The following is a 90561-nucleotide window of genomic DNA, read 5'->3' as shown; positions in this document are numbered from 1 at the left end:
GAATACATCGAGTACTACAATACCAAACGTATAAAAGTGAAACTAAAAGGCCTGACTCCGATAGAATATCGAACTCAGGCCTTGAAAGCCGCTTAACAGAAATGTCCAACTTTACGGGGTCACTTCAATCGGGGGCTTTTCTTTATCTAAAGAGTTTTAAGTTAGGCTTCTAACTTGTGGCTTACAGTTAGATTAACCCTACTGAATCTTCAAACGTTGAATCAGAGTCTCTTCGTCTAACTGATATAGCTCATCAAGCAAGTTCATTTGTAAGCTACCCGGGCCGCGTGAGTTTTCAGCCGCGATTTCACCAACCACGCCCAATATCGCCGCAGCCGCTAAACCACTGTCATCACCAACAGCAGCAAATGCGCCCGTCAAGGCCGTTAAGGTACAGCCCATGCCCGTTACAAACGGCATCATTGGATGACCATTGTTTAACATCACAACACTGTCTTTGGTGACAACGTAATCTGTCTCACCAGAAATTACCACATTTGCACCGTATTCAGCCACTAAGCACTGTGCAGCGCCTAATGCGGCATCACTGCTATCCAGCGCATCAACGCCTTTGCTCTGTGCTTGCTCACCCGCTAGCGCAATGATCTCAGACGCGTTACCACGAATGATTAGCTTATTGGCTAAACGTGCAATTTCACGAGAAGTCTCGGTACGCAGCGTACTTGCGCCACAACCTACAGGGTCAAGGACCACAACCTTGTTGTTCGCATTCGCTTGTTCAACCGCGAAGCGCATTCTTGGCGTCCAAACACTATCAAGCGTGCCGATGTTAATCACCAAAGCGCCAGAGAATGACATCATCTCAGCCAGTTCTTGCTGTGAGTGCGCCATGATAGGTGAAGCACCAATCGCCAATAAAGCATTCGCCGTATTGTTCATCACGACGTAGTTGGTGATGTTCACAACCAATGGTTTTTGCTCTCGTACTGCGCGCAGTGATTGGATGATTTGTTCAGTTAGCATGGATTAATCCTTATTCGTGAAAGCCGCTGTTGAGTCATTAAGTGCATTCAGACCTTGCTGCCAGAAAGCCACTTCCATACGCGTTGCCGTTTTAAAGATATGAACGATACTTTGACCACGCTCGCTGTTGATATCAATTTCAGCAAGCAGCTGATTAAAGTACTCCGCGCCTGTAGCCACACCTGATTGGAACTCTTCGCCGCCATACAGTTGCAGCCAGCTTGCGTATGGGTTACCTTCCCAAACGGTATCGCTGCTTTCTAACAGCGCTTTACCGATCACAGCGTAACCAATTGAACACGGAGCCAGTGCCGCATAAAGATCGACAAGATCACCCGTCATACCCGCGTCTAGAACGTAGCGTGTGTAAGCGACTGTGCCGAAATCTTCAGGTTCGTTTTCTAGGTCAGATTCCGTTAAGCCCCACTGACCACAGTAAGTCACGTGGTGAGATATTTCAGAATCTAGCAGAGCATGAACACTTGGCAATGCACGGCGCATATCAGCCAAGGTTTTCGCCTTGTAAATCGCCAACGCATAAGCGCGAGCATATTGCTTCAAGAACAGAAAATCTTGTTTCAAATAATGCAGGAAACACGGCTGAGCGAGTGTGCCGTTCGCCAGCGTTTTAACAAAATCATGCTCTGTGTAGTCTTGCCAATCTTGATGACAGGCTTGGATTAAGTCTTGGTATTTCATAAGATTCCTTAGTCAAAAGTCGGTACGTAGTCAGCGGCTTTTGGTAGTGATTTGATAATGCCTTTGTCGAACATGAACTGTGCGTAATCGTCGTAACGTTTCAGGTCAACCGCTGAAGGGCGAAGTGCAAAACGAGTCAGCGTGTCGTTCCATGCGCGTTGGTTAAGCTCGTTGTTCAGCGTATCAGGTGAATACGCAACAAACTCGCTCCATGACTCTTGTGGGTGGTTCACAATGTAAGTGGTTGCTTGTTCCAATGCTTTGTTGAACGCTTTGATCGCTTCATCATCATGTTGCTTTGCGTTCGCAACAAAGATAAGCTCATCGTAAGCAGGAACACCGTGCTCTTCTGGGAAGAATGCTTTTGCTTTAAAGCCTTCAAGAGCTAACTGGTTGGTCTCGAAGTTACGTAAGCCACCCCAGATTGCATCTACCTTCCCTGATGCCAATGAAGACGACAGTGCCCAACCAACATTGATGGTTTGCACGTCTGTAAACTCAACGCTTTCTTGAGCCAGCATGGTGCCAATAGTCGCTTCTTCGTTACCAGCAATCGCAATACCAATCTTCTTGCCTTTCAGATCCGCTAGCGTATCGTTCTTGCCGTTATCCAATACCATTAGTGTATTTAGTGGCGTCGCGATAAGGGTTGATGCACGAACTAAAGGAAGACCCGCTGCCACATCCATGGTTAAACTTGGTTGGTAAGTTACCGCTAAATCGACCTTACCTGCCGCGACCAATTTTGCTGGTGTGCTTGGGTCTGCTGGCTCTTGAATTTCAACATCTAGACCTTGGTCAGCAAAGTAGCCACGCTCTTGAGCGATCACAATCGGGCCATGGTTCGGGTTCACAAACCAGTCCAACATCAGTGTCAGTTTCTTTTGTTCAGAGTCCGCTAGAGCATGACCTGACACTAGCGAAGCAAGCAGTGCCACTGCACCTACCAATTTGGTGTTTTTCATAGTTAACCTTTCCTTTTGAATATTATTATTGTGTTTATAGAGCTAGTTTTTAACGACGTTTTGTTTAGATAAATAGCGTTGAGCGAAGCCTTATTAAACAAAGTGTTATTGATCAAGCCATCACTGGTTCTCCCAAGGGATGGCTTTTTTGAGTAACTTATCTGTGATGAAATAGAGCGAGATAGACAGCACCGCCAAGATAAATAAGGCCGCAAACATCTCATCAATGATCATGCGCGCATTGGCTTGTAGCATTAAGTAACCTAAACCTTCACTGGAGCCTACCCACTCACCGACGACTGCGCCTATTGGGGCTATCACCACCGCTACACGAATGCCAGACGCCAATGTTGGCAATGCAGCAGGAAGTTGGATATAGCGGAGCAATTGCCATTTCGATGCACCCATCGTCTTAGCAAGATCAAGATAACCTGTCGGTGTATTACGCAGACCGTCGTAACAGCAAGTGGTCACAGGGAAGAAGATAATGATCGCCGCCATCACCACTTTTGAAGCGATGCCATAGCCAAGCCAAAGCATAAGTACTGGCGCAATCGCAAATACAGGAATCGCTTGGCTAGCAATCAAGATAGGCAATAGCCAACGCTTCAACGGGTCAAACATCAACATCTGCAAGGCGAAAAACAGCCCCATGGATAAACCGAGCAATAGACCAAGTAAGATCTCTTGCGCAGTCACCCAAGTGTGTTTGAGTAACACATCGTAGCGTTCAATCAGCTTGAGGGAGACTTCTGCGGGAGCTGGCAGAATGAAGCTTGGCATCTCGAATATAATTACCACCATTTGCCACAAACCAAGAATCACAGCACTGCTAATAAGCAAACGCATAACAGGATTCATCTGGCGAGGACGCGCTGTGCTAGCCTGCGCGTTAGTTGAACTTTCTTCCATTGAGTTTTCTATCTTGGAGCTATCAGTAGCTTCACTTCGAGTTAGTTCATTCATAATCACGCTCCAACTGTTCTAAGATCGCTTGTTGTAGCTCGGCACACTCACCATCTAACACTCGTGGCGTTGACGTGTGAGGCACAGATAAAGAGTGAGCACTCGCAGGCGTGCCTTGCAACACATACAAGTTATCCGCCAGACGCACCGCTTCTTGTGGATCATGAGTGATCAACACAACGGTTTTACCCCTTAACAGTTCACACGCTAAACTTTGCAGCTTGTGTCTCGTTACCGCATCCAGCGCAGAGAAAGGCTCATCCATCAGCACGACTGGCTTGTCTTGCATTAAGGTTCGAGCCAAAGCAACACGCTGACGCATACCACCAGACAATTGATCCGGCATAGCATCCGCGTAATCAGCCAGACCAACAGAAATCAGTAGCTCTAACGCCTGATTTTTATGCTCGATATTTTTATGCTTATCTGCGGAATTTTGAAAGCGATGGCTCAAACACACGTTGTCGATAACCGATAGCCATGGCAGTAACAAATCTTGCTGCGCCATGTAAGCGATGCGCTCCGTTAAAGGCAATTCATCAGACGTTGCCAATGTGCCCTGCCATTCCACCTTGTCGTCCAACAAGCCTGCCAGATAACGCAATACCGTGGTTTTTCCGCAGCCACTGCGACCAAGTAACACTGTCCACTTGCCTGCTTTTAAGCTCAATGACAGTCCAGATAAGGTCGCGTGCTCGCTATCTCGGTAACGCAGAGTCGCATTACTGAGTTGAACGCCAATCGTATTAACGGACATTACCGTGCCCAACGAAGAAGTGATTTACAGGGCCGTGACCTTGACCAACTTGAAGTTCGTCGGCGTGAGCAATTGCTCGTGAAATGTATTGTTTACCTAGGTCGACAGCCTCTGGAAGTTTGTTGCCTTGAGCCAAGAAAGAAGCAATAGCAGAAGAGAGCGTGCAGCCCGTTCCATGAGTGTTTTTGGTAGGAAAACGCTTCGCGCTAATCAGAGCAGATGTGGTTGGCAGAATCAGTAAGTCGTTACTGTTTTCATCTTTCTCCAGGTGGCCGCCTTTCAAGAGAACCGCTTTAGCACCTAGTGCGCGTAAATCTTCAATCATGCCCTGCATTTCAGCTTCGCTTTCAGGTACCGGCTTGCCTGTTAACGCCGCGCCTTCAGGCAAATTAGGCGTAATGATGTCTGCCAGCGGAATCAGCTCTTGTTTCAGTGTAGTAATGGCTGAGTTTTCTAAAAGAAGATCACCACTGGTTGCGACCATTACAGGGTCAATCACTAAGTGTTTAGGTTGGTACTGCTTAATTTTATCAGCGACGACTTTGATGATTTGCGAATCGGCCAACATGCCGACTTTTACTGCCACGATATTGAGATCAGTAAAAACCGCATCTAACTGGCTAGCAACATGGTCGAGTGGAATAGGCAAAATGGCGGAAACGCCTTGGGTATTCTGAGAGGTAATTGCGGTAATTACCGAACAAGCGAAGCTACCCGTTGCAGACATGGCTTTAATATCAGCTTGGATCCCTGCACCGCCGCCGCTGTCTGAGCCTGCGATCGTCAATACAATCGGAGTGTTTGTTCGAATCGAACCATCAGCAGAGTGCTGTGAAACTGAGGCTTTTAGCGTTAAATCTTTTGAATTAGAACTGTGTGTCATTGTCGCTCCTACTATCTTACAAGACGTAGGAGAACGAACACCGATCGAAGGAGAAGTCGCAATAAACACATGAAAGTTTTCATGGGTGCAGACGCAGATCAAGTGCTTATAGTTCCCTACGCCAGTGTTAACTGAATCAGGTTCAACGGGTCTCGATTAACGATCTCAGCAAACACCAAATAAGGTATATGCCCCCCGACTATTGATAGCGATAGTAACAGCACTCTCACAACTGAGATACTGATTTTATTCAATTATAAGAATTACACATGAAAAAATTTCAATTAGGCAAAACAAAACAAATACTTATAACGTTCCTTTAGATGGCTTCGACTGTATAAACAAGCACAACACAATCAGAGACATACCTAACCAGCCTATAAAAGGAATCAGCTCACCGACAACACAGACGGCAAGCACCGCTGCAACTACTGGTTCAAACAGAGTCAGCAGATTGGCGCTACTCGCGGTCACGTGGCGTAAACCAAAACTGAACGCGATATAGCCCAAGCATTGTGGGATTAACGTCAGATAACTGATGACTAATACGTTAATCTGCGAGGAAAACAGGTTCTCCCCCGTAAACCAGAGCGTTGGCAGCAACAGCATCGCACCCAGGCCAAAAATACTGCCCATCGCCGCTTGTGACTTAATCCCTTTGTCGATAAGTGCTTTGGTCGCCCAAGAATAAATGGCGTAACACAACCCAGCGAGCAAACCTAAAGCAATACCGAACAGCTTGAGATCATCACCGGATTCATTCGTCGATGAAGATTCTGAAAACACCAACAACCCAATACCCACCACACCAATCGCAAAGCTAGTGAGCCAACGTTTGTTGATATTATTCTTTTTGCTAATAAGACACTCTAACAGAGCAGAAAAGAAAGGTGCGGTAGCAATCGAAACCACTGTACCAATCGCCACGCCAGATAATTTCATTGAAGAATAGAAAGCTAAAGGATAGATCGCTAAAGCCAAAGCGCTCACTGCCAACAACTTCTTGTTCTGCAAAAGCTTGTCGAAAGCGAATAGGATTTTTCGATACGCTAAGCCCGCTTGCATTAGGCCGCCGACACCCATAGAGAAAGCACCAATCGCTAATGGGCTTAGATCAGGCGCAAAACTTGCGGCGGTGCCTGTCGTGCCCCATAAAATGGAAGCAAACAAGATGGCTAAAGTGCCCATTTGGAATTCGTTAACGCGATTGATGGCAAGATTCATTTCTATTACCCAATTTTCAGTTCTGAAATAGATAATAGTGAAGATTGATAAAAGTTAGTTTGCCGAAAGGACGCTATTGTTGTTTCTAAAGACTGTCTTTCATTGAGCCTAGAAACGCCCTTGGAGACATTCCAAAGTGCTGAGAGAAGCGACGACTAAAAGCAGAAACATCACTATAACCCACATTTTCGGCTATCAATTGAACAGGTAAATCGGTGTGGGTTAACAAGGCTTGAGCTTTCTCCATACGATATCGAGTAATGTATTTAAGCGCACTGATACCCAAGCACTCTTTGAAGCGTTTTTTGAATTGAGTAGGGCTCAAACAGGCCGTTTCTGCAAGTTGTGATATGGATAACGGTTGCGTGTAGTTATCCGCTATCAGCCTTTGTACCGCACGGATTCTTGGGTCGATGCTCTTGCTCACTTGTTGTTGCTCTAACAGCAGTGAAAACACATCCAAGATGGATGACTCAATACCGCTATCGACCTGATATTCCAGCTGCTTCTCAACAAACAACAAGAAGCTCATCAAAGGTGGCGTTATCGTGAAAACCGAGAGCTCGTGCTCTAACAAATGCTGAGGCAACACAGCCATATCCGCGACAATAAACCGCGCTGCTTCGTCCGCTTTAAACGCATGTGCTGTGGTTACCGGAATCACCACACATTCGCCCACCGCCACTTTACCGACATACCTCACCATTTCGATATTAATACTGCCTTGGATCGGTAATACCAGTTGATGATGGTCATCATGAGCATGGGTATTAAATTGCTTGGTGTAAGATCGAATGCTTAAGCTAGATTTCATGAGCAACGCCGGAGTACATTTCGCTAGGTTAAAGTAAGAGATACAAAGTTACATTATCACTTCCCTAGAGTCACACTCAATGATCATCAAATTCATGCTAACTAGGTGACATGATCAAAAACGGCCTCTAAATGAGAGGCCGTTTTTATTCGAATGCTTAATCACGTCAAAGATTTAAAACGATACTTGGTTATCCTGACCAACCACTACCTGAACACTATTTTGAACTTCATAAATGTCAAAACCATCAGCAACCGGACCAGCATTGTCTTCATCACTGTCGTGTTGCGCGGTACAGGTATAACCCAATGAGTAAGTACCTGGATCAATAAATCCCAGAGAGAACTCATAGTTAGTCTGTGCTTCATTCATTGCCACTGATGCTGAAGTAATCGGCTTCACCTCATCGGAACCGCCAATAGGCGCCATGTCAGCTTTGTCGACATTACCTTCATACAAGTACACCGACTGAACATAAGTATTATCATTTGTAGGGTTACAAGCTGCAAAAGTGGTACTCGAAACAGTACCTTCAATGTTTCCTGTCTCAACCGTATTGATAAGGCTTACAGACGTTCTTTGAATAGTGTAATCAGGGAAAGTCGAACTGTTCTTTAGGCCACGTCGAAGATCGAACTCGACAACAAAATCGTTACTCTGTTGGTTCACATTAAATGAATCATTAAAGTAAAGCACGCCAGCGTTATCTTCTTTACCAACACCTTGCGGGCACGTGCCATTACCTTTCACCGTTAACTCACGAATCGAGTCATCGTTTTCTACAACATAAGATGGATGTGTCGGGTGATCGCCATCATTCGCAAACACACATAGTTTATAGCTACCTACTGGAACTACCTCGTTTTCAATCAAAGGAAGTGCATCGCTTCCTTGGTAATCCAATAAATTGACACTTAATGGAATAGGATCTTCACCGTCTGGCAACGGGTCGCCATTTTCATCAACGTAATCACCGTTTTCGCCCGTCTTATACACGTCATACACTAGCGTTGTACCTCCCTGAATCGGAAGTAAAGCTACCTTGCTGAATGTCACCGTCACATCTTTAACATCATCGACGGGCGCATCACTCACACTCAAGGTCATGGGTGTCGTACTGCTTGATGATCCTGAGTCTCCGCCACAACCAACAAGCCCGGCCAACACAAGGCTAGCTAAAGCCGTTTCCTTTAAATATTTCATAACTCATTTCCTATAAAATCACTGCTCAATAAAGGGCTTATTTGAGTGCCCTCTTGTTCTTTATCTTGTTGTGACCCATAAATAAACAGCGCTATTGTTTGATGTTTATGTCCCTACTATTCAGGGCATTCCTCATCCAAAAAACACTGTTCATCAAGGTGCACATATCAAGTCGCACATAGGTTAATTAAGTCTAGTAAGTAAATTGTCAGTAGCAACGCATGTTTGGCAAAGGTGCTGTCAATTGTGTTGAAATAGTCGTTAAGTAGAAAATGGGAGGCAGGGATTGAAAGCAACTTGATCAAAGTGAATAATCGCCACCAAGATCAAAAAAGGCCGTTAAGATAGCCTGTTGCTGAACTTAAACGACCTTTTCATTGAATTTTGATTAAGCTAATTCGATCTTAGCTCATTCAAATTGACTTATTTTTGAAGTTGTTCTTTAGCCGCTTCAACCTTAGAGAAATCTAGGCCAAGCTCTTCAACGGCTTCTTTGATTAGCGCAGGGTTTTGCATTACCTGACCCATCAGCATTTGAAGTTTATCTTGTGGTAAGCCAAGTTGGCTGATTGTCGCCATTGCTGCAAGAGGGTTCTCTGTCAGCGTCTTGAATATCTCGCTGATTTGCTCATCGCTAATATTGTTCTCTTTCAACATTGCTAAAATCGGGTTCATCACTTTACCTTTGAAACACTAAAATTAATAGAGCGCCAGTTTACCACCTAGCGCCTCTCGATAGTACCAGCAAGTTGTGCTTTGCTTAACCCAAGTTATTGCTTAGATTTTAGGCTTAACGCGACTCTAGCGGATAAGAGCGGTAACTCCACATGCCATAGGTTCTTAGAGCATCACGATAAATACCTAACAGTTCGCCACTGCTTGCATTTTTAAGACTTTCTAATGGCTTGTCTGGGTAAGCAACCGTATCAAATGTAATTCCTTGAGGGCCAGTTTGCCAGCTCGCAATTTCAAACAAAGTTTGACCACGACGAACATGGCTTGCCGAGCTAATAATGGTCGCATGATTAATATTATGACGAGCAAGCGCATAGCTACTGAACAAAGCATTCCCTACCGTGCTAGTCGCATAGTTCTCTTCAATGATACGATCTTTACTCACCCCTTTTGAAATAAGCCAATTCGCCATCAACTTGCCTTCTGTCTTGTGGTTCTTAGGCACGCCACCCGTTAGCACAATCATCGCATCCGGGTTGGCTTTAGACATTGCCAATGTGGTTTCAAGACGTTCAATCAAGATCTCATGCATTGAACCATCTGGGTTCAGCGCGTAACCCAAAGTAACTATCGCGCCGTGATCGCTCAGTAGCCCTTTATCTGCTGATTCTTTCAACGGTGTATCTAAAACGCGATCGACCGTAGCAAAGATACGTTTGATGTCTTCGGCTTTGCCTTTGTTCAGGCTCTCAAGCTTCTGCATATGCTTGTTGGATTCACTATCATTACCATCGAATCTTTGCCAAACCGCAAGGTAAGCATGAAGATCGACATCGTCTGGCGCAACCGTCAACGCTTGCTCAAACAACTCAATAGCGCGCTCTGCATTCTTGTTGTAGATCTGAGCGTTCGCTGCCGAAATCAGCAAGTCAGTGCGGTAAGGTTCTAACTGGTAAGCTTCTAACAACCGGTTAGTCACAATTTCCATGTTGCTTGGCATTTTAGCCGTGAAGCCAGCGTGAGAAATTCTTGCTGGAGACTTAAACGCTTGCAACGCATCAAGAAGTAGTTGGTCGACAACTTGTCGCTTAGTCACCAACTGCGCGTAATCCGCAGAAGCTTGTACTGCGCCATCGTTAGCAGCAAAAGAATAAGGAGTTGCGCCAAAAGCCAGCATGCCACCAAGAGCGAGGGCGATAATGTTCTTTTTCATGGAAAGATCCTGTGTCGTTAAGTGTTCACATCAGATTTGCTCCCCAATGTAAGCCCCTAGTATTAAAAAACCGTGAAGCACACCAGAATCTACAGCGTTAATATTCCTTGGTTGCATAAGATGTGGCTGCAGATCACGATTTTATGTGCCTAAACACGCTCGCCAATCTAACAAGTTGTTGTATAACAATGATGTTACTGACTATTTTCGAATATCTAGCTTCAAACTCACACGCCTCCCCCACCATAATCGACAATTACATTTAGACTGACGACCAACATGAAAGCTCACATTTAAACACATACTTTCAGATATTTAAGATTCTCAACCGCCAATAGGTTCACGCTAGCTTCTGCCCACTAACTGAAATTCAAACACCGCTCGTTTAAAAAAACAGGCCCTTTTTCACACAATTTAAAATCAATTATTGAACGATCGTTCAAGTGATGTTTTAATGGACGTCCAATACAAGGAGTTACCCCATGCTTAAGTTCTATTTTCACCAAACACCCAATCCAATGAAGATCGCTCTGTTTCTAGAAGAGACAGGCCTAGATTTTGAACTCGTTCCAGTTGATACCTTAAAAGGCGAGCAACACACACCGGAATATCGCTTAATAAATCCAAATGGCAAAACGCCAGCGATTGAAGATGACGGACAACGTGTATTCGACTCTAACGCTATCCTTCTTTACCTATCAGAGAAAACTGGCAAGCTAGCGGGGCAACCAGAAGACAGAGCAGAACTTCTATCTTGGATGATGTTCATCGCGAGCGGTCTTGGTCCATACTCTGGCCAATCGGTACACTTCCGTCATGCTGCCCCTGCAGGCCTAGACTACGCCGTGAACCGTTATCTACGTGAAGCACAACGTCACTACGAAGTGTTAGAAAAGCATATGGAAGGTCGTGAGTTTTTCGTCGGAAATGAGTACACCATTGTCGATGTCGCGGCATGGGGTTGGATTGATAAAGCACCGTTCGTGCTTGGTGAAGAAGGCCTAGAACCTTACCCGAACTTAAAGCGCTGGTTTGATGCAATCAACAGTCGCCCTGCCGCACTGCGCGCTCGCGAGATTGGTAAAGGCATTGAGTTTAAAACCGAACGTGATGAAGAAGCGAAACGAGCACTGTTTCCTTCGAATTATGCGAAGTAGAAAAATTGATAGTTAACACTCTTCTAAGTGATAGCTAAAACTCAAACATAAAGAGCCGCTAAAAAGCGGCTCTTTATGTTGAAAAGTCACAAGTTGATATTTTGTGTGGATTGATACCAAGGTTCAACATTCGTAACTATCCACTTCTCTCAAACACATTTCTGGACAAAAATCATTTTCGGGAAATTGAACATTAGCGTATCATGAATAACTAAAGGTATGGCAAATAGCAAAACTGACGTGACGGTCGTACCAGATTACATGTAGAAACCTCTGCCTTTCGAAGTCCGCCCTCGCTTTGAGAAAATCATCAAGGCTGCGACCGTTCTAGAGCAGATCGCACAATTTACTTAAATAGAGGCTCGGGCTTGTTCAACACTTGGGATTTAACGTTAGCTACGCAACGCTTAACCCTTATTCGTTGGTCCCCCCAGACAAACGCAGTCCCTAACCCTAATTGAATAGAGGACATAGTCCGATTTTTGAGAGATTACTTTATAATCTCAATCAGCTAACATATTGTGAACTTACCATTTTTTAGAAGCACTCTAGATTGATAGACGAGGAATATTGCGATATTAGTTAGCTATGACTTAAAATTTTGGTAACACTCATGGCAGATAACTCTATCGATAAATCCGTTTCATTCGCCTCTGTCATTGAATTAGTCAATGCCTATTCACTGTTGCCTGCCGCTTTGCGTGAACAGGTAGAAGCATCTAATCACTTTGATGGTATAATGCTGGAGGCTATTCAAAACAGCGCTAAGCTAACGTTGTCGGCTCGACTTCCAGAAAGCCAAATGGTTGCCTTATGGTCACTACTCGAACAGCACCATCCATCGCCCGAAATTGGACTCATCATTGGGCAAACTATATCTCCTAAATCAAAAGGTGTACTCGCAAGTTGGGTAAGCCAATGCGCGACGTTAAGAGATGCATTTAACACCTTCCAAAGTAATATTTTTCTGATGAATGCTTCGGAGTGTTGGCAAGTGGATGACGATGGACAGCAGTGCCGCTTAACCCTCTCCATTGAATCACGCCATGATTACCCTAGAGCCGCCATTGAACGCAGCATGAGTGCGATGGTGGCATGGGCAAGAATGCTGAGTGCCCAGCCCTTCCCACTAACCAAAGCTAAGTTTGGGTATTTAACTCCGCACTATGTGGATAAATATCAACCCGCCTTTGGAGAAATCATTGAATTTAACAGTGCTTATCACCAGTTGATATTTGAGTCGAAATGGCTCAACCTTCCCATTGCGACAAGTAGTGAGTATCTGAAAACGATGATGGCAAAAACCGCACAAAGTCATCTTGAGACACTAACGAAAACCCAACCTCTCCAGCAGCAAGTCAGGACCATAGTAGCAAACGCACTAGAAAATGGAGAACTGCTCAGCGTAGACAAAGTTGCGCAGCAATTACACTTCAGCCGACAAACGCTCTACCGCAAACTGGTAAAAGAGCATACCTCCTTCCAGAGTCTTCTTGATGATACTAGAAAACAGCTAGCAGTCCGTTGGCTAACTCAAACCCCGCCTCCAAGCCTTACCGAGTTGAGCTATCGTCTTGGTTTTAAAGATACCAGCAGCTTCTACAAAGCGTTCAAGCGCTGGCACCAGGTTACTCCTAAGGCTTACCTCTCGAGATAAACTGTTTAAATGCCTCTGCTGATCGCTCTGGGACCTCTTCCATCGGTAAGTGTCCAACATCGTCATACACAACAGCATAAGAGCCCCGAATATCACGCTCAAATCTTCTCGCATTTTCAGCTGGAAAATAACGGTCTTCCTTCCCCCAAAGAATAAGCGTCGGCTTAGCAATTTGTGTTATCTTTTCCGAGTCCTCATCCAGCGATGCCTTGACGCGACGTGTGAATCCCTGTCGGTTTTGTTGGTAGGTAGTCAGTTCGTAGTAACGATCAATCAACACCGCACCCACAAGTTGCGGGTCGAAGTAAACTTCTTTAAGCCCATCTTCGAATATAAACCTTGGAGTGACATGTTCCATTATTTTATCGATGACGGGCCACTGGGCCATCTCAATGCCTGGCGGCCACGATTCTTGCGGATAACCTAACGCATTTATCAACGTAAGGGTTATAACCTGCTCTGGATGTTGCAAACCGTACTCCCACACTATGCGTCCTCCTAAAGAGCTACCTACAAAATGTGCCTGTTCGATGTCGAGCTCTCTCGTAAATGCGTTCAAAAAGGCAATATCGTCAGCGATTTCGTACTGGTTTTGAGGCTGATGCCCAGTCAAGCCAAAACCCGGCAAGTCCATACGTACGACGCGGTAGTCTTGTTTGAGGATTTGCGTCCATTGCTCCCACGCGTGAAGTGACGACGAAGTGCCATGCAATAAAATCACCACCTCACCCTGTCCTTCATCTCGGTAATGCACACGTTTACCTTCAATAGTGGCAAATTTAGAAGCGTGATTTGTGTATTTCTGTTCAATAGCTTGTGAGCTATTTTGTGCGCCACACCCTTGTAGCAAAATGACCAAAGCCATCATTGGTGCCACATTCCAATTCATACTTTCCTCTCCCTATTTACTGCGTTTTCCATTCTAGAAACTTGAGTGTAGAGGCTATGGTGGTGAGAAATAGGTCTTAAGGTTGCAATATAGTGTTTTTAGGGCTTATTTGACTTTAGTGAGGGAACAAGAACGAAGGAGGTGAAAGGAAAGAGTGATTTAGCACACAGACCAAGCCATGCCGGCTTGGTCTGTTCTCGTCTAGTTAGCTGACCTTTGAAGCATCTGATAATGTTTTGCCTGTTCACACTTAAAATTGAGCATGATCCTACCCTATTTCATCGTATTAGATTTAGTATGGAAAAAGTCTGTGAGCAGGATATGAATGAGTGAAAGGCCTACCAAATAATGGGGCACTTTTGAGTTAGTAAATGCCACGTGTAAAAATTCTGGTCTATGAAGCCTCTGGTCAAAACTGAGTCAGTGATTTTGCTAAATTAACTGTGCCACCACAATCCAACAAATAGGCTGAAAATAGTTCGATTGGCGCTGATACATAATAGGACAAGGACTATCATTTACCGGCCCTAAATTTACAGACGAGAAATGGTTTGGTAAAGGTATTGGCGTCGCTGTTAGAAAGCAAGATAACGAATTGAAAGATCTTATCGATAGCGGGCTACAAAGGCTAATTGACAATGGTCAACACCTAAAATAGCGAGCAAATACTTTTTGTGCAGCATATTACGAATGCTGTTCACTTTATAAGGCTATTTACCCATAAAATAGATTCTTTGCAAAGCCACTAAATAAGTTACCTGTTATTTTTCTCATACTGAAATAAAAACAGATTCACTCCGTTCTATTTACCTATAAGTTAGTGTGCAATTTTAAGTGAACAAACAGAATGAGTCATAGGGATCAGTTCTTAAATTAAACAAACGGTGGTGCAAAGATGAAAAATAGTAATTGGACAAAACCCAAGAAGTTTGACCGCAACATGATTGTTATTGGTGCAGGAGCGGGCGGCCTTGTGACTAGTTATATCGCAGCAGCGGTTAAGGCAAAAGTAACCTTGATTGAAGCTGGAGAGATGGGGGGTGATTGTCTGAATTACGGTTGTGTACCCAGCAAAGCCATAATTAAGAGTGCCAAGATGGCAAACTCTATAGAAAATTCACACCACTATGGTTTAGACAACTTCACTCCTCAATTTTCTTTTAAAAAAGTCATGCAAAGAGTACACGATATTATAGCTGAAGTTGCACCTCATGACAGCGTTGAACGTTATACGAATTTGGGTGTAGAGGTACAGAAAGGATATGGGAAGTTACTTGACCCCTGGACTGTGGAAATAGCCTATGACGATGGTACGACAACTACACTAACGGCTCGCAGTATCGTAATTGCCACTGGTGCACGTCCGTTTGTGCCGCCATTACCCGGCATTGAAGATACGGGGTATGTAACCAGTGATACACTTTGGTCCGAGTTCGCTAAGCTTGATGAAGCACCAAAAAAGCTGGTTGTTTTAGGAGGAGGTCCAATTGGCTGTGAGTTAGCTCAGTCCTTTTCTCGTCTAGGATCCAATGTGACGCAAATAGAAATGGCAGAAAGAATCATGATACGTGAAGATGTTGAAGTTTCTGAGTTTGCCACACAAGCGCTGAAAAAGAGCGGGGTCAATATCTTATCTTCTCATCAAGCACTTCGATGCGAGCAACGAGCCGACAAAAAATTTATAATTGTGAAGCATGATGATCAAGAAATAGAGGTCGAATACGATCAGTTGTTATGTGCTGTCGGACGTAGTGCTCGTCTTGAAGGATACGGTTTAGAGGAACTAGGTATTGAAACTAATCGCACAATTGTGACTAACGAATACTTAGAAACGATTTACCCAAATATCTATGCGGCGGGTGATATAGTTGGCCCATACCAGTTTACACATGTTGCAGCCCATCAAGGTTGGTATGCTGCCGTCAACGCACTATTTGGTCATTTTAAAAAATTCAAGGTGGACTATCGAGTGATCCCGTGGACAACATTTATTGATCCTGAGATTGCACGAGTTGGCATCAATGAATATGAAGCAAAAGAAAAGGGCATCGATTATGAAGTGACTCGATTTGAATTTAAGGAACTTGATAGAGCAATAACAGAAAGCTCAACAGACGGGTTTATTAAAGTCATTACGCCAAGAGGTAAAGATAAGATCTTGGGTGTTACTATTATATCTGAGCACGCGGGTGATCTAATAGCAGAATTTGTGCTAGCCATGAAACATGGCCTAGGCCTAAATAAAATATTAGGAACGATACACAGCTATCCTACGTGGGCTGAAGGCAATAAGTACGCAGCAGGAGAGTGGAAACGCAATCACGCACCGCAGACAGTATTGAAACTATTAGAAAAATATCACACATGGAAACGTGGTTAACGGCAATGGTACGGGAAAAGTGATGTGTTTTTAAAGTTTGTATAAGTGCCAATAATCTTCAGGCCGCATTGTGCGGGCTGAAGCTGTTGCCGCCCTACTTGGGCTGTGGCATCAGCACTATTATTTGCTTAGCACGTTCCACACTTCAATAAATAGCCTTCTTAGCATTGAATGATGAGAAAATGGGTAATGCCTGTTTAAGTCATGAGCAACACACAAACTAAGTCGCTGCGTAGCACCTTAAACACTCAAAAAAACACTGCTAACCCAGAGCGCCAAGTGTTGCGAATCTGCTCAAATTATTTGTATGTTCATTTGCCTCAACGGTCTAATAGCTGCACAAATTTTTCTAAACTAGGCATTTCTTCGTGATGTGTCGCTGAGCCACCAATGATATCCCAATGTGCTTTAGACCCAACGAAGATATCTTGGGTTACTTTAAGCCCATGTTCTTCAAGTAGTCCAGCTGGAAGCCATACTAACTTCGACCTCTTAGCTTATTAGGTACTGGACTCCCACAACGACCGGAAAAATTAACACTGTATCCACTATCAAGATTAAACTCTTGAATATCCGACGCCTTTTTTATCCAATTAAATTCTATCTCATTTACTATCGCAGCTGTATTTGAGGACGAACCCGTTGATTTACGACACACTGAGCAGTGACACTGATACAAGCTAGGCTTAACACCTTTAACTTCAAACTGAATATCACCGCATAAACAAGAACCCTTCATTAATACTCCTGATTGACGTAGCGCTTTCTGTACGGAGAGTGTCTGTATTTTATAAAGACATGATTCAGGCTTACAATAATAAATCAATAGGTTAGTTACAAAGAAAACGGGTTAGACTGCTCTGTGTGACAAAACAAAGGGATTAGCAGCGTTCAGATCATTTCTAGTAGGAGAAAACGCACGCCTCTAGACTTTGTAAAGTACTTGGTCTAAATGATTTTGGGGCAGTTCTGAGTTACGACATGCCAACTGTGAAGATTCTGGACAGAAACATTTAGACACTTCGAACGGGGTTTATCCTTCAGATAATCTTTGGTATCTAAAACACGATGGCCACCGCTTACTTACAGTGGTCATTTTTGCGTAGTTTCTATACTAAATCTCCCCAAAAAATGGCCAAAATTGTCTTTGGCCATTCAAATTGAACTATTATTTGCTCGGTTGGATGCAGGTAGCTTTAACTCGATTCATGGGTTTTCGCAAAAACGTGGAGCCAAAAATCATCAAACCGCCAAATACGTAGAATATGGTAATTGTTTTCCATTCACTATCCCAGAAATTGATCACTAACCATGAGAATAGAGACGCTACAATCAACTGAGCAGATCCATTCAGAGATGAAGCTCTACCAGATTGTTGAGAAAACTCACTTAAAGCTAATGTTGTTCCCGCTGACATCAATAACGCAAACCCAAAACTACCTAAACAGCTTGGAGCCATGAAATGCCAAACATTGACATCCGTCATAAAGTGATAGGCACTAAAACCGAAACCAGATACCAACAGAATAACAGAGCCAGCTTTGATGATTGATTCTTCGCTACATCTACCAATCAGTTTTACAGCTAAAAGACTTCCTGCAGTGATTGAGAAAGCATTAATAGCGAAAAGCAAACCGAAGTACTCTGTACCTATACCAAACTGTTCGATGATTACTAGTGGTGAACTTGAGAAGAATACCAACTGTGTGGAGAAACCCAATGAACAAGCCATGCAGCCAATAATAAAACTCCGGGTAGTAAGTAATTTTGCATACAAGTTCCTTCCGGCATCAGAAGTATCTTGGTTAACGTCGACCTTTGAAGGAAGAGGTTTATACCTATTAACTAAGATGCAAAATATCATGTAGATTGCTAAGAACGAAAAGCAAGCTTCCCAGTTGAACACCGCCGTTAAGAGGCCTCCTAATAGTGGAGCCAAAACCGGCACGACACTGAGCACACTGCTAAAGAGGCCAAATACTTTACCGCTTATTTCCTTTTTAAAAATCTTTGGCACACTAGAGAAAACTGATACAGCGACCGTACCAGCACCCAAGCCCTGAACAAAGCGCATCAGTACCAATAAACTTAGAGACTCGCTAAAAACAATAGCAACAGAAGCGGCTGCACAAAGCGTAATACCTATGTTAAATGCTTTTTGACACCCATGTTTATCGATGTAAGGCCCGAATATTAGCTGTCCAATACTCAAGGCAAACACATAAACACTTATGAGTAATTGCGTTGATTGCTGGCTTGCACCAAAAGCATCGTTTATTGCCGGTAGTGCAGGGATAAAAATATCCAACCCTAATGACGAAACAGCTACGATTGGAAAAAGCCAAAAAGAATATGATAGTTTTTCTTTCATTAGCAAACCCTAACCTTTTGAGCATTAAAAGTAGATGTATTGTCACCAGTCATTTCTAGAGGCATTTTGATTAGCGGAGAACTCCCTGTCAGTTGATTACACATAGATTGATAAACTGCTGAGACCAGGACGGCTCCGTGCTCATGTTGACTAAAGTCAGACTTCATCTCTTCTCTAGTGATTTCTCCACGTAAAGCTTCAACAAACTCAAAGAAGCACTTGCTCTTTGGCTTACCAAGAAGCCCGATAGACTCACCCTCTAACTTTTCAATGTCATCAAGTCTGATAACTTCTGTAGGTTTACCGCCGATCAGCTTATTGTTTCTAAAGATAAAAATTGCAATGTGCCTTTTTGTTCCAACTACTTCTGCGTTGCTATCAGCATTTTCATTAGAGTCATCTGACTTGTATGAGTGCAAATGAATGGTTTGGAACGGCCCTTGTTGGATAATATGCGATTCGTGAGAAACCCGGCCATTACCTTTGTATAGCTCTATTCCTTCGATAGAAGGCCAGCTCCTGCGAGAAAACCCATTATGAGTTAGATTAAGCAAAGCTGTTGTAACCACATTATTGCCATTTTTGAATGCAATACTGCTCTGACAGTCTACCTCACCTAAATCCTGCATAAGTTCATGAAGTTCTGCTTCACTGTGCGGATTGTTTTTGGAAAACTCTTCCGCACCGAACAACCTTTCATAGTCCTCAAGATTGAACTGAGATAGGACATCTAACGGTCTAACAGCATGTGAAAATACTTCGATATGCTCATAAAATTTTGACTCACTGAGTCCAGCAGAAAGTATGTAAGGAACGATATCAAAGAAGTGATACCCAGTATGGGAGCACTTACCGTAACCCTGGTTGTACCCATGATAGATTTCCTCTACACATTCAGTAGGGGTTCTCCATTGACCATCAGAGTGAAAGGTTTGGATGTTCGTTACAGGGCAATTCGTTTTTGCAAAGCAGTTACTTATCTCATTACGGATAAGCTCTATGGTTGTTTGGTATCTTCTCTGAGCAAGCAAAGAGAAAATTATGTTTGGATCTTTTTCCTTTGCCTTCTCGTATTCATCGTTCAAGAAATAGTAATCTTCTGCAATCTTTTCAGCGCTGCTAAGTTCAGAAGATACATTCATATTTGCGGAAATGGGTTTATCCATTAGGACAGGAAGACCCGCTCTTAACGCCCAGGTTCCATAGGCTCGGTGTACTAGCGGTTCAGTGGCGATGATAATCGCATTGATAGAGTGTTTATCTACGATTGAGTCTAGCAGTTCTATAGTAGAGGTATTTAGCTGATCTTGGACCGGTTCATCGTTGTTTAGATAGTACATTTCGGGCTGCACTACCTTACCATCAAGGTACTTCTCAACTCGACCTTGCTTGGATTTCAGGTCTATTGCAGCTTTCAAAACTAAAGTTGAATCGTTAGTAATATTCTCGAAGATAGGATGAAAGATTCGTTTGGAATGTGGACCGAATCCAATCAATAGGAAGTTAATTTTCTTGTTGTTTTCGTTCATTTTTATTTTTAGCCAATTTGTTGTGAATATCAAATTAAATGTCCAACTAAAGCTGTGTAGCTAACGAGCCTCGCATTGTGATAACGTTTCCACAAAATAACTCTAATTGCATCATTTATAAATATGGTTTCACATAAAAACTAGCTTGTAAACATGTAAACGCTTACACTTCCTATTGACAATTTTGTGATTTTTAATGTTAAAACGACTTCCTATACGAATAAAATTGATTCATCAACCCAAAGAGTTCACCTTCTTCAGATAGCTTTCCTCTTGTCTGAATCTCTCCTAAACAGCCTGTTGGACACTTTGCAAAACAAGCTGTTTCATAATTTAACGGTAAACTGTTACCCATTTGATTTTGACCAAGAGCATTACTCAATTTTTTCTAAATTTAGGAAGGTAGGTTCTAAAAAGGTTTGGGGCATTTTTGATTCAGAATAATTTGTGCAGCAGCCTGTTGCACAAATTGGGAAACAGGCTGTTTCACAAATAAATCTCATGGTGGTTTCATGCGTTCTAAACACGTCTTGGGGCAATAATGTGTTTGCAAGTCCCAAAAAAAGAGCCGCAAAAGCGGCTCTTGATTTTCAAACTATTCGAATTTGTTCAGATTACTCTTTACCGAATACGTTGTTCTCTTGCTCTTGTACACGGATGAAAGTTGTACGCTTAGTTAGCTCTTTTAGCTTCGCTGCGCCGACGTATGTACAAGTTGAACGTACACCACCAAGGATGTCAGAAATTGTGTTGTGAACAGAACCACGGTATGGAAGTAAAACAGTTTTACCTTCTGCCGCGCGGTACTTAGCAACACCACCTGAGTGCTTGTCCATAGCCGACTGTGAAGACATGCCGTAGAACTTAATAAAAAATACAACAATCACTATAAAATCAATAATCTACATTAAATTACATGTATGTAAAAACAGTAAAAAACGACGATTTACACCCATGAATAACGCTGTTTTACAATGAATGCCGCCATTTTTGCCGCCACTTTTTGCGAGGAAGTTAATAGCCTCAGCTTCATTGAGTATTTACACATCAAGTACATAATGTGTAAATTATTTATCGACACCAAATCCAAACGCCTTTGCTTGCTGCGTCTGGATAGGTCAAGTTCGGGGGGAACTTGGCCGCCCACCACCATAGAACAAATTGATATACTAACCTCTATACCCGAGGTTCAATGCTAATAGAAAAGCCATGATTTAACCCACAGATAACAGTAGCCAGAATAAAATACGTTATTCTATTTAATACACCAAGTCTTTATGACGCTAAGTACCTAACACAAGGGTTTTATACATTGAGATGGTTTCCTCTAACATTTTTACTTCTATTTTCCAGCTCACTCTATGCACTACCGGAAGAAAGTAAGTCAACCGACACCTCAAGTTTAGGGTTCTTCCTAACTGTTCCAGAAGACTGCCCTCTTGAGTATTCAGCTTTAAAACACAGCTTGGATGGTGAGTTTTTAAGAGCTAGGATTTCACCTAATAAAGACTTAGATCATAACTTATCTGTTTATGTGAAATGCATGCCAATCCGTAACGGGAACTCTATTCATACGGGCTATGCTATTAATGTAGATATTCGTTTTGGTACAAGGCTAACAAATGGAGAGTACGTGCTCCTTGAAACGCCAAACTATGGTGCACTATTAATTGGAGGGACTACAGATAGCGCTAGACTTTACTTCACCAACTACATTAAAGAAGGTGTCTCAACAGCTCTAACTGATTACCTCGCTGAGAATATTAATGAACAAAAGAAATATTCCAGTAATTCTAATCCTTTTCTTTTACAGCTAATGGTACTAAGGGATGAAGACAATGCGATTAATGTGCAAAAAGACCTTACCGAACGAGGCTACAACACCTCAATCATTAGTGGTCCCGATTTTTTTCGAATCGTAATTTCTGGCAATGCAAAAAAACCAAATGATGTCGTAAAGATTATTAATGAACTCGAAGAAATTACTGGTTCCAAAGCTAAACAAATAGAATAGGTGTTAGCTAATTTTGTAAGAGCCTGATGAACTGCCCCCCGTCACTTTCACTTGCGCATTCTGCGTGATCTCATCGACTACAGCATTCGCAATGGCTTCAGCCATCATGCCCGCCATTGCGAATTCGCCATCGAGCACAAAGCCCTGGGCTTTCAGTTCGGTTTCTAGCTTCTGTTTCAGTGATGTTTTACTTAATGCCATTAGTCTTTTCCTGCATAAACGGTGGATGATACATCGACATGCGGTTTCCCCATAAACGGGCAAATGCTTGCGCCGGTACAAACACCCTTTCCGCCATTGAACTTGATGGTGTCTGCGTCTTCGGTGATGTTCTTAGCTTTGATGGTTCTATTGCCTTTGACGGTTTCGGTGTGGTTCCCATCAATTTCAGCGATTCGATTTTCTAGCACTTTGATTTGTTGAGTAAGGCATTCAAGCTTATCAGCTTGGTCTGTCTTACGTTCGAAGTTGCCTTTCTGGTCGACTAATTGATAAACGCCTTTGCGCTGTTGGTATCGGCTTTCACCTTCTTTGATGCCTGGTAACTTGAAACCAAGTGGCAACACGCAACGAATAAAGGGCTTGTCTGGTTGACCGAACATGAAGCCTAGTTCAACAATACTGCCGAGTGCTGGCGGCTCTAAACGACCAGCATGATCACCCAGACCAGGAACGGGAAGCGATACCGCCTGCAGTGGTGATTTATCTTCATACTCCATGCCTTTTTCATCGAGTAGCTGAACATCTACCGCGTAATGTGGGTAAAAGCGATCGGATAAATCGCCCTCTTCAGGCAGCTCTGGTAGTGCTACGACCTTTCCCCAACGGGGTAAGTGCCATCGCCCTGTGAGCTCAGGGAACAACCTAAAGATGATGCGCTTGATGGTATTCACATCCATGTTAGCTTTGCCTCCGTTCCTTCAAACTCAACACCTACTAATCGAAGACCATTCACCACAACGCCTGGCTTGAGCTTTGGGATAGCCGGTATCTTTACCGATTTGTTGGCCGTGTGGTTGGTCATGAGTGCATTGGGTAACGTGATGGGCTTATCGGCCCAGAATGAATCAGCCCAACTGCCGACATAAACTTGGCCATTGCCTTGCTGCTGCCAGAACAGATCATCAATGCTAAATGCCTGGGCTAGCTCATCGATGACTCGATACCCATTACCATCACTGTAGAAACAAGGAATGGCCGTTTTGCTGTACGCCTTTTCTGGTACCACAAATTGAAGCCCCGTTTTATTGGTGACCTCGCTCAGCAACTGCATAAGTGTGGGATGGCGCAATATGATATTGAGCGGTTTATAGAGAATGGCCGCGAGCTCGCGACAAAACACTTTTGACCACCCTTTTTCAGACGGTTGAACACGTTCGATGTAACCCAAGAAAGCCCGAGTAATGTCATCCCCCCAACCTAAGTCGATCGCGATAAGCGTGTTGGGCTCTGGGTTTCCTTCAACCGAAAGCTCACAACGACCAGGCGTGTTTTCACTGAAGACAATGCGATGGCTTTTCACTTTGGTTTTGTGCTTGCCCAGGTAAGCGCGACAAAGAAACTTATTGTTGGTTGTCATTGGTCACACCCTCGTTTAAGCCAGCGCATTATCCACGCTTTTCAGTACCTTCATGACGCCCGTTAATTCCACTTCCGTGCCTGGCGGTATATCGTCGGTTTGTCCTTTTTCAACCGGTGTATTCACACCCTGCACTTTTTGCTGTGCTGCAGGTTTATCCGGTAGACGCTGTTCCACTCGCTCAGGTACGGATAGGTGTTCGACCAGCTCAAACGAGACACTCCACTGGCGATGGGAATCTTGTTCATCAGCACGCACTACCCCTTGGAATTTCACCTGACGAATTTTCAACGCCTCGGCTGTTTTGTTACTGATACGATAGATTTGGCGCGCGTCGCTTTCTTGCGCTTCGGCCATACTGAACAAGTTAGTCAGCAACTGATTTTTGGTAAAAGGGATCACCCCTTTCACCGTCAGTATTTTACCCTTGCTGCCGGTTTCAGCTTGGTCAGTCGCCGAGGTTTGGCCGGACATATCTTGTCCAGCCAATTGCTGGCGAACGCTAATACGTAGGTTCTTTAGTGGGAGCTGAGCACCGTTAAGAATAAGCACGTTATCGACCTGGCATGGTTGGCCAAATGACCTCTTCCGCCTGACTAAACGCCTGGGGGATGTCTCGCAGTGCTTGTCTGTAAGCAAGATAACTTTCTTTGACTTCATCACTTAGCGGCGCATCAGGCATCATCACCCAATCCGTTTTGGCAATAAGTACATCACGGCGCTCTCGAACCTCTAGCCATTCTTCTTCAACTAAACCGTGTTCAGTCACAATCAGTATTGTCATGCTAACCCCTTATTAAGCGTGTTTTTTCGCAATGGTTTTCGTGAAATGGTCTTTTAGGTTATACAACCTGGTGTGTTTACGACCTTCCGGCCAAATTCCTGGAACGACGGTCGGCAGCGCGATCATGACCACATCACCGACTTCGGTCTTATCGCTGAAAACAAGATCAACATGCGTGTACCTTGCGGAACCAGGGGCGCTTTTTACGACAGTTCGTTGCTGAACCCACTCACCATTCGTATCTCCCCCAATCCAACCCACCGAGGTTTTGCCAATCACTTTGGCATAACGCAGAAAGGAAGTTGCGGGGTCACGTCTTAAGTGCTGGTCAGCAATATGAGCGTCATAACCCGTACGCTCGATAAAAGACGTATCAAGTACTCTGATTTTTAATATGTTGAAGGAACCAGACCAGTATTTGGTGTCTGCGCCTATCCCCATAAAATCGAGTAAGGCTCTCACTTCTTCATGTCGGTCCACCGGAACTGAACCCGAGGTCGCTGGAATCATTTCCAAATGGCAACAGTCTAGAAGGTCCGGCTTCACTCCCCAACCAAGAGGAATTTGGTTGATGACCCCTTGTTTGTTCGGCTGCTCTTGAACAAGGACATCTTTCATATCAGAATTGTAATTCACTGCCATAAAACCCAATTGGTCGGCAGTACTCTCAATAGCACTTTGCGCCTTTGTTTGGGCGTCCGAAACGGATTTATCAATGCCCGCCATTTTTTGATTCACTTCTGAAGCCAAAGTCTGACTGGCTTGCGTTTGTTGCAGTGACGCACTAATGGCCTGTTTTAATAAAGCATCGGTATTGCTCATGTTATTTCTCCATTACTCTGATTTTTTCGTTCAGCTTCATCAGCATTTGCATTTGTTCAACCGTATTCTGTTGCGACTTCAACAACGCCGTGGTCAAAGACACATCCATATCAAGCCGCCTGTGCTCTGATAATTTATGACTCCGATTCATTTCAAGTCTCAGCTCGCCATACCGACGCTCACGAATCATCGCTACTGTATTCATTTCATCCAAGCGCATTCCTAATTCACGGTAGGCTTCTGACAACATCAAGTTTTCATAGCTTTGCTCAACAACATCCTTTTGGGTCTCAATGAGCCCGACAGTCAACTGGGCGAGTAAAGTGTCCATGTCATCGAGTTTGGCTTCGTAGTTAAACTGCCACGTCTCTGGCGTCACTGTAATATTGGTGATGGCCTGAGCGCCGGAGAACTTCAGCAAGAAGTTGCGCGTTAAGTTGTTGCCTTCTTCACTGGTTCGTTCGTTGTTCTTACGCTTCGATTGCACCACCATGTGATTGGCTGAGATCAACACCCCTTCTTCGCTGACCAGTCCGAGCCAATTAAATTGAAAGTTGCCCACCGCGTTATCTAAAATCAGTGAATAGACGACCTCATTGCCATTTACACAAGCGCTGCGAGTCGGTGCACTGCGAAACACAATCTGACGACTCGTCGGAAGCGATTGGTCTCTTCGTGGCGGTATCAGTGGATCTAAGTTAGGCACATGCGCCAGCACAAACTCACGGATCACCAAGGGTTGTTTTGCTTGTTGTTTTCGAGCAATAAGTTGCTCGCCTGCAATGGTAATGACTGCCATAACCTATCCTATTGATGCGCTATACGTTTCATGGGTGTGACTGAACTCGGTGACCGAAATATGAGGATACGCCGCCGTTGTCACATCAAAGCTGTATCGACGGCAGGTTCTGCCATATTGGCGAACCAAGGCGTCCATCAAGCCAGGGACTTCATTCAAATCGCTGTCTCGTACTTTCACGCTCACCACGTCCCAAGGGTAATAGTTCAAACGCTCATCGATTTCGACATGGGGGTAACCCAGCTGATCGAACATGGTTTCCCAGCCCACCTCTGAGCCGCCACCGGTTGCAAAGGCGTAAGCAAAATTCACTCGAATACGGTAGATATGCTCGGGCTCTTTAGGCAGACGTTCGATGTCACGTTGCCAAGCCATCAAATCAACAAATTCGATAGGGGCGACCATCGGGTCTAGCTGTCTAAGCGGCCACTCCAATACGTCTTGAACTCGCGACCAATACCCAAGCAAAGCTTGTCCTAGTTTGTAGATTTCGCCCTTACCCATCCAATGCTTGAGCGTAAAGTTAGGCCGTTTCAATACTGACCTCCAAATGGCCCATTCTTGGTACTTCCATGCCATTGGTTAGATCTGCATTTTCAAATTCAATCGATTCCAATACGGAGAATTCGCCGTGCAGCTCTTGGGCTAATCTCGAAAAACTAAACCGCGAAGAAGGCTTGGTTTTCGTGACGTTATAATCGGTGTTCTGCCTAAAGGCCGAGCCAATAAAAAGCGCAATATTAGTTTCAAGCTGCGCGCTCTCTTCTATCGACAGTATTCGCCCTATCCACACTCGACACTTCACGGTGATGGTATTGCCAGGCATGGCATACACTCTTAAATCATCGCCATGGCCGTGATTCCCTTCGTGGTTAATGTGCGTGTTTAAATCCGCCAGCATTTGAGGTGATGGCTCCCCAGAATCCAATAGAATAAACGCATTCGCCGAACCAGGACCTCGGGGCGCGTTGTGCTTGAAGTAGACATTTTCACTGTTGATGCCGGCGCGCAACATCAGCAATGAACGGTAAGCCGCATCAATGTGCCATTTCGCCACCCCACTAAATTGATTACGAATGCGCACCCTCAATTGGTCGTCACTCTCTTCATCGGCGCCCGCTTTGATTAGCCAATCGGCGGTATTGACCGCGCGGCTAATACCTGGAACCGCCGTGGTTAGGACATGAAAATACCCTTCGCCTAGATTAAAGGCCGCGCCTTCATGCTCGGCCTCCACCTTGCCAATCGTTGACGCTTCATGCTCTTGCAGTGTCGTGTCCTGGCTTAATATCACTCGGTAAACTGTGCCGTTAATGGGGTCGGTTTGTATCACTGTTCCTTTGGGTACAACAATGGCCGGCCCTTGCTTCGCGGCACGGTGTATCACCACTTGCCCCGCCGCTTTGGTCGAGGGCTTTCGCTTCACGTTGAATTGCCACGCCCATAAATCGAGCCATTTGTCTTTTGCCGTCGCAACGAACATATTGGGCAACACGTACCCAACCAGAAATCGGTTAACCAGCCACACTGTTGGACCAATCACCATGGTTTCAATTAAGCGCCAAAATGGGGAATACTGAGAGTCGTTGGCGATGGTGCTGCCTTGTTTTCGAGCTTCCTCTTTGAGTGTCGCTTTCCACTCTGAGGCTTCGAGCGGTAACCCCGCCTTTTCAGCGAGCTCGGTAAAGTTCGGTTTCGGGATATCAGTCAAAGTTCACCTCTGTGCTTACGCTGCCAAAGCGCACCGTTTCTGCAAAAATATAAATTTGCCCATCGTTCACTTCTTCGATGCGAACCGTACCAGGCACCAGACGAACGTCTTCTTCGACCAGAAGTTCGAGTTGCGTGCGCGCGTCGGCTTTTTTCGCGGGGCTACGTTCTGCTATCAAATGGATCGCGACATTACTTTCAATAATCGCGTGTTTAATGTCTTGAGCAATCACCGCACGATCATGAATCAACACCGGGTTACGGCCTGCATCGAGGACCACATCACCGCTTTCAATGAGGATGTCTTGATAAAAGAACTCCGCCATTAGCCTGCCGCCATTTCGAGTTCGCTCGCCATGTCTTGTGGGCTACTCATGTAAGTGGGATAAATCGCAACACCACCGTAATTGGTCGAACTGGTTTGGTAGCTAGCAATACTCTTGGCCGCACCACCTGGCTGGACTTGAGCTTGAGGCGCTGCGCTTTGCACTGACTTTGATTTCACTTCTAAATCATCACTTTCATTGCCAAAGCCTGGTAACCAATCAACAAGCCCTTTCAGGTTTTCCCAAATCCCCGCCAACTTATCCGTAAACCAACTAAAGACACTGCCAAAGACATTTCGCATCGAATCGGCCATTTGTCCAATGAAGGCAAAGCCACTGGTATCAGTAAAACCACTCATTACCCATTGCCAACCTGCAGACAGGAATTGAAACAGCGTTTGAAATGGTAGCGTCAGCAGCTCTAACGCTCCTAAAATCACGGAAAACCACCCAGTATCTGCCATTTCTACTTTCAGCATTTGCCAACCAAGGACCAAGCTTTTAAATCCGTTACTTAACGAATCCACCACCTGACCAATCAACATAAAACCACTGGTATCAGTAAAACCACTCATCACCCATTGCCAACCTGCAGACAGGAATTGAAACAGCGTTTGAAATGGCAACGTCAGCAGCTCTAACGCCCCTGAAATCACGGAAAACCACCCAGTATCTGCCATTTCTACTTTCAGCATCTGCCAACCGAACACCAAGCTTTTAAATCCGTTGCTTAACGAATCCACCATCTGACCAATAAACGTAAAACCACTGGTATCGGTAAAGCCGCTCATCACCCATTGCCAACCTGCTTTGATAAACTCAAACAGGGTTCTAAATGGCAACGTAATTAGCGCGATTGCGCCCTCTAACACTTGAAACCAAGTCGTATCACCAAATGACGCTTTCAGGTCGGCCCAGTAATAAATCAGAGCCCCAACCGCTGCAATGGCGGCCACAACACCGGCAGCAATTAAGAAAATAGGGTTAGCCAGTAACGCCACCGACAGTTTCAAGAACGCCCACGTAGCGCCCATCACCCCTTTTGATAATCCCCACATCGCCACCGTGACGGTTTTGGTCACGCCTACACCTAAAGTCATCGTTGCCCAAGCCACTTTCAAAGCGCCAGATATCATGTTCAACAGGCCACCTGCAGCCACCAAGCCCAAAAGAGCTACGCCAGCAAAGCCAATGTATTTGGTGAGATTTGGGAACATCTGTGTCCATTCGATGATTTCCATCGCGCCATCGGACAAACTGGAAACCACAGGTAAAAGCGCAGGCAACAACGCGGCGCCAAAGGCCGTTCGCACTGCAAACACGCCCTGCTCTAGCCGTTCCCATTGGTCGGTCATGGCGCCAGCCATTTGTTCGGCGACATCTAAACCCTTAACTTGGCCAAGTTCAGAAATAGAGTTAGCAAGACCATCCGTGTTTTGCATCAGCAGCTGGATCATGGCCGACGCTTCTTTGGTACCAAATGCTTTGCTCAGTTCAGCCGCTTCTGCCACCGAAATCGTTTCGCCGTAACGGCCTTTAATTTGGTTAAGAATGTCGACAATAGGTAGCATCTGCCCTTGAGCATTCGTGAACTGCATGTTCAATGCTTCTTGGGCTTTTGCGGTACCAGCTAGGAACGAACGGTATTTTGTGCCCGCTTCGCTGCCACTCATCGTGGCTTGCAACGTACCGAGAATTGCCATTTGCTCGGTCATGCCGACACCAACAGAGGTCGCCGCGGCTCCAACCGAAGTAAACGCAGAAGACATACCAGCGCCTGTTGTTTTGAACATCTGCACAGCTCTGGCCGTTTGACCACCTAGCGTGTTCACCCAATCCGCTTTGCCCATTTCATTGGCCGAGTTTTGAAAAATGCCATACATGGTCCCAACGTAATTGGTGATGGTTCCAGTATCCGCTTTCGTTGCAGCTGCTAGGACACCCGACGCTCTCGTAAACTCAGACAGCTCATTACCTCCTAATCCAGCAATCGCGGATTGGATATCATAAGAAGCGGCCACAAACTCCGTGGCTGACTTGCCATAATCCACAGAGAATTTCATTGCCGTTTGAGCAAGGGTTTTGAGTTGGTCATCAGCAACGCCGAGTGATTTGACTTCACCGAGCTTTCTATCCATTTCAATGGCTGGCATTAACGCTTGTTGCAGGGCAAAACCTGCGCCTACCATGCCAGCTGCGCCAGAAACCATCGTTTGAGTACCTTGCTTGTAGGTATTCGTTACATCGGATATTTGGCGCTGAATGTTGCCCAGAGGTTTTGATATCTGGTCAATCAATCCAACTTGAAATCTGAGCGCTTCAGGTAACATCAACCACTCTCTTTATGCTGATTAGAGTTAGGCGCCAAAGGCTTTGGCCACCCCACTTGCGGTAACGGCTTGCATGTTTTCCCAATGGTTCTTCTCTAACCAAATCGCATAGGCAAGATTTTGGTCAGTATCAGGGGCATCGGGTAGCCACTTACGCCGCCACGCATACATCTTTTGCCTGTCACTGCCATCAATGGCCGCGACAAGCGCATCTATTTTTTTACGGAGATAACAAGCTTCGGCGTGTACTCTTTAAGAACCGCACCATAAATCTGCATTGCCGCACCTGCGTTCTCATTAGTCATCTCACGCAGTGCGTCTTTTGAACCTTCACTCACACAGCTCATCAAAAAGTTGTGTGCTGCCGCGCTTGCATCACCCGAAAGGATGGTATTTTGCGCTTCGTCGTATTCTGCCGGTGTTGGGTTGAATTCAAGGTCGGTTGTGCCAACGGTTAAAACAATGGATTTTGTCATGCTGCTTCTCGCTTCAATGATTCATAAATTCGGGTGAGTCCGGTTTCAAGTTGACGCTCAAGTCGCTCAAAACCATCCTTCACTTCTTCTTTGGTGGCGTAGCTCTCCGCCACATGAGTTTTATAATCAGCAAGCTCTTTCGAAAGAGAGAACAGCTTGCTAATCAACGCGCCGATCAACATCACCAATAAGGTAGCAAGGGCGACCAGCGCAGATAACCAAGTCGGGTCCATCTAGCCCCCTTTTACCGCCTGCTTTAGTCCACCAATTAGGCTAAGCGGCTTTTGCCCCGCAGTGATTTGCTTATCTACGGAACGTTTGTGGATATTCACACCAAGTACAGCCAGAGCAACAGAAATCAATGGTGTCAGCGCGACAATGGCATTGACGACATTGGCCGCTTCTTTTGGCTCAATAATCATCACAACAAACAGTCCAAAGAACATCAGCGCCCAACTCAAACACAAGGTGTAACCCCAAGTAGGACGCCAACGCCTTACAAATGGATCATGACTCGCCATTTCGACTTTCATTGTTGAGGCTTGTTGGGCTATGGCAAGCTTACGTTCTTGACTTTCCAGTTCAGCATGTTGAAAGGCAAATTCACGAAGCTTTACCCGTTCATCAGACTCAAGCTGTTTAATTTTCAACAACGCTTCTGGGTTATTGATAAGTGCCTGTTCAATGGCTTGGGGGCTGCTGTCCACTCCAAGCGCACTGGCGACCATTCCCGCAACCGCGCCCCCTGCAGGGCCACCGATAACAGTGCCAATAAGTGGCGCTGCACTACCAAGTAGTGATTTAATTTTGTCCCACATGATTTAATCCTTAACGATAGTGAGTTTGGCTGGTTTGCCGTTCAGCTCTGCCATCAACACTTTGAAAGCGTGACTAGAATTGACAACGGCCCATTCATTTCCGACGAAACCAAAATCGACACCGGGTGCTAAACACCCCTGCAGATCACTCGGTTTATTGGCCTTATGGATCAGCACATGAGTTCGAAGGCTTGGCCCGCTGCGAGTGACGCCTAACATTGGCTCTTCTATTGCGTAACAGTGGCCAAAGCGTGGCGATTGATGCGGCAAAAGGTCGTAAGTGCCTTCAACAATGCAAGATTCACTTGGCTTGTTGTTGAGCATTGGTCGTTCAACCATGCAACAGACTTTTGAACCATCAGTGCGATAGAGATACGAATAGGTGCCATGCTCAAAGTAACGGCGTTTCATCAAATAGTGCTTCATCGTTTCATTCGCTCCAATTCGCTTTGGCATTGAGTGCAATATTGGCACCCTGGTATGTGTTGGCGGCGAGCTTCTGGTATTGGGTCGCCGCACTCACCGCATTTTTGTGCGCTTTCCCGTTGGTTAACGTGCTTAGCCCTTGCCAACTGGCTAGTAAGCGCCACTTCTGTGAATTGGGTTTCAAAGCCACTGGCTTGGTCAATAACATCAGACATTTCAATCCCTACTTACTGAGTAAACGTTACTGAACCAAATCTTCGGTTTCATCTGGGCGCAAATATGGAACGCCATTGATTTTCACAAAATCTGGACTGGTCACTTCGAACGGCAACTTATGGACTAATGCACTGCCACCATTGGAATCCGCATCGAGTAATTCTGAGATTTTCAGACGACAACCAAAGGCTTCAATCTTCAATTCGTCTTTATCAATTTTGCCGTAGAACAAGGCATCAAAGTCCGGCATACCGCGCCAAGAGCCGGCGCTTTTAGCGGCTTTGCCTAATCGGTTAAATTGCTGCGTGGTCAGTTCCATTTCACCACTGGCGGCCACATCACCATCGACATAGCCGTCAGGCACACCATTGGTTTTGTTGACGGCAGAATTATCTTCAATCGACAGCGTGACCTTTTGCGCGGTGAGCTTGTAGTCACCCATTGAAAAGTGCATGTTCTTGCCAGAAATACGCATGCTCATGGTTACGCCTCCGTATCTGCAGGGTTAGAGAGATCAAGCCCAATGTTCACAACAATGTGTTTCGGGCAGTTGTGTGGCGTGACCATCAAACCAATCACGACTTTTGTTTTGCTTTGCCACGTGATGGTGACGTCTTGATCGCTTGGTGACATGATTTCACCAGGGAACGGAATGCCACCAATCTCCGTGGTCTTCGACATATCGCGCATGTCTTTGCTGAAGTAAGTGCGGTTAAGTTCGATACTCGGTGGCGTTGAATTCAGAATGCGGTCAGCAATACGGCGGATCGCTTTGATGCGAACGCGGCGATTCAGTTTGTGAACCGGACGAACGTATTCTAGATATTGATAGTCCCCGCCCTTCGCTTCCAACGTAGTCGCGTCTGTCCAATACACCCCTTCCATGTCGGCATACCATTGCGGCAATGAATAACGCGCATCGGCTAACACTGCGATGGTGCTCATTTCCAGTGGTTTACCTGCGCTATCAATAGGCATTTCACCAAGCCCCAACACGCTGCCCGTTGCTACTCGCATTGGACTGTCGGCGACAGTCACCGCTCGATCGCACAAGCGCCCACCCAACACACCAATGTTATTGCCATTGAGCATCGGCACAGGCGTCACCATATTGGCCGACACATCTTTCACTAACGCCAATAGACTGGTTTCGTATTTCGCCCAAGTTTGCTTACTCTTATCGATGCCAGGACACGCCGCTAAGAAGAACACCCAACGGCCAAGCTTGCTGGTGAGCTCAGTCGCTTTACTTTGCATCGCTTGAAAATCTGCTTTGCTGGTCACAATGTCCACCACACAAACCCCTTCAAACGAGTCCGTGCGATTAGCAATATCAACCGCTTCCTGCCACGTTTTACCTTCAGCGAGACCAAACACGGCGCCTGTCCAGTTCTGTTTGCCATTGAGCTGCGCCGCTTTGAGGTTAGCGCCCAGAGCGTCATCGGCTACGACCTCATCTAGGTTGGTCATGTTATTCACACGCGTGACTTTGCCTTGCAGTTCAGCTTTATCGGTACGCCCGATATAAAGCAGGTGGCGTTCAATTCCTGGGATCCCGCCTTGCCCTAAATTGAGGTTGTTAACCTCTACCTTTCCGGTTGCCATTGGTTATTTCCTCGCTTATTTTCGCTTTCTGGCCTGCTCAAAAATGGTGATGAGTTGGCGGGTGACTTCGCGTTCCTTACTGCCTAATATCTGACGTTCTTTTAAGGGGATATCCCAAGTCGACACACTCGGTTGATTGCTCAACTCACGAATAATTTGTCCTGCTTGCCCGTGGGTTACGGTAGCCATCAACAACTTGAGTGTGGGTTTCTTCCTTCCCTTGCCACTCTTACGCGGGACCGTGTAACCCAGTTCCCTCAGTTTTCTCGCTTGCCCTTTAGAGCAAGGCGCAGAATAGTTTGGTTTTCCCCACCGCTTTTGCATTTGGCGCTTGGTCATTTTTTGTTTTTGACCAAGGTGATGCCTGGCTGCAATTTTTGCGGTGAACGGATTGCTCCAAGTTAGGTCGAGCGTATTGGCGTTTCTTACATAGGGGGTCAACCCCTTGGCCATACGTCGCATGACTTTTCCGCGCTTATTCCGTTTCTTCGGTGCTAAGGCTTGGCCGTGAATGTCTTTTTGTTGCTGAATGCGCTTTCGAGTCTTGGCTTTTTCCCAGCGCCCTAGGGTTTTCAATATCCAAACACGCTTTCTGGGGGGAAGCGCTAACATGGCAAGCTTTTCTTGCAGGTTGAGCACATCCCTTTGATTGACATTAACTGTCGGCTTCATTCACCAACTCAGCTTCTTCGGCGGTATATATCTCGACGGCTTGAACTCGGTATCGAGTCCCGCGCCAAGTGATCATTCCTGCTTCATCAGGTACCAGTTCTATCGGCTCCATCAGTTCAAGTTCAATACTCACATCGGCCGCTTCGCTGCTGATCACATCCACTGATAAAGTCGGGTCTTCAAGCTCTTGCTCGTTACGCTCTTCTTCATGGTCACTGAGCCAGCAAGCAATCAGAGCCAACAAACAGCGTGGGTCTAGTAATTGGTGAGGGAATTCCTCAACCGAGATCACCGCGTTGTATTTCCAGAAACAGGCGATATACCCACCGTTCCCACGGTCTTCACCACTTGGCACTATCGATCCGTTTTCTTGCCACGCATCAATCTTGTTATCGAGAACATTGCTATTGAGGTGACTAACGATGTAATCCGTTAAATGCTCAAGCTTGGTTTTGTTGTAAACCGTGTCGCTCATATCGAATCGATGCCATTAGCACTGCGCCCGAGCAATTGAGAGACATCTTTATTACTTTGAGCTAGGAAACGTGCCGCCTGTTGTGGCTCATCTATCGCCGCGTTGTCCCCTTCTTTACGCCTGTCTTGAGTCGCAAACTCGGGTAACAATTCAGAGTGAGCTCGGCCATACACCGCACGTTTGTACAATGTAGTTTTGGCGATGCTCATTGATGGCGGAATACCATCAACCAACAAGCGATCTAACTTCTCTTGAATATTCAGCGCAGCAATCGTGATGGCTGCAGCAATAGAGTCGTTATCAAACGTATGCGGAATACGGCGTAATTGGCGAAACTCATCGGTCGATAAGCTTGGCCAACCTTCACCAGGTATGGCTTGGTCACTCGTTTTATCCATTTTTCCGCCAAAGCTCATGATTCAACCTTTTTGCTACTGCAGTTAATTAGGGCGCCTCTAGCCACTGAGTCGACGGAATAAGCAGGGTGATGAATCACTTGCTCTTCCTCGTCAGTCGAGGCGCGGTGGCATAGGAGCTGTTTTAAGCTAGAGGTTGTCGCCACTCTCTAATGCTCGGATACGTTGGTCGATGTTATCGATCATGGTGCTAACACCAATCGCGCTGTATTGCTCATGCGCGTTTTGAAGATGAGTTCGCGCTTTCTGTAACGTCGCCACATCTCCGACAGAGGCCGCATGAGGCTTACCTTCATCGTTACGCAGTAGGTACAGGCCCGCGAACTTCAACCATTTAGCCGTTGGCTTTTCGTTGATGCTCCAGTCGTCAGTGACCTTCTCAAATACCTGGGAGAAGTAAGGCTCAATCGATTGACCTTTGTCTGCCATACGCTCTGACCAAGCCAAGACTTCATCCGCACAGAAGGTGGCAAAATCACGCTTGAATCGTTCTGGTGTATCTAGCCCGCGTTCAATAGCGATATCACACCACTTGATGGCGGTTTCTAGATCTTCGATATCAAAGAGCCAAATCACCATCTGAGTAAATAACGGGTTATCGAACTGCTCGTCACCGGCTAGGTAAGCTTCGATTGCTTCACGATATTTAGGGACCAAAACTTCACGTTTGTGGTTCACCTTTTCATCCTTACGATTGAAGGTTTTTAGCACCTTCAAATCACTTTCGAGTTCAGCTAAAAGCAGGTGAAGGCTGTTAGGATTAGCAACAAACTGTTTCTCAGGTGTCGATTGCTTTTGCTGTTTTGCCAAGGCTTCTTGGCGCAACTTCGCTAATGGACTGGCCATGTCTTCCCCTTAACCTGCGGCTGGCACAATGACAGTGACTTCTTCAATCGCTGCAAACTTGTGGTAATTGCCCACCGCGTAACCTTCCATACGTAGGTATGACGTTTCGAAGCGCTTACGGTCTTCTTCATTACGAGACTTACGCCACTGCGTTCCTTTTTGAGTCAGGATTTGCAGGTTGCTTAAGTTCGTTACCCAAATCATGTCCGGCGGGAAAAATGGCGGTGTATACACCGTTTTACCTGCAACGGTCTTAGCCAAGCTCTGCGCGGCTTTGTGCTCGGTGGGTACTTCTGCCGATTCCAATAAACGATGCTGCTCTGCGGCCACCAAGTTGCGGCCAATCAAAACCACTAAATCAGGGTCGCCTTGATGCACTTCATGGATAGTGGTGTTAATCAGATCGTTAACCAGTGAATCGAGGTTTCGATATGAACCCTCGGTTGCCCCTGTCGAATCCAATTTCACCGCAGGTAAGACTTGAGCCGGTGCTTTCTCTTTTGCGAGTTGAAGCCAACCTTTATTAACGTCTTCACCCATTGGGTTTGCTTTAGGATCCGTACTCTCACCCGCAATGGAGGTGCCGTGGAAACCAATACGCAGCTTATCTAAGGCGAAATTACGCGTGATGGCGTTGTTCATCAGCTTCATCCACTGACCTTTACCACCCGAGTTCGCCCAGATTGTCATCGTAATCCAGTTGATATGAGCGCCTGAGTCCGTTTCGGTTAGCTCGTAGGTATTGCCGCTTTGGTCAAGAGAGCCCATGAAACGACCGTCTTTAACTCGACCGGTCAGCAAGCCACTGTCACCCACATCGATCACTTGACCTTTAATTTGGTCAACCGAGATATTCGAAATACGGTTTAAGAAAGAGTCAGATTCAACAATGGCTTGGCGAAGCTTCGTTTCCATCACAGGCGTGATGTTGAATTGCTTAGACGCATCTACAACACCGCCCGCTTTTGCTACGGCTTGGCAATATTCATCTAAAAATTGAGTCGATACTGCATTGAGCATTTACACGACCTCCACTGTTGATTCGCCGCCGTTGCCTTCTTCACCAGGCTTTTGACCAGGGACTTCTTGCTTAAGCTTTGCGAACTGGGTTTCAAGGTTTTGTACTTGCTCGGCTACAGGAGCAAGCTGCTTCTCTAATTCACTAGAGAACTGCTCCAAAGAGAACGTTTGAATTTCACCTTCGGGTTTGGCTTCGGGTTCATTAGGCGTTTGCGTTTGCGTTTGCAGGTTAAACTCTTGTTTGAGTTCCTCCTTTAGCTCACCTTTCATAATGCCGAACTGCTCTTTCATTGCAGCTTTGAATTGTTCTTCGGTCACTTCTTCTTCCTCTGGTTCAGGATCAGGTTGTGGCTCTGGTTGTTCATCACCAGAATTGAAAAAGGCATTACACAAGGCAAAGAATCGGTCTGTTTTTGAGTAACACTCATCAAGGCTGATTTCTTCCAGTTGGCTGCAACTCAGCTCTGTGGTTTGACCTTCTTGTCGCGAAAACTGAAGTAATGAAACACCAGACGACGCCGGGGAATCGGTCACGGCTAACCCCATCAGGTAGCACTTTCCTTGCCCTTTATAGTCTGGGTTGGGTTCTATGGAGGTAAACAGCTTCTGCCCAAGCTTATTGGCTTCAAGTAAATATTGATTAGGTTCAAGTTTGGCAAACAAGCGCATTTTCCCATCCACTTCTTCAGCTTTTACGGCAAGCACTTTGCCCCAGTTACTTCCGTAACCAGCAAAGCGTTTGTGTTCAGGCCAAATCAAAGCGGTGTATTCACTCAAGGCGTAATTTTCTGCAATTTCAGTGAGCCACTCACGGGTGATCTTACGACCATCAACCGTCGGCCCTTCTGTTGCTACAATTTTCCAATCACTGGTTTTTGCCATTTGAGTTTTTTACCTAGTATTAATTTGTCAGTTAGGTGTTTCTGGCATTCACAATACGCCTTTGATTTACCCGTTTCAGCCACTTCAATTCCGACCAATTCGGATACAGGGCGTATCCGAACCCATCCGAATTTTGCTATGCAATTTAGGTTGTTACCTCGGCGTATGATTGGTCCATGGCATATTCTCCTGAAACACGACACGCGGCCCGTTCCCTTTATTTAAAGGCTTGGACGCCCAATGAAATCGCTTCCGAACTAGGTTTGAACAGCACCAGAATCATTTATCACTGGGCTGACAAATTTGGATGGCGTGATATGTTGCGCGAGCAAACGATTGATGAATCGATAGCGCGTAGAATTGAAACCCTGCTGGAGCTAGAAAACCCAACCAAAGGCCAGCTCGATATGCTTGATAGGCTCATCAAGCACCACGTACAACTTAAAAAATTCCATGCTCAAACTCAGCCAGTTGGAGAGAAACACTCATCTAACGAAACTGAACCTGTAGCTAAAACTAGCGGTAAGAGCTCGCGTTCAAATAAGTCTGACGACAAGCAGAAAAAGAAGAGCAAAAAGAAGAACAAAATTGCAGAGCTAACCAAAGAGAACTTCGCAACCTGGCATGAATCGCTCTTTGAATATCAGCATACGATGCGTAACAACCTGCACCAACGTACGCGTAATATTCTTAAATCTCGTCAGATTGGCGCCACCTATTATTTCAGTGGTGAAGCGTTAGAAGATGCGATTTTGACCGGCGATAATCAGATATTCTTATCCGCTTCTCGCGCCCAGGCAGAAGTATTCAGAAGTTACATTATTGCGATTGCTGAAGAGTTTTTAGGTGTTGAATTGACGGGTAACCCGATCATTCTCTCTAACGGCGCTGAGCTCAGATTCTTATCCACCAACTCAAAAACTGCGCAAAGTTATCATGGCCATGTTTATGTGGATGAGTATTTCTGGATCCCGAAATTCGATGAGCTGAACAAACTCGCGTCAGCCATGGCGACTCATAAGAACTGGCGTAAAACCTATTTCTCGACCCCTTCAGCTAAAACGCACCAGGCTTACACATTTTGGACCGGTGACCAATGGCGTAGAGGCCGTGATACCCGCACCAATATTGAGTTCCCCACCTTTGACGAATATCGAGACGGCGGCCGAATTTGCCCAGATAAGCAATGGCGTTACATAGTCACGATTGAAGATGCAGCTGCAGGCGGCTGTGAGCTTTTTGATATTGATGAACTGCGCGACGAATACAGCAAAGACGATTTTGATAATCTGTTTATGTGCATTTTCGTTGATGGCGCCAGCTCCGTCTTCAAATTCTCAGCCCTTGAAAAAGCCATGGTGGACATTAGCCGGTGGCAAGACTTCAAGCCAAATGACAAAGACCCCTTCGATCGCCGTGAGGTTTGGTTAGGCTACGACCCAAGCCGAACTCGAGACAACGCTTGTTTGGTTGTCGTGGCACCGCCCATTGTTGCCGTTGAAAAATTCAGAGTACTTGAAAAACACTATTGGCGAGGGTTGAACTTTCAGTACCAGGCGCAGCAAGTATCAAAAGTATTTGAACGTTATAACGTGAGCTATTTGGGTATTGATACAACGGGTATTGGCGCGGGTGTCTATGACTTGATTAACAAGAAACACCCGCGAGAAACCGTAGCCATTCAATACAGCAATGAGAGTAAGAACCGGTTGGTGATGAAGATGATAGATGTGGTCGAAGCCAACCGCATTCAATTTGATGCAGAACATAAAGATATCGCTATGGCATTCATGGCCATCAAACGAGCGATCACAAATAGCGGCAACAACATGACCTTCAAAGCAGAGCGCAGCGAGTTAACCGGGCATGCCGATGCATTTTGGGCGATTTCCCATGCCTGTATTAATGAGCCGCTCGATCACTCTGAAAAACGTAAATCAACTTGGCAGATGTAAATCAATGACTGAACAGACAACAGAAATAATCACGAAAGAATCCGCTAATGATGAAAGCTTGATGTTTAGCTTTGGTGAGCCAGAAATCATGGACCGTGATTTCACCAACTATGAATACAACGAGCTTTACTACAACGAAGACGGAAACTACTGGGAACCGCCACTCGATAGAGCTGGCTTAAATAAACTGACTCGGGCTAACGCTTATCACGGTTCTATCTTAATGGCTCGCCGTAACATGATTGCGGGCCGTTACACCCAAGGTGGAATGCAGAAGCAGCAAATGCAATCAGCCGTCCATGACTTCTTAGAATTTGGTGACACTGCCCTGCTTAAGCTGCGTAATTACTTTGGCAAAGTCATTGGGCTATGGCCTATCCCTACGATGTATTTACGTAAACGTAAAAACGGTGATTTTGCTTTTCTAGAGCGGGATGACAAACAAAAGAGTTACAAGAAAGATGACGTTATATTCATCAAACAATACGACCCAGTGCAGCAAGTCTACGGTGGACCGGATTACCTTGGTTGTGTTCAGTCCGCTTTGCTTAGCCAGGACTCCACCACGTTCCGCCGCCGGTACTATAAGAACGGTTTGCACATGGGTTTTATCTTCTATGCGACTGACCCGAACTTGAGCAAAGACGATGAAGAAGACCTAAAACAAAAGATGGCTTCAAGCCGTGGTGTGGGTAACTTCCGCTCGATGTTCATCAACATTCCAAACGGCAATGAGAAAGGGATTCAGCTTATCCCCGTCGGCGACATTGCAACAAAAGATGAGTACGAGAAAATTAAGAACGTCACCGCACAAGAGGTGATCACTGGTCATCGCTTCCCTGTCGAACTGGCAGCAATCATTCCAAACGGTGGCACTCGTGGTGACCCGATTAAATTTGATTACGTTTACTGTAAAAACGAAGTGATACCCGCTTGCGAAATGTTCATGGATGCCGTGAACAGCGACCCAGAAGTACCAGAACACCTGCATTTGACCTTCAATTTAGACAATGTAGCGGCCTAACTAGCGTGACGTTTTTTGCAATTATGTTTTTCTCTTCAATTTGCGCTCAGCCCTTTATTCATAAGGGCTGAGAATCAACCCAAACGATCGTCACAAAACATAAACGATCATTAAAAAACCGACCAAAAACACAAAAAGCACTAAATTTCAGCAACTTAACAAAACCAATCAGATCAACACTGATCGTCAGAATTTCAATTCCTTGCAATTTTTTGCACTCTTCGCAATTTTATTAGGCGCTCTGTGAGCCATTTGGAGCGCAGCTAACTTGCGGTAAACCCCGTTATTCCTAAAGGGCTAGCGGCTTGTTAGCCTTCCATTGAGGCGGCAGAATTTCACTGAAATAGAATTGCGAAAAAATGAGATCGAAAACGCTTCAGGTGGGGAGGAGGAGTGCGTTTTCCGTGGGTTGGGCATGCTTTCGGTGAGTATATTGACCGAGCAACCAACTAACAGTTACTATATGCATGTTGTGTGCTTAGGCTAGCGGGCAGCGGCGCAGTGTCGAAAGCTGCACAAATGACTTTTGACCCATCCGTCATCCTTTTGTTAATGATTGTTTTTTTCATCAAAAACATGTTGCTAATGACATCGGAACCAAGCCGTACTCTTGGTAAGGGGGATAGGATTATGGATAAAGTAGTAAAACTAGCAAGAACATTACTAGCTTCAGTAGCTGAAACAATTGGCGGACTGGGGATTAGTCACTTGGCCACAGACGGGCCGCTAGCCTAAGCGCATAAATACAAAAAACCGCCTCATTTGGCGGTTTTTTCGTTTAAAGAATCTAATTTAAACAAGCTTGAAGATTGATGGCTCTTCGGGGACCAGGTAAATGTGTCCAATCAGCCTTACCAAACTGCGCAATACTATTTTGAATAGTAGATAAAACATGGGGATTTAAGAGCCCATGTTGATACATCGTTCTAATTGCCCAGCAATCAGCATTTTGTTCATTTTGCATACTAGGACCACTGACTGTATGTCCTAGAGCATGGTGCGCACATTCATGATATCTGAAGAACGTTCTAGTTGGACCTGGCATCGATTGCAAGACGTTAGGGTTATACAATATGATCGGCATTCCCATATTATTGTTAGTCGCAATTGCCACATCATTTATATTGTAATTGTAAAACTCCCCTACTTGCTGCCCCTGAAAGTTGAAACATTGTGCCCATAAGTTAGTACTTATGAACAAACTTAAAATGAATAGATACCTCATAATTTTCACTCCTAGCGATGACCCATAAAGAATAGGAGAATACTCTAGTTAATGCATATGTAATATTGACAAATCTAAGCTTTAGGTTGGGGAGTTTAGTTTGTAAAAATGATTACTGACTGTATAAAAACACATCGAAATTTAGTACCATAAACTTATCATTTCGATAGGTTTATGGTGTCATATGAGAGTAGTTTGCCCCGAGTGTGGCGAGAAAGCCCGCATACAAAAATCAAACCGTATTTCAGCGGGTTATAGCGACTTATATTGTAGTTGTAGTGACCCCGAATGTGGCCACTCTTTCGTAATGAACCTAACCTTCAGCCATACGCTTAGCCCTTCAGCTAAAACAACTTCTCAGCTAGCTTTTGAAATGGTTAAAGCTCTAGCACCAGAACAACGCGCTATGATTAAGCAAGAGCTGTTGAAGTTCTAAGCTTCCTCCAATAACTCACTTTCCTTATGAGCCTGCTCTGCAATTTCTCTCTTCACTAGATGAGCCGACCAAACATCAAGCGCGTTATTCGCCAATATAATTGAGAATAATAAAACAAAAGAACCTCCAATCAACCGACTCAACAAGAGGACAAGATCATTTCCTTCGTTTAAAGAAGAAGGAATTAGAAGGGCAACAGCAAGAGCAACCATGAATAGAAAAAATACAGTGTTGAAAGCAAACCCGACCCAATCAAAAATACCGATTTTAACTCTTAACTTCCCATGGCGATATCTAATATAAAAATTAGCTTTTTTTAAGTGTCTTAAGGCTAAATGGCCCCCTGCGTTGCTATGAACTCTCATCATAGCCGTGAGCTTTTCTAACTCAGCATTGACCCCCATAAATTGTGATAGGTGCTGTTCTAAGACTCGGTCTTCTAGATACTTGGGAAGCCACTTATCTTCACAGTCGTTGGTCTTCACAAACTTAACTACATTAGTAAGTTTACTCACCCGTTTCTCTTTCATTCCATCTATGAAGTTCAATACCGCTCGAATATTGAATATGACCAAAGGGATCACAGAAAACATAACTTGCACTAGGCTTACATTAGAAAAATAGTCCGTGAGTGCCATGTAAAAAACCTTATATTTATTAATAGGATATCAGTTACTTTTACATCAAACGTCTGATAAACAAATAATAAAATATGAAATATTCAACCAAATGTGCAGCTCAGCTCATATTCTTATATAAACTATATTGGTCATTCTCCATTTACCAGAGCAACTGAACTAGCTATCTCAATTAGCTGCTTCATTGCGGCTAACTTTTCAGGCTTCAACTCTTCTCTTTGGTCTGCAACCAATAAACCCATCAAATAAATACCTACATCAGCTCTGCTTTCACCTTCAGTGCTGAGTGCTACAGCATCTATAATGAACTCCATCGCTTGTAAAAATATGTCCTGTTGTTTTAATGACATAGCTCTACTCCAAACCAAAAGACTGGATAAATATACAGTACTTTTATAAATATTCATACAGTGTTTTTATGAAGCGAGATTCACCCCTCATTCTGATAACTAATCTGAGCTTCATATCAACGGCCATTCGGCGGTTTCAGGAAAGAACGACAAATTAGGCTGTTCATATTCATAGTCGTCATCTTCTCCGGTTAGAGGTTCAGGCGGTTTTACCTCGAATTCATCTAACCAGCTTAAATCTGGCTTGGGTTGATACTCTTCAACAAGCTGGGCTGGGCGAACCGTACCACATGGCAGGTGCTCCGCAGGACGGATTCTTATACTCGTTTCATCATCTATTCGAATTGAGCTGCCTTGTTGCAGCGCGATTAGGGCTGAACCATCAATGTTTGGCGGTAACCCACCACCTACAGAGTAAGGTTCTAATAATCGCTTAAGCTGATCGCTGACCTGTACTTTCTGCGGTAGCGTACAGTTATTGACAGAACTCCGAGAGGAATCAGAGATTCCAGAAAGAGCAAGATCAAAAGCCCCCGCTTCAGCGTCATCGCTCTTTTCAGTTCTTGTTACTATCTGCCAGGTCTTAAGACGAGTCTTAACCAACTCACCTGCAGCAACAAAACCTTCTATTTTACGAACGTCTTCGCCATGCGCAGAAGCAAACGGCAACACTTCATAAGAGTTCGTGATCAGCAAATCCTCACGCTTAACGAACGGGCCACCCTGCCCCATGATGTAGCCTTGCCAGTTACCGTGATCAGCCGCTTTCATTGTTCCTGCGACATTCACTTGGTTAGTATCAGCCCTCGCCTCATAGTTCTCAGCAATCACAGCCACTAGCTCTGCATTTGTCATGACATGAACCGGTTTAAACGGACCAACTAAACGGTACATCGACATTAGGTAAATAGAGGCCAGTTCTTCACGTTCTTGCTTAAAAACGTATTCCATAAAGGCTTTCTTGTTTTGGCTAGCTAGGCGGCGCAGTTCACGGTAAGTGGTAACCGGCGCCCCACCAAAGAATTGAAATTGACGAATACCCCAACGGCTCTTCCAGGCGTTGACGTTTTTGGCCATAGCTTGCACAGATTGCCCGGTCTCTTTCGAAACCTCTTCACCCATAGCATAGCCATCAATATTTTTTGAAATATACTTAGCGATATAGCCTGTCGCTGTGCCTTTTTCTGGGTCGATGTACCCAAAGTCACAACGAGGCTGATAATTGAATGGGCCTTGAATAGATTGCTTCTTCGCTGCTCGCTTTTCGTTGCGATCGAAGAATGGGTAAAGCTCTTCTTTATCTTCATCAACCGCATAGCGAATAAATACATCCCGCACCTTGGCCACATGCTCAGGCTTAACCCAAATCAGCAAATGCCAGTGCGGAGTACCATCATGATGTGGCTCAGCAACACGGATACCAAACCAACGAATTTCATCACGACCTAACTTGGCACGAATGCGCTGCCAAACCTTATTCAAATAGGTTTGTGCTTCACGTGGGCTCGCGCCGTTCCAGTGTGGAATGAAGCCGCCTTTCTTATAGCTATTATGATATTTCGATGGTGTTGTCAGCGTTAAGAACAAACCTTGTAGGCCAAGTTCATTGCCGATATCTTCACAGCCACGACAACGAACCATTAATTCATGACGGCGAATGGCAGGGTTCGACATGCTTTTCAACACCATGTCTTCCAATTCAACCTCTTCGCCAGTGGTTTCCTCTTGAAGTAAGTGACCTTGAATAAAGTCCCAGCTCTTCTTTTGCTGAACTTGGTGTTCTTGAATGCAATCCCATGAAGCATAAGGTGATGCCTTTGCCGATACTTGCCCCATAGCAATAGCTAAGTGCTCGCGCATAATTTTGCGAATTCGCTTTAAGCGTCTAAACCACCACTTTTCACAACTCAACTTTGAGATAAACGACATGATATTTTCAGGCGTTATCTTCTTGTCATCACTTGGTGTTTTTACTCCAAAGCTACGCACCAAAGAAACGCACTGTTTGTAAACCATTAATGCGGCAATGTTCTCACCGTTCTCGGTTTCACATTCAACTGTCTGAGTCAGTGTCGTTTGATAGCGAATCAAGATAGACACAATTTTAAATGCCATATCTCGAAGTTCATCTTCAACTAACTCGGCAATGACTTTGCTTCTAACAGGTTTACGATTTTTCTCGGCTTGTTCGAATTCGAAACAGGCTTGCTGGTTCGCTTGTTCAAAGTTGTTTTGCTGAGGCTTGCTATCGTCGTCGACAGCATCACTCAGCAAAGCAACCTTAGAAGTAGTAGGAAGTTGTTTGTATTGCTCTAGCACCAACAGAACACGCCTATGCGCGGGTACCATTTTTTCGCGAATAAAAGTGTTCGCCGCAAAGCGGCCTTGCTTCTTAAAAACAGAAACATAGCGATTTACGAAATACTTAGTTAGGTAGTGTGGAAGCCCAGAAAAGTGTTCAGATAGCCATTCTCGATCTGCGGGGTTAACTTCATATAACTTGCGCTCAACAACTGAAAGGTTGTCTGGTTCTAAATCAACAGGCTCGTAACCTACAGGAATGCAAACAAGCCCTTCATCTATGGCTGGTAAAGGGCATAACCAAAAGCGATTTAATGGTTTAACGGGTTGATAGTAAGTCACTAACACTCATCCATAAAATCAACAGGATTACGTGTAATTTTCAATTGAACCTGGATAGACTCATTACCAGATAACAAAGTACCCAGTAGCACCTCATTATCTGGATGATCACCTTGCAGCATCTCTACTAAAAGGGTTTCAATATAATCAGGAGCTTCAGCTGCAACTTTCAATGCTTCACTCATAACGCAGCTAACTCCTGTGTATCCATAACCATGTGGCCACCGGTGTGGTTACCTTTAATAATCACCCCGTTCAAAACGTGCTGGCAGTTGAACAGCTCGCAAGCCGTATCAATTGCAGGCTCTGGTGATTCAAATTCACCCAGCAACACGTTCTTCACTTCATTGGTTTCGTCATGGCGAACAACGCCGCCACCGCTATTCAGGGCAACTGCTACATAACTCAGCATTAACAAGCCTCCACAGTTGGGTAGCCATGTTCATCGGCCATATCACGCCACCACATTTGCATTTGAGTAGTTTGAGAAGTGGATTTATTACAAGCCGACACAAAGAACAGCGCACGAACGGCACCTAAAGCTTGATTTGCGATACCTCGGTCAGAAGCCGTGTTGTAAACCACAATCCAAAACGCCCACCAAGCGGTAATAAAATCTTCCAAGCAGAGTCCTTGTTCAGTACCGTTAACATTCACAAGTAATGCTCGAGTAGAGTCCAAGCTCAGCACATCGCCCTGGCTAGTTTCTGTGATATTGAAAACACGCATGAACTGTTCAATCTTGCGAGTAGTAAACCCTTCTGAACGCAACGCGTGGTTCAAGTCTTTCTGATAAACAGAGATAGTGCTCATGCTGCCTCCTCCCCTAACTTTTTAAGTAGAGTCGTTGCCTCTGTAGCAAAATAACGTGAGTCTTGAATCTGCCTTTTTAGGTCTGCGGTTGTGAGCCCAGCCTCACGAACCACGTCAATACCCGCTTCCATGCAGTCGGCAGCTTCAACTAAACGATCTCGTAAATGCCCCATCAAAATCACACTGTTTAAATGAGATGAATTTGAAAGAGAAAGAACGCATACCTCTTTGCTTAAACCAAACTTACCGCCTTGCAGTACGTGCGTAATTTCATGAACCAGGGAAGCCCCCGTTTTATGGCCTTCGCTGTCTACTTCATGCTGTATCAGCACATCGTTGGCTTGATAGTTACGATCATTAACTCGAATTTCAGCCGTTTTACGACCTAAACGAACTTCGTTAAAAAACTCTGATTGGGTTTTTACTTCATGTAATTTCATGCTCACGCCCCCACTGCCGATAAACAGAACTGCTCGAATTGATATAACGCTTCATCATCAAAGTGGCCTAAGTCACGGAGGCCAAGCATTTCAAGAAACAAGTGGCGGTTACTCATATCTAAGTTCGACCAATGGTGAAGCTGTGAAACTTGTTCAATCGAACCGTTGCGGTACCAGCTTGGAAATGAATAACCAAAGAACACACGAGCTCGATCGCTTTCCATTGCTTCTTTAATATCGGCCAACACTTCTTCTTGTCGGCGGTGAGTAGCGATAGGTTCTTGCTTCTTCGCGATAGCATCGAGCTGGATAAGAACTTGGTGTTGCTGCTCTTGATTGCTTGAATTAAAGCGCTCAGCGATTTGGTTAAAAGACTGACTAAATAGATGTTCTTCAATATTACTCATCATCAATTCCTCAAATTTTGGATATAAAAAACCCTCCCTCTTAAAATGAAAGAGGGATAAAAGGTGTAGGCATAATGCCTAGTGGTTAGGTTTGCTTGGGTGTAGCTGAGTTATGACCAGCGCGAAAGTACATCCTGTGCGTTGGCATCAATTCGGTTAATTTCACGTGAAAGACGCATTTGTTCAGCGCGGCAATTGCTCTTAGAAAACTGAGTTTGTAACTCTTCACGCTTTGAACGAAGTGGCTTTAGTTGGCGTTCGCCAAGTTCTCTTCGCGTGCGCTGTAATGCTGAAAGGCCACGTTCCTTTTGCTCACGGTTCAAAGACCAACAAGGCAAATCGGGGCATGGATTTTCTAGTGGTGGTACATCTAGGTGTGAATGTTCGACTGTTGCAACTGACATACTATTTTCCTCTAACTTAAGCCGGGAATAGCCGAACCATTGGCGACCAAATCCACACTCATCGCTAAGAATGGGGAAACGCCTTTTGTGCGGCTTTCTATATCGTTGATAAGGAGCACAAGGTTGCTAATACCCGCTTGTGCCTTTTGGATAATGACGTGTTTGTTAGTGCGACTAAGGCGATCTTGTCCTGCATGTTCTAAAGCCATACGAGACAGGTCACCAGAGTGCATCGCGTTCTCTAATGCGCGCTTAATGAAGGTTTCTTCACTCGCATCATTGGGGACTTGTGCGGTCACCACACCGAGGCCAAGCAAAAGGCTATTAAGAATGGTGAAGTTGCCACTCACCTTGGTGATCATCACAAGTTCTACACTGGTGAGAATGTGCGGCTGCTCTGGGTTGAGCTTATTGCGCAGCATAGTGGCATTCATATCCACGGCCTTTGCTAACTTGGTCATGTTCTCCGAGTTCGCAAATGCACAACACGCTTCGTTAAATGCCTTTTGTTTAGAGCCACGGAATTCGCACATTGAGTCAATTTCGTTCATAACCAATACTCAATTGAAGACAAACGGGACGAAAACGAAGCTCCAACCAAGAACATTGAGCCACAACGGGCAATACTCCTTGGTTGGAATTAGGGAAGATAAACGCATGACGGCCTACCCCAACCTTTCCATAGCTTCACGAGTCGCCATTTCCACTAAGGCGATCATGTTGATGAGGGGAGTTTCTTTACCTTTTGCTTTAGTTTTAATAGGTAAGCGCCCATCGGCTACCCAATCCATGATGGTGCGTTTAGGCATTCCAGAGAACTGAGAGTATTGGTCATACGTCATGAAAGGCGTATTTAGGACTACTTGATATGAGAGCATAGTGATATCCTGTTATGTTATTGAATGTGTTGTACCGGACTAGCGAGTTGCATCTCGCGGTTAACCGTTGAGTGAAAATGTAGACTTTTTATGAGTGAATATCAAGAACAAATACCCTCTTTTGAGTACATTGGCGGTAGGGATGTAACAGAAAGGATGAAGCTCGTCACAAAAACAAGTGATTTCAAGTCGCTTGGTGAGTGCTTAGGTGTGTCAAAAGGCACGATATCGACTTGGCACCAGAGAGGATTAACCCCTTACGAAGTGATTGTGAGACTTCATTTGAGGACTGGAGCTTCTATCAAATATCTAGCCTTGGGAGAAGGTGAACCGTTTGATGACAAGAAAACCCATACATCTAAGAAAAACGAAGTAAAAAGACTCTTCGATGTTGATCTCTTTTCACTTTCAAACGGCAAGCTTGTTGGCAATGAAACGCTAGCTTTTGATAAAAGCTACTTAGACAAACTTGGGGTTCTGAATGTAATGGGCATCGAGCACGATGGGACTACATTCATTGTCGATAAAGAAGTTCACCAAGCAGTAAGCGGCACTTACCTAGTGGATATGGACGGCCTACTGTCTCTAAACGACATTCAGCGCTTACCAGGTAAGAAACTAGCAATCAGCTTTAATGGCTCGACTCTAACAGTCGAAGAAGATGAAGTAAGGGTTGTGGGTAGAGTTGCTTTGGTGATGGAGAAGAAGTGATGAGCCAACATAATCTGAAATTTGCCCCATCTATTCTAGCAAGGCTTGGGGAAGAGCTTCTTCCTAACTTCGATCAGGGTATTATAGAGTTAGTCAGAAATGCGTACGACGCAGATGCTAAAGAGTGTACAGTCACACTCAATGACATAGGCCAAAAAGGTGGCTCTATTTCTATAAAAGATACCGGGCAAGGTATGGACAGCGAAAAAATCGCTTCAGCATGGCTCGTATTAGGGCATTCATCAAAACGGGGAAATTCAGTAACTCCTAACGGCCGAATCCAAGTTGGTGATAAAGGCCTAGGCCGATTAGCCGCCCTTCGAATGGGGCATTATGTCGTATTAAAATCTCGACCAGAGTCCACAAACTTAGAGGGACAGACACCCAAAGAGAAATTGGCAAGTACTGAGCATCAAGTCGATTTAAATTGGGATCAGTTTGATCAGTGTTCAACTGTTGATGAAGTCACTGTGAAAGTTCTGTCTTCGAATCTAGATAACCTTAGCCCTTCCGGTACAACAATACATATACAAAACCTCAAGCAGAAGATCTCCAAGCCCGAAGTCGAAAGACTCGCTAGAAGTTTAATGCTCTTATCAAACCCATTCGAAAAAGCTAACGACTTCAACTTAAATTTTGTTTGCCCAGAATATCCAGAATTCGAAAAATTAGTTCAAGATGGGTATTTGAACGAAGCTGAGTTCGTCATAAAAGCTACATTAAATGATGATGGTACAGCCGAAGCAAAAGTGTTTGACTGGAAAAACACACTACGTTGGGAAACCACCAGTTCTGACTGGTTCACACATAAAAACAAAAACAATAACCCTATTTATAAGGCACCAAAATCTGAATTTGAGCTGAACATTTTTCACCTAGATAGTTCAACATTCGCGACGCGCAGAGTAAACAAAAATCAAGTTTCATCTTGGTTGAAAGCCGTTGGAGGTGTACACATATATCATAATGACTTTCGTGTTCATCCCTATGGGGATGATGGGTCAGACTGGCTAGGCATGAACCTTGCTCGTGTAAACAACCCAACAATCAGACCTTCTACCAATACATCAATCGGACGAGTTAGTATTCTCGATGAGCAAAAAATCTTAAAACAAAAAACCGATCGTGTAGGTTTTATTGAGGATGATACATTTCAAGAGATAAAAAGATTTGTAACGGACGCTTTAGATTGGTATGCCTCCGAAAGGCAAGCTCTAGCAACCAAAATCAAGAATGCTCAAAAAGATGAAAATGAAAAACAAATCCGCGACAAAGAAAAAGCGGTAAATGTAGCACTCCAAAAAATTCCAGACCCTAAGGTTAAAAAAGAGCTTACTGCTGCAATTAGAGAGTCAAAAGTTGCTACAAATCGGCAGACAAAGCACCTTAAACAAGACTTAAAACTGTATCGTTCATTGGCAACAGCGGGTACGACAACAGCAGTTTTTTCTCATGAAATATCCAAACCGATCTCCGAAATTCCGGAATCACTAAAGAGTGCAGAAAGGCTTGTAAAGAACAACACTGAGCCATCCATATTTAAACGTTACAAGGATCGAACATCTAACATCTTAGGCTACCTAGGGCGGTTAAGCCATTTTGCAGAATTACAGCTTGATCTACTAAAAAGGAATAAGAGGAGAGACCAAGCGATAGAAGTTATACCTGTAATTGAAGAACTATTGAAAAGTTTTAAACCTCTTCTGGATAGAGAGCACATAACTATCGATTTCAATTACTCAAAAGCCGACTTGCCCAAACTTCAGGGATCAATATGTATTCTGGAAGCTATCATCACTAACTGTTTGACCAACTCTATGCGAGCATTTCGAGCAGAAAATTTTGATGTTGAAAAAAGGTTGATTGAGATATTTTTATCACAGGAAACTGAAGGCTATCTATTAATCCGCTTTAGCGACAATGGTCCTGGCATCACAGAACTAAGTACCAGAGATATATGGCTACCGGGTGTAACCACCATTGAAAACGGCACTGGATTCGGTTTGACAATTGTCAAAGATTCCGTTTCAGACTTAGGCGGTAACTGTCGCGTAGACGCACAAGGTCACTTAGGTGGCGCAACATTTTACTTTGAATTTGTAACGATATGACTATAAGAAAAATCGCAGTAATTGATGATGACCCGAACTCTCGTAGAAATATGGGGTTTATGGTTGAGGATTCAGGCTTTGAACCTATTTTAATTGATGGACACTTTGGCAAAGATAAAAATCGTTTGCTAGATGCTATTTTTGAGCATGATGTATATGGTGTTGTTTCAGACCACCATCTATCGCCTGGGAAGCTTGCAAGCTTTTATGGTGCTGAACTACTAGCTGATTTATATGACAGCAAAGTTCCTTCTATTCTGATTACTCAGTTTTTTGATGAAGATGCTGATACTTCAATTAGAAGGTTCCGTCAAAAACTACCCGTTGTAATTGGACGTGGTGGAAACGATGACGATGACCTTATCGGAAATTTGTTGAATCTATCGAAAAGAGAGCTGGAGAACGGGCCAAATTTTGATCGAAAACCACACCGTGCACTTATCCGCATTGATGATTTTAATTCAACGGTTGCCCATGGAGCAGTAGAGGGTGTAATCACTAACTGGAATTCAGATGTTATTGTTAAGTTCCCTTTAGACATCATTCCAAGTAGTGTCCGTTCAAAACTGTCAACAGATGACGTTAATCGGCTCATGGCCTTCGTTAATACAGGAGCTGAAGACTCCAAAGACATATTTATCACTGATATTCACCTTGCACCAAATTTCGAGGGATTAGATGGGCTCGACTAACTTTACAGTACTCGACATTGGTCATGGAAACTGCTCATTAATTGAAGCTGATGATAGTATGACAGTAATAGACGCTGCCCAAGGTAGTTACGTCCAAGATATACTCGCCAATAAGTGCATAAAAAAAATTGACGATTTGATCATCTCACATTCAGACAAAGATCACGTTGGTGGAGCCATTGCTATCCTTTTGGACGATGAGATCGCGATAAGCCGTGTGCACCTCAACCCAGACGGTATCAAAACTACCGCTACTTGGGATGATTTCCGTACTGCTGTTGCACATTCCATGGCACAACATGGTACAAAGATTATTACAGCAATTAATAGCGATACTGATGACATAGAATATACAGACTATAAGCTAGAAATTTTGGCTCCCTCTTCTATAGACTGTATGACAGGACCCGGTTCAACAGGTATTGATGGAAAAACTCTCGATGCTAACTCAATGTCCGTAGTATTGCGGCTCGTACACCAAGAATCAAACATTGCACTCATCCCCGGGGATATGGATGCTGACACCCTAAAATACCTAAATGATAGTCAACAATGCTTAAAGGCAAAAGTGCTTGTTTTTCCACATCATGGAGGGAGGCCGGGCTCTGGTGATCCGGAAAACTTTGCTGAAGAGATTTGTAAAAGCGTTGATCCTGACCTAGTGCTTTTTTCGAATTCAAGAAAAAAGCACAATAATCCGATTCCACCAATTATAACTGGTATAAGAGGTTCGAATTGTGGAGCACACTTAGCTTGCACTCAGATTTCTGAAACTTGTTGCCCTAACGAAGAAGCTCTATCCAATGACCATTTGAGTAACTTATTCCCAAGTAAAGGGCAAAGTAAAAAGCATAGTTGTGCAGGAAGTATAACGATTGAACTAAATGGTCCTGATACGGATGTAAATACCCCACTTGGACCACATACTAACTATATTGAGCAATTTTCTAGTCGAAAATGTATTATCTAACCTAGCAGCCCCATAACAACCCTACCAATCTGCTGTGCCAAATATGGTGGCACAGCATTTCCTACCTGCACATACTGCTGCGTTCTATTACCTTCAAATTTATAGTTATCTGGAAATGTTTGTAAGCGAGCTGCTTCACGCACAGTTAAGCTCCGGCATTGTTTTGGGTCGTAGTGAATAAAATAGTGTCCATCTTTAGAAATATGGCTAGTTACCGTTGTAGAACACTTATTCGCAGCTTGAGTTCTGAAGCGGTCTGCATGAGCGCCCGACTTCCAGTTTTCGTGTTCAGGGGCAAGAGCGTCAGGAAAGTCCCTCGCCTTTGGCGACGTTCCGCCACTCAACTTGGTATACGCTGCACTGAATGCATAGCGCAACAAATCACTTTCCATATGGCCACGAGTCTCATGATTAAGCACACACGTTGGAGCATTATTGCGATACCACGGAATCAGGTGAGTTGGCATTTTTTCGGGGTGAGCTACTGGCTGAATCTCACTTCTGTTAAGTTTCTTCAAAGGCTTAAGGTCTAAATCTTGAGCATTCTTAAATTGCTTTCTCAGCAACTTCTTAACTTGAGTCCCGTTCTTTGAAACAACTCTTTCCCATTCTTTCACTTCATCTTTACGCTTAGAAAAACCACTTCTCAGCTTAGGCAAATCAGATAAAACTTGCTCTACTGTCGTTTGCCTTTCTCTTCGCGCCAGTATCCCTGGAACTCCTTCAACGTCAGCACGAACACCTAATAAGATCACACGATGGCGAGCTTGAGGTACACCATAGTTCTCAGCTTTAATCAGAAAGTCCGTAGGGTCATCATATGAAGGGTTATTTACGTTTTCAGTGTCTACAACTAAGGAAAAAACTTTATACCTAGGAGTAGCGATTTTTGTGATTCGACCTGGAGCTCGCAAGTCTTTCAAAATACGAGGGAACATTACTTCCCCATCAATTTTTGCTGAGAGAATACCGCGAACATTTTCCATGATAAAAACGTCGGGCTGAGCAATAGAAAGTACTTTTAAGTACTCTTTATATAAAAAGTTACGATGGTCTTTTTCTGCGGTATAGCCTTCTATGCCTGCATTACGCGAACGGCCAGCCAGTGAGTATGCTTGGCAAGGAGGTCCACCTATAACAATTCTTGGGCGGTCATCACCGTGCTTTTCTACTAAATCTCTAATGCGCTGGTGTATTTCTTCATTGTCATCACCCAATGCGTGAGGGGTAAGCAATGTTTCTTGCTGAGCTTCTTTTGCTTGCTGAGGGAAACGTTCAAACAGTTCTTCGCGTGTTAAGTCGCCATCTAGATAGGCGTTATAGCTAGCTAGACCATTTTCAGCACCTTGAATTCTTCTATAGAAAGCTCTGGTAGTGAGGGTCTTATGCGCAGATGGTTCCTTTTCGACTGACACGCCAATTTTAAACGGTAAATTACCATTTTCATGCGTTACTGACGACACGCCTTCGCCAAGCCCACCAGGCCCCGCGAATAGGTCGATTACTAGAACTTCACCTGTTTCCATGATTACCACAACTATTAATAAAAAGCCTGGCAATCATACCAGGCTTAACCCTGGTGGCAATATATTTTGACTATACGCTTAAGGTAATTTCATACATGCAGAATTGTTAGCCAGTAAGATGTTTTATTCATCAAAACAACCCAAACACATTGTTTTTGCCATCTTCTTCAAAGCCTTTAATCTGATGGTGCTTTGGTTCTCCACCAAATAATAAAATATACAGCTTTCGGTCTTGATACGTCCCCACTACATAATGGTCTTTCTGTATCACGTACTCGATGGTTTCGGCTTCCTCATCAGTGCACAGATACTTAATATCGACCAGCTTCACCCACTTCAAGCCGATCACGTTTTCGGCTTCTATAAACCCACCAAATGGCGCCGTAAAACGATTACCAAGCTTCAATAGCGCATCAATCACCCCTTGGTTCTTCTTACTAACCCCAATTGGACCATCACTGTTGATTTTGAAATGACTGTAGCCAGCAGTCACATGAATTGAATGATACATAGCAAAAACCTATTAACTTTCTTAGCACTTTTAGAAAGGTGTCTAACCTGTGCTTTTTGTCCGATATAAAACATTGTTCTACGTTTTAGCTCGAATTATACTGTTTTTATATACAGTTATTTTAGGCTTTATTATGTCTATCCGCAATTTAAAAGATGGCTCTACCAAACCTTGGATCTGCGAATGTTACCCGAACGGGCGAACGGGGAAGCGCGTTCGAAAGAAGTTTGCGACTAAGGGTGAAGCTAAGGCTTTTGAGCTTCACACGATGAAGGAGATTGACGATAAGCCCTGGATGGGAGACAAGCCGGATCACCGAAGGCTGTCTCAACTTATTGAGCTTTGGTACTCGCACTATGGTGCAACCCTTACCAAAGGCAATGTCATTCATAGTAAATTTCTAAGAATGGCTAACGCGATGGGTAACCCTATAGCGACAGTTTTCAATGCAAAAACATACTCTGAATTCAGAAGTAACCGAATGAATGGACAAATTAGCTTTGTTGATGCGCGCTGGCAAAAAGGGGCGCCTAGTATCGCAACGCTAAATTCTGAACTCGCTCGATTTAAGGCAATGTTCGGCAAGTTAAAAGAGATTGGGGAGTGGAAAGGACCAAACCCATTGGAAGAAGTGAAGCCATTTAAAGATCACGAACGCACTATGTCTTTTCTTCATAAAGAGCACATTACTTTGTTACTTGAGCATGTGTCTAAACACAGCCGAACAGATATGCAGAAAATAGTGAAGCTATGCCTAGCCACTGGAGCTCGCTGGAATGAAGCTGCTCAGCTGAAAGGCGCTCAGTTAAGCAAATATAAGGTTACGTTCACCAACACCAAGACTAAGAAGAATCGCTCTGTACCCATCTCAGAGGAGCTTTACAACGAGATATACAAACCAACCTCAGGGAAACTATTTGAAGAGTGCTATACACCTTTCTGCTACATATTGAAGAATAAACTGGGCATCACCCTACCCTCAGGGCAAGCCTCTCATGTTTTGCGTCATTCGTTCGCAAGTCACTTCATGATGAATGGCGGCAATATTTTAGTGCTAAGGGACATTCTAGGCCACGCCGATATCAGCATGACAATGCGCTATGCCCACTTCGCACCTGATCACCTATCTGAAGCAATTATCCATAACCCTCTTTCTAACCTGTAACCTGTCGCCACAGATTTTTTTGCTCGGCTGTCGCCACTTTGTCGCCACTTGCCAAATTTCAGGTAGAAAAAGAGCCACTCTAAAGTGGCTCAATTCTTAAAATTTTAAACAAGTGTTTTAAACGTTACTCGCGGCCGAATACGTTGTTCTCTTGCTCTTGTACACGGATGAAAGTCGTACGCTTAGTTAGCTCTTTAAGCTTTGCTGCGCCTACGTATGTACAAGTTGAACGTACACCACCAAGGATGTCAGAAATTGTGTTGTGAACTGAACCACGGAACGGAAGTAAAACAGTTTTACCTTCTGCAGCACGGTACTTAGCAACACCACCTGAGTGCTTGTCCATCGCTGACTGTGAAGACATGCCGTAGAACTTCATGTATTGCTTACCGTCTTGCTCTACTACTTCACCGCCTGACTCAGAGTGACCCGCTAGCATGCCGCCTAGCATTACGAAGTCAGCACCACCGCCAAACGCTTTAGATACGTCACCCGCACATGAACAGCCACCGTCACCGATGATCATGCCGCCAAGGCCGTGTGCTGCGTCGCCACACTCGATGATTGCAGAAAGTTGAGGGTAGCCTACGCCTGTTTTAACACGTGTAGTACAAACTGAACCTGGGCCGATACCAACCTTAACGATGTCTGCACCCGCTAGGATTAGCTCTTCAACCATATCACCTGTTACAACGTTACCTGCAGAGATCACTTTGTCTGGGAATTCAGCACGTACTTTTTGTACGTACTCAACTAGGTGCTCTGAGTAGCCGTTAGCGATATCAATACAGATAAATACGAAATCTTCGCTAAGAGTCATGATTTGCTTAACTTTTTCGAATTCAGCTTCAGACGTACCCGTTGATACAAATACGTTGTTCAGTGTTTTCTTGTCTGCTGTTTTAGTGAACTCAGCCCACTGCTCTACTGTGTAGTGCTTGTGTACTGCAGTCATAACACCGTGCTCTGCTAGAGCAGCTGCCATTTCAAAGCTTGCTACCGAATCCATGTTAGCTGCAATTACTGGAGTACCAGACCATTGACGACCGCTATGCTTGAATGTAAAATCGCGGGTTAATTCAACTTGAGAACGGCTTTTAAGGGTAGAACGCTTCGGACGGAAGAGTACATCTTTGAAACCTAACTTAAGTTCTTGTTCGATACGCATGGTGTTTTCCTTGATTCATAAAATTATGTGTCTCTCGCGAAATGCGTAGTAAAACCGTTGGCAGACGAGTTTACTTTTCTTCGGACACAAAAAAACCGGAGCGTTGGCAGACGCTCCGGTTTTCAGCATTATAGGTCGTGATTTAGTAACAGCAAGTCTGATATTTCACTTTTTTTTATGCTATCCTCTCAAAGATTCCATACCTGCTTCAAACCCCTCAGCTTTACTTTTCCACTAAATTCTTATTAATTAATAACTTAGCGAACTATTCACGCAAACGCTGTCGGTTTATTGCGCAATCGTTTTCCTCCCTATTTCACTCAATATCCCCCTCATTAAGCAAATATGTGAAGAAAGTGCCTCGAAATCACATAAAAATCACACTTTTCTCCAACAAAAAATTGTCTTTTTTCTTAAATAAATTCGATTTTTTCCCAAATTTTCTTTGTTCTCGACCAAATTAGGTAATCTCATCACCTTGCCAACTAGTCCCAATTTGGAAAAGCACTGTGCAATGGGTTCGATTTTGAGGTCGAGATTCACTTGGGTTTGAGAATCCAGCCCTCGCACTCCATTAAATAATGCTTTCAAGCTCAAGCTTTATAAATCTAATTTCTATTAACCCGTAGCATTACCGTTCCAAAAGCACATTTCGTGGCTGCCCTTTCGTTCATTTAACCTGGAAGACTCTGCAAAGCGCACAGAAAAAGAAGATTGGTTGACGTGTAAAACTTGGGGGAAAGACAAGATTTAAAGAATAGAAAGCAAAAAAATGGCTAAAGTGGTTAACCTTAGCCATTTTTATTCGCTGATCAGACTGATGCTAATACGCACATAGAAAAGTGCTGTTTAGTGAATAGAGCAGTGCTAGTTCTTTTGAGAAACTAACGCTTCAGCGGTCGCATCTTGAATAGATAAGAACAATGAGCTGACTTGCCCTGTTGGTGAGCGCATTGGGTTCAGCGTCACGTTCTGATACATGAAATCGGCTTGTTGGGTTACTGGCCTAACGTTACGACACTTAAACAGATAAGGCCTTTGTTGCCATGTAATGAAGCTGCGGCAACCTAGGTCATAGACTGGCTTGGTTTTCAGCCTAAACCACTCTTCAGGGATCTCAGGGAATAACTCAAAGATCGACTTACCGATCGCATCATGCGATTGCTTACCGCTATGGTGCGTCATGAAGCCATTCCAAACTTGTACCTGAAAGTCACGATTAATGACCACCAGCCCCATATCGACGTTTTGAACCATGTCCACCATCCAGTGGAACTGTTCAAATTCAGCAGGAAGATTCAGCATATTAAAACTCCTCCATTAGGTAGGCCAATTTGTTGTCTAGAAGAGGCAGAGACTCATCGACAAACATAAACAAAAGGTCACAACGGATAGAAGTGCCATCAATGTTGTAGCTGACTTCGAAAGTCATGGTCTTCTTAAATGAGCCACTTGTATTTTCGATGACCGAATCGATCGAGATGTGTTGCCCGAGCAGTACAGGAGAGCTCTGGAAGAAACGAACTTCAGATTGCTCCCCTAGTCCATTCAAGAATGAGCCTACAAGGATGTTAGATACATCCATCAGTAGCTCTAATTCTTCCAACTGTTCGCTTTCGGTTGGCACTTTCATGAGCTTTTTAAGGTCGCTCACACTGGAATCGCTCAACAAGACTAATGCTTCGCCTGCGATGCCTTCTCCGCTGAAACCTTGGCAAACACCCGATACTTGGTCATTGTCAGCTAGGTCACGAAGTGCCATGTGCAATTCACTCACTTCGAAGATGTTAACGTTCGGCAGTGGTAAATGAACAAACACATTGAAGTGACGAGCCAATGCATCTGCTGCACGACCAATCGCTACGTTCGCAACTTCCATGTAGATGTCACGTCGGCGAAGAATTGGGAGTTCTAAAGGCGAAGGCGTAATGAGTTGAGGCTGTTTTGGTGGCTCAACATGCTCACGTAAAATGGCTTTTAACGCTTCTTTATCGATCGGCTTTTGCAAAAACGCTTTAGCACCAAGGTCCATTACCTTCTGTTGCGCTTTTGGCTGGATATCACCAGAAACAACCACAACAGGCGTGGTATCATCTAAACGTTGCATCTCTTCCAATGTGCCATAGCCGTCTAATTCCGGCATGGTGAGGTCGAGGAACATAAGTTTGAACTGGTTTTGAGCTAACTCTTCAAGTGCATTAAGCCCATGAACAGCAAAAGTTATATCTGCATTTAGAGAACTAGGCAGTGACCGAGCCATTTGCTTCCTTGCTAACGCAGAATCATCACATATAAGAACTGGGAACGACATAAATGCACCACCGACAAATTAAAGCTAACTGGCACGAGTGTAACAGAACATTATGGTATCAGGTACGGGGTGAATAGATTTATATGTAGATTATTAGTAAGAATGATGAAACAGGCAGGTAAGCTATTATTTGACATTATTCTTTATGAAAAACAATATGCTACAAAGGTAATAACAATCTGTAATTATAGAGCAATAGCACTTTTTTGGGTGAAACAACGCGGCGAATTTATGAAATGCCAGCCTTAATAAGTGGGTTTATTATGGCTCGAACGACTCATACATTTATCGCCTTTATAGGTCCAACAAACAAGCGCAAACAAAGTAGCACTGACCCACAAGGCGAGTATCCAAAAGTTAATGTAAACGCTATGGGAAAAAAGCTAGAACTGATAGGACGGCCATAGAATCAGTAACGCAAAACGTATGATCACGGCAAAAACCAATAGAGCGATCCCTAAACGGTACCATTTATATTCAGCTATATTCATTGGGATACGCTTGTAAAACATCGTAATCACCCCTTTCCAATCGCTACTGCGCCTTCCATATTGCATCATGCTTGTTAAAACAAACAGTGCACCAAGCACCAACATTCCTTTTTCAGCCCAGAACAATCCAACTTCCATTTGTGCATTCCTTGATAAAACATTAAGCAACTCGAATCATTCTAGTCACCTTTTAGCTCGGTTTCTGTAAGACCAAGGTCTAACTCGTTTTCTGCTTATCTAAACATAGTACTGAATTGAACGCAGTTAACTGAACGGCGTGTTCATCTCGAGTTCAGCTTGGCTACCTATACTCATGTTTCCATTAACAGGAGAAACTCAATGAAATCACTGAAAAAGTCGCTTTGTGTCTTAACTGCTTCAGCTTTACTCGTTACCGCTCCGTTTGTGAGTGCTTCATCACCACAACAACTGCCTCAGCCAGTATTGAGCCCGCTACAAATGGTCATTGCTTCTTTAAACCTAACCGAAGAGCAACAAGCAGAAGTGTTCTCTTTTGTAGAAGACTATCAATCCGATAGAACAGAGATTGATATGGATAAAGCAATAGAGCTTAAGAAGAAACAGATCAGCCTTGTGACTCAACCGGGTTTTGATGAAGCTGAAATGGAAAAGGTCATCGACACGGTTCAAGCAACCGAGAAGTCGATGGTGATGCAAGAAATGCGTCTTAAGAACAACATCTATAACGTGTTGACTGAAGAGCAGAAAGAGCAATTCAAAACAATGATGAAGTCCGTGTTGTCTGGTAACAAATAGACGCCACTCTTTGCCTTGATAGCGATGGTTAATCCTTGCCCGTAGATACATATCGCATGCAACATAAGACCGAATCAGAAAAATGAGAACAGAAAAAGCCGCAGTCGTTACGATGACTGCTGCTTCTGTGTTTAATGTGTAACTAGCGGCTCACGAATAAACATGATTCGATAGATCCGGGAACTTGCTGTTCTTTTGAATGACACGCATCAGTTGGATGAGCAGCAGAATACCTGTCACACCCAAACCAACACCGATTCCGCCCCAAATTCCTGCTAATTCGAACTTAGGCATCAAATACCAAGCAGCAGGTAGTCCAAATACCCAGTAACCAATGGCAGTCATTACGGTTGGCATCGAGACAATCTTCATGCCTCTTAACAGATTAATCGCCAACAGTTGCCAAGCATCAACAATAAAACACAGAGCGACGACCCAAATAACAGAAGCCAGCAATGAAGTCATCGCCCCTGTACCATCATCCAATTTGAAGATAGAAGCGATCATTTCCGGCCACAGGATAAACACGGCAGATAACACCACGCTCAATACCGATACTAAAATAAAGCTCTGAATTGACGTTCGTTTAATTCCTTCAAAATTACCCGCACCATAATCGCGTCCCACCAAAATTGCGGCTGCTTGCGAGAAACCGAAATTGAAGTTCCAGGTAAAGCTTAAACATTGAAGCAAGATTTGATGCAGCGCCAACGAGGCAATACTGATCGTCCCCGCCATTAAGGTGCCGCCGTAAATAAGCCCATGCTCAAGCAACGCCGCCAAGCCGATAGGTAAACCCATTAACAACAACGGGCTCATCAACTTGATTGAGTACTCTTCTGTGTTTAACCAAGGGGCGAACTGCTTGAATTCATCACGCTTAAATACCCAAACCGTGTATCCAACCATCACGATAAATGCCGCGATAGCGGTTCCTAAGCCTAAACCCGTTAAGCCCATATCTAACTGGAACGTCAGTAAATAACTCACCGGCACATTTAAAATTACGGTGATAATAGACATCACAAGAATAGAGCGCACGTTACCAAACGCACTGGTTAAGCCACGAAGAACCAACAATATAAGGGAAGGCAGCATCACCCATTTCAGAGCGTGTACATATTCCATGGCTAAAGTGATCACTTCTGGTGGTTGCTTGGCCGCTTCTAATACCAGTGGCGCAAACCAGAAGCTGGCCATTAAGGTCACACTGAGCACGAATGCCAACATGGTTGCGCCTTTCACCGCTAATCTGATTTGAGTATTACCAAACTCTGGGCGAGCGACTCGCTGACCATAAGCAATAGCAATCAAGTTCGCGACACAGCCTACCGTACTGCTCGCAATAATGAAGATGAAGAAGTAGATAGAGGCCCCTAATCCACCAGCCGCAAGCGCCGACACACTGATGCGTGACATCATCCAAACATCAGTAAGGACTAGAGCCATGGATATCAGCTGTGAAATGATCAAAGGGAATGCAAGAGTGAGTATTTTTTTCATGAGCGCCTCAGTTAATTTCGCCCAAAATACGATCGATGGGGCTAGCGTTCAATTGATAAATTTGCGACTCTAACATTCCATAAACTCATGCGAACGAATTATGACCCCATATCCGAGCTTGCCATCATCACATAATGGTTTGAAAGCCTTTGAAGCTGCAGCAAGGCTGATGAGCTTTACGTTAGCTGCCGATGAGCTTCACGTAACACAGAGTGCGATCAGCCGTCAGATCAAACAGCTTGAAGATGAGCTCAGCGCATCACTGGTTGTTCGCAAACACAGAGCAATTGAACTCACACCTCAAGGGCATGATTTGTATAGAGTATTGCGTGAGAGCTATGGAAATATCGAAGCGGTAATGGCGTCTTGGAAAGATCCCAAGCAAAAACGAATCGTGATTAAAGCCACCTTGAGCTTTGCAACCCGTGTGCTGATATCCAAAGTGCGCGAGTTGAATGAACGCTACCCCGACTATGAGATAGTGATTGTTCCAGTAATAGAAGAAGATGAGGCAATCAATAGTAGTGAGTATGATTTATTGATCTTTCACACTCGCTTCAAAAAACGTTACGACAACGCACCAGATATTACCTTCTTACGTGAAGAGTTTATGGCTCCGGTTTGTTCCACGAACGTTATTACTGAGGACACCGATTTAACTTCCATTTTAACGATGCCTCGTATTCACCCAACACTCGATCACCACGACTGGAAAGTGTGGTTGGCTGATGTCGAATCCCCTCCAAAGAAGCCTGTCAGAAATACCAGTTTCTTATCGTTAGATATGGCACTCAGTGCCTGTTTATCGGGTGAAGGTGTCACGGTAACGGATCTCCTTTTGGTCTTAAAGGAACTGCAACGTGGCTTTTTATATTGTCCGGAGCACGCCAAACTACAACACAGTGCTTGGACGTATTACATTCACCAGCGCACTCATACTCCTGTGATAGACGATATTATTGACTGGCTCAGAGAAGAAACAGCAAAAGAGATTGAGTTACTCAAGCAATTGTCACTGCAATACCATTGGTCTGGCGTAATTAAAGCGCAAGATTAACTCAAAAATAGTAAGCAAAAACCTCAAAACCAGACACAAATAAGCCGCAACTCTTACTGCGGCTCATGCTTTCTGAACAGTCATGTTTAGCTTTTATTCTGGCTTTCCAGATAACTGAACACTACAACTTAAACATACGTGCGCTGCGTGGTGGCAAATTGAAAGTGTGATAACGAGAAGTAACCGTTTCTGTTGCAGTGCTCAACACATCTTGGTATTGAATATTCCAGTTAAATTCATGCTGGTAGGTATCTACAGTAACTCCACGAGTTTCACCGCACTTGTTGATACCCACAACCCCTTCTTTACCACGCTTGAATAACAAGGTGCACTGATCGCTCGAAAGCATAGTCATGGTTTTGCCCTGCATCGCATTATGGAAGCTCAACATGCTCTTCATCGTTGAGCTATTCCAAACATTGCCCCAGCGACCGTTATCCTTATCTTCAGAATCAGGAAGATCATCACTGTAGATCAACGGCGTACCGCCATCTTTGCCAAGAATGTAAGCGTAAGCAAGCTGCTCATCTTGTGGATCCATAATTTGGTAACGGAAGCCATCATTAGTTGGAATATCGTGCGTGATCGCAAAAGTAATCGAACTATTGTCATCGAGCGCTTGCCCATAAGCTTTTGGATCATGCAGTTGGTTTAAACTTCCGTTCATAGAGAAGGCCGAGCGAATCGAAGCAAACAGCGGGAAATCGTACGCGGAGTGATTAGTATTGTTTAAATAAGGTGCTAAGAAGGACTCATAGCCACTGTTGCCTGCCCCACCGCTGGTAATCACCTCACCAAACACATGAATGTTCGAGGTAATATCAGACGTGAATACTTGATCGATCTGGTACTGACTCATGTGCTTTACGGCATCAATACGGAACCCTTTGACTCCCATATCTTTTAGAGCTTTTAGGTATAGACGTTGCTGTGAAACCACCCAATTGTTTGGATCCAAATCAGGAAGACCAACATCACCATCTGCGCCACACAAACGCCAATACTGAACGTGACCAGGGTCGTTCCAATCCGAAATACAGCCTGCTGGGTGGAAATCGTTAGCCGAGACAAAACCTTGCGCTAAGTTGCCAAACAAAGTCTGGTCAGCATAGTAGCTTGAGCGGCCGGCATAGTCGTTTAGCACTTCTGTGCCTGGGTAATCCAAGTCACTTCGCTTCCAGCTTTCATTCGCCATGTGGTTGAGTACAACATCAGCGTAAACATCAACACCCACACCTTTGAGTGCAGTGATCATTGCGGCTAAATCTTGCGTGTTCCCCAACGGAGAATCAATGGTGCGCAGATCTTGTGGTTGATAACGTGCCCACCATTGGCTGCCACTGGATTTCATTGCCGGTGCAACCAACACTTTCTTATAGCCAGCTTCGGCTATTTGGTTGGCGTTGGCCGTTACGTCTGAGTACTTCCAGTTGAAAGCGTGCAAAATGGTATCAGCGTAAGTAGCTGAACTGAAAGAACAAGCGGCAAGTGTGGATATGAGTAAGGTATTTATTGGTTTCATAGAACATATCTCTCATTATAAATTCACAAGAATGATATGAGTGGGTGTAATAATTAAAACGTTCGATAAATCAGAGTTGAATTAACGTCACTTTCTGTTGGTGTGGATTTTATAAAATTGAGCGATGGACGATATTATGTGAGATAAAGGCACGTATAACTGAAATGAGAATTAATTGAGTCAAGTTGACTATTACAAGACAAAGACTTTGGTCGGCGCTTCTAAACTAAGTTATGATTCCTTCTCCCTCAACCGATTGATATTTTTATGCCTTCTTTCTCTTTTTCTCAAATCCCTGTTGGGGTTCGATTCATGATTCTCTCCGCTTTTGGATTCGCACTGATGTCAGCTTGTGTGAAATACATTAGCAACTATGGCATACCCGTATTCGAAATCGTTGCAGCTAGGGCGCTGGTGTCGTTGATCATCAGTTATGTCGATGTGAAGCGCAAACGTATTTCGATTTGGGGCAACAACAAACCACTCTTGTTCGTGCGTGGTACTGTCGGTACTGCGGCGCTAATGTGCGTTTACTATGCCGTAACCACCTTACCATTAGCAGAGGCGACCATTTTACAATACGTGCACCCCGTATTTACCGCACTACTGGGCGTGTTATTCCTCAAAGAACGCATCCAAAAATCGACCATGATCTGCATTGCATTCTGCCTAGTGGGATTATTGGTAATGGTACAACCGAGCATGAACAGCGGAGCGAGCAGCGAGTTGCCATTATTCAGTATTATGCTGGCATTATGTGGTGCGTTTGGCAGCTCAATCGCCTATGTAATTGTGAGAAAGCTTAGCCAAACTGAAGACAGCTCGGTGATCATCTTCTACTTCCCACTGGTTGCTCTACCAATCTCAACCGTTCTTATCTGGAACGATTTTGTGTGGCCGAGCGTGTTCTTAACATTGATGTTGATTTTAGTAGGGATTTTCACACAGATAGGCCAATACGGCTTAACCAAGGCGATGCAAACCCAAGCAGCAGGCAAGGCTTCGGCTTACTCTTACGTTCAGATCGTATTCTCGGCACTGTTAGGCGTCTGGATATTTAATGAAATTCCATCAGTTTGGACTTACCTAGGTGGTGGGCTGATCGTGACAGGCGCACTAATCAATGTATTTGGTAAACAGTTATTGGTGCCATTTAAAGCTAAATAGCTAGCTGTTTAGCGTTAGACTTATACGCCGTTAGGCAAACAGACAAACAAGTAAAGATTGAAAAAGGGCATTGCGGAGTATTCCACAATGCCCTTTTCTGTAAGTCTTTCCTAGCACCCTTTATTAGACGTTTTATTTTGGACAAACTCGCTCTAACAAACCAAGACAATTAACGAGTTTTATTACGTGGCATTGCGCAGTTTGGGATCATCGCTCAAGTATTCTACGAACTCGATTTCAAAACCAGCTGGATCCACAAAGTAGACGTTTTTGCGATAAGGTTCTTCCGCTCCGGGTTTGGCTATTGGGAAGCCCGCATCGATAAGGCGTTCAATCACACTCTCAATATTATGGGTCACATAAGCGAAGTGAGCGAGACCAACGGAGTGTCCGGCTAAGTCTCTATTTTCACCCTCACCATGGTCACTCAATGCAATATATTGATACTCATCGCCAAAGTGCAACCAGTTACGTGGCTTACCTGACCACTCCCCTTTTCCCTCATCACGGACATACCAATGAGGGAATGCCGCTTTATAGAAAACCAGCATTTCTGGGATGTCTTTTACCACTAAGTTCACATGTTCAAGTTGGATCATTCTTCTCTCCTTAAAGTATTCTCGTAAGCAACGTTGTATATCCTAATACCTCAAGTTAAGTTGAGGTAAAGCACTAGTTTGCATTTATTTCGAGAACGTTTTTAGAGCCCAAATTGCCGTACTTCGATAACATACAGACCCTAAGTTTAGACGACCTTCTCTAAGGTGACTTCTTTGGCACCGAGCTTACTAATTCACATGCTTTAAGCTAAGCGACAAACAACCTCATAAATAAATAGAGTCGACTTGTTCGTGCTTCAACGATAAGTCTTGTTGTAGAAAATCCAACAAGTATCGATGTAACTTAGGCTGGTATTGTCTTGAGGGATACAGCGCCCATATGCCAACAGGGTTCACTTGACAGTCTGTTAGCAGAATAGTAAGAGCTCCAGTTTGTGCTTCATTGTCAATAAAAGGCAGAGGTAAACACGCTATACCTTTGCCATTAATCGCTGCATTAAGAAGTATGGAACTATCATTTACAGAGTAGTTACTTGTGACCGTTACATTAATAGGCTGAGCAGATTTAGAACCGGCTTTAGAAACAAACAGCCAATCATTGCCTATTCGTTTGTGGATCAAGCAATTGTGATCGAGTAAATCTTCGGGAGATAAAGGAGCCCCATGTTCCGCTAGGTATTGAGGGGAAGCGCAAACCACCGATGGACAATCAGCCAATTTCTTTCCAATTAAAGATTCGGGCAGGTCATTACTCAACTCGATTGCCATATCAACCCCATGTTTTATCAAATCCAGTGACTGATTCGACAGCGTGAGATCAACTTCTATGTCAGGGTACTTAAGCATGAATTGTTCGATAGCTTGGGCAAGATAACCCTGACCAAACGAAATGCTAGTAACCAGTGAAATTCTTCCTTTAGGTTGAGAGTGCTGTTCTTGGGCTAAGCTATATAGTTGGGCATTCTGCTCTAAAATATTCTGGCAGAAAGGCAATAAATCACGACCGGCGTTAGTGATACCTAAGCTTCTTGTTGAGCGATATAGTAAACATACACCTAAAGACTTTTCCAACGCGGTTATATGCCTAGTCGCCATGGATCGTGACATTCCTAAAGCCTCAGATGCTGCCGTCAGGCTTCCTAGATCGACAGTAGAAACGAAAACTTCCATTGAAATAATTCTATCCATACACCCTCAATAGTTCGATTTATGCAACAATCTATTGACGTATAGCATATATATCAACTTCAAACTAGGTTTTATACTGACCTTCTATTCCAATACCGAGCCCAATGAAATGAAAAAAACAATGGTACTAGTCGCATGCCTCAGTGCAGGTTTAATTCAAAGTAATACACTATTTGCCCACACTCAAAATGCTGAAAACTCAACGGTAGCAATCATTGAGTCTGGTAAACTTATGGGAAGCAACCATGATGGTGTGACTACATTTTATGACGTTCCATATGCGCAAAACCCTTTTACGGCAGAGCGCCGTTTTCAAGCTCCGCAAGCCTACGAAACTTGGAGTGGAATATTAGATGCAACAAAAGCAGGTCAACCCGTTCCACAACCAAGTCGAGGTAAAAACATCACCTTGGTGGGGGCTCCCGGACATCTTACTCTGAACATATGGACACCGACTAACGCCATTGCTGCCAACAACAAGGCATCAAATAAAAAGCTGCCTGTCATGGTGTGGATCCCAGGCGGTGCTTTTATCCGAGAAGACGCAGCAGAGTTGGCTTATGATGGTACAAGCTTTGCGAAGAACAACGTGATCGTTGTAACGATCAATTATCGCGTAGGCGTTGATGGCTTCATGCACCTTGAAGGCAAACCGGATAATCGCGGCATTCTTGATCAAATCATGGCTCTTAAATGGGTACAAAATAACATCGAAGATTTTGGTGGCGACCCTAGCCAAGTGACGGTCGCAGGTCAATCAGCCGGGGCAGAAAGTGTTGCCATTTTATTAGGTACCGAAAAAGCCGAAGGCCTATTCCAAAAAGCCATTATGCAAAGCCCTCCAATGGCATTTTTAACCCAAAAAGAAGCTGATAAAATCACACAAAGCTATACTGAAAAACTGAATATCCCAGCCACCATTGAAGGTTTATCTACAGTCCCATTTCCTGAATTAGTTAAGAACGTTATTGATATGGGCCATACCATACAAGATCGTGACAAATGGGGAATGCTGTCGTGGGGAGGCACCGCATTCTTGCCCGTCGTTGATGGGGATATCATTGTTGAGTCTCCAATGAAAGATCTCGCCAAAGCTTCACCTTCTATTCCCGTCATCGTTGGTAGCACAGATCAAGAATCACGACTCTACTTGGTACCAAGTGGTGCCGTTAACAACACGACCGAAGAAACGAAGTCACTATTATTATCTGACTTGTCATTGGAGGGTTGGCCTGCGGATGTGTATTCAACAGAAGGCAATAGCAAGTCTATTGGAGACACGTTTGCCGACATTCAATCTGATTTTACGTTTAGAATGCCAGCACTGCACATTGCTCAACAGTTAACTAAAAACGACAACAATGTTTGGCATTATAATTTTTCTTGGATGTCACCTGCGTTTGATGGTCACTTAGGAGCCGCGCACTTTGTTGACGTACCGTTTGTGTTTAATACCACTAACAACGAACAAACAAAAACATTTGTCGGCTCACAGCCTCCAGTTGAACTTGTTAATGCCATGCACAATCAATGGCTAACGTTCATCAAGACAAGTAAAGCTGATTGGTCTCATTATAACTTATCAGAACGACCAACAATGCAATTTGATGTTACATCGAAACAGGTCAATGACCCCGAAGACTCCGTACGGAAGTTATGGAAAAACTATCAGTTTTAAGCGGAAAGATCGGATAAAAAACAAAAAGCGAACCACTTAGGTTCGCTTTTCTTTCATCTAGCACGTTTCGTCTTTGCAATACGCGGCGGTTAAGCCACAGATATTATGACTTTGGCTGATTCACCTCTACATCGAGAGATGCTCTGTTCCCTAAACTAAAGAACTTCTTCCATCTAATCGGCATCATTGGAATAACGATGAGGCTGATACCAACCAGTGTCAGAATGTCGGGGATCTCGTCAAACCACATCACGCCAAACAAGGTTACAAACACTAACCCCGAGTATTCTGCGAGCGCAATTTGGTTTGCTGGAGCCTTTTTATACGCCACCACCACCAATGCATGATAACCAAGAACAAATAGATTGATTGCCATGATCCACCCTACATGACGCCATTCAATCGCGGCCCATGCCGGCAATGCAAACGCCAGTGCAAGTGGCAGAGTCATAACACTAGTCCAAAATAAGGTAGAGATAATGTGTTGTTCGGCGTTCAAACGCTTGATCAAAATATTACCAACCCCCATTGCAAGCGCACTGCCTAGCCCTGCAATCGCCGCCCAGTGAAATTGCTCTGGACGCAACACAATTAGCACACCCACAAAGCCTATTAGTGTCGCGGTCACTTTTGATGATGTCGGCCTTTCTTTCAACAACACAATAGACAGAGGAAGCATCAGGATTGGCCCAACATAGAACATCGCGTTCGCTGTCGCCAAGGTAAGGTGTGTAATGGCAATCATCGCACAACCACTACCCACTAATATAAATTGAGCCCGTAAAAAATTGATGCGGCAACCGCCTTGCATGCGAGTTTCTTTAGGGAGCTTTAGCCAAAAAGGAAGCAGTAAAATCACGCTCAATAGCTGGCGGATAAACACATACTGAAATGTGGGAACTTCACCATTAAGTATTTTTAGTGAGACATCGGAAAAAGACGCCAATAAGTTTGCAAATACCAAAAGCAAGATGGCGTGGTTGGTGACTTTATTCATACGGAAACAGAATTACACATTTGTCATACAATTATGGGCGCACATAATACATGAGAATGGAAAATAAGTAAGAACAAAGTTTTCGGATACTTACTACCAAAAACCAAAGGTATTAAACAATAAGTATCCATCCTTTCCAGTTGACTGATAGTCTCCTAAATAGCAACACACATTGGCGTATTTGAAATAGGGTCACGAAACACGCTTGCTTTGAGATCAAAGACGTTACTGAGCATAGTTTCTGTCATCACCTCATCAGGCGACCCTTCTGCGATTAAGCATCCTTTTTCCAAAACCACTAAATGATCGCAGTAACGACTGGCTTGGTTCAGGTCATGCAACACAACAACTACCGTTTTTCCTTTGGCATTCATCTGTTGCATCAGTTTCATTAACTCCACTTGATGAGACATATCAAGGTATGTAGTCGGTTCATCCAACATCACTACGTCCGTATCTTGTGCAATTACCATCGCAATCCATGCTCTTTGACGCTGGCCACCAGACAAAGACTCAACTGGCTTATCAGCAAACTCAAGTACACCTGTATCTCGCATTGCTTGTTCGACAATCTTTTGATCGTCCTGCCCTAGCCTTCCCCAATGAGAGACATAAGGCGAACGGCCATATTCGACCAATTTTCTTACCGTGATCCCCTCAGGACTAACCAAGATTTGCGGAAGAAGTGACAACGAACGAGCAAGCGCTTTATCGCCATAACTCGACAGTGGTTTGTCTTCAAACAACACCTCTCCAGCCACTGGCTTGTTAATTCTGACTAACGTCTTTAACAAGGTAGATTTACCGCACCCGTTAGGTCCTATCAATGCGGTGATTTTTCCCTTAGGGATAGAAACAGACAGGTTCGGTATGATCGTTTGTTTGCCGTACGCGACGGAAAGATTCTGCGTTTTAAGCATGGTTACCAACCTCGATAACGATAGAGAAGAAAGATGAAATATGGCGCGCCAATCACAGACGTGAGAACCCCTGCTGGCAATTCAATGGGTGGTTGTAGACCTCTGGCCAACCCATCAGCGCTGGTAACCAGAATTGCCCCCACCAGTGCAGATGCTGGGATTAACAACTTATGATTATGCCCAAACAACGAGCGGGCTAAGTGAGGTGCCAATAAACCCACAAAACTGATCGTTCCTGCAACAGAAACGCTAACACTGGCAAGCAATACAGCAGCCAATAACGCAAGAGCCTGAATCTGTTTTGGCTTAGTACCCAATGTGGTCGCACTTTCCTCGCCAAGCCCCATCACATCTAATCGCCAAGCAAGCCACAATGCCATAGGTAACAACAAGAGCAGCACACTCCAAATAAAGGGAACTTGCTGCCAGTTTCGTCCCCAAAGGCTGCCAGTTAACCACACCATGGCCGTGTTGATCTCGATCGGATTGGTGACCAGCAAGAAGTCGATACAACTGGCCAGAAACGCACTCACCGCAATACCAATCAGCGCCAATTTGGCGGGTGTTGGTCTTGACCACCATGCCAATACCGCAATCAGCCCAGCAGCCAATACCCCACCGAACATCGCCACAACCGGAAGCACACTGACTGGTGCATTGGGGAACCAAACTAAACTCGCTGTCGCAGCAAGGCCAGCCCCAGCGCTAATACCCATAAGGTCAGGCGATGCTAACGGATTACGTATCACGCCTTGCACTAATACCCCAGAAAGCCCTAACCCTGCGCCCACGCTTATCGCGAGCAACATACGTGGTAGCCGATACTGATGGATAACAAAGTCGTCACTGGAAAACGCGACCAAATGTTCGATGACTTGAGGAATAGAAAGTGACGCTGCACCGACAAACAAACCCACAGATGCCACTAATATGAGAATCCCAGATAACAAAACTATCTTAGTGTGATGGTGCATTAAGATCTCCTCGTCGCAATCAAAATAAAACAAGGTGTCCCGAGCAAAGCAGTAATAACACCAACGGGTGTTTCAGTCGGGAAAGCAATCGCTCGTGATAATGCATCTGACCAAGAGACTAATGCTGCGCCTGCCAATGCGGAAATAGGAATCAGTAAATGGTAATTGTGACCAACCATAGGTCGAACCAAATGAGGCACTAACAAACCAACAAAGCCAATTGGCCCTGCGATAGCGACGCTTGCTCCGGCAAGCAACACAATCGTCAATCCACTAATCAGGCGAGTAAACCTGATGTTACTGCCAAGCCCCACGGCAACCTCTTCACCAAGCGCCAATAAGTTGAGGTTGCGAGCAAGACTCATTGCTAACACCAAACCAATCACTACAGGCGGCCAAAGCTGTTGCCATTGCCCATCATCCACACTAGACAGTGAACCAGTAAGCCAATGCAAGACGCTATAAGCCATGTCGTCAGCAAGAATCAGCGCCGCTCGTGTCAGTCCGAGCAATAACGCAGTAATGGCGATACCCGCGAGAACCAAACGTAACGGATGAGAACGTTCGGAGAAAAAGCCGCCCAGAAGCATCACAGCACCACCGCTTAGCAACGCACCAAGAGCCGCATTAAGGATTGGACTTAGCTCGCTAACCACAGGTATACCTATTGCAGCTAACGCCATAAAACAGGCTGCGCCAGCGTTAATGCCAAGAATCGACGGAGACGCGAGTGGATTGCGCGTCAAGCCTTGCATCAATAACCCAGCGACGGCCAAACTCGCACCAATCAATAGCCCCGCATAAGCTCTTGGCGCTCTTAGCGTCGCCAATATTTGATGAGTCATGTTGCTTTCATCAAACGCAAACCGATAGTGAATCAAGTCACTCAATGTTAAAGAGAAATTAGACCACCCGGTCATAGAGGCCGCGTAACCAGAAAGTGCCAAACACGACACTAATCCGGTAAATAACGTGACTCGCCACGACAATATTGGCCAGAATCGCTTACTTTTAGAGAACAACATCGTACTCATGATGGATCCAAGATCTGCTCAAGATTTTTCGCCATTTTTTCTGCCGCTAACATGCCTCGATTCAGTGACCAAAGTGCTGGTGACACTTCTACAACTTGCTTACTTTTTACAGAGGTTAGTACATTGAATAACGGATTTTCCTGCCAATCATCAACAATATTTGGATGAGAGTAAGCACCAAGGAGCAACCAATCCGGATTGGTTTTCAACAACAACTCAAAGCTGGTTGGTAAATATGCCTTCTCTGTTGGTTTCACAATAGGGCTCGCAATGCCTAATGTGGTCAGCACGCCCCCTGCGTAAGATGCGGGGCTATGTAACCACATACCTTTATCCGACACGACAGCGAATTGGACGGTTTGTTTGAGCGAGAAATGACTTTTGAATTCAGCCATGGCGTGTTGATGCTGTTGAATTCGTTGTTCCATTGACGATTGTTTATCGAGAGCGATGCCAATCTTGAGCGCAGACTCCAAATTCTCTTGATAAGTCTCACCACGGCTTTTAAGCAGTAGAGTTGGTGCGATGCGTTGTAGATCTTGATAGACCGTACGATGACGCTCTGCATCGGCAATGATCAGATCTGGCTTTAATACCGCAATGGCTTCTAGGCTAGGCTGAGAACGCATGCCAACCGATTCCCAAGGTTGAACCAATTCACGTACCGCCGGAATCACTCTTGAAGCATCATTGTCATCGGCAACACCAACAGGAGAAACACCCACCGCAGCGAGTGCATCTACAAATGAAAACTCCAACACCACAATACGTTGCGGGGTAGTCGCTATCTCAAACTGGCCTTGCTCATCTTGGATCGTTCTCGTTTTTGCCGAGCTTGAAAATGAGAACAAGCTTAAAATCAGCAAAGCTAAGGTTATCGCTATCCTGCTGCATAAAAACGGCCTATTAAATGACAGCAGCCCGTTCGACAGCATCAATTGATTCGAAAACAAAAGGCGAGAGCTGTTTTCCATATTTAATTTTCCTTAAACTCTAGAACCGTGAAAGCCGCCAAGAGTATTGACGACTTTTATTCGTTATTACTTTCAATAAATTACGTATTAGAACTGATAATTCAGATCCAAAGTGTAAGAACGTCCTGGGGCTGGATAACGACCAACTGGGCTGGTATCAATACCGCGGAAGTAATAGTCCTCATCAAACAAGTTGTTCACCGCAAGGTTCATGCGCAGCTTACTGTTTTCATCCTTGTACAAGTCCGAACCTAGGTTAAAGTTCCAGACCATGTAGGCAGGCACTTTACCTGTCGCGCCCGTTGCATCTTCGGCACTTGTATTCGCATTATCAGAATAAGATTCGCTAAAGTAGTAACCAGATAAAGTAGTATCTACCTTGCTAAAGGCGTAAGTCGCATCCCAACTAAATTGATGTTTAGACGTATAAGGAAGTTGATTACCTTTGTTTGCGCCCTCTTCCTCGATAGTTGCATCTAAGTAGTTATAACCAGCGCCCAAACTCAACGCTTGCATCGCTTGAGGCACGTAGCGACCTGAAAGTTCAACACCTTGGTGAAGGGTTTTACCAATGTTGTCGAAAGTTTGAGTAGCACTTTGCCATTGCAGCTGATCTTCAAAATCAATGCGGTATAGTGCGATGTTAAAGCTGGTTGAATCTTGGTTGTAGCGCGCACCCAACTCATAGTTCCATGCTAGTTCACTGCCCTCTTCTCCTAGACCTCGAATGTAAGCAATCTGTGGTGCACGCAAAGATTTCTGCGCATTAGTGTAACCCACCCACTGTTCTGTCAGGTGGTATGCTACAGTTAAGCCCGGCAGCCATTCCGTCACTTTATTGTCTGTGCTCTGTGCTGTACCCAGGTCATCAAACGTCATATCAATCGATTCGTAACGAATACCCGGAGTGACTTTCAGTACATCATTGAACAGGCCGATTTCGTTACTGATGTAACCAGCAAAAGCGTCAGTATCAAGATGCCAGTCGCGTGGGATTGTGGTTACTCCACTAGAAATTGATGTTTGAGTGAGCTTGTAATCGATATCTTCGTTGACGTAGCGTGCCCCAACAATCACGTTTTGCGTTACCGTATTTCCGTCAAAGTACATCGCGAGTTTAGGTTCAACACCATAAACAGCAAATTCACGTGGTGACGTACGAATATCGGTTGACGGTAATGCCGGATCCGCCCAGTGACCACCAGCACTGTTAAAGCCCCATTGGAAGAAACGCTCAGAACGGTGGCCAAACGTCAGTATTTCTAATTCAGCACTATCTGCAAGATTCAAGTCATGTAAATACTTCAGGCTCCAACGCGTTGAAGTGCCTTGATATTCATCGTACGGGCGCTTCGACTGAGTACGATCTTTGTCATAATCATCTGGCGATAAAGCACCGGGCATTTGCGTATCTGCATCATAACGCTGCACGAAAGCTTGCAGCTCTTGAGTATCACTCAGTAACCACTGCAACTTCGCTTGGAAGTTTTTGACATCGGTGTCGGAGTGTTCACGGAAGCTTTCACCTTTTAAGAAGTTCCCCTCAACTTGAAGTGCTAGCGTATCGGTTAACCAACCGCCCGTGCGCAGATAAAAGTCGTTGAGCGGCGTATCGCCATCCTCGAATACAGTAAAGCGATTACTTATTTCCGTTTGCCATTCGTGTGGAATAGGCTTAGTCACCAAGTTGATCACACCACCCACGTTGTTTGGCCCGTACTGCACAGCAGCACCACCACGTACGATATCAATTCGGTCAAGCATCGACAGAGTCGCAGGGAAAATAGATTGTCCGGTATGACCATAAGGCGCAAGAGTCAGTGGCACACCGTCCATTAGAAATTGAGCATGCCCACTGCGGCTGGCTTTCAAGCCACGCACCGAGATGTTAGGCAATACACCCGTACCCGTTTCGTCTTGAACCTTAATGCCCGGTACACTTTGGAAGGCCGAATCAATCGAAAGTGCGCCAGTCTTTTTAATTTGTTCGTTAGTTAGAACGGTACGCGCTCCCGGATACTCTTTCACATCCTCTAGCTCTGAGTTACCGATCAAGCTACCTGTCACGACAACCGTTTCCATAGTCGTTGTTTGAGGATCAGACGCTGCAAATGCGCTCATGGAAGTCACTGAAGCGATGGCCATTGCAAGGGTACTTAGACGCAACTTTTGGTGTGATTGAGTACAGGGTTTACCATCCAAATTCTGGTAAGGCATGAAAATCTCCTAAGTAGGCAGGTTAGGATCAAAGGCCGTGTTTTCGGTTATATCGGCGCTTTGATCCTATGGGCTAAACGGCCCCAAAATGAGGCCAACTGTTCACTCATTCGTAGCGAGTAAATCAATCGTTTTTAGAGTCGAAATAGCTCTTAGAAATGAACTAACTCCTAGAAATGAATTCGCTCTTAGAACTGAATTGGCTTTTAAAACTGATAGCCTTAGCTGAGCATAAATTCGACTGGCGCTCCGTAACCAATCTGGTTAGTACCTGACGTACCGTTAGTTGCGCCCAGAATGTATTCCTCATTAAACACGTTGTAAGCGTTCGCTTGAACTTTGTGACGACCCGTGGTGTACGCAGCCATCAAGTCAACCGTGGTGTAGTCACCCAGCGCTACAGCTTCATCATTACCTGCGTATCGGTCACCTACGTATTTCACGCCACCACCTAAACGCCAGTTATCGTCTAGCTGATAAGTGCTCCAAAGAGAAAACAGGTGATCAGACACATCGTTCGGCTTTTTGCCTGTCTCTTTGTTTTCTGCATCGAGGTAGCTATAGCCCACCGAAATATCCCACTGCTCAGTAAATTGACCGCGAGCTTCTAGCTCAATACCTTGGTGGCGAGCTTCGATCTTGTTAACAACGTCTCCGTCTATATTCGTTTCTGGTTGCTCTTGATCAATTTGGAAGACCGCGGCATTTAGCATCAAGGCGCTATCTAACAAGTAAGCTTTTGCACCCACTTCTTTTAGATCGGTATGGAAGAATTCAGCCAATTTAGGATTGATATAAATACCGGAGTAAGGCAATTGCCATGAACGAGCTAAGCTCGCGTACACTGACATATCATTGTTGAGACGGTAGACCAAACCACCGCGGTAGCTCACTTTGTCATCGTTTAGATTCTCTTTTACTGAGCCCGCTTTTTGCTGTTCAAGCTCCATCGAGTCGTAACGCACATTGCCGATCACAGAAAGATCACCAAAGGTATAAACGTCTTGAATATAAACGCCAGTGGTCGTTGTCGTGTTATCACGGAAAGGTTTGAAGCCCGGATCAGGTGTTGGGCCTGTTACAGGGTTATAGATGTCTTGTGAAGGTAGGGTTTGATCGCTAGCTAGAGTGAGATCGATATTAATCTGGTTGTAATCGGCACCAATCATCATTTGGTTAGAGTTAGTTTCCCAAACCAACTCAGACTGTAGTGTTGTCGTGGTACGAGGATCATAGCCGAAGTTGTTCACGGTTTGAGATACTTGGTCCCCTGTTACCGTGCCTTGACGCGTACCTTTTTGTTCAAGCTCAATATGGTTGTATGCTGCGCGGTTTGTCCATGCCCATTCACTGTTCAAAAGCCATTCATAATTAACACCAACACGAATACTGTCTGACTCTTGATAGTCATTCCTACCGCCATAAAACGTGCTTTCAGAGACATCGACAGGCTTACCATTTTTAGATGGAACCCCACGATATGGCACTAGCTCTTGGTGAGCATATTCGACATCAAGATCTATGGTATGCCCCTCAGCAGGTAATACACGAATGGTGGGTGCGATAAAGAAATCACTAGAATCGACATGGTCTACATAAGAATCCGACTGTCGACTTTCCACGTTGATACGACCACTGACTTTGTCAGTAAACGCCATCGAGCTGTCGACCTGACCAACAAACAGATTATTGCTGCCGACACTGCCATTGACGTGTGTGAAATTATCACCGTTAGCACGCTTGGTGACCAAGTTGATGATACCGCCTGCTGAGCCTCGGCCATAAAGTGCGCCTGCAGGGCCTTTTACCACTTCGACACGTTCTATATTCGCTAGACTTCGGTACGATTGCAGAGTCCCGTCATCACGCATACCATCACGGTACATGTCGTTGAGTGCATCAAAACCACGAATCACAAATTGGTCTCGGCTCCCCTCACCCAAGGTATTGTTAACCCCGGCAACACCATCAAGAGCATCCACCAAACGTACAGCACCGCGGTCTTGCATTTCCGTCTTTGTGACCACCGATACTGCTTGCGGTACATCCAACCATTCGACATCGGTTTTGGTACCCGATTGCGGCATGTGCTCCGCGTAACCTTCGTACTGATGACCAATAACTTGTAGGGTTTCATCCGTCATTATTTCTTCTGCAGCCATTACATTCGACACGGTAACTACTGCGGTTAATGCACCTCCAATAGCCAAAGCGAGAGGGGACAAGGCCAATCTAATGTTCATCATCTAATTCCGTTTTAGTTTATAAAATCACAACAGATGCGAATAAAAACAAATATCATTTATATTTGCAATATATATTTTTTGATCTATATTTGCTTTGCAATATGCAACGCCACTAATGATAAAAGAGTAAATAAAAACAATAAGATAGAAAGCTCCCTTTCTTGTAATCTCGAAAGAAAGCACTTCGTCAGCGTCAGGAATTCGGTGTGGAGTTTGGTGTCTGCCATAGCAAGTTCATCATCACAGAATCAGAGCCGGTACTGGTCAAGATCAACTATCGGAGTATTGGTGATGGCCGGGAATTTTTGCTTGATAACTTCAGTGGTGGGAATTGGTTCAATACCATCTTAAATCTTTTCTTGGGTCACAAGCTTGATCCTACACTTCGCATTGCTGGCAGCGCAAAGTCATGACCACCCACTTGCGATCGTGGAAGTTAATAAGCAACTCACTATTTCACTTCCGATAAACCATGCCGCACCACATTGATTGAATACTCAATTCCCGACTGTGATCGCAATGCAGAGCCAAACCGTAGTTAATTCAAATACAAGCACTTAACGTTTTTTCATCGGCTACTCAGCGGGAGCAACACATGGACAACAGAATCACCATCAAAGAATTTCTTAGAGTGTTCGATTACATTCGTTCATCTGGCGAGCAATTAGAGAACAAATATCAATTTGGCGAGATGTTTGCGTGGCACGATTACGACGGCTACACCTGTTGGCTAAGCTACAGAGACGTTACAGTAACACTGATGTTCCATGGTTCATTGAAGATCGAATACGACAAGGCACCGAACTATGAAGGCTTCATCAACCGTTGTTTAGCTATGCTTGAAACTGAACTTTCTCCGTAAGCTGTCCTTAGCTATTGAGTCAATAAGGCAGAGTCTAAGGAGAAGCAGTGGAGAAAATCATGAACGGGGCCACTTATAAAACACGGTTACCATTTAGGCTAACCACATCTTTATTTTTTCTACTCAGCCTAAACTCGTTAAGTCTAAAAGCGGATGCAACAGGGACAAACATGATCGACTTTACACAAGCTAGTGAGCATCAAAACTGGACAGTGACTAACGACGATGTAATGGGCGGCATCTCAACAGGCGAGCTCATTTATCTTAATAACATGAGTCGATTTAGGGGAGAGCTCTCGTTAGAAAATAATGGTGGTTTCAGTTCTGTAAAGCGCTCCATTGAATCACCTGCCCATGAAAAAGATAGTGCAGAGCTAATATTCGCTGGTGATGGTCGCACCTACCAACTGAGGTTCACCACTTGGAAGGAAGGTAGTCGAGTTCAATACAAACACGATTTCGATACCATAAAGGGAGAGCAGCTAAACAAGGTCTTCCACTTCAATGATTTTCAAGCGGTGTTCAGAGGTCGGCTACTGAGCGATGCCCTGGAACTTAAGGCACAAGACATCAAGCAAATTGGCTTTTTGATTGCAGACAAACAGCCCTCGCCTTTTGAGCTAGACCTAATACAGCTTCAATTCAAAACATCGCAACCTATCACATCACCAGAAACGGACTAAACCGCAAACAAATAAAAACCCCTGATACCTTTTGACGAGCAATTAGATATCAGGGGGCTTGTTCTATTTAAATCGTCGACTATTCAAATCATCAGTACTTAGTATTTGATGGCTGTTTTACCTATCGAGGAGCTGCTTTCAATACGTTGGTGTGCATCTTTCAGAGTCTCAACACTAAAGCCATTCAATGTGGTAGTAAGCGTAGACTTAATGCGGCCAGCATCGATCAGGTTCGCTGCTTGGAACAAAATATCTTGTTGTTTCTGAATATCGTCTGTGTTGAACAGTGAACGTGTGAACATCAGCTCCCACACAAAACCTGCAGACTTACCTTGAAGCGCAGAAAGATCAATTCCACCATCGAACTCAACAATAGAACTGATCATGCCTTGCGGTGCAATCAGCTCCACCATCGATTCCCAATGTCCTTTGGTGTCTGCGACATTGAAAATGTAATCGACATGCTGAATACCTTGCTCTCGTACAGATTCAACCAAGTTACGGTGATTCACCACATGGTCTGCCCCCATATCCCTTACCCACTGTTCAGTTTCAGGTCTTGAAGCCGTCGCAATAACCGTCAGGTTAGTCAACTGGCTCGCCAATTGAATCGTGATTGAACCGACACCACCAGCACCACCAATGATCAGAATGGATTTTTTCTCTTCTGAACGAACACGTAGGCGATCAAACAACGCTTCCCACGCTGTAAGTGTTGCTAGCGGCATAACTGCAGCCGCTTCATCAGAAAGGCTCGTTGGTGCTTTCGCCGTAATACGGTAGTCAACGGCTTGGTATTCAGCATTAGCGCCCATACGAGTTACGTCACCTGCATAGTAAACACGGTCGCCTAGTTCAAAGCCTTCAACGTCTGTACCTTTACCGACAACTTCACCGACTGCGTCATAACCAAGGACTTTTGGTTGCTCGAGAGTTTTATCTTGAGCACTACGAATTCGAATTTTCGCATCTGCTGGATTGATAGACGTCGCGCTCACTTTTACCAGTAGATCATGTTCTTTTAGTTCTGGAAGGTTTGTTTCAAACTCAACTAGGCTGTCTTGCTCTGCAATCGCAAGTGACTGAGTAAATCCGATAGCTTTCATTTTTGATGGTACTGACATTGTGCTTTCTCCTTGAATTAGACAAGTTAATCTTAGTTGACTCTCAATTTAGATAAACCGCCTAATGTTTGAATTGTTATCAAATTATTTTTGACAATTAAGCAATTGAAGCTAACTTAGAAGCGATAAGTAGAGATAACCCATCTGCAGATTGTGATGGGGAAATGTCCCAACTCCATGTTTAGAAAATAATTCAATACAGGTAGATAATATGCTTCTTGAAGACTTGCAGGTCATTTTAAAGGTGGCGGAGTTTCGTAGTATCACCGCAGCAGCCACCAACCTAGATATGCGTACTGCCACCGCGAGCGCTGCCGTAAAACGTGTTGAAGTCGCACTGGGCGCTGAGCTGTTTGTAAGAACCACTCGCCATCTGAGGCTCTCTTCAGCAGGCGAACGCTATTTACCTGAGTGTGAACAAGCCTTGAAAATATTGGAGCAAGCCAAGCTCAACATGCGCGAAGAGCTTGGTATCTTGGATGGAGAAATCCGCATCGCACTTTCTTCGGATCTAGGACGAAACCTGATCACTCCTTGGCTTGACGAATTTCTGCTTGAATACCCAAAGGCAACACTTCGTACCAGCATCAGCGACAGCAACATCGATTTTTATCGTGATTCTGTTGATATGGCGCTGCGTTACGGCTCTCCGACTGACGCCAGCATGTATGGTTTCAAGATCTGCGATGTGCCGAGAATATTGTGCGCAGCCCCTGAATATTTAGCTGAGATGGGAACGCCAAGCCAACCAAGTAACTTAGCTGAGCACAACGGTTTGCTTTATCAGCTGCATGATATGTTGCAAGACGAATGGGTGTTTAATGATGGCAAGCAGGATCATAAAGTAAAGCTAAAAGGGAATCGCACGTCGAACGATGCTGATCTTGTTAGACGTTGGTGTGTTGCAGGGAAAGGTGTGGCGATAAAATCTTGTTTAGATATGTCGAGTCATTTGCTTTCTGGCGAAGTGGTTAAAATAATGCCAGAGTTCAAGCCAACCCCAACCGAGCTGTGGTTAGTATGTCCAAGTCGTCAGTCCATCACCCCGACCGTTCGCTTATTGAGAGATCTATTCCGAGAGAAAACCGCTGAGATCCTTTCTCAATTGAGCGAGCAAGACATTATAGCGACTCAAAAATCTTAACGATCTAGAGATAAAAAAGGCGTTAGTGAACTTTAACCCACTAACGCCTTTGATCATTTGAACATCACACCTATTGATGGATGCATCGTATAATACGAGTGCTTAGTTTGACTCTTCTTCAACATCACAGTCAGCACAGCACTGAAGCGCAATTTCATGCTCGAAGGTGATCGTATCTTCACCTTCTTCTAGTAGCTCTGCGATTTCATCTGCGACTTCTTTTTCATCATCCGCTTCAATTCCGCTTACTAGCTCTTCTTCTGAATAACCAAAGAAGTTCAGCAATAGGTACTCACGTGCTTCATCTTTCGTACAAACCACTTCAGCTGAAAGGTCAGGCGTAACCTCCCCCTGGGCCAGAGTCGCGGTCACTTGTGCGATAGCAGCGTCTTTCATCGCAGGCGTTAACCAACCAAGATCAGTACTTACTGTTGTTTTTTTACAGTCGAAGCAAGGCAGTTGGTGGAAGTAGTATTGAAAGGTAGTCATAGGTAATTTCTTCGTTAAGTGTTGTATAGCAAGATTATGCGCGTTTTGTAGCAAAATACTATCTCAATCAGCAACCAGAGACTGATTCGTGAAGGTAATTTTTGGGTTCATCACGAGCTTTAGTGATGGAACCGTTACAAGCGCAGATCGGCAAGCTTAATCTGGTCGACGAATGTTGTTCTTGATAATGAAGTGCTACTGAGATGCGAAGTTAAGTAGCTTTCATCTGACTATAATTGACACAAAAAAGCGAGCCACCTGGGCTCGCTTTTGAATTGTTCATGTTCTTGCTTAAGCAATGGCTAGATTACAGAAGTTCTACCGATTGTTGAGCAATAACGAATTCTTCGTTGGTTGGAATAACCATTGCTACTGCACCAAGCATTTCTGACTTAGCAATGATACCTTCAGCGCCAAAGCGAGCTGCTTCATTGCCAGCAACATCTTCAACAAAACCAAGGATCTTAAGGTTGCTTAGGATCTCACGACGAATTGGTAGAGAGTTCTCACCGATACCGCCAGTGAAGATGATGCCGTCTAGAGAGTCTAGCGTTGCAAGGTAAGAAGCAACGTATTTCGCTACGCGGTAAGTAAACACCTCAAAAGCAAGTTTAGCGCCTTCATGTCCCTCTTCCATTGCTTCTAAAATGCCACGAGCATCGCTCGTAAGACCAGACACACCCAGGAAGCCAGACTCCTTGTTTAGAGAGTTAAACACTTGCTCTTGTGACCAACCCTTCTTAAGTAGGTACTCGATAATGCCTGGGTCTAAATCACCACAACGTGTACCCATCATCAGGCCAGAAAGCGGTGTGAAGCCCATTGAAGTATCAACACTGTTGCCATCTTTGATAGCACATACAGAAGCGCCGTTGCCTAGGTGCACAGAGATAAAGCTAGATTCTTCAACCGGCTTGTTCAGCATTTTAGCAGCTTCGCGACTAACGAAGTAGTGGCTAGTACCGTGGAAGCCGTAACGACGCACGCCGAAGTCTGTGTATAGTTCTTTTGCAATTGCACCCGTGAATGCACGTTGTGGCATCGTTTGGTGGAACGCAGTATCAAAAACAGCAAACTGAGGTAAAGAAGGGAAAGCTTCAATCGCAGCGCGGATACCGATAGCACCTGCTGGGTTATGAAGTGGAGCTAGATCTGATAGGCTTTCAATTTCGTTCGTCACTTCTTCAGTAATACGAACAGTCTGTGTGAACTTCTCGCCACCGTGTACGATACGATGACCAATAGCAACGATATCTTGTGTGAAGCCCAGAGCTTCCATCAGGCCAACCAATTTGCCAATGGCAATTTTGTGGTGGTTATCTTCACCTTGAATGGCAATTTCAGTTTTCTCGCCTTGATATTTCCAGCCCATACGAGCATCTTCAAGACCAAAACACTCCCCTAGGCCACTTAATACTGCTTCACCAGAAACAGAATTGATTACAGCAAATTTAAGGGATGAACTACCCGAGTTAATAACCAGAACAAACGAATTAGACATTGGATATGGATCCTGTTTCAGTACGAATTGGATGAAGTGTTAACTTCAATTTTAGTTAAGCCCATTATTCAATAATTTTTGAATCTTTCAACTTTTGTTTTGAAAAAATCACTAAATGAACACAATTAAGTTGATCTTCGTCATCAATCTATTTATTTCGAGATCGAAATTAAAAAATAGTTGAATAAAAAGTTCATAAAAAACTGAAGCAAACGAGTGCGAAAATTATTTTTAGCCTAATTCAGTGAATTTGAGTAACTCGAACGAAACTCAATAACCATGGAATAAATTGGTGGAACACGTCACTTTACCCGATCCTTACTTGCTGAGGGTTGCCTACTATTTATTCCCCTTATCAGTGCTTACTTCAAAAACACAAAATTAAGATAGTGAACAATGAACGACACAATCAGATGCTTTTCTTCAATGACTACGAACTCAACCGTACGCATAACGCTCTAGGCTGTGGTTAGATAGCTTCTACTCATTGTACCCACCACCTTGTAGCACGATATTTAAGTGTAGGCTTAGAACGCAATACAGCTAGGTTAATGCGCTACAAGCTGAGTTAACTGCTTTTGTTGCTAAACCAACCGCCGTCATAGCTAACCATCTCATTCACATACCCCATTTGAGTACAAGGTGCACCCGCTATAACGAACGAGCACGCACAAAAAAGCCGAGCATTACGCTCGGCTTTTAAATTCAGTGTTTGGACTAAAGCATTTATGCTTAAAGTCTACGCTACAGGTTGATTAACCTTCGCTGCGCTCTGGACGACGACCACGGTTGCCGCCATTAGCGTTACCATGACCACGTTCGCCACGGAAGTTACCACGGTGATCGCCACCACGGTTACGGTCAAAGCGACGTTCGCCATCACGACCACCAGCAGAGTTACCATCACGTGCACCGTCACGGTTGCCACGGTAGCCACCACGACCGCCATTGCCACCTTCACGGTTACCACCTTCGCGATTACCGCCTTCACGATTACCACGGTAGCCGCCGCCATCACGACCGCCACGACCGCCACGGTTGCCATCACGACCACCGCCGCCACGACGAGGCTCACGGAAGTCATTGAAATCAACAACTACAGCGCCAGCTTCTTTTTGGCGAATACGAAGTTTGCTTAGCTTACCAGCAGTTTCAGAGTTCATTGCTTTTGGCAGTTGAACGTAAGTAGAACCTTGGTCAAGCTTGATAGCACCGATAGAACCTTTAGTTAGGCCAAGTTCGTTTGCTAGTGCGCCAACAATGTCTTTAACCTGAACACCTTGCTCACGGCCAACTTGTAATTGGTAAGTATCCCAATCTTGCGTATTGAAGTTGCGACCACCACCGTCACGGCCGTTATCACGATCTTCACGACGCTCTTTACGACGATTCTTATCACGCTCAATAGCAGCAATCATTGGGTCTTCGCCAACGTAGAATAGTGGGCTCTTACCTTGCTGACGTTTAAGAAGCATTGCAGCTAGAGTAGCAGCATCAACTTCTAGAGATTCTTGAAGAGTAGAGATAAGACCTGCAAAGTTTTCTAGTGCTTTGCTTTCTTTCTCTGTTTCAAGTTCAGCGCCAAGCTTAGCAACACGTGCAGCAGCAACTTGGTCACGTAGAGGAAGTTGGATTTCTTCCATAGATGACTTAGTCACGCGCTCGATAGTGCGAAGCATACGGATTTGGTTTGTGCGAACTAGTAGGATCGCTTTACCTTTACGTCCAGCACGGCCTGTACGACCAATACGGTGAATGTAAGATTCAACATCGAATGGGATGTCGTAGTTAAATACGTGAGTGATACGTGGAACATCAAGACCACGAGCTACAACGTCAGTTGCAACTAGGATATCGATAACACCTTGTTTGATGTGATCAACAGTGCGCTCACGTAAAGACTGAGGAATATCACCGTGCAGTGCAGCAGCCTTGAAGCCACGTGCAGATAGCCAATCAGCTAGACGCTCAGTGTCTTGACGAGTACGTACGAATACGATTGACGCGTCAGTTTCTTCAGTTTCTAGAAGACGAGACATTGCTTCGTCTTTTTCTACGCCTTTAACAACCCAGAAATTCTGCGCTACTTTGTCAACTGTGTGGTTAGTACCAGCAACGTCAACTCGTGCAGGGTTACGTAGGTAACGGTCAACAATAGTCTTAACCATTGGAGGCATAGTTGCAGAGAAAAGTACACGTTGTGCAGTTTCTGGAGCTTGCTCAAGAATCCAAGTAACGTCATCTACAAAACCCATTTTTAGCATTTCATCTGCTTCATCAAGAACAAATGTGTGCGCTTCATCTAGGTGTAGACGGTCACGAGTTAGTAAATCTTTAACACGACCTGGAGTACCAACAACAATGTGAGCACCGCGGCTTAGAGCACGCATTTGGTCAACAATTGAAGCACCGCCATAGATTTCAAGAACTTTAAGACCGTTGATGTCACGACCTAAGTTTTTGATTTCTGCAGCAACTTGAATCGCTAGCTCACGAGTAGGAGCCATGATGATTGCTTGTGGTTTGTGTTGGTTCAGGTTGATTTTGTTAAGCAAAGGCAGAGAGAATGCTGCTGTTTTACCAGTACCAGTCTGTGCTTTACCTAGTGCGTCACGGCCTTCAAGAAGAAGAGGAATAGCTGCTGCTTGGATTGGAGTTGGAGAAACGAAACCCATGCTATCAAGAGCTGAAAGAATGTTATCGTTTAGGGCTAATTCATTAAATTGAATTACAGATTCGGACATTGGGATCCCACTATATATAAGTAAACAAAAGGTCCCGGGAGCTCTATCAATTCCAATACTGATCCAATCAGATACTGATTCCATTCAGAGTTACGAAGCAGTAATAAAACACTTCAAGCCATTAGGGACGTCTAAGGGAGGCGGATTATTCCCTAAATGCATAAAAAAAGCCAGAAAAAATTGAAATACATCACATATTTTTCGGTTTTATATCAATACTGGTTATCATATCGTCAAAACTTGATGAATATCTCGTCATCGAGTTTCTGCTACGTCGAATTGATAGAGTTAAATAAGTGGGCAATTAATTTCAGTCCACTTCGGCTTTAAGTAGTAATCAGCTCTCGCAATGATTATAGTGTGCTCAATTGCCCTCGTTAGATAAAAGTAAGATGTTTCAAGATAATCCTCTACTCGCTCAGCTAAAACAGCAAATCCAAGAAACCCTCCCTAAAAAGGAAGGTACGATCAAAGCCACTGAAAAAGGGTTTGGTTTTCTCGAAGTCGATAGCAAAACAAGCTTCTTCATTCCGCCTCCATATATGAAAAAATGTGTACACGGCGACAAAGTCATTGCAATCATTCGTACAGAGAAAGAACGCGAAGTAGCCGAACCAGAGGAATTGGTTGAACAAGGTCTTACTCGCTTCATCGCACGAGTGAAGCTTTTCAAAGGTCGATTGAACGTTGTTCCTGATCACCCGCAACTGAAAAAGCTGCAACTAAAAGCAAAAGCTAAGAAAGGCTTAAACCCTGAAACGCTAAAAGAAGGCGACTGGGTTGTCGCTCACATCGTTCAACACCCATTAAAAGGTGATAACGGTTTCTTAGCTCAGATCTCAGAGAAAATCACCGATGCCGATGACAAAATCGCGCCTTGGTGGGTAACGTTGGCACAAAACGACCTACCAAACAGCGAACCTGAAGGCATCGACAACTGGCAAATCAACGATGACGCAGATCTTGAACGCGTAGACATGACGCACGTACCTTTTGTGACCATTGATGGTGAAAGCACGAAAGATATGGACGATGCCCTTTACGCCAAGAAGAAAGAGAACGGTGATTTTGAACTGACTATCGCGATTGCTGATCCAACGGCTTACATCTCTCCAGATGATTCTATGGATAAAGTCGCTCGTGAACGTGGCTTCACGATTTACCTACCAGGTCGTAACATCCCAATGTTGCCTCGTGACTTGGCTGACAACTTATGTTCGCTAATAGAGAACGAAGTTCGCCCTGCACTTTGCTGCACAGTAACAGTGTCTAAAGACGGTGTTATCGGTGATGACATTAACTTCTTCGCTGCGAACATCAAATCTCACGCGCGTCTTGCTTACGATCACGTATCTGACTGGCTAGAAACAGGCACATCAGAGAAATGGCAGCCATCAGAAGAGATCGCTGTGATTGTTTCTGACCTTCACCAATTTGCACAAGCACGTTCAGCATGGCGCTCTACAAACGCTGTTGTGTTCCCAGACCGCCCTGACTACCGCTTTGAGCTTAGCGAAGATAACGATGTTGTCGCTATTCACGCAGACATGCGTCGCAGTGCAAACAAGTTAGTTGAAGAATCAATGATCAGCGCGAACATCTGTGCAGGCCGAGTACTAAAAGAAAGCTTTAACCAAGGTGTGTTTAACTGTCACTCTGGATTTAAAGCAGAGAAATTAGCAGACGTTCTAGAACTGGTTAATCCAGAAGCCGAAACACCATTTACAGAAGAGCAGATCGTTTCTCTAG

94 protein-coding genes, 2 pseudogenes and 1 riboswitch (1 of these 97 cut by a window edge) are annotated in these 90561 nt (G+C 44.5%); of the genes and pseudogenes, 23 read left to right on the top strand and 73 right to left on the bottom strand.

Going from position 1 to position 90561, the window contains the following annotated elements; genetic code table 11:
- Window positions 1–96 (top strand): IS3 family transposase (locus L8S15_RS15230; RefSeq protein WP_137409013.1); only part of this gene is annotated, 96 nt, incomplete at its 5' end.
- Between the two features lie 102 nt (window positions 97–198).
- On the opposite strand, the gene thiM is transcribed toward L8S15_RS15230, so the two are convergent.
- From thiM to L8S15_RS15175, 11 genes are all read right to left on the bottom strand, one after another.
- A complete protein-coding gene (thiM, locus tag L8S15_RS15225) occupies window positions 199–984 on the bottom strand; it encodes a hydroxyethylthiazole kinase (RefSeq protein ID WP_010430518.1) in 786 nt (261 codons plus the stop codon).
- A 3-nt stretch (window positions 985–987) separates the two neighbouring features.
- A complete protein-coding gene (tenA, locus tag L8S15_RS15220) occupies window positions 988–1683 on the bottom strand; it encodes a thiaminase II (RefSeq protein WP_010430520.1) in 696 nt (231 codons plus the stop codon).
- 8 nt (window positions 1684–1691) lie between these two features.
- Window positions 1692–2648, bottom strand: a complete 957-nt coding sequence (locus L8S15_RS15215) for an ABC transporter substrate-binding protein (protein WP_010430522.1) — start codon at window positions 2646–2648, stop codon at window positions 1692–1694.
- Window positions 2649–2768: 120 nt separating this feature from the next.
- On the bottom strand, window positions 2769–3560 hold the full coding sequence (locus L8S15_RS15210) for an ABC transporter permease (RefSeq protein ID WP_162299033.1): 792 nt from the start codon (window positions 3558–3560) through the stop codon (window positions 2769–2771).
- A gap of 46 nt (window positions 3561–3606) precedes the next feature.
- Entirely contained in the window at window positions 3607–4371 is a 765-nt protein-coding gene (locus L8S15_RS15205) for an ABC transporter ATP-binding protein (protein WP_010430526.1), read from the bottom strand.
- Entirely contained in the window at window positions 4361–5254 is an 894-nt protein-coding gene (thiD, locus tag L8S15_RS15200; protein WP_010430528.1) for a bifunctional hydroxymethylpyrimidine kinase/phosphomethylpyrimidine kinase, read from the bottom strand. Before thiD ends, L8S15_RS15205 begins: the two co-directional genes overlap by 11 nt.
- A 96-nt stretch (window positions 5255–5350) precedes the next feature.
- Window positions 5351–5462: riboswitch (TPP riboswitch) on the bottom strand.
- Between the two features lie 98 nt (window positions 5463–5560).
- The gene (locus tag L8S15_RS15195) at window positions 5561–6478 is read right to left on the bottom strand and encodes an EamA family transporter (protein WP_280573963.1); all 918 of its coding nucleotides are present in this window, start codon (window positions 6476–6478) and stop codon (window positions 5561–5563) included.
- Window positions 6479–6563: 85 nt separating this feature from the next.
- Window positions 6564–7292, bottom strand: a complete 729-nt coding sequence (locus L8S15_RS15190) for an AraC family transcriptional regulator (RefSeq protein WP_010430533.1) — start codon at window positions 7290–7292, stop codon at window positions 6564–6566.
- A 174-nt stretch (window positions 7293–7466) separates the two neighbouring features.
- On the bottom strand, window positions 7467–8495 hold the full coding sequence (locus tag L8S15_RS15185) for a DUF4382 domain-containing protein (RefSeq protein ID WP_280573961.1): 1029 nt from the start codon (window positions 8493–8495) through the stop codon (window positions 7467–7469).
- 423 nt (window positions 8496–8918) lie between these two features.
- Window positions 8919–9170: a DUF2999 family protein gene (locus L8S15_RS15180; RefSeq protein ID WP_009844829.1), complete on the bottom strand. Its 252-nt coding sequence runs from the start codon at window positions 9168–9170 to the stop codon at window positions 8919–8921.
- Window positions 9171–9285: 115 nt separating this feature from the next.
- On the bottom strand, window positions 9286–10383 hold the full coding sequence (locus tag L8S15_RS15175; protein ID WP_280573959.1) for an ElyC/SanA/YdcF family protein: 1098 nt from the start codon (window positions 10381–10383) through the stop codon (window positions 9286–9288).
- A 482-nt stretch (window positions 10384–10865) separates the two neighbouring features.
- On the opposite strand from L8S15_RS15175, the gene L8S15_RS15170 reads away from it, so the two are divergent.
- Both L8S15_RS15170 and L8S15_RS15165 read left to right on the top strand, forming a co-directional pair.
- Window positions 10866–11540, top strand: a complete 675-nt coding sequence (locus L8S15_RS15170; RefSeq protein WP_010430545.1) for a glutathione S-transferase family protein — start codon at window positions 10866–10868, stop codon at window positions 11538–11540.
- A gap of 613 nt (window positions 11541–12153) precedes the next feature.
- Window positions 12154–13197 carry an AraC family transcriptional regulator gene (locus L8S15_RS15165; RefSeq protein WP_016789466.1) on the top strand — a complete coding sequence of 348 codons (1044 nt, stop codon included), beginning with the start codon at window positions 12154–12156 and terminating at the stop codon, window positions 13195–13197.
- Here L8S15_RS15165 and L8S15_RS15160 read toward each other — a convergent pair.
- Entirely contained in the window at window positions 13175–14086 is a 912-nt protein-coding gene (locus L8S15_RS15160) for an alpha/beta hydrolase (protein ID WP_016789465.1), read from the bottom strand. The two genes, L8S15_RS15165 and L8S15_RS15160, sit on opposite strands and share 23 nt — an antisense overlap.
- A gap of 517 nt (window positions 14087–14603) precedes the next feature.
- Here L8S15_RS15160 and L8S15_RS15155 point away from each other — a divergent pair.
- Window positions 14604–14744 (top strand): annotated as a pseudogene (locus tag L8S15_RS15155) (ABC transporter substrate-binding protein); the annotation flags it as partial.
- A 237-nt stretch (window positions 14745–14981) separates the two neighbouring features.
- Window positions 14982–16466 carry an FAD-dependent oxidoreductase gene (locus L8S15_RS15150; RefSeq protein WP_016785411.1) on the top strand — a complete coding sequence of 495 codons (1485 nt, stop codon included), beginning with the start codon at window positions 14982–14984 and terminating at the stop codon, window positions 16464–16466.
- A 478-nt stretch (window positions 16467–16944) separates the two neighbouring features.
- On the opposite strand, the gene L8S15_RS15145 is transcribed toward L8S15_RS15150, so the two are convergent.
- The 4 genes and pseudogenes from L8S15_RS15145 to L8S15_RS15130 all read right to left on the bottom strand — a co-directional run.
- The gene (locus L8S15_RS15145) at window positions 16945–17205 is read right to left on the bottom strand and encodes a GFA family protein (protein ID WP_241797883.1); all 261 of its coding nucleotides are present in this window, start codon (window positions 17203–17205) and stop codon (window positions 16945–16947) included.
- 429 nt (window positions 17206–17634) lie between these two features.
- Window positions 17635–18837: a multidrug effflux MFS transporter gene (locus tag L8S15_RS15140; protein ID WP_016789464.1), complete on the bottom strand. Its 1203-nt coding sequence runs from the start codon at window positions 18835–18837 to the stop codon at window positions 17635–17637.
- On the bottom strand, window positions 18837–20399 hold the full coding sequence (locus tag L8S15_RS15135) for a Gfo/Idh/MocA family oxidoreductase (RefSeq protein ID WP_016788049.1): 1563 nt from the start codon (window positions 20397–20399) through the stop codon (window positions 18837–18839). The genes L8S15_RS15140 and L8S15_RS15135 overlap by 1 nt, the downstream gene beginning before the upstream one ends.
- Window positions 20400–20980: 581 nt before the next feature.
- Window positions 20981–21238 (bottom strand): annotated as a pseudogene (locus tag L8S15_RS15130) (IMP dehydrogenase); the annotation flags it as partial.
- A gap of 440 nt (window positions 21239–21678) precedes the next feature.
- On the opposite strand from L8S15_RS15130, the gene L8S15_RS15125 reads away from it, so the two are divergent.
- On the top strand, window positions 21679–22380 hold the full coding sequence (locus L8S15_RS15125) for an SPOR domain-containing protein (RefSeq protein ID WP_280573942.1): 702 nt from the start codon (window positions 21679–21681) through the stop codon (window positions 22378–22380).
- A gap of 3 nt (window positions 22381–22383) precedes the next feature.
- On the opposite strand, the gene L8S15_RS15120 is transcribed toward L8S15_RS15125, so the two are convergent.
- The 25 genes from L8S15_RS15120 to L8S15_RS15000 all read right to left on the bottom strand — a co-directional run bounded on the left by L8S15_RS15120 (window position 22384) and on the right by L8S15_RS15000 (window position 38582).
- Window positions 22384–22581, bottom strand: a complete 198-nt coding sequence (locus tag L8S15_RS15120; protein ID WP_280573940.1) for a hypothetical protein — start codon at window positions 22579–22581, stop codon at window positions 22384–22386.
- A complete protein-coding gene (locus L8S15_RS15115) occupies window positions 22581–23279 on the bottom strand; it encodes a hypothetical protein (protein WP_280573937.1) in 699 nt (232 codons plus the stop codon). The genes L8S15_RS15120 and L8S15_RS15115 overlap by 1 nt, the downstream gene beginning before the upstream one ends.
- Complete coding sequence (locus tag L8S15_RS15110; protein ID WP_280573934.1) at window positions 23270–23959, bottom strand: hypothetical protein; 690 nt, start codon at window positions 23957–23959, stop codon at window positions 23270–23272. Before L8S15_RS15110 ends, L8S15_RS15115 begins: the two co-directional genes overlap by 10 nt.
- A gap of 15 nt (window positions 23960–23974) precedes the next feature.
- The gene (locus tag L8S15_RS15105) at window positions 23975–24511 is read right to left on the bottom strand and encodes an adenine glycosylase (RefSeq protein WP_280573932.1); all 537 of its coding nucleotides are present in this window, start codon (window positions 24509–24511) and stop codon (window positions 23975–23977) included.
- Between the two features lies 1 nt (window position 24512).
- Window positions 24513–24743, bottom strand: coding sequence for a tail fiber assembly protein (locus L8S15_RS15100; RefSeq protein WP_017071452.1), 231 nt, complete (start codon window positions 24741–24743; stop codon window positions 24513–24515).
- 12 nt (window positions 24744–24755) lie between these two features.
- A complete protein-coding gene (locus L8S15_RS15095; protein WP_280573928.1) occupies window positions 24756–25565 on the bottom strand; it encodes a hypothetical protein in 810 nt (269 codons plus the stop codon).
- 1 nt (window position 25566) lies between these two features.
- A complete protein-coding gene (locus tag L8S15_RS15090) occupies window positions 25567–26364 on the bottom strand; it encodes a phage tail protein (protein WP_280573926.1) in 798 nt (265 codons plus the stop codon).
- Between the two features lie 3 nt (window positions 26365–26367).
- Window positions 26368–26868, bottom strand: a complete 501-nt coding sequence (locus L8S15_RS15085; protein WP_102385735.1) for a phage tail protein — start codon at window positions 26866–26868, stop codon at window positions 26368–26370.
- 19 nt (window positions 26869–26887) lie between these two features.
- Window positions 26888–28075: a baseplate J/gp47 family protein gene (locus tag L8S15_RS15080; RefSeq protein ID WP_017079713.1), complete on the bottom strand. Its 1188-nt coding sequence runs from the start codon at window positions 28073–28075 to the stop codon at window positions 26888–26890.
- Window positions 28068–28400: a DUF2590 family protein gene (locus tag L8S15_RS15075; protein WP_108092023.1), complete on the bottom strand. Its 333-nt coding sequence runs from the start codon at window positions 28398–28400 to the stop codon at window positions 28068–28070. The genes L8S15_RS15080 and L8S15_RS15075 overlap by 8 nt, the downstream gene beginning before the upstream one ends.
- A complete protein-coding gene (locus tag L8S15_RS15070; RefSeq protein ID WP_280573923.1) occupies window positions 28400–30730 on the bottom strand; it encodes a phage tail tape measure protein in 2331 nt (776 codons plus the stop codon). The genes L8S15_RS15075 and L8S15_RS15070 overlap by 1 nt, the downstream gene beginning before the upstream one ends.
- 27 nt (window positions 30731–30757) lie before the next feature.
- Entirely contained in the window at window positions 30758–30901 is a 144-nt protein-coding gene (locus L8S15_RS15065; protein WP_016788155.1) for a hypothetical protein, read from the bottom strand.
- A gap of 41 nt (window positions 30902–30942) precedes the next feature.
- Window positions 30943–31206 carry a putative phage tail assembly chaperone gene (locus L8S15_RS15060; protein WP_016788154.1) on the bottom strand — a complete coding sequence of 88 codons (264 nt, stop codon included), beginning with the start codon at window positions 31204–31206 and terminating at the stop codon, window positions 30943–30945.
- Complete coding sequence (locus L8S15_RS15055; RefSeq protein WP_016788153.1) at window positions 31203–31439, bottom strand: hypothetical protein; 237 nt, start codon at window positions 31437–31439, stop codon at window positions 31203–31205. The genes L8S15_RS15060 and L8S15_RS15055 overlap by 4 nt, the downstream gene beginning before the upstream one ends.
- Window positions 31440–32024, bottom strand: a complete 585-nt coding sequence (locus L8S15_RS15050) for a 3TM-type holin (RefSeq protein ID WP_280573921.1) — start codon at window positions 32022–32024, stop codon at window positions 31440–31442. It lies immediately after the preceding gene.
- A 3-nt stretch (window positions 32025–32027) separates the two neighbouring features.
- Complete coding sequence (locus tag L8S15_RS15045) at window positions 32028–32450, bottom strand: DUF5675 family protein (protein ID WP_280573919.1); 423 nt, start codon at window positions 32448–32450, stop codon at window positions 32028–32030.
- Window positions 32447–32665: a TraR/DksA C4-type zinc finger protein gene (locus L8S15_RS15040; RefSeq protein ID WP_280573918.1), complete on the bottom strand. Its 219-nt coding sequence runs from the start codon at window positions 32663–32665 to the stop codon at window positions 32447–32449. The genes L8S15_RS15045 and L8S15_RS15040 overlap by 4 nt, the downstream gene beginning before the upstream one ends.
- A gap of 26 nt (window positions 32666–32691) precedes the next feature.
- Window positions 32692–33147 carry a phage protein gene (locus L8S15_RS15035; RefSeq protein WP_280573916.1) on the bottom strand — a complete coding sequence of 152 codons (456 nt, stop codon included), beginning with the start codon at window positions 33145–33147 and terminating at the stop codon, window positions 32692–32694.
- Window positions 33148–33149: 2 nt separating this feature from the next.
- On the bottom strand, window positions 33150–34271 hold the full coding sequence (locus L8S15_RS15030; RefSeq protein ID WP_280573915.1) for a DUF2586 domain-containing protein: 1122 nt from the start codon (window positions 34269–34271) through the stop codon (window positions 33150–33152).
- Window positions 34272–34286: 15 nt separating this feature from the next.
- Window positions 34287–34943 (bottom strand): virion morphogenesis protein, encoded by a 657-nt coding sequence (locus tag L8S15_RS15025; RefSeq protein WP_280573913.1) that lies wholly within the window; start codon window positions 34941–34943, stop codon window positions 34287–34289.
- On the bottom strand, window positions 34927–35418 hold the full coding sequence (locus L8S15_RS15020) for a phage tail protein (protein ID WP_016788146.1): 492 nt from the start codon (window positions 35416–35418) through the stop codon (window positions 34927–34929). Before L8S15_RS15020 ends, L8S15_RS15025 begins: the two co-directional genes overlap by 17 nt.
- Window positions 35415–35834 carry a head completion/stabilization protein gene (locus L8S15_RS15015; RefSeq protein WP_016788145.1) on the bottom strand — a complete coding sequence of 140 codons (420 nt, stop codon included), beginning with the start codon at window positions 35832–35834 and terminating at the stop codon, window positions 35415–35417. Before L8S15_RS15015 ends, L8S15_RS15020 begins: the two co-directional genes overlap by 4 nt.
- A 129-nt stretch (window positions 35835–35963) precedes the next feature.
- Entirely contained in the window at window positions 35964–36680 is a 717-nt protein-coding gene (gpM, locus tag L8S15_RS15010) for a phage terminase small subunit (protein ID WP_016788144.1), read from the bottom strand.
- Window positions 36681–36689: 9 nt separating this feature from the next.
- Window positions 36690–37700 (bottom strand): phage major capsid protein, P2 family, encoded by a 1011-nt coding sequence (locus L8S15_RS15005; RefSeq protein ID WP_016796847.1) that lies wholly within the window; start codon window positions 37698–37700, stop codon window positions 36690–36692.
- Window positions 37701–38582, bottom strand: coding sequence for a GPO family capsid scaffolding protein (locus L8S15_RS15000; RefSeq protein ID WP_280573908.1), 882 nt, complete (start codon window positions 38580–38582; stop codon window positions 37701–37703).
- A gap of 176 nt (window positions 38583–38758) precedes the next feature.
- Between L8S15_RS15000 and L8S15_RS14995 the strand changes: the two genes are divergently transcribed.
- The 3 genes from L8S15_RS14995 to L8S15_RS14985 all read left to right on the top strand — a co-directional run bounded on the left by L8S15_RS14995 (window position 38759) and on the right by L8S15_RS14985 (window position 43222).
- A complete protein-coding gene (locus tag L8S15_RS14995; protein WP_280573906.1) occupies window positions 38759–40537 on the top strand; it encodes a terminase family protein in 1779 nt (592 codons plus the stop codon).
- Window positions 40538–40541: 4 nt separating this feature from the next.
- Window positions 40542–41561 (top strand): phage portal protein, encoded by a 1020-nt coding sequence (locus L8S15_RS14990; RefSeq protein WP_280573904.1) that lies wholly within the window; start codon window positions 40542–40544, stop codon window positions 41559–41561.
- Between the two features lie 1409 nt (window positions 41562–42970).
- On the top strand, window positions 42971–43222 hold the full coding sequence (locus L8S15_RS14985; RefSeq protein ID WP_135443906.1) for an ogr/Delta-like zinc finger family protein: 252 nt from the start codon (window positions 42971–42973) through the stop codon (window positions 43220–43222).
- On the opposite strand, the gene L8S15_RS14980 is transcribed toward L8S15_RS14985, so the two are convergent.
- The 11 genes from L8S15_RS14980 to L8S15_RS14930 form a co-directional block, all read right to left on the bottom strand.
- Entirely contained in the window at window positions 43219–43860 is a 642-nt protein-coding gene (locus L8S15_RS14980) for a hypothetical protein (protein WP_135443908.1), read from the bottom strand. The two genes, L8S15_RS14985 and L8S15_RS14980, sit on opposite strands and share 4 nt — an antisense overlap.
- 131 nt (window positions 43861–43991) lie before the next feature.
- The gene (locus L8S15_RS14975) at window positions 43992–44210 is read right to left on the bottom strand and encodes a hypothetical protein (protein WP_280573901.1); all 219 of its coding nucleotides are present in this window, start codon (window positions 44208–44210) and stop codon (window positions 43992–43994) included.
- A gap of 111 nt (window positions 44211–44321) precedes the next feature.
- Entirely contained in the window at window positions 44322–46853 is a 2532-nt protein-coding gene (locus tag L8S15_RS14970; RefSeq protein ID WP_280573898.1) for a replication endonuclease, read from the bottom strand.
- Window positions 46853–47038, bottom strand: coding sequence for a hypothetical protein (locus L8S15_RS14965; RefSeq protein WP_280573896.1), 186 nt, complete (start codon window positions 47036–47038; stop codon window positions 46853–46855). Before L8S15_RS14965 ends, L8S15_RS14970 begins: the two co-directional genes overlap by 1 nt.
- Window positions 47035–47265 (bottom strand): hypothetical protein, encoded by a 231-nt coding sequence (locus L8S15_RS14960; RefSeq protein ID WP_016788133.1) that lies wholly within the window; start codon window positions 47263–47265, stop codon window positions 47035–47037. The genes L8S15_RS14965 and L8S15_RS14960 overlap by 4 nt, the downstream gene beginning before the upstream one ends.
- Window positions 47265–47666 carry a hypothetical protein gene (locus L8S15_RS14955; RefSeq protein ID WP_280573893.1) on the bottom strand — a complete coding sequence of 134 codons (402 nt, stop codon included), beginning with the start codon at window positions 47664–47666 and terminating at the stop codon, window positions 47265–47267. The genes L8S15_RS14960 and L8S15_RS14955 overlap by 1 nt, the downstream gene beginning before the upstream one ends.
- The gene (locus L8S15_RS14950) at window positions 47663–48106 is read right to left on the bottom strand and encodes a DUF3850 domain-containing protein (protein WP_016796857.1); all 444 of its coding nucleotides are present in this window, start codon (window positions 48104–48106) and stop codon (window positions 47663–47665) included. The genes L8S15_RS14955 and L8S15_RS14950 overlap by 4 nt, the downstream gene beginning before the upstream one ends.
- Before the next feature lie 2 nt (window positions 48107–48108).
- The gene (locus L8S15_RS14945; RefSeq protein ID WP_280573890.1) at window positions 48109–48513 is read right to left on the bottom strand and encodes a hypothetical protein; all 405 of its coding nucleotides are present in this window, start codon (window positions 48511–48513) and stop codon (window positions 48109–48111) included.
- A 110-nt stretch (window positions 48514–48623) separates the two neighbouring features.
- The gene (locus L8S15_RS14940) at window positions 48624–48917 is read right to left on the bottom strand and encodes a hypothetical protein (RefSeq protein ID WP_280573888.1); all 294 of its coding nucleotides are present in this window, start codon (window positions 48915–48917) and stop codon (window positions 48624–48626) included.
- A gap of 11 nt (window positions 48918–48928) precedes the next feature.
- Entirely contained in the window at window positions 48929–49468 is a 540-nt protein-coding gene (locus L8S15_RS14935) for a phage regulatory CII family protein (protein ID WP_102350672.1), read from the bottom strand.
- A gap of 114 nt (window positions 49469–49582) precedes the next feature.
- Window positions 49583–49795 (bottom strand): hypothetical protein, encoded by a 213-nt coding sequence (locus L8S15_RS14930; protein WP_280573885.1) that lies wholly within the window; start codon window positions 49793–49795, stop codon window positions 49583–49585.
- 90 nt (window positions 49796–49885) lie between these two features.
- On the opposite strand from L8S15_RS14930, the gene L8S15_RS14925 reads away from it, so the two are divergent.
- The 4 genes from L8S15_RS14925 to L8S15_RS14910 are packed head-to-tail and all read left to right on the top strand — an operon-like array spanning window position 49886 to window position 54279.
- A complete protein-coding gene (locus tag L8S15_RS14925) occupies window positions 49886–50506 on the top strand; it encodes a phage repressor protein CI (RefSeq protein WP_102350671.1) in 621 nt (206 codons plus the stop codon).
- Window positions 50506–52617: an ATP-binding protein gene (locus tag L8S15_RS14920; protein ID WP_280573880.1), complete on the top strand. Its 2112-nt coding sequence runs from the start codon at window positions 50506–50508 to the stop codon at window positions 52615–52617. Before L8S15_RS14925 ends, L8S15_RS14920 begins: the two co-directional genes overlap by 1 nt.
- Window positions 52614–53309 carry a hypothetical protein gene (locus tag L8S15_RS14915; protein WP_280573878.1) on the top strand — a complete coding sequence of 232 codons (696 nt, stop codon included), beginning with the start codon at window positions 52614–52616 and terminating at the stop codon, window positions 53307–53309. Before L8S15_RS14920 ends, L8S15_RS14915 begins: the two co-directional genes overlap by 4 nt.
- Window positions 53296–54279, top strand: a complete 984-nt coding sequence (locus L8S15_RS14910) for an MBL fold metallo-hydrolase (protein ID WP_280573876.1) — start codon at window positions 53296–53298, stop codon at window positions 54277–54279. Before L8S15_RS14915 ends, L8S15_RS14910 begins: the two co-directional genes overlap by 14 nt.
- Here the strand turns inward: L8S15_RS14910 and L8S15_RS14905 are convergent.
- Both L8S15_RS14905 and L8S15_RS14900 read right to left on the bottom strand, forming a co-directional pair.
- Entirely contained in the window at window positions 54276–55805 is a 1530-nt protein-coding gene (locus tag L8S15_RS14905) for a DNA cytosine methyltransferase (RefSeq protein ID WP_280573874.1), read from the bottom strand. The genes L8S15_RS14910 and L8S15_RS14905 overlap by 4 nt on opposite strands.
- A 130-nt stretch (window positions 55806–55935) precedes the next feature.
- Window positions 55936–56316, bottom strand: a complete 381-nt coding sequence (locus tag L8S15_RS14900; RefSeq protein ID WP_280573872.1) for a hypothetical protein — start codon at window positions 56314–56316, stop codon at window positions 55936–55938.
- Window positions 56317–56449: 133 nt separating this feature from the next.
- Between L8S15_RS14900 and L8S15_RS14895 the strand changes: the two genes are divergently transcribed.
- Window positions 56450–57481, top strand: coding sequence for a tyrosine-type recombinase/integrase (locus L8S15_RS14895; RefSeq protein ID WP_280573871.1), 1032 nt, complete (start codon window positions 56450–56452; stop codon window positions 57479–57481).
- Window positions 57482–57605: 124 nt separating this feature from the next.
- On the opposite strand, the gene L8S15_RS14890 is transcribed toward L8S15_RS14895, so the two are convergent.
- The 4 genes from L8S15_RS14890 to L8S15_RS14875 form a co-directional block, all read right to left on the bottom strand.
- Window positions 57606–58649: a GMP reductase gene (locus tag L8S15_RS14890; RefSeq protein ID WP_016798832.1), complete on the bottom strand. Its 1044-nt coding sequence runs from the start codon at window positions 58647–58649 to the stop codon at window positions 57606–57608.
- 867 nt (window positions 58650–59516) lie between these two features.
- Window positions 59517–59954 (bottom strand): PAS domain-containing protein, encoded by a 438-nt coding sequence (locus L8S15_RS14885; protein WP_004731659.1) that lies wholly within the window; start codon window positions 59952–59954, stop codon window positions 59517–59519.
- A gap of 1 nt (window position 59955) precedes the next feature.
- Window positions 59956–60960 (bottom strand): response regulator, encoded by a 1005-nt coding sequence (locus L8S15_RS14880; RefSeq protein WP_102385155.1) that lies wholly within the window; start codon window positions 60958–60960, stop codon window positions 59956–59958.
- A 383-nt stretch (window positions 60961–61343) separates the two neighbouring features.
- The gene (locus L8S15_RS14875) at window positions 61344–61589 is read right to left on the bottom strand and encodes a hypothetical protein (RefSeq protein ID WP_010430578.1); all 246 of its coding nucleotides are present in this window, start codon (window positions 61587–61589) and stop codon (window positions 61344–61346) included.
- A gap of 201 nt (window positions 61590–61790) precedes the next feature.
- On the opposite strand from L8S15_RS14875, the gene L8S15_RS14870 reads away from it, so the two are divergent.
- Window positions 61791–62228, top strand: coding sequence for a Spy/CpxP family protein refolding chaperone (locus L8S15_RS14870; RefSeq protein ID WP_102385156.1), 438 nt, complete (start codon window positions 61791–61793; stop codon window positions 62226–62228).
- A gap of 150 nt (window positions 62229–62378) precedes the next feature.
- Here the strand turns inward: L8S15_RS14870 and L8S15_RS14865 are convergent, their stop codons facing one another.
- Window positions 62379–63731, bottom strand: coding sequence for an MATE family efflux transporter (locus L8S15_RS14865; RefSeq protein WP_016767323.1), 1353 nt, complete (start codon window positions 63729–63731; stop codon window positions 62379–62381).
- A 100-nt stretch (window positions 63732–63831) separates the two neighbouring features.
- Between L8S15_RS14865 and L8S15_RS14860 the strand changes: the two genes are divergently transcribed.
- Window positions 63832–64788: a LysR family transcriptional regulator gene (locus tag L8S15_RS14860; protein ID WP_102385157.1), complete on the top strand. Its 957-nt coding sequence runs from the start codon at window positions 63832–63834 to the stop codon at window positions 64786–64788.
- Between the two features lie 121 nt (window positions 64789–64909).
- Here L8S15_RS14860 and L8S15_RS14855 read toward each other — a convergent pair whose 3' ends face one another.
- Entirely contained in the window at window positions 64910–66310 is a 1401-nt protein-coding gene (locus L8S15_RS14855) for an alpha-amylase family protein (RefSeq protein WP_280573863.1), read from the bottom strand.
- A gap of 267 nt (window positions 66311–66577) precedes the next feature.
- Here L8S15_RS14855 and L8S15_RS14850 point away from each other — a divergent pair, with 267 nt between their 5' ends.
- Entirely contained in the window at window positions 66578–67477 is a 900-nt protein-coding gene (locus tag L8S15_RS14850; RefSeq protein WP_010430602.1) for a DMT family transporter, read from the top strand.
- A 182-nt stretch (window positions 67478–67659) separates the two neighbouring features.
- Here L8S15_RS14850 and L8S15_RS14845 read toward each other — a convergent pair whose 3' ends face one another.
- Both L8S15_RS14845 and L8S15_RS14840 read right to left on the bottom strand, forming a co-directional pair.
- Window positions 67660–68076, bottom strand: coding sequence for a VOC family protein (locus L8S15_RS14845; protein WP_010430604.1), 417 nt, complete (start codon window positions 68074–68076; stop codon window positions 67660–67662).
- A gap of 225 nt (window positions 68077–68301) precedes the next feature.
- Window positions 68302–69225 (bottom strand): LysR family transcriptional regulator, encoded by a 924-nt coding sequence (locus L8S15_RS14840; RefSeq protein WP_102363484.1) that lies wholly within the window; start codon window positions 69223–69225, stop codon window positions 68302–68304.
- 121 nt (window positions 69226–69346) lie between these two features.
- Between L8S15_RS14840 and L8S15_RS14835 the strand changes: the two genes are divergently transcribed.
- Window positions 69347–70903, top strand: a complete 1557-nt coding sequence (locus tag L8S15_RS14835; RefSeq protein WP_102363483.1) for a carboxylesterase family protein — start codon at window positions 69347–69349, stop codon at window positions 70901–70903.
- A gap of 103 nt (window positions 70904–71006) precedes the next feature.
- Here L8S15_RS14835 and L8S15_RS14830 read toward each other — a convergent pair whose 3' ends face one another.
- The 7 genes from L8S15_RS14830 to L8S15_RS14800 form a co-directional block, all read right to left on the bottom strand.
- Window positions 71007–71900, bottom strand: coding sequence for a DMT family transporter (locus L8S15_RS14830; protein WP_010430612.1), 894 nt, complete (start codon window positions 71898–71900; stop codon window positions 71007–71009).
- A gap of 155 nt (window positions 71901–72055) precedes the next feature.
- On the bottom strand, window positions 72056–72820 hold the full coding sequence (fecE, locus tag L8S15_RS14825) for a Fe(3+) dicitrate ABC transporter ATP-binding protein FecE (RefSeq protein WP_016798046.1): 765 nt from the start codon (window positions 72818–72820) through the stop codon (window positions 72056–72058).
- Between the two features lie 2 nt (window positions 72821–72822).
- The gene (locus L8S15_RS14820; RefSeq protein ID WP_102363482.1) at window positions 72823–73794 is read right to left on the bottom strand and encodes an iron chelate uptake ABC transporter family permease subunit; all 972 of its coding nucleotides are present in this window, start codon (window positions 73792–73794) and stop codon (window positions 72823–72825) included.
- Window positions 73794–74828, bottom strand: a complete 1035-nt coding sequence (locus L8S15_RS14815; RefSeq protein ID WP_102363481.1) for an iron chelate uptake ABC transporter family permease subunit — start codon at window positions 74826–74828, stop codon at window positions 73794–73796. Before L8S15_RS14815 ends, L8S15_RS14820 begins: the two co-directional genes overlap by 1 nt.
- Window positions 74825–75802 (bottom strand): Fe(3+)-dicitrate ABC transporter substrate-binding protein FecB, encoded by a 978-nt coding sequence (locus L8S15_RS14810; RefSeq protein ID WP_010430638.1) that lies wholly within the window; start codon window positions 75800–75802, stop codon window positions 74825–74827. The genes L8S15_RS14815 and L8S15_RS14810 overlap by 4 nt, the downstream gene beginning before the upstream one ends.
- An 87-nt stretch (window positions 75803–75889) precedes the next feature.
- The gene (locus L8S15_RS14805) at window positions 75890–78019 is read right to left on the bottom strand and encodes a TonB-dependent siderophore receptor (protein ID WP_102385159.1); all 2130 of its coding nucleotides are present in this window, start codon (window positions 78017–78019) and stop codon (window positions 75890–75892) included.
- Window positions 78020–78240: 221 nt separating this feature from the next.
- Complete coding sequence (locus L8S15_RS14800; RefSeq protein ID WP_102385160.1) at window positions 78241–80262, bottom strand: TonB-dependent siderophore receptor; 2022 nt, start codon at window positions 80260–80262, stop codon at window positions 78241–78243.
- Between the two features lie 209 nt (window positions 80263–80471).
- Between L8S15_RS14800 and L8S15_RS21855 the strand changes: the two genes are divergently transcribed.
- From L8S15_RS21855 to L8S15_RS14790, 3 genes are all read left to right on the top strand, one after another.
- On the top strand, window positions 80472–80678 hold the full coding sequence (locus tag L8S15_RS21855; RefSeq protein ID WP_010430647.1) for a hypothetical protein: 207 nt from the start codon (window positions 80472–80474) through the stop codon (window positions 80676–80678).
- Between the two features lie 182 nt (window positions 80679–80860).
- The gene (locus L8S15_RS14795) at window positions 80861–81127 is read left to right on the top strand and encodes a DUF3081 domain-containing protein (RefSeq protein ID WP_010430650.1); all 267 of its coding nucleotides are present in this window, start codon (window positions 80861–80863) and stop codon (window positions 81125–81127) included.
- A 47-nt stretch (window positions 81128–81174) separates the two neighbouring features.
- Window positions 81175–81810, top strand: a complete 636-nt coding sequence (locus tag L8S15_RS14790) for a CIA30 family protein (protein WP_102385162.1) — start codon at window positions 81175–81177, stop codon at window positions 81808–81810.
- Between the two features lie 98 nt (window positions 81811–81908).
- Here L8S15_RS14790 and L8S15_RS14785 read toward each other — a convergent pair whose 3' ends face one another.
- Window positions 81909–82934 (bottom strand): zinc-binding alcohol dehydrogenase family protein, encoded by a 1026-nt coding sequence (locus L8S15_RS14785; RefSeq protein ID WP_016784224.1) that lies wholly within the window; start codon window positions 82932–82934, stop codon window positions 81909–81911.
- 211 nt (window positions 82935–83145) lie between these two features.
- On the opposite strand from L8S15_RS14785, the gene L8S15_RS14780 reads away from it, so the two are divergent.
- Window positions 83146–84078, top strand: a complete 933-nt coding sequence (locus tag L8S15_RS14780) for a LysR family transcriptional regulator (protein WP_010430660.1) — start codon at window positions 83146–83148, stop codon at window positions 84076–84078.
- Window positions 84079–84180: 102 nt separating this feature from the next.
- On the opposite strand, the gene L8S15_RS14775 is transcribed toward L8S15_RS14780, so the two are convergent.
- The 3 genes from L8S15_RS14775 to L8S15_RS14765 all read right to left on the bottom strand — a co-directional run bounded on the left by L8S15_RS14775 (window position 84181) and on the right by L8S15_RS14765 (window position 88812).
- Window positions 84181–84567 carry a hypothetical protein gene (locus L8S15_RS14775; protein WP_010430663.1) on the bottom strand — a complete coding sequence of 129 codons (387 nt, stop codon included), beginning with the start codon at window positions 84565–84567 and terminating at the stop codon, window positions 84181–84183.
- A gap of 307 nt (window positions 84568–84874) precedes the next feature.
- The gene (locus L8S15_RS14770) at window positions 84875–86068 is read right to left on the bottom strand and encodes an acetate/propionate family kinase (protein ID WP_016789633.1); all 1194 of its coding nucleotides are present in this window, start codon (window positions 86066–86068) and stop codon (window positions 84875–84877) included.
- Window positions 86069–86823: 755 nt separating this feature from the next.
- Window positions 86824–88812, bottom strand: a complete 1989-nt coding sequence (locus tag L8S15_RS14765) for a DEAD/DEAH box helicase (protein ID WP_010431019.1) — start codon at window positions 88810–88812, stop codon at window positions 86824–86826.
- Between the two features lie 392 nt (window positions 88813–89204).
- Between L8S15_RS14765 and rnb the strand changes: the two genes are divergently transcribed.
- Window positions 89205–90561, top strand: partial view of an exoribonuclease II gene (gene rnb, locus L8S15_RS14760; RefSeq protein ID WP_016792637.1) — the 5' portion only. Its footprint extends 650 nt past the window's final position; only the first 1357 of its 2007 coding nucleotides appear in the window; the start codon lies at window positions 89205–89207; the stop codon falls past the right edge of the window.

This window comes from Vibrio sp. S/42/10 (assembly GCF_029890535.1).
GTDB classification, from domain to species: domain Bacteria; phylum Pseudomonadota; class Gammaproteobacteria; order Enterobacterales; family Vibrionaceae; genus Vibrio; species Vibrio cyclitrophicus.
The sequence above is the reverse complement of the archived record's forward strand: the minus strand, read 5'-3'. Positions and strand labels throughout refer to the sequence as shown.

Bases quoted from the DNA above. Each gene is read 5' to 3' on its own strand.
- thiM (WP_010430518.1), bottom strand. From the start codon at position 984: ATGCTAACTGAACAAATCATCCAATCACTGCGCGCAGTACGAGAGCAA.
- tenA (WP_010430520.1), bottom strand. From the start codon at position 1,683: ATGAAATACCAAGACTTAATCCAAGCCTGTCATCAAGATTGGCAAGAC.
- L8S15_RS15215 (WP_010430522.1), bottom strand. From the start codon at position 2,648: ATGAAAAACACCAAATTGGTAGGTGCAGTGGCACTGCTTGCTTCGCTA.
- L8S15_RS15210 (WP_162299033.1), bottom strand. From the start codon at position 3,560: ATGGAAGAAAGTTCAACTAACGCGCAGGCTAGCACAGCGCGTCCTCGC.
- L8S15_RS15205 (WP_010430526.1), bottom strand. From the start codon at position 4,371: ATGTCCGTTAATACGATTGGCGTTCAACTCAGTAATGCGACTCTGCGT.
- thiD (WP_010430528.1), bottom strand. From the start codon at position 5,254: ATGACACACAGTTCTAATTCAAAAGATTTAACGCTAAAAGCCTCAGTT.
- L8S15_RS15195 (WP_280573963.1), bottom strand. From the start codon at position 6,478: ATGAATCTTGCCATCAATCGCGTTAACGAATTCCAAATGGGCACTTTA.
- L8S15_RS15190 (WP_010430533.1), bottom strand. From the start codon at position 7,292: ATGAAATCTAGCTTAAGCATTCGATCTTACACCAAGCAATTTAATACC.
- L8S15_RS15185 (WP_280573961.1), bottom strand. From the start codon at position 8,495: ATGAAATATTTAAAGGAAACGGCTTTAGCTAGCCTTGTGTTGGCCGGG.
- L8S15_RS15180 (WP_009844829.1), bottom strand. From the start codon at position 9,170: ATGAACCCGATTTTAGCAATGTTGAAAGAGAACAATATTAGCGATGAG.
- L8S15_RS15175 (WP_280573959.1), bottom strand. From the start codon at position 10,383: ATGAAAAAGAACATTATCGCCCTCGCTCTTGGTGGCATGCTGGCTTTT.
- L8S15_RS15170 (WP_010430545.1), top strand. From the start codon at position 10,866: ATGCTTAAGTTCTATTTTCACCAAACACCCAATCCAATGAAGATCGCT.
- L8S15_RS15165 (WP_016789466.1), top strand. From the start codon at position 12,154: ATGGCAGATAACTCTATCGATAAATCCGTTTCATTCGCCTCTGTCATT.
- L8S15_RS15160 (WP_016789465.1), bottom strand. From the start codon at position 14,086: ATGAATTGGAATGTGGCACCAATGATGGCTTTGGTCATTTTGCTACAA.
- L8S15_RS15150 (WP_016785411.1), top strand. From the start codon at position 14,982: ATGAAAAATAGTAATTGGACAAAACCCAAGAAGTTTGACCGCAACATG.
- L8S15_RS15145 (WP_241797883.1), bottom strand. From the start codon at position 17,205: ATGAAGGGTTCTTGTTTATGCGGTGATATTCAGTTTGAAGTTAAAGGT.
- L8S15_RS15140 (WP_016789464.1), bottom strand. From the start codon at position 18,837: ATGAAAGAAAAACTATCATATTCTTTTTGGCTTTTTCCAATCGTAGCT.
- L8S15_RS15120 (WP_280573940.1), bottom strand. From the start codon at position 22,581: ATGGCATTAAGTAAAACATCACTGAAACAGAAGCTAGAAACCGAACTG.
- L8S15_RS15115 (WP_280573937.1), bottom strand. From the start codon at position 23,279: ATGGATGTGAATACCATCAAGCGCATCATCTTTAGGTTGTTCCCTGAG.
- L8S15_RS15110 (WP_280573934.1), bottom strand. From the start codon at position 23,959: ATGACAACCAACAATAAGTTTCTTTGTCGCGCTTACCTGGGCAAGCAC.
- L8S15_RS15100 (WP_017071452.1), bottom strand. From the start codon at position 24,743: ATGACAATACTGATTGTGACTGAACACGGTTTAGTTGAAGAAGAATGG.
- L8S15_RS15095 (WP_280573928.1), bottom strand. From the start codon at position 25,565: ATGAGCAATACCGATGCTTTATTAAAACAGGCCATTAGTGCGTCACTG.
- L8S15_RS15090 (WP_280573926.1), bottom strand. From the start codon at position 26,364: ATGGCAGTCATTACCATTGCAGGCGAGCAACTTATTGCTCGAAAACAA.
- L8S15_RS15085 (WP_102385735.1), bottom strand. From the start codon at position 26,868: ATGGGTAAGGGCGAAATCTACAAACTAGGACAAGCTTTGCTTGGGTAT.
- L8S15_RS15075 (WP_108092023.1), bottom strand. From the start codon at position 28,400: ATGGCGGAGTTCTTTTATCAAGACATCCTCATTGAAAGCGGTGATGTG.
- L8S15_RS15070 (WP_280573923.1), bottom strand. From the start codon at position 30,730: ATGTTACCTGAAGCGCTCAGATTTCAAGTTGGATTGATTGACCAGATA.
- L8S15_RS15065 (WP_016788155.1), bottom strand. From the start codon at position 30,901: ATGTATGCGTGGCGGCGTAAGTGGCTACCCGATGCCCCTGATACTGAC.
- L8S15_RS15060 (WP_016788154.1), bottom strand. From the start codon at position 31,206: ATGACAAAATCCATTGTTTTAACCGTTGGCACAACCGACCTTGAATTC.
- L8S15_RS15055 (WP_016788153.1), bottom strand. From the start codon at position 31,439: ATGGACCCGACTTGGTTATCTGCGCTGGTCGCCCTTGCTACCTTATTG.
- L8S15_RS15050 (WP_280573921.1), bottom strand. From the start codon at position 32,024: ATGTGGGACAAAATTAAATCACTACTTGGTAGTGCAGCGCCACTTATT.
- L8S15_RS15045 (WP_280573919.1), bottom strand. From the start codon at position 32,450: ATGAAGCACTATTTGATGAAACGCCGTTACTTTGAGCATGGCACCTAT.
- L8S15_RS15040 (WP_280573918.1), bottom strand. From the start codon at position 32,665: ATGTCTGATGTTATTGACCAAGCCAGTGGCTTTGAAACCCAATTCACA.
- L8S15_RS15035 (WP_280573916.1), bottom strand. From the start codon at position 33,147: ATGAGCATGCGTATTTCTGGCAAGAACATGCACTTTTCAATGGGTGAC.
- L8S15_RS15030 (WP_280573915.1), bottom strand. From the start codon at position 34,271: ATGGCAACCGGAAAGGTAGAGGTTAACAACCTCAATTTAGGGCAAGGC.
- L8S15_RS15025 (WP_280573913.1), bottom strand. From the start codon at position 34,943: ATGAAGCCGACAGTTAATGTCAATCAAAGGGATGTGCTCAACCTGCAA.
- L8S15_RS15020 (WP_016788146.1), bottom strand. From the start codon at position 35,418: ATGAGCGACACGGTTTACAACAAAACCAAGCTTGAGCATTTAACGGAT.
- L8S15_RS15015 (WP_016788145.1), bottom strand. From the start codon at position 35,834: ATGAGCTTTGGCGGAAAAATGGATAAAACGAGTGACCAAGCCATACCT.
- gpM (WP_016788144.1), bottom strand. From the start codon at position 36,680: ATGGCCAGTCCATTAGCGAAGTTGCGCCAAGAAGCCTTGGCAAAACAG.
- L8S15_RS15005 (WP_016796847.1), bottom strand. From the start codon at position 37,700: ATGCTCAATGCAGTATCGACTCAATTTTTAGATGAATATTGCCAAGCC.
- L8S15_RS15000 (WP_280573908.1), bottom strand. From the start codon at position 38,582: ATGGCAAAAACCAGTGATTGGAAAATTGTAGCAACAGAAGGGCCGACG.
- L8S15_RS14995 (WP_280573906.1), top strand. From the start codon at position 38,759: ATGGCATATTCTCCTGAAACACGACACGCGGCCCGTTCCCTTTATTTA.
- L8S15_RS14990 (WP_280573904.1), top strand. From the start codon at position 40,542: ATGACTGAACAGACAACAGAAATAATCACGAAAGAATCCGCTAATGAT.
- L8S15_RS14985 (WP_135443906.1), top strand. From the start codon at position 42,971: ATGAGAGTAGTTTGCCCCGAGTGTGGCGAGAAAGCCCGCATACAAAAA.
- L8S15_RS14980 (WP_135443908.1), bottom strand. From the start codon at position 43,860: ATGGCACTCACGGACTATTTTTCTAATGTAAGCCTAGTGCAAGTTATG.
- L8S15_RS14975 (WP_280573901.1), bottom strand. From the start codon at position 44,210: ATGTCATTAAAACAACAGGACATATTTTTACAAGCGATGGAGTTCATT.
- L8S15_RS14965 (WP_280573896.1), bottom strand. From the start codon at position 47,038: ATGAGTGAAGCATTGAAAGTTGCAGCTGAAGCTCCTGATTATATTGAA.
- L8S15_RS14960 (WP_016788133.1), bottom strand. From the start codon at position 47,265: ATGCTGAGTTATGTAGCAGTTGCCCTGAATAGCGGTGGCGGCGTTGTT.
- L8S15_RS14955 (WP_280573893.1), bottom strand. From the start codon at position 47,666: ATGAGCACTATCTCTGTTTATCAGAAAGACTTGAACCACGCGTTGCGT.
- L8S15_RS14950 (WP_016796857.1), bottom strand. From the start codon at position 48,106: ATGAAATTACATGAAGTAAAAACCCAATCAGAGTTTTTTAACGAAGTT.
- L8S15_RS14945 (WP_280573890.1), bottom strand. From the start codon at position 48,513: ATGAGTAATATTGAAGAACATCTATTTAGTCAGTCTTTTAACCAAATC.
- L8S15_RS14940 (WP_280573888.1), bottom strand. From the start codon at position 48,917: ATGTCAGTTGCAACAGTCGAACATTCACACCTAGATGTACCACCACTA.
- L8S15_RS14935 (WP_102350672.1), bottom strand. From the start codon at position 49,468: ATGAACGAAATTGACTCAATGTGCGAATTCCGTGGCTCTAAACAAAAG.
- L8S15_RS14930 (WP_280573885.1), bottom strand. From the start codon at position 49,795: ATGCTCTCATATCAAGTAGTCCTAAATACGCCTTTCATGACGTATGAC.
- L8S15_RS14925 (WP_102350671.1), top strand. From the start codon at position 49,886: ATGAGTGAATATCAAGAACAAATACCCTCTTTTGAGTACATTGGCGGT.
- L8S15_RS14920 (WP_280573880.1), top strand. From the start codon at position 50,506: ATGAGCCAACATAATCTGAAATTTGCCCCATCTATTCTAGCAAGGCTT.
- L8S15_RS14915 (WP_280573878.1), top strand. From the start codon at position 52,614: ATGACTATAAGAAAAATCGCAGTAATTGATGATGACCCGAACTCTCGT.
- L8S15_RS14910 (WP_280573876.1), top strand. From the start codon at position 53,296: ATGGGCTCGACTAACTTTACAGTACTCGACATTGGTCATGGAAACTGC.
- L8S15_RS14905 (WP_280573874.1), bottom strand. From the start codon at position 55,805: ATGGAAACAGGTGAAGTTCTAGTAATCGACCTATTCGCGGGGCCTGGT.
- L8S15_RS14900 (WP_280573872.1), bottom strand. From the start codon at position 56,316: ATGTATCATTCAATTCATGTGACTGCTGGCTACAGTCATTTCAAAATC.
- L8S15_RS14895 (WP_280573871.1), top strand. From the start codon at position 56,450: ATGTCTATCCGCAATTTAAAAGATGGCTCTACCAAACCTTGGATCTGC.
- L8S15_RS14890 (WP_016798832.1), bottom strand. From the start codon at position 58,649: ATGCGTATCGAACAAGAACTTAAGTTAGGTTTCAAAGATGTACTCTTC.
- L8S15_RS14885 (WP_004731659.1), bottom strand. From the start codon at position 59,954: ATGCTGAATCTTCCTGCTGAATTTGAACAGTTCCACTGGATGGTGGAC.
- L8S15_RS14880 (WP_102385155.1), bottom strand. From the start codon at position 60,960: ATGTCGTTCCCAGTTCTTATATGTGATGATTCTGCGTTAGCAAGGAAG.
- L8S15_RS14875 (WP_010430578.1), bottom strand. From the start codon at position 61,589: ATGGAAGTTGGATTGTTCTGGGCTGAAAAAGGAATGTTGGTGCTTGGT.
- L8S15_RS14870 (WP_102385156.1), top strand. From the start codon at position 61,791: ATGAAATCACTGAAAAAGTCGCTTTGTGTCTTAACTGCTTCAGCTTTA.
- L8S15_RS14865 (WP_016767323.1), bottom strand. From the start codon at position 63,731: ATGAAAAAAATACTCACTCTTGCATTCCCTTTGATCATTTCACAGCTG.
- L8S15_RS14860 (WP_102385157.1), top strand. From the start codon at position 63,832: ATGACCCCATATCCGAGCTTGCCATCATCACATAATGGTTTGAAAGCC.
- L8S15_RS14855 (WP_280573863.1), bottom strand. From the start codon at position 66,310: ATGAAACCAATAAATACCTTACTCATATCCACACTTGCCGCTTGTTCT.
- L8S15_RS14850 (WP_010430602.1), top strand. From the start codon at position 66,578: ATGCCTTCTTTCTCTTTTTCTCAAATCCCTGTTGGGGTTCGATTCATG.
- L8S15_RS14845 (WP_010430604.1), bottom strand. From the start codon at position 68,076: ATGATCCAACTTGAACATGTGAACTTAGTGGTAAAAGACATCCCAGAA.
- L8S15_RS14840 (WP_102363484.1), bottom strand. From the start codon at position 69,225: ATGGATAGAATTATTTCAATGGAAGTTTTCGTTTCTACTGTCGATCTA.
- L8S15_RS14835 (WP_102363483.1), top strand. From the start codon at position 69,347: ATGGTACTAGTCGCATGCCTCAGTGCAGGTTTAATTCAAAGTAATACA.
- L8S15_RS14830 (WP_010430612.1), bottom strand. From the start codon at position 71,900: ATGAATAAAGTCACCAACCACGCCATCTTGCTTTTGGTATTTGCAAAC.
- fecE (WP_016798046.1), bottom strand. From the start codon at position 72,820: ATGCTTAAAACGCAGAATCTTTCCGTCGCGTACGGCAAACAAACGATC.
- L8S15_RS14820 (WP_102363482.1), bottom strand. From the start codon at position 73,794: ATGCACCATCACACTAAGATAGTTTTGTTATCTGGGATTCTCATATTA.
- L8S15_RS14815 (WP_102363481.1), bottom strand. From the start codon at position 74,828: ATGAGTACGATGTTGTTCTCTAAAAGTAAGCGATTCTGGCCAATATTG.
- L8S15_RS14810 (WP_010430638.1), bottom strand. From the start codon at position 75,802: ATGGAAAACAGCTCTCGCCTTTTGTTTTCGAATCAATTGATGCTGTCG.
- L8S15_RS14805 (WP_102385159.1), bottom strand. From the start codon at position 78,019: ATGCCTTACCAGAATTTGGATGGTAAACCCTGTACTCAATCACACCAA.
- L8S15_RS14800 (WP_102385160.1), bottom strand. From the start codon at position 80,262: ATGAACATTAGATTGGCCTTGTCCCCTCTCGCTTTGGCTATTGGAGGT.
- L8S15_RS14795 (WP_010430650.1), top strand. From the start codon at position 80,861: ATGGACAACAGAATCACCATCAAAGAATTTCTTAGAGTGTTCGATTAC.
- L8S15_RS14785 (WP_016784224.1), bottom strand. From the start codon at position 82,934: ATGTCAGTACCATCAAAAATGAAAGCTATCGGATTTACTCAGTCACTT.
- L8S15_RS14780 (WP_010430660.1), top strand. From the start codon at position 83,146: ATGCTTCTTGAAGACTTGCAGGTCATTTTAAAGGTGGCGGAGTTTCGT.
- L8S15_RS14775 (WP_010430663.1), bottom strand. From the start codon at position 84,567: ATGACTACCTTTCAATACTACTTCCACCAACTGCCTTGCTTCGACTGT.
- L8S15_RS14770 (WP_016789633.1), bottom strand. From the start codon at position 86,068: ATGTCTAATTCGTTTGTTCTGGTTATTAACTCGGGTAGTTCATCCCTT.
- L8S15_RS14765 (WP_010431019.1), bottom strand. From the start codon at position 88,812: ATGTCCGAATCTGTAATTCAATTTAATGAATTAGCCCTAAACGATAAC.